Origin of the sequence: Nocardia sp. NPDC052566 (genome assembly GCF_044547285.1) — a bacterium.
Classification (GTDB): Bacteria; Actinomycetota; Actinomycetes; order Mycobacteriales; family Mycobacteriaceae; genus Nocardia.
Genome location: NZ_JBIUAF010000002.1, coordinates 1315675 through 1428600 on the forward strand (window position 1 = coordinate 1315675; position 112926 = coordinate 1428600).

The following is a 112926-nucleotide window of genomic DNA, read 5'->3' on the forward strand; positions in this document are numbered from 1 at the left end:
TGAACGGGAACTTCCCCAACGTCGTCGTCACTAGCCTGGCGGCGACCACGTCGATCGCGGGTGATGTCGATGCGACGTGGAAGGGACTCCTCAACGGCGAGAGCGGAATCGACGTTCTCGAGGATTCCTTCATCGAGGAATACGACCTTCCGGTCCGCATCGGCGGCCACCTGAAGGTTCGGCCGGACACCCTGTTGAGCCGTGTCGAATGTCGGCGCATGGCGTATGTCGAGCAGCTCGCGACCGTTCTCGGTCGTGAGGTGTGGCAGAACGCCGGTAGCCCCGACGTCGACCCGGAGCGGCTCGGTGTGGCCATCGGCACGGGTCTCGGCGGCGGCGACGCCCTCATCGACTCGGTCGACAAGCTGAAGAACGGTGGCTATCGCAAGATTTCCCCACTGGCTGTTCAGATGGTCATGCCGAACGGTCCTTCGGCCGTCGTCGGTCTCGAATTGAAGGCCAGGGCAGGAGTGGTCACTCCGGTTTCGGCATGCTCGTCCGGCTCCGAGGCCATCGCCAATGCTTGGCGAATGATCGTCATGGGTGACGCCGACATGGTCGTCACCGGTGGCGTCGAGGGTTTCATCGACGCGGTGCCGATCGCGGCATTCACCATGATGCGCGCGATGAGCACCCGCAACGACGATCCGAAGGGCGCCTCGCGTCCCTTCGACAAGGATCGGGACGGTTTCGTCTTCGGCGAGGCCGGCGCTCTGATGGTCATCGAGACCGAGGAGCACGCGAAAGCCCGTGGTGCCACCATCCACGCCCGACTGCTGGGCGCGGGTATCACCTCCGACGGCTTCCACCTGGTCGCACCGGACCCGACGGGTAACGGTGCCGCGCGGGCGATGCAGCGCGCGATGCAGACCGCGGGTCTGTCCCCGAAGGACATCACCCACATCAACGCGCATGCCACCGCGACGCCGATCGGCGACACCGCCGAGGCGAACGCGATCAACAAGGCCGTCGGCAACCATGCCTCGGTGTACGCACCGAAATCGGCCCTCGGCCACTCGATCGGCGCCGTCGGCGCGCTCGAGTCGGTCCTCACCGTGCTCAGCATCAGGGACGGCATCGTCCCGCCGACGCTGAACCTGGAGAACCTGGATCCGGAGATCGATCTGGACGTGGTTCACGGCGAGGCTCGCCGTCAGGAGATCGAGTACGCGATCAACAACTCATTCGGTTTCGGTGGGCACAATGTCGCGCTCGCCTTCGGTCGGGCCTAGCGCTCAGATCGCGCACGACTGCACAACGATCCCGGTGGGGTCGGCTACACGCTTGCCGACCCCACCGGATTTCGACTTTCGCAGCCGCGGTTGCGGCGCACTCATTGAGGTGAGGAGAGAACGCGATGACAATCATTGCTCCCGCGTTTCAGGCAGAGACAGTGACCGACCCGCGTGACCCGCTGGGCCGTCTACAGCGCTTCTTCGACCCCGGCACCGTTCTGCCGCTGCACCCGCGTGACAAGTCCGGCGTGCTCGCCGCCATCGGCGAGGTCGACGGCGTCCGCACCGTGGCCTACTGCTCCGATGCCACCGTTATGGGCGGCGCGATGGGCGTCGAGGGCTGCAAGCACATCGTCGACGCGATCGACACCGCCATCGACTCCGCTATCCCGGTCGTCGGCATCTGGCACTCCGGCGGTGCCCGGCTCGCCGAGGGTGTCGAGGCACTGCACGCGGTCGGCCTGGTCTTCGAGGCCATGGTCCGCGCGTCCGGCCTCGTGCCGCAGATCTCGGTGGTGCTCGGCTTCGCCGCCGGTGGCGCCGCCTACGGCCCCGCGCTGACCGACATCGTGATCATGGCCCCCGAGGGCAGGGTCTTCGTGACCGGCCCCGACGTGGTGCGCAGCGTGACCGGCGAGCAGGTCGACATGGCCACCCTCGGTGGCCCGGACACCCACGGCAAGAAGTCCGGCGTGTGCCACATCGTCGCCAACGACGAGGCCGATGCGCTGCACCGCGGCCGCCGCCTCGTGTCGATGTTCGCCGAACAGGGCGAATTCGATCTCGACGCGGTCCAGCACGGCGACGTCGACCTGAAGGCGATGCTGCCGGAATCGGCCAAGCGCGCCTACGACGTGAAGCCGATCGTGCACGAACTGCTCGACAATGTTGAATCTCCCGACGGCGACACCGAATCATCTTTCGAGGAGCTGCAGGGCGGCTACGCGCGCAGCATGGTGACCGGTCTCGGCAGGCTCGGCGGCCGTACGGTCGGCGTGCTCGCCAACAACCCGATTCGCCTCGGCGGCTGCCTGAACTCCGAAAGTGCCGAGAAGGCAGCGCGTTTCGTGCGGCTGTGCGATGCGTTCGGCATCCCGCTGATCGTCGTCACCGATGTGCCCGGCTACCTGCCCGGCGTCGGCCAGGAGTGGGAGGGCGTCGTGCGCCGTGGCGCGAAGCTGCTGCACGCGTTCGCCGAGGCCCGTGTCCCGCGCGTCACCCTGGTGACCCGCAAGATCTACGGCGGCGCCTACATCGCGATGAACGCCCGCTCGCTCGGCGCCACCGCGGTCTACGCGTGGCCGGGTTCCGAGGTCGCCGTGATGGGCGCCAAGGCGGCCGTCGGCATCCTGCACAAGAAGGCACTCGCCGCCGCGCCCGAGGAAGAGCGCGAAGCGCTGCACGAGCGGCTGACCGCCGAGCACGAGAAGATCGCGGGCGGTGTGGAACGCGCCATCGCGATCGGCGTCGTCGACGAGGTCATCGACCCGGCGAAGACGCGAAGCACCATCGCCGCCGCGCTGGCCTCCGCGCCCGCGCGCAAGAGCCACCACAAGAACATTCCGCTGTAAGGCTTTTGCGGCTGAGATGGACCGATGAGTGTGGGCCCCGGAGATTCTCCGGGGCCCACACTCGTATGCCCTTGTCCGCGTTGGTCTTTGCCGCTACGAGCTGAGGCGGACCTTCTCGGCGGGGTTCTGCGTGTTGACGCATTCCTGGTAGGGATTGGGATTGCCCTGGCGTTCCTGGCAATTCCAGGTGGTGCCCTCGACGGAGACGGGAATGACGACGCCGGGGCCCCAGTCCTCCGCGTGATCGCCGTAGGCGTTCGTGACCTCGGTGGCTGTGCTGCACGCGGCGGCGCCCTCGGTGGTGATGGCGATGATGGCGAGGCCGTTGAATCCCGGGCCGCAGTAAACCTGTTGGGGCCCAGGGGGAGTCGTCGTCGGCGGTGGTGTCGGTGGGACGGGTGGCTTGGAGGTCGGCGGTACCGGAGGCACCGGTGGGACGGGCGGCGTCGGTGGGCGCGTCGGTGGCGGGGCGGGTGCCTGTGTGGTCGGTGCTGGCGGTACGACCGACGAGGAGCTCACCGCCGTGGAGGTGGCCGTCGCGGAGGTCGTTTTCGTGGAATTGTCGGTGGAGTTCTTACCGCAGGATGTCACGCCGAAGGTTAGCGCGGCGGCGGCCATGATGACTGCGAGAGTGCCGGTGCATCGCATGAATCTGCCTCCTGTTTGCGCAAGCGACGTCGATCAATGCCCAATTCGGCCCCCGAATTCGTTCCGTCACCCTACCGCGCTGGACACCGTCGACCTGGGATTGCCGGTTATGGGGAATGCGGCCGCCGCCCGGGTGATCATCCTGGGGCGTTGATGGCGTCGCGGACGGTGGTTTCCTGGTTGCCGAGGAACTTGGGGTCGGGGTGGGTCACCATGTTGAGCACGGCCTTGGTGGCGGCCAATTGGTCGCGGAGCCAGCATTTGTTGTAGATGAAGTTGTGCGGCTGGGTGTCGTCGCCGACGCCGGTGGCGTCGATACCCGCGTCGCGGCACAGGGCGACGGTGCGGGGGAGGCTGAAATCCTGGGTGACGACGACGGCCTGGCGGACGCCGAAAATGCGGTAGGCGCGGACACAGGATTGGTAGGTGTCGAATCCGGCGTAGTCGACGGCGAGCTTGCCGGCCGGGACGCCCTTGCGCACCAGATAGCGGAGCATGGCCGTCGGTTCGTCGTAGGACCAGCGGCCGTTGTCGCCGGTCAGCAGCAGGGCTTTCACCTTGCCGGTCTCCAGCAGCTTGCGGCCGATATCGAGCCGCATCGCCAGGTAGGGGGAGGGTTCACCGTTGTCGTAGACCTCCGCGCCGGGGATGAGACCGACCTCGGCGGCCGGGACGGAATCGGCGGAGTACTGGTAGTCGCTCGCCTGGTAGCGCACCCAGCCGATGCAGCCGAATACCACGACCGCGGCGCCCGCGCTCACCCAAATGCCGAGGCGCACTACGGTTTTCCATCGAAGCCAGGATCGGATCCGCCCCCGGCTCCGTGCCCCAAGGTCACGAAATCCCATATCGGGCAGTATGCCCGAGCATCGGACCCGCAGGTGTGTCCGAACTATGACGCTGTCCGCCAGCCGGACCGCGCGGCGTGCTCGGTGCCGATAGTGGTCCTCGCCGAGCGCAGTCGAATGGCCCTGCGACACGCCGTAATTGGGGGCCATTCGACTGCGCTCGATGACCTCAGAAGCTTTTCTGGGCGTAGCACTAGCCGGAACGGGTCGTGCGTTCGAGGGCCGCGGCCTGGTCGAAGACGGCGAAGACCTGGAAGGTGTTGTGGTCGATGCGGGTGCTCACGGTGCCGCCGCTGCGTTCGATGTGGTCGCAGAGCGCGGTGACCCTGCCGTCGTGCGAGCAGCCTTGATCGCCGCGCACGAGCACGGTGAGGACGTTGGCGTTGCCGCCGACCCGGACCCAGATCTCGGCGTCGGCGGTGTGCTCGGCGAGCAGCGCCAGGCAGTCGCGGATCATGCGGTAGACGGCGTGCCCGACGCGGCTCGGGACGGCGGGCATGACGGCGGGCAGGCTGGTCCGAAGGCGTTGTCCGGCAGCGGATGCGCCGTCGAGTAGTTCGCGCACGCCGTCCAGTGCCGGTGCGGCAGGCGGCGGGGTGTGCGGGTCGTCCGGGAGTGTATCGAGCAGGTCGCGCATTTCCGCGAGTGCCGCGGTGCCCGAGTCGGCGATGGCCGCGGCGCGGCGGGCGGGGGCGCCGACGGTGTCGGCCTCGAGTGTCTCGGCCTGATCGGTGATCTGTGAAAGCCGGTACTCCACAACCTCTTGCAACTCGCGGGCAATTCGGGACCACTGGCGGACGGTGGCCGCGGCGGCGAGCTCGTCGCGTTCGACGGCGGCGGCGTGCCTGCGCTGGAGTTCGGCCAATTCGCGGCGCTGATGCAGCCACAGCCCGAGCAGTGCGGGTGCGGCGGTGGCGATGCCGGACAGGATCGAGGCGCTGAGGAAATCGCCCGCGGTCCACGGACCGCCCCACGGGATCGCCGAGCACACCATCGCCGCGGCGATCGCCGACCAGGTGCTGCGGCGATTGCCGTTGCGCGCGGCGACGGTGAAGACCGCGAGCATGAGCGGGACGGTCATCCAGCTCAGCGCAACGGCGGCCACGGCGACCGCGAGCACCGCGAATGGGTAGCGCTTGCGGAACAGCAGGGCGATACCCGCGAGCACCGCGACGTAGGGTGCGCTGCCGGGGAGCAGCCCGGTCCACGGCGAGTCGCGCTGCAGATAGCCGAGCAGTGCGGCCGCCACGGCAAGCAGTACGTCGGCGACGAGGGTCCAGCGAATCACGCGCTAACAATATGCGGTGCGGGCGGGGCGGGCAGCTCGGGTCGATTCGGTGCCGGGCCGGGCCGCGTCGCCGCGATCGACATGGCCGGAGCGGGCACGGTCCCTTTTCGGACCGGTTGGGCCGCGTCGTCCCGATTGCACGACCCGAGCGGGCACAATCCCTGGCATGGGTTCCGAGGTACCGGTCGCCCGCGAACGTAAGCGCCACGGCAGGCACTACACGCCACCCGCCCTGGCGCGCTTCCTGGCGCGACGGTTGCTCGCGCACGCGCCGGACTCCGGCGTACTGCGGGTGCTCGACCCGGCGTGTGGCGACGGGGAGCTCTTGCTCGCGCTGCACTGTGAGGCCGCTGCGCGCAGGCCGGAGTTGCGGCTGGAACTCACCGGATATGACCTGGATGCCGCGGCGATGTCGTCGGCCCGCGCGCGGGCGGACGCGGCGGCGGTCGAGATCGACTGGCACACCGGTGATTTCCTCACCGCCTCGGCAGACCTGGCGGACGCGTCCTACGACGCCGTCATCACCAACCCGCCCTACGTGCGCACCCAGCAGCTCGGCGGCGCAACCGCACAACTGCTCAGCAAGCAGTTCGGCCTGCGCGGCCGCATCGACCTCACCCACCCCTTCGTCGCGATCGTGCCACGCCTGCTCAGCACCGACGGCGTACTCGGATTGCTCTGCGCCAACCGTTTTCTCACCACCAGGGCGGGCGCGAACATCCGCGCCCTCCTGTCCGCCGAACTGTCCCCGGTGGAGCTGTACGACCTGGGCGACACCAAACTCTTCACGGCCGCCGTCCTGCCCGCCGTCACCATTGCCACGCGCTGCACACAAGACGCGCCCTGCCGCTACGCCTCCGCCTACGAGATAGACCGCGATGACCCCCACAGCGCAACAGACCTTTTCGACGCCCTGATCGGCGGCCACGGCACACACGTCACCCACAACGGCCGCACCTTCGCAATCGAGATCGGCACCCTGGTAACAGGCGCCACCAAGCCCAGCGGCCACCGCGCCGACCCGCAGCCCACATACGCGACGCGCACCGACGCCGAGCGTAGTCAGATGGTGGTCGACACGCCGTCGGCGGGCCACGATCTGACTACGCTCGGCGAACGTCGGTTCGCGACATCAGATGTCGATTGTGCGCCGTTGGTGGGTGACCATTCGACTGCGCCGGGCGAACTTCGCTCCGCGGCAATGGACGTCGACCGTGCGGCTGTGTCCGCTACGTCTGCGGCAATGTATTTCGACTCGGCAGGAGGGAGTCGAGTGGGGGCGGTGGGCGATGGGGGAGCGGCGAGGGCAGGTGAACAGCGGTATGTGGGGGCCGCGGCAGGGTGTAGTGAGGCGTGGCGGATGTCGCGGCCGGGGGTTGATGCTTGGCTGGCGGATATCGGTGCGGCGACGTGGCGGGTGTTCGGGGATGTGGGGCGGATTCGGGTGGGGATCAAGACCACTGCCGACAAGGTGTTCATTTCGGATCGGTGGGCGGAGGTCGAGCCTTGTCCCGAGGCGGAGTTGTTGCTGGAGCTGATTACGCATCACGACCTCGGGCCGTGGCGGGTCAGGCGGGCGTGTGACAGGCGGGTGTTGTACCCGTACGATACGGCGCGGCCCGCGCGTACGCCGGTTGATCTGGTGGAATTCCCTTGTGCCGCAGACTATTTGCGGGTGCACAAGGATGTGCTCGCGGCGCGGGGGTATGTGACGGCCGGCGGGCGGGAGTGGTTCGAGATCTGGGTGCCGCAGCGGCCGCATCTGTGGCGGGTGCCGAAGGTGGTTTTCCCGGATATCAGCGAGCGGCCGCGGTTCGCGCTCGATCGGTCCGGCGCGGTGGTCAACGGTGACTGCTATTGGATCTCGCTGGCCGATCTGCGCGCCGCGGGTGACGGTGAGCGGCTGGCGTATCTGCTGATGGGCGTGGCGAATTCGGCGCTCGGCCTGGCGTTCTACGACGCGGTGTGCGGCAACCGGCTGTATTCGGGCAGGCGGCGCTGGATCACCCAGTACGTGTCCCGGTTGCCGCTGCCCGATCCGCATACCCGCGCGGCGGCCGGAATCATCGATCTGGTGCGGGATTTCGTGGACGGTGGCCGCCCGCACGACGCGGACGGCCGTCACCTGCTCGACGAGCGGGTGGCCGCGGCCTTCGGTGTCGTGCTGGAGCCGTCGGCGCCGCGCTAGGCGTACTCCGCCGATGCTGCGGCCCGCAGTCTCGGGGCAGACTCCGTGCTTATATCGCGGCGCGCACGCCGACCATCGGCAGCAGGGTGCGGCGGGCGAAATCGCGTCCGGCGGTGGCGTCTTCGATGGGGATGAGCCCGTCGGGGGTGAGCGCGAGGGAGAGCGCGAGCCTGGCCATGATCTCGGCGACCAGGTCGGCGTCGAAATCGTCGGCGCCGTCGGAATCCCGTAGCTCGCGCAGCTTTTCGGCGAGGTAGCCGCGACCGACCGCGAGGATCGGGCCCGCGTCGGTGGTGAGCCTGGGCAGGATGAGGTCGGGTTCGGTGCGCAGCAGACGGCGCAGCAGTTCGTTGCCCGCGATGGTGGTGATGAACGCGACGAAGATCTCCACCAGCTGATCCTCGCTGCCGCGCACGGTCTGCACGCGCTTATCGATCTCGGCGACGAACCGCTGTGCCTCGCGCACGCTGACCGCCTCGACCAGTTCGTTCTTGGATTCGAACCGGCGGTACAGCGTGGCGGGGCTGATACCGGCGCGGCGGGCGATCTCACCCATGCTCGTCCGCTTGATACCGAAGTCCAGGAACGCCGAAAGCGCGCTCTCCAAGAGCTTTTCACCGTCGCTGACGGGTTTGTCCAGGATGCGCTGCAGTATGGGCGGAACGGTCGGCATCGGGTCTCCAGTCATTCGGCGCGTACGCCGCCGGTGGTAGCTCGGCGCCCGCGACGCTGCGGGTGATTGCCGATCATTATTTCACCGACGCGCATCGCGCCGACCGCGATACGGGCCAACCGGTCCGCCCGCGTGGCTCGACCCGCCCCTACTGACGCGGTAGATCCAGTGCGGCCATTTCCTGCTCGATCGCGTTGGCCGCGAAATCCACTCCGCTGGAACGTAATTCGTGAACCCGGCGCTGTAGCGCCTCTATCCCGCCGGGCTGGGCCGCGATATCGGCCACACTGATCCGTCCCATCGGCCGGTGCATACTCGACTGCGCGTACGCCACCGCGGTACCTCCTGCCTGCACGCCGCGTATCCGCCGACCGTTCAGCCAGAGCCCCCGGTCACTGGGCACGCTGGCCGAATGTTATCAGCGATTCCTAGTGGTCGCTTGATCAGTGTGCGCTGTCTCACACCGTCCTGGCGTCGCGATGGTTCGCCATGTTGTGCAGGTATACCGCACCGTTGAGCCGGATGCCGTCTTGTTCGGCCTCGCTCAGTTCGCGTCGCACCTTGCCGGGTACACCGGCGACCAGCGAGCCGGGCGGAATCCGGGCGCCCTCGGGGATGAGCGCGTTGGCCGCGATCAGGCTGCCCGCGCCGATCACCGCGCCGTTCAGCACGGTCGCGCCCATGCCGACGAGCACGTCGTCGCCGACCGTGCAGCCGTGCAGAATCGCGTTGTGCCCGACCGAAACTCCGGTGCCGACGGTCAGCGGGAAGCCGGGATCGGCGTGCAGCACACAGCCGTCCTGGATGTTGGTGCGCGCCCCGATGCTGATCGCCTCCATGTCACCGCGGATCACCGCGCTGTACCACACGCTCACCTCGGCGGCGAGCGTCACGCGCCCGATCACCGTGGCGTTCGGCGCAATCCAGGCGCTTTGCTCAATCTCGGGCGCAAACCCGCCGACCTCAATCCGCATAGCTAGAACCTAGCGGGTGGTAGGCAGAAGTTCACGATGCGGCGTCGGCGCCTTGAACATGGCGCGATGGGCGGCCGGGCTGGTGCCGAGGATGCGGTGGAAGTGGTGGCGCAGGCTGACCGCGGTGCCGAATCCGGTGTCGGCGGCGATCCGATCCATGGTGTCGTCGGTGGATTCGAGTAGCAGCCTCGCCCGGTCGGTGCGCTGCTGCAGCAACCACTGCTGCGGGCTGCTTCCGGTGCGCTCGCGGAAGTGGCGGGTGAAGGTGCGCCGGGACATCAGCGCGACCATGGCCCAGCCGTCCAGATCGATCGGATCGCCGAGATGCGTTCGCGCCCAGACCATCGCGCGTTCGATCGGGTCGTCGTCGGCTGCCTGGGGCACCGCGACGGGAATGTACTGGGCCTGTGAGCCGCTGCGGTGCGGCGCGGTGACCAGCGCCCTGGCCAGTTCGGTCGCCGCGGCGCTGCCGTGGTGGCCGCGCACGATGTGCAGGCAGCAGTCGAGCGCGGCGGCCACGCCTGCCGAGGTGATGACATCGCCGAGATCGGACCACAGCGTATCGGCGCGCACGTCGACCGCTGGAAAGGTGCGCGCCAGGTCGACGGCGCCCGCCCAATGGGTGGTGATCTCGCGCCCGTCGGCCAGCCCGCTGGCCGCGATCGCCCACGCGCCCAAACAGAGTCCGACGATCGTCGCGCCGCGGGCGTGTGCGGTGCGCAGCGCGGTGCGCACCGCGTCGGGCAACGGCATGTGCTGTTCCCAGCTCGGGATCACCACCAGATCGGCACGTTCGAACGCGTCGAGCCCGTGATGGACGACCAGATCGAAACCGGCTGGGGTGGTGAGGATGCCGGGATGTTCGGCACAGACCACGACGCGATAGGGCGAGGTGCCGCCGCCCTCGATGCCCATGCGGCCGAAGACCAGCGTCGGCACGGACAGGTGGAACGGGCTCATGCCGGAGTAGGCGAGCACGGCAACGGTACGCATGGCCCGATTTTAGCGATAGGCGGCCTGCGGGCCACTGTTCGGGGTGATCTTCGGCGGCGAATATTGGTCGCATGAGCGAGCACAGCGAGCGAATCAACAACACAGTCGAAAGCACCTTGACCGAGGTACTGCACGTCGGCGGACCCACCCTGCGGTTCCGGTACGGCGGCCAGACCTTCCTGACCGATCCCACCTTCGACGCCCCCGGCGACTACCCGGGCCGCGCCACCCTGCACAAGCTGACCGGTCCCGCGGTGCCCGTCGACCAGATCGGTGCGGTGGACGTGGTGCTGCTCTCGCACGACGAGCACGCCGACAATCTCGACAACTCCGGCCGCGAATTCCTCGCCGAGGCGGGCACCGTACTGTCCACACCCGGCGCCGCCGAGCGGATCGAAGGCGTTCGGGGACTGGAGAATTGGGAGACGGCGCGGATCGGCGCGGTCACCGTGACCGGCGTGCCCGCGCTGCACGGGCCGGAGGGCTGCGAGCCGATCACCGGCGTCGTCACCGGGTTCGTGCTGCAGGCCGACGGGCTGCCGACGGTGTACGTCTCGGGCGACAACGCCTCGGTCGGCGTGGTCGGCCGGATCGTCGAGCGGTTCGGCCGCATCGATATCGCCGTCCTGTTCGTCGGCGCCGCGAATATCGGCCTGTTCGGCGACGCCGACGTCACGCTGAACGCGCGCAGCGCGGTGGAAGCGGCCGAACTGCTCGGCGACGACGCGGTGATCGTGCCGGTGCACGGCGACGGCTGGCACCACTTCAGCGAGACACTCGAGCGCCTGGAGCGCAGCTTCGGCTACGCGGGCCGCGCCGCTCAGCTTCGCATCCCGAAGCTGGGTGTCGCCACCGAGGTCTGACCCGCGCGTGGACGCCGGGATACGGCCGTCGCCACGCGGGAGTGCGTCGCGGCGGCCGGCTCCGGTTCGCCAGGTGATCAAGATGCGCAGAAAGTCGGTGGGGGACGGCGCCCGTTTGATCACGGTGCGATATCAGCGCGTCGTTCCTGGCAGGGTCTGTTTTGGTGGGTCACGATGGGCCTATGAGGACCATCGGAGTACCGCAGGAGGTCAAGGAGCAGGAGTTCCGGGTCGCGTTGACGCCGGCGGGCGCGGCGGAGCTGGTGGCGCACGGGCACGAGGTGCTGATCCAGACGGGCGCGGGCGTCGGATCCGGTTTCCCGGATGACGCCTACGCCGCGGCCGGTGCCAGGCTGGTGCCGTCCGCCGAACAGGTGTGGTGGGACGCCGAACTGCTGCTCAAGGTGAAAGAGCCGATCGCACAGGAGTATTCGCGGATGCGCCGCGGGCAGGTGCTGTTCACCTACCTGCATCTGGCCGCCTCGCGCGAATGCACCGACGCGATCCTGCGCTCGGGTATCACCGCGATCGCCTACGAGACGGTGCGCGCGGCGGACGGGTCGCTGCCGTTGCTCGCGCCGATGAGTGAGGTCGCGGGCAAGCTCGGTACTCAGGTGGGCGCCTACCACCTGATGGCGCCGCTCGGCGGCGCGGGCATGCTGCTCGGCGGGGTGCCCGGTGTGCGGCCCGCGGATGTGGTCGTGCTCGGCGGTGGTGTGGCGGGGACCAATGCCGCGACCGTTGCCGCGGGTATGGGCGCGCGCGTTACCGTTTTGGATACCAACCTGATTCGACTGCGCGAACTCGACGCCCGCTTCCACGGCCGGATCAGCACGCTCGCGTCCAACGCCACCGAGATCGAACGCGCCCTGCTGGCAGCGGATCTGGTGATCGGTTCGGTGCTCGTCCCCGGCGCGCGGGCGCCGAAGCTGGTTTCCGAGGAACTGGTGGCCAGGATGCGGCCGGGCTCGGTGCTGGTCGACATCGCGATCGACCAGGGCGGCTGCTTCGCCGGATCGCACCCGACCACGCACGCGAATCCGACCTTCCCCGTGGCGGATTCGCTGTACTACTGCGTGGCCAACATGCCGGGCGCGGTGCCGCACACCTCGACGGTGGCGCTCACCAACGCGACCCTGCCGTACGTGAAGGCGATCGCCGAGCTCGGCTGGAAGGCGGCCTGCGCCGCGCATCCCGACCTGGGCCAGGGGCTGACCGCCGACAATGGGGTGCTGCGTTCGGTGGAAGTGGCCGCGGCACACGGGTATACGGCGCCACAGCCGGTCGGTCTCGTCGGCTGACGGCCCGTCGTCCCGGCGGATCCGACTCGGTCATCGCGGCACACGCCGGGGTTTTGCCGAATCGTCGTACGTGCGTAGAGGTCCCGGATCTGCCGGGACCTCTACGCCAGCGGCTGTCGGTAGTGGAGGTGGTCGTAACCCCTAGTTTCCTTCGCCCATGTACCAGTCCGGTTCGCCGGAGGTCGGCAGGTCGCGCAGCTTGTCCGGGTTGCGGATCACGTTGATGGCCACGATATTTCCCTCGTCGACGGTGAACGAGAACACGCCGGTGTGCGTGCCGTCGAAAACCACGAGCCCCGGCTGGCCGTTGACCAGCACCGCGCGGCCCCACGCGCCGTCGGTGGAGGGCGAGTGGTACCAGCCGAGCAGCAGCTTGGCCACCAGCTCCGCGCCGCGCACCGGCTGGCGGATGGCGGGCACCTTGCCGCCGCCGTCGGCGACGAGGCTGACGTTGGCGTCGAGCACGCCGAGCAGCGCGCTCAGATCGCCGGAGCGCCAGGCCAGCGCGAACGCCGACACCACCTTCTCCTGCTCATCGGGTGAGGCCGGAAAGCGCGGCGTGCCGTCCTCGACCCGCTTGCGTGCGCGCGAGGCGAGCTGGCGCACCGCCGCCGGTGTCCGCCCGACCACCTCGGCGACCTCGGGCCCGCTCATGCCGAATACGTCCTGCAGCACGAACGCGGTGCGCTCGGCGGGGGACAGCGATTCGAGCACGACGAGCAGCGCGGTGGTGACCCGCTCGTCCTGCGTCACCCGGTCGGCCGGATCGTCCCAGCTGGTGACCTCGGGTTCGGGCAGCCATTCGCCGACGTACTGCTCGCGGCGGACGCGTGCCGAGCCGAGGTAGTCGAGTGCGAGGCGGCCGGTCACGGTGGACAGCCAGGCGCGCAGATTATCGATCTGTCCTGCGGTGCCCGCCTCGTGCTGGCGCTGCAGCCGCAGCCAGGCCTCCTGCACCACGTCGTCGGCGTCGGTGAGGCTGCCGAGCGTGCTGTAGGCGAGCCTGCGCAGGTACGGCCGGTGCTCCTCGAACCGCCGGGCCAGCTCGGCCGCGTCGATGGGTTCGGTGGGTGGCTGTTCGGATGTCACTGCTCTCGCCGTTCCGTTGTGCCGCCCCCGCTGGGGCGAGTCTATGGGTGTGCGTCATCGGGAGGACGACACAGGGACAGCGAGTGTGACATCCCGGCGGGTGCTTGCCGGGCGGCTGCCCGCGTTGTCTGGAAAGCCGGTGTGGCAGGTCACATTTGGCCGGATAACGGCGGCGGGGTGCTGGACATCACACTCTGGACATTGGTCCGATAAATAGCCGCACTATGCGGGCGCGATGGATGTACGGCGGGTTAACGGGCGGTCACATGCCCTGTTGGGGCACCTATGAGTGGTTGCCAAACGATAGCTATTCACTTTCACTTGATGCAACGAACCTCCCATACGACCGCAGCTGGGTTCTGCGAAACGTAGCGATCAGAAAGTGGAAGAACACCCGATGAACCTGGCTGGAATTCGCCGCGGAGGAGCCGCGGCCGTTGGCATCACCGCACTGGTCACGACCGCCCTGCTGCTCGGCACGGGCACCGCGAGCGCCGACTTCGTCGCCGACAAGACGCGCACCTCGGACATCGACGGCGGCGGGAGCCTGACCGTCAGCAAGACCATGGAGACCGTCGACCGCGTCCCGAACCTGGCCGCGACGCCGACCACTCGCGAGGGCTTCGTCTCGCTGCGCGCTATCGCCGAATTCGCGGGCGGCAAGGCCGACGCGGGCGACATCAGCTTCGGCTATCAGCTCGGCTGCCAGGTCGACGTGTCGAGCGGGCTCACCATGGGCCTCGGCTTCTCGTTCGGCCCGAACGCCAACCTGTCGATCAAGGACGGCCCGACCATCGGCGCCTCGGCCGCGGTCGTGCCGAACATCCAGACCACGCTGAAGCCCGGCACCATCACCTCCGTCGTCTTCGGCACCAAACCGCTTGCCGGGCCGCGTGCCTCGATCACGGCCGAAGGCGTCGAGGTCAAGGTCGATGCCTGCATGGGTCCGGTGACGATGCGTTCCTTCGCCACCGCGACGGTCAAGACGGCCGCGGCCGATCACGCGGTCACGGTCTACGGCGACCCGATCACGCTCTGAGCGCACCACCGCTCCGACAGCGCTGACCCGAGCCCGGCAGGTACACACCTGCCGGGCTCGCTGTCTCGTTAGGGGATGAGCCCGCGGTTTTCGGCAGGTCCATGGCGTGGCGCGCCGCGCACCCGTTACCCTCGCCCGGTGCCTACCGGGACCTCGACTGCCGCCGGACTGCTGCTCGGCTTCGCGCTCGATCGCGCGCTCGGTGATCCCCGCCGCTGGCATCCGGTGGCCGGATTCGGCTCCGCGGCAAGCGCGCTCGAATCGATGACCTACGCCGACGAGCGCACCGCCGGTGTACTGCACGAGGCGCTGCTCGTCGGCGCGGTCACCGGCGCGGGTTTCGGGCTGGCGCGCTCGGCAGGCCCGCGCGGTGCGGTGCTGCTGACCGCGCTGGCCACCTGGACCGTGCTCGGCGGCCGCAGCCTGGCCCGTGCCGGGCGGTCGATGGCCGAGCACCTCGAGGCCGACGACCTGGCCGCCGCCCGTGCGCTGCTGCCCTCGCTGTGCGGCCGCGATCCCGAGGTGCTCGACGCGGACGGATTGGCCCGCGCCGCACTGGAATCCATCGCCGAGAACACCTCCGACGCGACCGTCGCCCCGCTGTTCTGGGGTGCGGTGGCCGGTCCGCCCGGCCTGCTCGGCTACCGCGCGATCAACACGCTCGACGCGATGATCGGCTACCGCAACGACCGCTACCGCAACTTCGGCTGGGCCGCCGCGCGCATCGATGACCTCGCGAATCTGATACCCGCCCGGGTCACCGGCGTACTCACGGCCGCCTTGGCGCCACTCGTCGGCGGCAGGCCCGCCGCCGCGATCCGGGCCTGGCGTCGCGACGCCGCGAAACATCCGAGCCCCAACGCCGGTGTGGTCGAGGCATCGATGGCGGGCGCGCTCGGCGTCCGCCTCGGCGGCCGCACCCAATACCGCTACGGCACCGAGTTACGCCCGACCCTCGGCGACGGCCCCATCCCCGCGGTCGCCGACCTGCGGCGCGCGGTACTCATGTCGGAAGCCGTACAACTCGCCGCCGCGCTGGTCGCCGCGTTATGGACCATCTCCGGGCTCTGCCCCCTCGCCACCCGCCTCTGCCGCTAGCCGCACAAACGCACGCGTGTCAGCGCGGCAAGCGGGCCGCAAGCCAGCGTGCTTCTCGCTGGTCGGCACGCCGAGCGCAGTCGAATGGCCCCTGATTACGGTGTGTCGCAGGGCCATTCGACTGCGCTCGCGGATCTCGTCAGCTCGGCAACGCAACCTGCGGACAGGTGAGCGGGCTGGAAGGCGGTTCAGCTGCGTGCGGGGCCTCGCCGCACGTCGAGTGCAGTCGAATGGCCCCTGATTACGGTGTGTCGCAGGGCCATTCGACTGCGCTCGACGGAGCTGGATTGCGTCGACGGTGCTGGGCGTGGGTTAGTGGCTTCGGCCGTAGCGGTCGGCTAGGCGGGCCTCGGTGGTGGCTGCTGGTTTTTCGGGGGCCTCGGGTTGGGCTCCCGTTGGGGTGGGGGCCGGTTCGGTCGCGGCGGCCTTGTCTTTGCGGCGTTCGCGGATTTCGGCGTAGACGAAGTAGCCGAGGCCGAGCGGGGCCATGATGCCGAAGGCGAGCCATTGGAGGCCGTAGGAGAGGTAGGGGCCCGCGTCGAGCTGGGGGAGCGGGGTCGGTTTGAAGGCGCCCGGCTGGCCCTCGTCGAGCTGGAGGTAGCCGCCGCGTTCGCCGGTGGGGATCGGGGTGAGCGGCAGTTGCAGGACGGTCATTTCCTGGGTGGTGTCGATCGAGTACACCTGGCGGAAGCCGTCCTGGACCGACGGGTCCTTGCCGGGCGTAACCCCTTCCGACATTCGCACGCGCGCCGTGAGCTGCTGTGTCCCCGCGGGCGGATCCGCGATCGGCGGCGGGCGGACGCCGTCGACGGCCGCGACCATGCCGCGGTCGACGAGCACGATTCGCCCGTCGTCGAGTTTGAACGCCGACAGCACGGCATAGCCGGGTGCGCCGTCGAGGTGACGCAGCCGCACCAGCACCGTCGAATCGGGCAGGTAGCTGCCCGAGGCGGTGACGCGCCGCCACTCGGTGTGCTCATCGGGCTTGCCGCCGTCGAACAGCGAGCTCAGCGGCACCGGGTCGGCGCGCACCGAATCGGCGATGAGCTGGTTGCGGTGGGAGGTCGAGGTGTTCTTGCCGAGCTGCCACGGCGCGAGCACCGAGAAGCACAGGTAGGCGAAGCCCGCGACGAGCACCGCGAGGATCAGCCAGCTCGGCCGCAGCAGGAACGCCAGCCTGCGCATCACGCGTGCCCGTCGAGTACCGGATCGTCGGACCGCGCGCCCAGCGTGGTGCGCACCCAGTCGAGCAGGCCGGGCACGGTGGCCTCGATCTGCTCGCGGACCAGTTCGAAGTCGGCCATGTCGCCGTAGTACGGATCGGGGACGTCGGGACCGTCGGCGTCGGGATCGAACGCGCGCAGCAGGCTGCGCCGCTCGCTCGGCACGCCGAGTTGCGCGAGCGCGCGCTCATGCGTGCGGTCGAGCGCGATCAGCAGGTCGGCATCGAGATGGTCGGCGCCGAGCGCGGCGGCGCGGTGCCCGGTCGGATAGCCGTACTTGCGCAGCGTCGCGTCGGTGCGTTCGTCGGCGGCCGCGCCGACATGCCACGCGGTGGTGCCCGCGCTGCTCACGCGGACCCGATTGGCCAGCCCGGCACGGTAGAGGTGCGAGGCGAAGATCTTCTCCGCCATCGGGGAACGGCAGATATTGCCGGTACAGACGAACGACACATGCAGATCGGCCACGACAGCCATTCTGGCCGGTCGCCCCGCCCGCCCGCCACGGCGGGTGCGCTCTGGCCGCGATCACCGCAACGTAGGGTGTGCTCTCGTGCCCGAGGACAGCATCGATCACGCGACACTGCGCCACCACGGCGATGTGGACGCGCGCCCGGGCATGCTGGATTTCGCGGTGAACGTCCAGGGCGACGCGCCACCGCCGTGGCTGCGCGAACGGCTGGCCGCCCGGCTGGACACGCTCGGGCGGTATCCGAGCGCCGAAGAGGAACTGGCCGCGCGCACGGCGGTGGCGGCCAGGCACGGATGTTCGCCGGACGAGGTGCTGCTGCTCGCGGGGGGCGCCGAGGGTTTCGCGATGCTGCCGCGACTCTCGCCGACGCTGGCCGCGGTGCTGCATCCGAGTTTCACCGAACCGGACCTCGCGCTGCGCGAGGCGGGCGTCGAGGTGGCCAGGGTGGTGCTCGAGCCGCCGTACGCGCTGGATCCGGCGCTGGTGCCCGAGGCGGCGGATCTGGTGGTGCTCGGCAATCCGACCAACCCGACCTCGGTACAGCATTGCGCCGCAACGATTCTGGAGCTGCGCAGGCCGGGCCGGATCATCGTGGTGGACGAGGCGTTCGCCGACGCGGTGGCGGGCGAGCCGGAATCGCTGGCGGGCCTTGCCGGTTCGGCCGCGCCGGATGTGCTGGTGCTGCGCAGCCTGACCAAGACGTGGGCGCTGGCCGGGCTGCGCTGCGGCTACTGGCTCGGTGCGCCCGAGGTGCTCGCGCGGTTGAACCACGGCCGGGCGCATTGGCCTTTGGGCACACTGCAAGTGGAGGCGATCACCGCGACCGCCGAGCCCGCCGCGGTCGCACAGGCGCAGCAGCATGCGAAAGTGATTGCCGCCGAGCGTCGGTCGATGGTCGAGCGGCTGACCGCACTCGGTATCGAGGTGCACACCCCGGCCGACGGACCGTTCCTGCTGCTCCATGTGCCGGACGGTGCGCTGCTGCGCAAACATCTGGCCGAACAGGGGATCGCGGTCCGCCGCGCGGACACCTTCCCCGGGCTCGGGCCGAACCATCTGCGCGTGGCGGTCCGCGGCGCCGACGCGGTCGACCGGCTGATCGCGGCCATACGGGCGGCATTGTGCTGAGGCGGCCGCGGTTTCGGCGCGATATGTGCGCCCCGGCGCTCGCCGGAGCCACCCGGCGCGGCGATCTCACTCGCGTGGGTGCGGCGTGCTGTCCTCGATCCGCTTGCGTGCGCGCGAGGCCAACCGGCGCACGGCCGCCGGTGCTGCCCAGCGACGTAGCGGGTCGCACGAAAGTTGTTCTTACACAGCCGAATACAGGAGGTTGCGATGACCACGCTCGCTGAGCTCATCGGGGTGCTCGACGCCGCCTATCCGCCGAAGCTTGCCGAATCCTGGGATTCGGTCGGCCTGGTCTGCGGTGATCCGGCCGAGGAGGTGACCAGGGTGCTGTTCGCGGTCGACGCCACCGCGGCGGTCGTGGACGAGGCGATCGCCTGGGGCGCCCAGGCATTGGTGGTCCATCACCCGCTGCTGCTGCGCGGTGTCGACACCGTCGCGGCGGACACCCCCAAGGGCGCGCTACTACACCGGCTGATCCGCTCCGGGTGCGCGCTGTTCACCGCGCACACCAATGCCGACTCGGCCGATCCCGGCGTCTCCGATGCGCTCGCCGCCGCGCTCGGCCTCACCGTCACCGGCCCGCTCGATCCGAAACCGGAAGCCGCCGTGGACAACTGGGTGGTGCAGGTGCCGAGCACGCATTCCGACGCCGTGCTCGCCGCGATGTTCGCCGCGGGCGCGGGCGGCAGCGGCGACTACCGCGACTGCGCGCTTCGGGTACCCGCCGTCGGCCAGTTCCGTCCGATGGCCGAGGCGAATCCGGCGGTCGGCTCGCACGGTGAGCTGCAGCACGTCGAGGAGGAACGCCTCGAGGTGATCGCGCCGCCCGCCGCCCGCGCCGCGGTGCTCGCGGCACTGCGCGCCGCGCATCCGTACGAGGATCCGGCCTATCACATCAGCGAACGCGCGCTGCTGCCCTCGCCGCTCGGTATCGGCAGGGTCGGCGTGCTGCCGGAGCCGGAGTCGTTGCGCGAGTTCACCGCTCGGGTCGCCGCGGCACTGCCGCGCACCACATGGGGCGTGCGCGCCGCGGGCGATCCGGACCGGACCATCTACACGGTCGCGGTGTGCGGCGGCTCGGGTGATTCGTATCTCGGCGCGGTCGCGCGGCTGCACGTCGACGCCTACGTCACCGCGGATCTGCGTCATCACCCGGTCGACGAGCAGCTGCGCAAAGGCGGTCCCGCGCTGGTGGACGCCGCCCACTGGGCGACCGAATTTCCTTGGTGCGCACAGGCGGAGGGCGTGGTCCGGCGCGGGCTGCCCGGTCTGGAGACGCGGGTGTCGACCGTGCGCACCGACCCGTGGACGGTCAGCGCCACCTGACCGAGGCGCGCCGATCACCTTCATAACGTTCCGGCGTGTTCCACGCGTGTCGCATTTGTCGGCCTATCTCCTTGGCGGGTTGCCTGACTGGGCGGTACGCGACGGGGTACAACTACCGCATGAATTTCCCGGTGGAGTTCGGGTTCGTGCAGATCGGGCTGATTCTCCTCATCGTGGTCGCGCTGGTGCTGCTGGTGTCGGCGCTGTTCATGGTGCGCAAGGTCGGCCTGCGGGTACTGATCGGCCGCGGCGCGAGCGGGCTGGTACTGCTGCTGGCCGCGGTGGTGCTGCTGTGGGTGGCCACGCTGATGCAGACCTTCCTCGGACTCACCGGTGAGATCAAGGCCGCGCACGTGGTGGCAACCCCGGTGGCCGGGCAGGAGCACAAAATCACCGTCGACCTCACCCTCTACGGTGACGACGACCACCCCGATCAGCGCAAGACCTACGAGGTCGAGGGCGATATGTGGGTGCTGCAGGCCAATATCGTCGAGCTGGAGCCGTGGGTGAACGCGCTCGGCTTCCACTCCGGCTACAAGGTGTCGCGGCTGTACGGGCAGCGCCTCGACGGTGTCGCGACCAAGCAGAATCAGATCTTCCTCAATGGTGACGATCAGGACTTCTTCACCGATATGCGCGCGGGCAAGTGGTTCACCCAGCCGTTCGTGCGCTCCGCCTACGGCAACGCGGTGATCGCCATGCCCGGCGACTACGACGTCTATATATCGCGCGACGCCATCAAAACCAGGGAGGCGGGGCGCTGACCGGAGTGGAGTACGGTTGAGGGCCACCCTTCCATAGCGTTCAGGAGTTTGTCCGCGTTGAATGTCGAAGCCCCTGTCCAGGCCAAGCTGCTCCAGCTCGCCGCCGTCGACGCCGAACTGACGCGTATCGCGCATCGGCGGACCGTGCTACCCGAGCAGCAGGAGGTGGCGCGGCTGGAGACGCAGCGCAACGCGCACAAGGACGCGGCGGTGGCCGTGCAGATCATGCTCGACGATCTGGATCGCGATATCCGCAAGCTCGAGGGTGAGATCGACGCCGTGCGCAAGCGCGAGGACCGCGACCGTGGCATGCTCACCTCCGGTTCGGTAGCCGCCAAACAGCTTTCGGAGATCCAGCACGAGCTCGCCAGCCTGGAGCGGCGCCGCTCGGTGTTGGAGGACGAACTGCTCGAGGTGATGGAGCGCCGCGAGGCCTCCGCGGGCAACTATGACAACGCGGGCGCGCTGCTGACCAAGACCGAGGAGGAGCTGGCCGCCGCCGAGTACAAGCGCGGTGAGGCGATCGCCGATCTGGATGTGGCGCAGACCCGCTGCGAGAGCGACCGGTCCGGGCTGATCGCGCTGTTCCCGGCCGAGTTGCTCGGCATCTACGACAAGCAGCGCGGGCTGCACGGTGTCGGTGCGGCGCTGCTGCAGGCCAGGCGCTGTGGCGCCTGCCGCATCGAGCTCGATCGCGGCGAGATCGCGCGGATCGCCAAGACGGCGCCCGATGTCGTGGTGCGCTGTCCCGAGTGCGGCGCGGTGCTGGTCCGCACCAAGGAATCGGGTCTGTGACGGGAGTCGCCCGGTGACCGAGCGCGAGGTGATCGTCGAGGCCGACGGTGGTTCGCGTGGCAATCCGGGTCCGGCGGGCTACGGCGCGGTCGTCTTCGACGCCGATCACGCGCGGGTGCTCGCCGAGCGCAAGGAGTACATCGGCACCGAGACCAACAATGTCGCCGAATACCGTGGCCTGATCGCGGGATTGGCAGCCGCGGCCGAGCTGGGCGCGCGCGTGGTCGCGGTGCGGATGGACTCCAAGCTGGTGGTCGAGCAGATGTCGGGCCGCTGGAAGGTCAAGCATCCGGCCATGATTCCGCTGGCCGACCGGGCGCGCAGGCTGGTCGCCGGTTTCGAACGGGTGAGCTTCACCTGGATTCCGCGCGAGCAGAATTCGCATGCGGACCGCCTCGCCAACGAGGCGATGGATGATGCGACGCTGATCGAAGAGGTGCTCGGCGCCGAACTGCGTGCCATGGAGGTCGAGGCGGTCGAGCCCGCCGTCGCCGAACCAGCACCGGGCTGGACCGGCGCGGTCGGCCGCCCGACGCGTCTGTTGCTGCTACGCCACGGCCAGACCGAACTGTCGGTGCAGCGCCGCTACTCCGGCCGCGGCAATCCGCCGCTCACCGAGCTGGGGCGCAGGCAGGCCGCGGGCGCCGCGAAAATGCTTGCGGCCAAAGGCGATATCGCCGCCGTGGTCTCCTCGCCGCTCGGGCGGGCCCGCGCTACCGCCGAGGCCGCGGCCACCGCGCTCGGCGTGCCGGTGCGGATCATGGACGGGCTCATCGAAACCGATTTCGGCGACTGGGAGGGCCTGACCTTCCTGGAGGCGGCCGAACGCGATCCGGAACTGCACGCGCGCTGGCTCGGCGATCCCTCGGTGCCCGCGCCGGGCGGTGAGAGCTTCGATGCCGTGCGCGAGCGGATCGCGACGGTGCGCGCGGATCTGGTCGCGCTGTATCCCGGCGCCAATGTGGTGGTGGTCAGCCATGTGACCCCGATCAAGACCCTGCTGCAGCTCGCGCTCGGTGTCGGCCCGTCGCTGCTGTACCGCCTGCATCTGGACCTGGCGTCGCTGTCGATCGCCGAGTTCTACCCCGACGGCGGCTCGTCGGTCCGGTTGGTCAACGACACGTCGTATTTGTAAGACTGCCCAATTATGGCGGTGGGAGGCGTGAATTATCGCGCACTCCAACGGATCTCGCCTTTCGAGAGGGGTATTTGCGGTGAATCTCACTCGATCTCACCCAATCACGTTTCAAACACCGGACGCACGGTAGGCTTCGGGGCGGTCAGGCACAGGTGTCCCGCCCGACCTGCGTGGTCGAGGACGGCGATCCGTTGTCGAACAGCGCCGCTCAGGAGGCATGGCGGGCCGGTGAGCAACGGCGCTCGCTGGGCCGCTTCGGATTGTGAAGCATCACTGTGCCTTCGAGTGGTTCGACGAGATGGCAGGTTCGATGAGTAGTCCGATCAAGGTTGTTGTGCTGGGCGCGGGGATCGGGGGACTCACCACAGCGGCCGCACTGCGTCACGCGGGTTTCGGTGTCGAGCTCTATGAGGGCGCGCCGGAGTTGCGGGCACAGGGTTTCGGACTTTCGGTGCAGGCCAACGGAATCATGGCGCTGCGCTCGCTCGGCCTCGGTATCGAGGAGGAACTGCTCGACCGCGGGGCCAAGGTGGAGACCTTCAGCTTCCGCAATCCCGACGGCAGCCCGCTGCGGGTACTGCCGGTGCATCGCCAGGATGCCCGCCTCGGCGCGCCGAGCCTGTCGCTGCACCGCAGCGATCTGCACGCCGCGCTGCTGCGCGCGATCGGCGACACGCCGACCCATGTGGGCGCGCAGGCAACGCGTTTCGTCGACGACGGTGATCACGTGCGGGTCGAATTCGCCGACGGCCGGGTCGCCGAGGGGGATCTGCTGATCGGCGCCGACGGCATCCGCTCCATGGTGCGCACCCAGCTGCACGGCCATGCCGAGCCGCGGCCGGGCAATTTCGTCTGCTGGCTGGCGTGCATCCCGTTCGAGCATCGCGCCGTGCCGCAGGGATACGCCGCCCATTACTGGGGCACCGGTATGCGTTTCGGCATCGCCGACATCGGCCACGGCCGGGTGTACTGGTGGGGCACTCAGACCATGCCGGGTGACGAAGCCGCGAATTGGCAAGGCGGCAAAGAAGAGCTGCTGAAGATCTACGCCGACTGGGCACCGGAGGTCAGGGCCTGCATCGAGCAGACCGACGACGCGGACATTCTCGCCGTGCCCGCCTGGGACCGCCCGCCGCTGGCGGAACTGGGCCGCGGCCGGGTCACCCTGCTCGGCGATGCCGCGCACCCGATGCTGCCGAGCCTCGGGCAGGGCGCCAACTCCGCCATCGAGGACGCGGTGGTGCTCGCGCACGCGCTGAAGACCTCACTGGATCCCGTTGCCGGACTGCGCCGTTACGAGCAGCAGCGCGCCGACCGGACCGCGATGTTCGTCAACGGCTCGTGGTCGCTCGGCAAGGTCGAGCAGACCACCGATCCGACGCTGGTCAAGGTGCGCAACACCTACTTCAAGCACGCGCCGACCGAATTCTTCCTCCGTGAGCTCGGCAAGCCCATGTCCTTTCCGGCGCTGGACGGGCCGACCGTCGAGCTGCCGCGTCCACTCTCGCCGATCGAGCGCTGGCACTGGATCGCCGATCAGCTTGCCCCGCTGCACATTCTGGCGCGCGTGCGGGTCAACGGCGCGATCACGGAGGAGCAGGTGCGCGCCGGCCTCGACGAGGTGCAGCGCCGACATCCGCTGCTGCGGGTCGCGGTGGCCGCCGACCCCGACGGCACCGAGCCGCGCTTCGTCGAACTGGCAGGCAAGCAGATTCCGCTGCGCATCGTCGAAAGTGCCGACAGCGACGCGTGGTTGGCCGAGGTCGACGACGTCGAGCTGCGCGAGCCCTTCGACTGGCACACCGGTCCGCTGGCCCGCGCGGTGCTGATCACCGACGGTACGGGTGGCGATCTGGTGATCACCCTGCACTACTCCATCGGTGACGGCGAGAGCGCGATGACGGTGGCCAAGCAGGTGCTGCAGGTCGCCGCGGGGGAGAGCATCGCCTTCGACCCCGCCCCGGTGCGGCCGGGACCGGAGGACCTGTTCCCGGCCCGTTTCCATGGCGTCGGCGGTATCGGCCGCACGGTGGGATCGCTACTGCGCGACCAGAAGTCGCAGCTGCGCAAGCCGGGCAGGCTGGAACCGACCAGGCTCGCCCCGCCCGCGCAGCGGCGCAGCAGGGTGGTGCATCGCGGCCTGGTCGGTGACCAGCTCGACGCACTGACCGCGGGGTGTCAGCGGCACGGCGTCGGCCTGCAGGCCGCGCTGTCCGCGGCGCTGCTGATCGCGGCGGCCCGCGAGGCCGGTACCGCGAAGGAGCGCTACTACACCGTCGGCAGTTCGGTGAACTTCCGCTCGCACCTCGACGGTGCGGTGGCCGATACCGAGGTCGGCACCTATCAGGGCATGATCGCCACTCCCGCGAAATTCGCACCGTGGGTGTCGCTGTGGCAGATTGCCGCCGAAATCGAGCGAGAGTACGGCGACCGGATGGCTCGCCGTGACCACCTGGCGGCGATGAACCTGATGAAGGTCGCCGCGCCGAAGTCGGTGGGCGCCAGCGCGTCCACGGTGCAGCTGATGGACACCCGAGGTCCCGGCCACCTTTGCATGACCTACCTTGGTCGCTATCCGTTCCCGGACAAGATCGGCTCCTGGCATCTGGAGGGCGCGCAGTTCGTCTCCGGCATGTCGGTGAGCGGATTCATCATGGCCACCGCCAACGCCACGCACGGCGAACTGTCCTTCAACGTCGGCTACGTCGAACCCGCGGTCTCGCGGGAGCGAGCCGAACGGTTGGCGGACGAGAGCGTGCGGGCGCTACTGGCGGCGGTGTAGCCGCACCACCGGCGGCTACACCACACGCCGATCAGCTGGGTATGTGCCTCTCCTGGGGTTCTGCCATGCCGTTCTTACGGTATAAAGCGTCGGCACGATAACAGAACAGCAACAGCTTGGCGCTCCGTGGCGAACACCGATGCAGGGGTGGTCGGTCAACGCGCACAGCCTGTTCCGCGATTGTCGCGATAGGAGTGACTGTGACATCCGAAAAAGCCGAGGTACCAGACAGATCGAGCGAGGCATGGCCCGTCAGCGCGTATCAGCGCGACGTACTCGGCCTCGCGTACCGATTCGCACCAGAACCTGTTGTCCAGCAAACCTATAGTTTGCGCATGGACGAGCCGCTCGATCTCGGACGGCTCCAGGCGTGCTGGCAGCGCGCGCTGATGTTCGACGACTCGCTGCGATTGCGTTTCGCGTTCGCGGACGGCGAGTTCCGGCAATGGATTTCGAACGATATTCCCCAGGTCGAGGTGATCGACCTGACCGGTGAGCCGGATCCGGAAGCGGCGGCACAGGGTTGGATGTGGCGCGCGGTCGGCGATCCGGAGCGGCCGGACCGGCCCGCGCGCCTGGTCGCGGTGGTGGACCGGCCGGATCGGTTCTTCATGTACATGTCGGTGCACCACGCGGTCTTCGACGGCTACGGCATGAATCATCTGATCGCCACGCTCGATACGAGCTACAAGCTCAAGGATGTGCCGCTCGACAAGTTGGCGATACCCGATCCGGTGCCCGAGGAGGCCGACCGTTCGGCGGCCACCTACGCGCGGATCGCCGAGGACGATGCGGCCTACCATGCCTCGGAGCAGTACGAGAAGGATCGCGAAGGGCTGCTCGCCGCGCTGACCGGTGTCGAACCCGCGCTGTTCCCCGGACGCTCGGCCTCGCCGAGAATCGCTCGCGGGCACTACATCACGATGATCTCCGGTGAATTCCTGAACCGGATCCGTGCCACCGGCTACACCATCTTCGCCTACACCACCGCCGCGGTGGCGGCCTACCTGTCGACCGTGCACCGCACCGATCAGGTGGTCATCGGCTGCCCGATGCTGAACCGGCACTCGGCCGAGACGTACCGCACCGCGGGCCATCGCGCCAATGTCGTCCCGCTGCCGGTGCGGGTCGACCGGGCGGCCTCGCTCGCCGATCTGGCGGCCGAGGTCACCCAGCAGATCCGAAAGCTGAAGAAGCATCAGCGATTCCCGTACGGCGACCTGACCAGGGCGCTGAACAGCGATCCCACGGCGCCGCCGCTGTACGACGTGGCCTACTCCGCCACCAAGCTCCCGGACGCGGACTACGTCCAGGAACTGATCGCCAAGTGGACCGTCTACAACCCCGGTTCGGTGACCAACGCGCTGACCATCGTCACCGCGGAGAACGGCAGGGACGGCTCCATCAGCCTCCAGTTGTTCTACGACAAGGACGTTTTCGACGAGAACTTCCCGATCGAAGCGGCGCTCGCCAGCGTGTGCGAGATGATCACCACGGCGCTCGATCAGCCGGAAACCCCCGTCGGCGCGCTCCCGCTGCTCGCACCGTCGATGGCCGAGCGGATCGCCGGATTCGAATCGGGGCCGAGCGTCGAATTCCCGTACACCACCATCGATCGGCTGTTCACCGAACGGGCCGCCGAACATCCGGATCGCGTCGCGATCGTGCCCGCCGCGGGCAGCGGCGAGCACGCGCTGACCTATGGCGAATTGTCCGCGCGCGCAGATGGTTTCGCGACGCGGCTGCGCGATCTCGGCGTCACCGGCAACGAATCCGTTCCGGTGGTGCTCACCCGGTCGACCGACCTGCTCGTCGCGGTGCTCGGCATCCTGCGCGCGGGCGCCGCGTACGTTCCGCTCGATCCGGACTATCCCGCGGCGCGCATCGAGACGGTACTGGCCGACTGCGAGGCGAGATTCGTGGTCGCGGGCCGCGAGCACGCCGAGGTGTTCGACCGGCTCGGTGTCACCAGGCTCGGCGTGACGGGGACGGTACCGGTGCGCGGCGGTATCGAGAATATCTCGCACCCCGCCGATGTGAGCTATCTGATCTACACCTCCGGGTCCACCGGTGTGCCGAAGGGGGTGATGGTCGAGCATCGCTCGGTCGTCAACCGGCTCACCTGGATGCAGCGGCGCTATCCGCTGGCCGCCGACGATGTGATCCTGCAGAAGACGCCCGTCACCTTCGACGTCTCGGTGTGGGAACTGTTCTGGTGGGCCATCACCGGTGCGCGCGTCACGCTGCTGGAGGCGGGCGGGGAACGCGATCCGCGCCGCATCGCCGAGGCCGTCGCCGCCGATTCGGTGACCGTCATGCATTTCGTGCCGTCCATGCTCGCCGCGTTCGTCGACGAGCTGGCGGCCGATCGCGCGATGGCGGCGCGACTTTCGACGCTGCGCCGGGTGTTCTGCAGCGGTGAGGCGCTTGCGCCCGCGCTGGTGCGGCGCTTCAACGCGGCATTCGCCGCGGCGGGCATGACGCCGCCGCGGCTGGTGAACCTCTACGGGCCGACCGAAGCCACCGTCGACGTCTCGTATTTCGACTGCCCCCAGGACGATTCGATCGAGGTGGTGCCGATCGGGCGCCCGATCGACAACATCGACCTGCTCGTGCTCGACGAACAGGGCAACCGGGTGCCGATCGGCGTCCCCGGTGAGCTGAACATCGCCGGTGTCGGCGTCGCGCGCGGCTACCGCGGCCGTCCCGAGCTCACCGCCGCCGCCTTCGTGGACGATCGCACCGTGCCCGGCCGCCGCCGTTATCGCACCGGCGATCTGGTGCGCTGGCTTGCCGACGGCACCCTGGATTACCTGGGGCGCTTCGACGATCAGGTCAAGGTCCGCGGCAATCGGATCACCCTCGGCGAGGTGCAGAACGCCATACTCGAGGTGCCGGGCGTGCTCGGTGCCGCGGTCGTGGACGAGCGGTCCGAGCAGCACGGTGTGCAGCTGATCGGCTACTACGTCGGCGAGCTGGCGAGCGCCGACGTCATCGACGGTATCGGTGATCGGCTGCCCCGCTACATGATTCCGAGCCAGCTGCACCGCGTGGACCGAATCCCGTTGACCGGCAACGGAAAGCTGGACCGGCGCGCGCTCGCCGAGCAGGTCGCGCGCGGCGCGGCGGAGGGCGCGCTCCATGCCGCGGTGGAGCCGCGCACCGCCGTCGAGGCGGAGCTGGCGCGGGTGTGGGCCACCGTACTCGGCGTCGAATCCGTCGGCGTGCACGACAACTTCTTCACCAGCGGCGGCGACTCCATCCTCGCGCTCTCGCTGCGCACCGCCGCCGAGCGTGCCGGGCTCTACTTCGATGTGGACGTGTTCTACGAGAACCCGACCATCGCCGAGCTGGCGACCATCGTCTCGGACCGCCAGGACGACAGCCGGATCCGGATCGCCACGGCGCTGGAAACGGTGCCGCTGATCGACCGGGCCGCGCTGGCACAGGCCGAGGACGCCTTCCCCGCCACCGCGTTGCAACTCGGCATGCTGTATCACAGCATCGAGCGCGCCGACTCGGTCACCTACAAGGACGTCTTCCGGTATCGGTTCGAAATCCCTTGGGACGCCGCGGAATTCCAGGCGGCCTACGACCGGATGGTGCGTCGTCAGCCCGCGCTGCGCTCCTCGTTCGACCTCACCAGGTTCTCCGTCCCGGTGCAGATCGTGCACCGGGCGATCGAACACGACCTGTCCGTCGTCGACCTCACCGGCATCGACCCGCTGACCGCCGACGAGCGGGTGGAGGCCTACGTCCAGGAGCGCAGGCACGCCACCTACGACCTCACGGCCGCGCCGCTGCATGCCGTGCGAGTCTTCCTGCGGCCCGGCGGGCAGTCCGCCGTCGACCTGGTGCTCAGTTTCCACCACGCCATCCTCGACGGCTGGAGCGTCGCCACCTCGGTGCTCGAGCTGTTGCTCGACTATCTGCACCGGCTCGGCCTGAGCGAGACCGCCGTCGCGGGCACCAGGCATTCGGCCACCGTGCTCGCCGAGTACGCCCATGCCGAATCCCGCGCTGCGCACGATGATTCGACGAAGGAGTACTGGCGGACGGCGCTGGCGGGCGCCGAGCCGACGGCGCTGACCGGGCTCGCGGCGCACCAGGGCGTCGCCACCGAGATCCCGCAGGCGCGGGCGCTCGTCCCGCGCGGGCTCGCCGCGCGGGTATCCGCCTACGCCGCCGCGCATCAGCTCTCGGAGAAGTCGATCTACCTTGCCGCGCACTGCCTTTCGCTGCGGGTGCTGACCGGCCGGGCGGACGTGACCACCGGCGTGATCAGCCACGGCAGGCCGGACCGGGCGGGCGCGGAGAGCATCGCGGGCCTGTTCCTCAACACACTGCCGATGCGCCTGGACGGGACCGCGACCACCTGGCACGCGGCGGTGGCGCAGATCGCGCGCAGGGAGCGCGAATCCTATCCGCACCGGCGCTACCCGCTGCGCGCCATTCTCGGCGACGGCGGCCCCGCGTTCGAGACGGCGTTCAACTACATCAACTACCACCTCTTCCAGCCGATGCTCGGCCTGGATAAGGTGCGGCTCACCGATTTCGACGTGCGCGAGGACACCAACTTCCAGCTGCTGGTCACCACCGCGCTCGATCCGCGCGACGGCAGGATGTGGGTGCGGGTCGACGGCGATCACACGCTGACCTCCGATCAGTGCGAGACGGTCGCGCTGACCCAGCTGCGCATGCTGGAGCGCATCGTGTCCGATGTCGAGGCGCCGATCGAGGCGGGCGCCGCCCGCGATGTCGCCACCCAGGTGGCCGAGGCGGCGGCGCTGCACCCGAACGACATCGCGCTGCACGGTGACGACCACATCGTCACCTACGACGAGCTGATCGGCGCCACCGATCGACTCGTGCAGCGGCTCAACGGGTTCGGGATCGGCTCCGGTGATCGGGTCGGCATCCTGATGGGCCGCCGCCCCGAGCTGGTCGTGCTGGTACTCGCGCTCACCAAACTCGGCGCGGCCTGCGTCCCGCTCGACGTGGGCTATCCGGCCGCGCGACTGAACCTGATGATCGACCGAGCCCGGCCGCACCGGGTGGTCGCCGACGCCGAGTACGCGGGCATCGTCGACAATGCCGCGCTGGTACTCGACAGCGCCGAACTGTTCGATCCCGCGGCCGTCGTCGATACGGAAGCCTTTGTGCCCGGACCGGTTTCGCCGGACGCGGTGGCCTACGTGCTGTTCACCTCCGGCTCGACCGGCGAGCCGAAGGGCGTGGCCATGCCGCACCGTGGGCTCACCACACTGGTCGACTGGCAGAACAGGACCAGGTCCGGTACGGGACTGGCCAGCACACTCCAGTTGGCGCCGTTGAGCTTCGACGTATCGTTCCAGGAGATCTTCACCACGCTGACCACCGGCTCCACGCTGCGGGTCAGCTCGGCGGATCTGCGCGCCGACGTCGAAGAACTGCTGAATGTCGTTGTGCACGAGCGCATCGAGCGGATCTACCTGCCGTATGTGGCGCTGCAGGCCTTCGCCGAGGCTGCCGTGGCCAGGACGGTGTTCCCGACCTCGCTGAAGGTGCTCGCCTCCTCCGGCGAGCAGCTGCGGATCACCGACGAGATCCGCGCGCTGTGCATCGCCGTACCGGGGCTGCTGCTGGAAAACCAGTACGGACCGACGGAATCGCATGTCGCCACCACCTTCACCCTCGCGGGCGCGGTCGAGGACTATCCGGCGCTGCCGCCGATCGGCCGCCCGGTCGACGGCGATCGCGTCGAACTGCTCGACACCGCGCTGCGCCCGGTGCCGGACGGCGTGATCGGCGAGATCTATCTCGGCGGCCGCTCCCTCGCACAGGGCTACCACGACAGGGCGGCGCTCACCGCGCAGCGGTTCGTCGCCGCCGCCGGTGGCGGAATCCGCTACCGCACCGGCGATCTCGGTGTGCGCCTGGCAACGGGGGACATCGTCTGCCTCGGCCGCAGCGACAGCCAGGTGAAGATCCGCGGCTTCCGGGTGGAGCCCGCGGAGGTCGAACTGGCCATCCTCGGCATGGTCGACAAGTTCCCCGGCATCGGCGAGGCGGCGGTGATCGCCCGCGGCTTCGGCGGCATCGACGGCGCGCTGATCGCCTTCCTGGTCGGCGACGCCGAGCAGACCGATGTCGCCGCCCTGCGCCACGAACTGCGTGCCGTGCTCCCCGCGCATATGGTGCCGAGCCGGTTCCTGTGGCTGACCGGGCTGCCACGCACGCCGAGCGGTAAGCGCGACGATCGCACCCTGCGCTCCTTCGCCGAGCTGGCCCCCGAATCCTCGGTGACGGTGGCGCGCAGGGAACCGGTCGACGCGTACGAGCGCTCCGCGGTCGAACTGCTCGCCGAATACGCGGGCCTGGTCTCGATCGGCCCGGACGACGACTTCTTCGCCGTCGGCGGCACCTCCATCGGCGCCATGCGCGTGGTGATGGGGCTGTCGCGGCGCTGGGGCGTCGAGATCGCGCTCGACACCTTCATCGGCGCGCCGACGGCGGCCGGGCTCGCCGCGCTGATCCGGGCCGGGGACACCCAGCGCACCTTCGACCCGCTGGTGCCGATCACCACCGGTGGCGGTAAGACACCGCTGTTCCTCGTCCATCCGATCGGCGGAAATGTGCTGTGCTACTTGGCACTTGCCCGCTACCTCGATCCGGATCGCCCGGTGTACGGGTTGCAGGCGGCCGGCGCCGACGCGGGCAGCGCGCCGGAGACATCCATTCCGGATATGGCCGAGTCCTACCTCGGCGCGATCCGCCGGGTGCGCCCGGAGGGCCCGTACCATCTGGCGGGCTGGTCGTTCGGCGGCAATGTCGCGCTGGAGATGGCGCGCAGGCTGCCCGAGCGTGAGGTGGCCAGCGTGACCCTGCTCGACACCATGGCGCTGCGGCAGCAGAAGCGGGAGCCGATCGATGAGGAAAAGCTGATCCGCTGGTTCTTCCTCGAACTGCTCTGGTACGCCCGCGGCAACCAGGCCGCGCTCGTCGACTTCGAACCCGACGTGCACGGTTCGGACGCGCTGTTCGAGGCGATGCTGGAGGAGGCGATCCGCTCCGGCATCCTGCCGGTGGACAGCTCGCGGCACGCCATCCGCAGGCTGTACGACGTGTTCTTCGCCAACTACTCGGCGCTGCTGGAGTACCGGCTCGACGCGTACGAGTGCGATTTCACGCTCCTGCGGGCCACCGAGGGCCTGCCACCCGGCGTGGATATCGCGCACCGGGAGGTCGGCAGCATGTTCGACAGCGAGAACAACGGCTGGCAGCAGTACGCGGCGGGTGGCTTCAAGGTGGTCGCGGTGCCGGGTGACCACCTGCACATGATGACCGAGCCGCACGTCGGCGAGGTCGCGGTGCAGCTGGACGCGGTGCTGGCCGAGGCGGACCCCGACCTGGATCGGGAGCTCGGCGCGCAGATGCTCGACGCGTGAGCCGGGAACCGGGCCGGGGCGCAAGCTCCGGCCCGGTTCGCATTCTCGGGCACGGTAACGGTTGCGTCTCGGGCGCGGCCCGCTATGTCGCTTCCGCCGGGTGGCATCGGACGAAATCCGTATCCGGAGAATCGATTTCGCGACGCCAGTGGCCTTGTTGTGGCCCGGGTCGCAGTCGCGGGCCGCATGTGGTGCGGCGCACACGATGTTGCCATCCGGAGACGAGCCCTCGATGCTGATGTTGCTATTCAATAGCTATTTATCGGCAGGGGCGAATTCCGCATTTCTGATCGGCGATTGTGCCTATATTTGGCATTGCTGAAAATTAGCCGCATCGTGATCGGATCTGCCAGCTTGTCTCGGGAGTCGACGCAGGTCGACGGGTTCGCCAGAAGGAGAAGCAGTGGCAATCGAGTTCGCAGGGATGATGGCCGCCGTCGCGGCCGCCGGAGCTTTCGTCGTGGCCGGTGCGGGCACCGCACAGGCTGAGCCGACCGCGGTGCTCGGCGGCAGCTCGGGCGTGGTCTTCGACAACAACGCGGCCTGCTCGCTGACCGCCATCGGCCACGACAGTGCGGGCAGGCTGGTCGGCCTGACCGCGGGCCATTGCGCACCGGCCGGTGCGCGCCTGGTCGCCGAGAAGACGCCCGCCGCCGGTCCGGTCGGCACCGTCGCGTTCTCCGACAACGGCCAGGGCATCGACTACGCGGTGATCGAATTCGATCCCGCCAAGGTGACCCCGGTGCGCACCGTCGGCGCCACCACCATCGCGGGCATCGGCGGCGAGCCGGGACCCGGTGCGACCGTCTGCTCCAGCGGGCGGACCAGCGGCTCGGACTGCGGCGTGGTCTGGGGCTCGCTGGAAGGCAGCACCATCAACCAATCATGTTCCAAGCCGGGCGATTCCGGTGGTCCGGTGACCGTCGGTGACCGGCTCGTCGGGATGAACCAGGGCAGGCTCACCGGCCTCGGCCCGATCGGCTTCGATGTGCCGTGCGTGGTCGCCGCGATACCGGTGCATTCGCCGGCGTTCTTCGCGCCGATCGACGTGGTGCTCGGCGCGATCAACGCGGGCGGCGGCGTCGGCGCCGGATTCCAGCCGATCTGATCGAGCCACACCGAAGGAACTCGGCGCTGTTCACTCCGGCGCCGCGGGCGCATTCGCCGTCGCCATCCCCCGCAGGGTGGCGGCGGTGAATTCGTCCAGGGGATAGAACAATTCGATCGCCAGCTCGGAGAGCGTGACATCGGCGGGTGCGCCGAAGGTGGCCATGGTGCTGAACATGCGCAGCTCGCCCACCGGTGTGCGGATCCGCAACGGCACCTCGAACGGGCTCGGCCGCGCGGCATCGGGATCCGGTTCGTCCGGCGCGGTCGGCGCCGGGTAGGCAGCGACCTCGTCGAGCAGCGCGCGCAGCTCGGCATCGCCGGTGGCGCTGACCTGATGAGACAGCCGCTCCAGGAACAACTCTCGCACCTGCGTCAGGTTCGCCAGGCGCGCCGACAGGCCGTCCGGGTGCAGCACCAGCCGGTACACATTCGGTTTCGGCAGCAGCAGATGTTCGGGGACGCCGGTCATCAGCACGCCCATCGCGGCATTGCCGGTGACCACCGTCCACACCCGGTCGACGACCACCGCCGGATACGGTTCGTGCGCGGTGAGCATCAGGTCCAGCGCCGAGCGCACCGCATCGAGATCGGCGTCGTCGAGGCTGCTCTCCCGATAGGCGGGCGCATAGTCGGCCGCGAGCAGCAGCGTATTGCGTTCGCGCAGCGGCACATCCAAAGCGTCCGAGAGGCGGAGCACCATCGCACGGCTCGGTTTGGCGCGGCCGGTCTCCACGTAGGAGACATGGCGGGCCGATGTATCGGCCTGCAGCGCCAGATCGAGTTGGCTCAATCGCCGCCGCATCCGCCACTCGCGCAGCAGTGCGCCGACCCTGGATTCGTTGTCCATCTCGGTTAGCGCCACCTGTGCAGGCTAATCAGTGCCGCGGGCGCGCGGCCATAACCTCCGAGGTTATTGAGACCATCACCGCAGGCCCGCATTGTGGTGATCGGAAGCCGAGGCGGCTTCGGACGACGACCATGGGAGATGGCCATGAGCACGCTGACCGCACGACCGGGACTCGACCTGCGCACCGCGCTGCGGGTGGACGGATGGAGCACCGGCGTCTTCGGTGTGGTCATGCTCGGCGGTGCGGCGGCGCTGCGTGACCCGCTCGGCCTGCCGACGGCATGGTCGATCCCGTTCGGCGTCGCGATGCTCGGTGGTGCGCTCGCGCTGCTACTCGTCGCGGGCTATCCCGAGATCTCGGCGCGGCAGGGGAGCGCCGTCGTCGCGGTGAACGCGGTATCGGCCGTGGCGATGGTGCTGCTGGCGTTCTCGGGGGTGATCGACCTGACAGGTCCGGGGATCGTGTTCATGCTCGTCGGTGCGGCGGTGGTCGCGGTGTTCGCCGGGCTCGAATACGCCGGTCTGCGTCGCGGGTGAGCGGCGAATTCCCTTGATGGTTCTTCGGGTGAGCGGTCTGGCTCGAGGTCGCCGAAGGCAATGTCCACGCCGAGCGCCTGTACGAGCGCCACGGTTTCGCCCGCACCGGTGTGCGCGGCATCATCTCCGTCAGCGACCCGCGCCCCGAATTCGAGATGGTCCTGAATCTGACGTGAATCCGGCGGTGTCGATCTGCCACGATAGGGCGGTGATCGCATGGAATCCGGTGCTCGTCGCCGCGCTCGAGAACGCCGAATGGTGTGACGCCATGTGCCGATCGCACGGGATGGCAGGCGCATTCGATGCCGCGATGTGGACCAGCCCGGTGCGAACCCCGCTGCTGTATCCGGATGCGGTGACGCTGAGTCCGGACGCGTCCGCCGAGCTGATTCTGGACCGAATCGATTGCGGCACACCGGGTGCCACGATCAAGGACAGCTTCGCCGACCTGGATTTGTCCGGCGCGGGCTTTCGAGTGCTGTTCGACGCGCAATGGATCTATCGCGCGGCCGGACCGGTGGCCACCTCGCAGCGGCCGTGGCGACGAGTGACCGAACCCGGTGATCTCGCCGACTGGGCTGTCGCGTGGGATCGGGACCGGCTGTCGGACAGCATATTCCGCCCTGAGTTGCTGAAGGACGACGCCGTGGCGGTGCTCGGGCGCTGGGATGCGGATCGACTCGTCGCCGGAGCGGTCGCGCACCGAAGTGCGTCGGTGGTCGGTGTTTCGAACCTCTTCCACTCGGACATCGGTGTCGACGATGCCTGGACAGGATGCCTGGCAACGGTCGCCAGGTTGTGGCCAGGGCATCCTGTGGTCGGCTACGAGCAGGGTGAGGATCTCGCCGCGCCGCTTCGTGCCGGATTCGAAACGCTCGGTCCGCTCCGAGTGTGGTCGGCCGCGTAGGTGATTCAGCGGGATTTTCGGGTGGGGCGGTCACATCGGGGGGTTATCCGGGCTCATAGGGGTGTACCTACCGGATAAGGAGAAGATGATGCAGTTCGTGCTGGTGACCTATCACGGTGACTACCCGCTGCCGGGAACGCCTGAGGCCGAGAATGTTTCGGCGGAAGATGTGCAGGCGGCTTATGCCGACTATGCCGCGCTCGGCAAGATGGAGAACCTCACGGCCGGGCCGCCGCTCGGTCTGCCGCAGGACGCGACGACCGTGCGGGTGGAGAACGGGGTCACCGTGACGACCCCGGGGACCTACCTCGATGTGAAGGGTGCGGTGGGCGGCTTCGGTGTGGTCGAGGCCGAGAACCTCGAGGCCGCGATCGCCATCGCGGCGCGTATTCCGCAGGCGCGCATGGGTGGTGCGATCGAGATTCGGCCATCCGTCAAGTACTGGTAGTCCGTACCGAGCCCGGTGTGCGTGCGCACCGGGCTCGGGGCCGGTCGCCTCGTGCGGCCGCGAATGGCAGCGGGTCCGGTCTGAGGGGCTATCGCGGGTCGAGAACGGCAACGGGCCCGGCGGGCGACCGATGGGTCGTCCGCCGGGTCCGGGGACTACCAGCGGTCGAGGACGGTGGCGGCCAGGCGGCCGACGCGCGCGGGATCGCGGACCACATCGATCCGGACGATCCGGTCGCCCGCGACGGTGAAGGCCATGATCGAGAACGGCTGTCCCGCAACGGTTATCACCGCGCCGATCGCGCCGTTGACCAGGGCGGGGCGGAGTTCGCCGCCACTCGGGACGCGAGTACCCCTCGCCACGGTCGCCGCGCCGTGTACGACCACCGGTGTGCGACCGGCGCCGAAGTCGGTGTGCAGGACGACATCCGGGTCCAGTACCTCGACGAGCGCGCCGAAGTCGCCGGTGCGTGCGGCGGCGTAGAAGGCGTCGACGACCTTCTTCTGGCGGGTCAGATCCGGATCGGGCGCAACGGGTTCGGCGCCGTTCACCCGGCGCCGCGCCCGGCTGGCGAGCTGCCGTGCGGCCGCGGGGCTGCGGCCGACGAGGTCGGCGATCTCCTGGAACGGCAGGTCGAACATGTCGTGCAGCACGAAGGCGAGCCGCTCGGCCGGGGCCAGCCGGTCGAGTACCACGAGCATGGCGACGCTCACCGAATCCGCGAGCAGCGCTTCTTGTTCGGGGTCGAGGGCGCCGTCCGGGACGACGACCAGGTCGGGCAGGTGGGTGTCGAACAGATCCTCCCTGCGCTGCCTGCGCGAGCGCAGCATGTGCAGGCATTCGCGGGCGACGACGGTGGTCAGCCAGCCGCCGAGGTTATCGATCTGTTCCGCGTCGGACCGGCTCAACCGCAGCCAGGCGTCCTGCACGGCGTCATCGGCCTCGGCCAGCGAGCCGAGCATCCGATAGGCCACCGTCCGCAGCCGGGGCCGATGCTGCTCGAACCGGTCGGCCAGCCACTCGTTTCCATCCATCACGCACACCTATCTCGTCGTCACACGTCACTCGGATGAGCCCGCGGACGCGGCGACTGTGACAACGAACCCTAGATCGGTGGCGAAGAGCGGCTCAGTGCTGTGCGGCGCTCGGGGTGAGGACCGAGTCCAGTTTGGCGAGGAAGCGGGCGAAATGCGGGTCGGACTGCGGTACCGCGAAGTGATCGATATCCCACCAGCGGGAGTCGCCGAATTCGGCGGGGGCGAGCGCGTACGCGCGGGACCGGTGGCCGCGGATGACGTACCAGAGGCTGACGTCCTCGTGGCCCGCGTGGGTGCCGACGGTGGTGGTGATGGTGAGCAGCAGCGGATGCGTGCCCGCCACGGTGAATTCCGCGTCGATCGCGAGTTCCTCGGCCGCCTCGCGCCGCGCCGCCGCCAGCGGATGTTCGCCCGGCGACACGTGACCGCCGGTGGGTAGCCACAGCCCCGCGAGCAGATGCCAGCCGAGCAGTACCGCCCTGGCCTCCGGATCGACCACGACCACATAGGAGACCAGATGTCGCGGCGGTGTCGCGGGTTTGACCCGGCGGAACACGTCATCGGTCGATTCCAGCCAGCGCAGCGTCTCGGCGATGTGCTCCCGCTCGAGCGCGTCGAACGGGGCGATCTCACGCACGATCTCGGCGACCGTCGCGGTGGCAGGCAGCATGTCCGCGACTGTAACCGCGGGCACCGACAACTCTCGTCAGTCGAGGGCGGCCAGGCGAAGGCGGGAGGTGTAGGCGCCCGCCCGGGTGATCGCGTCGGTGGCGGCGTCGAGTTCGATGACGGCCTCCTCGAAGACCTCGCGTGCGCCCGCCGCGCAGTAATCGGGGGTGGTGAGCGCGCCGATGCCCTCGGTGTCGAGCAGCAGGCCCGCGGTGGGCAGCATGCTGTATTCCGCGCTCAGGTCTGCGATTCCGCTGCGGAGGGCGCGCAGCCTGTCCAGCAGCGCCTGGCGCCGGGCCTCCAGTTCCAGTGGGTCGGTCATCACGGGCTCCCGGTTCTGCGCAGGGTGGTACCCGACGGAATCTACTCCTGATCTCTCCGGCCGCCAGGTGAGCCGCTCGATGCCGCGGTAGGCGCGAATGAGGTTGGGGTGAGCCATGTCCGCGGTCTAGGTGGTCGCGTGTACGGCGGGCTCGAGCCGGAACAGCGTGACGCCCCAGGCGCCGAGCCAGACGACCCAGCCGAGCCAGCTGATCAGGCTGATCAGGCCGAGCGGTCCGGCGTGGTCGATGACGAGTGGAGTGAGGATCGACGAGACGAGTTGGCCTGCCGCGCAGATCAATCCGAGGATCGCGTGCCAGGGCCGGATGAGGCCGGTGCGCAGGCCGGCGACGGAGAAGCCGAGCATGGCGAGGGCGAGAAAGGTGCCGTTGAGGGTGAACAGCGCGTCGTGCATAGCCCATATGCCCGCGGTGCCGGTGCTGGAGTGGTCGGTAGTCGTGGACATCGCGAGGCGTGCGGCGACGACAATGACGAAGGTGCCGGTCTGCAACAGGGCGCCCGCGAATCCGACGAGGCACCAGGCGGATCCAGTGGTGCGCTCGCGCGGCCACAGTGTGGCGACGGCGGCCGCGCCGAACACGACGAGGCACACCCACGCGACGGGTGGGAAGGCCGAGGAGAGTTCGGCCGCACCGGCTTTCGTGGTGAAGAAGGTGTTGACCTCATCGATGCCCGCGCCGACCTGCGGCATACCTGCCGGCACCAGGATCAGATTGGCGACCACGATGATGAGTGCGAAGCCGAAGGCGCCGAGACCGCCTATGCGAGTGAAGGACCAGGTGGCGACTCCACCGATTTTATCTGCCATACATTCAATATAATCAGCGTAAACCGAAAGGGGAATAATGAGCGCGGAACCGCCTCGTCGCTACGACTCCCTGCGCCGCACGGCGCAGGCGCAACAGACGAGCGCCGAGATTGCCCGTGCCGCACGGGAATTGTTCGTCACGCGTGGTTGGGCGGCGACTACGGTGCGCGATGTGGCGCGCGCGGCGGGCGTCTCGGTGCCGACGGTGTATGCGGCATACGGCAACAAGGCCGGCCTGACCTGGGCGCTGGTCGACGCGGCCGACCTGTCGGCGGACGCAGGCAGGCTGCTCGACGAGTTGGAAGCCGCCGATCCCGCCGGGCAACTGGTCGCGATGATCGAGTACGACCGCCGCCTATTCGAGCGTGCGGGTGATGTGATCGCGCTGCTGCGTGAGGCCGGGCGCACGGCACCCGAACTGGCGCAGGCATATACCGACGGACGCGCACGCGGCGACGACAGTCGCGGGCAGGTCTTCGCGAGCTGGCCCCCCGGCACCCTGCGCGCGGGTATCGACCTGGCGACCGCCGCCGATATCTACGCCGCCCTGTGCACAATCGACGTGTTTACCACCCTCACCGTCGAACGCGGCTGGTCCCCCGACAGAGTCGAACAGTGGTGGATCACCACCCTCACCCGCGAACTGCTGGCCTGAGCCCGCGCGCTGCGCACCGATTGCCGCGCCGCGCACCGGATATCGTGCGTGGCGGCGGGAATTGGTGCGCGGCAGAGGCGCGGGCGATCAGGGGCGCAGGACGGATACCAGGAACTGGGTCTGGTCGTAGACCGTCTGCTCGAAGACGTCGTCGAAGTAGACGTCGAAATGCCCTGCGGGATAACGCTTCACGATGGCGTGCTTGGTCCGCTCGGCGGCGCGCAGCGTCGGCTTGGCCGGTGCGATGGAATCGTGGTCGGCGACCACGTACAGCACCGGCATCTTCAGCGCCTTCGCCCGCTTCCCCGGCGCGTCGAACAGCGCCGAGAACGCGATCCTTGCAGCGACTTTCGGTTCGTAGCGTTCGCTCTCCTCGGCCAGCCTGCCGTAACCCTCCGGCACATCGGCGGCACTCATCAGCGCGGCGGCGCGCTTGCGCCCGGCCAGCCTGATGCCGATCGGCCTGCGCCGCAGCGAACCGATGACCAGATCGGTGGCCGCGACGGTGGCGACCTTGGTGAGGCTGATCGGCCCCTTCGCCATCGCCGATGACCAGCCGCTGGTGAACGGCACCTGCGCGACGACCGCGGCGATGTAGTCGTCCTCCGGTGCCACCGATAGCACGTGGCCGCCGCCGAAGGAGGTGCCCCACAACGCGATTCGGGTCTTGTCGATACCGCGCAGACTGCGCGCGAACGCGATGGCCGCGCGCCAGTCCTCGCGCTGGCGGGCGATGTGCAGCAGCTGGCGCGGTGCGCCCTGGCTGGCCCCGAAATGCCGGTAGTCGAATACCAGCACGGCCATGCCCGCGGCGGCGAACCTGCGCGCGTAGCGATCCAACCCCATTTCCCGATTGCCCCCGAGACCGTGACCCATCACCACGAGGGGACGGGGCTTGGGGACGCCGTCGGGTGGATACAGCCAGGCGGCGCACTGCTCGCTACCCGACGGAAAACTGACCTCGACACGTTCCATGGGTCTACAAGCTACCTAGTACTGTAGGCAGGCGGACGAGTTGGCCGGGCGACCGCGGCGACGGGAACGGGCACGACTGTGCCGCCGCCCGACGCCGAGGAAAGTCCGGACTCCACAGAGCAGGGCGGTTGTTAACGGCAACCCGGGGTGACCCGCGGGACAGTGCCACAGAAAATAGACCGCCCACGGTCGCGCAGCGCATGCGCCGCACGACCGTGTGGTGAGGGTGAAACGGTGCGGTAAGAGCGCACCAGCGCCCCGGGTGACCGGGGCGGCTAGGTAAACCCCGCCCGGAGCAAGGTCGAAGGTCGCACCGCTCGCGGTGCGGCTGCGCAGGTGTTCGAGGGCTGCTCGCCCGAGCCTGCGGGTGGACCGCTCGAGGCACCCGGCAACGGTGTGTCCAGATGGATGGTCGCCACCCGGTGCGAACCGGGGACAGGATCCGGCTTACAGGCCAACTCGTCCGCCGTATCTTTGGCAGCGCCTGCGGCGCTGCGTGTTGGCGGCCCCTTATGTCTCGCATCCGAGCCCTCGGGACTCGCGCCTGCGGCGCATGCGCTTCGAGGGCTCGGATGCGAGACGGCCGCCAACGGTCGCTCGTAAGACTCGCTCCGTACGGGGTGCGTGGTGCTTCGAGAGGTTGCGGTTGGCGGCCTTTGGGTCTTGTCTCGCGGCCGGGATTCGTGCTGTGGGGGCGCGGGGATTTCCTTCATGCGTCCAATTCCGGTGCCATCATGGAGGCGCAGGGGAGCGGAAGTTGGTAGCAAGAGATGATTCTCGAAATCCTGGCGGCGATCTTCGGTATCGGCGCGGTAGCGGGCGGAATCGCCACGGCGGCAAGCGCTCGCGTGGTCACCCAGTACGAGAAGGGGCTGGTCTTCCGGTTCGGCCGGGTGATCGGGACGCGCGAGCCGGGGCTGCGCATGCTGATTCCGTTCGTGGACAAGATGCGCAAGGTGTCGACGCAGATCGTCACCCTGCCGGTGCCCGCGCAGGACGGCATCACCCGCGACAACGTGACGGTGCGGGTGGACGCGGTGGTCTACTTCCGGGTCTTCGATCCGGTGCTCGCGGTGGTCGAGGTGCAGAACTATCTGTTCGCGGTGGGGCAGGTCGCGCAGACCTCGCTGCGTTCGATCATCGGCAAGAGCGATCTGGACAGCCTGCTGTCGAACCGTGAGGAGCTGAACAAGGGGCTGGAGATCATGATCGACAGTCCGGCGCTCGGCTGGGGCGTGCACATCGACCGCGTCGAGATCAAGGATGTGGCACTGCCGGATTCGATGAAGCGCTCGATGTCGCGGCAGGCGGAGGCGGAGCGGGAACGCCGGGCGCGGGTGATCTCCGCCGAGGGCGAATTGCAGGCCTCCGACATGCTGTCGCGGGCGGCGGCACAGATGAGCGAGACGCCCGCCGCGCTGCAACTGCGACTACTGGAAACGGTGGTTCAGGTTGCCGCGGAGAAGAATTCGACGCTGGTGCTGCCGTTCCCGGTGGAGCTGCTTCGCTTCCTGGAACGCAGCGCGCAACCGGCGCCACCGCCCGAGCCGTCGCCGCCCCCCGCGGCCATTCCCGCACCCGCGCCGGAAGCCGCACTCCCGGCCGCACCCGGCGACGCCGCATCGGACCAGGACGGAACGCGGACGTAATACATCGCGCGTATACCGGTGTAGGTCCGGCGTTCACCGCACCGACACCGATAACGCAAGACATTCGGCAACAACGCAAGCAAGGACCGATCGATGTCCATCCTCATTCCCATAGCCGCGATCCTCATCATGATCGGTATCGGCTACGCGCTGAAATTCCTGCCGAGGTTCCTGCCCTGGATCGACGAATAGCTCGTCCGGATCGTCAGCAGAGCAGCTTGGCCATCACGTAGATCGCCTGCGCCTCTTCCTTGGACGCCTCGGTGCTGCCCGTCTTGGTGCGGCCGATGATGTTCTTGACGGCGTCGTCCTCGGACTTGCCGCCTTTGATGTCCTTGCAGGTCTCGGTGAGGATGGCGCCGATCTGCTTGTCGTCCTTGCCCTCGGCGAGTTTCGGGAAGGCGCCCTTGAAACTCACCACGAAGGAGCTGGTCTTCAGATTGTCGACCGACGTGCTGTCGCCCGGCTTGGCCGCGGACGTGCTCGCGTTGGCACTGGAACTGGCCGGACTGGATCCGGATCCGGTGGACTTGTCCTCGCCGCAGCCGCTGAGCAGCAGAGCGAAGGCGGTGGCGCAGACCGCGATTGCGGCGGTAGTTCTTGTCACGCAGCGGGATGCTAGCCGCCCGGAACGAAACTCGCCTCCCGTGTGGTCACGGGAGGCGAGGCGAAGCTCACAGCGGACGCTGCGGTCAGGCGGGCTGGATCACCAGAACCTGGGCCCAGTACGCGGCCTGCTCCGAACCGACCAACGGCAGCAGGTAGTCGAAAACAATCGAAGACATCTGTACGGAACTCCCAATTGTCGATGTATGCCGAACACTTCGAATGTGCGGGACCAGAGCTTGCCCGCAACGGCAGGAACGTTAGCAGGACTACCCGGCTCGCCGTGTCCGGCAGGGCGATTCGTGCGTAACTGGCCTAGAACGTGAGGGACGTCATAAAGTAATCGCCGTCGGCTAGGCCCGTTGCCGGGTAGGAGCGGGCCGTTCACTCCTTGATCGCGGGAAAGCAGGTCTCAACTTTATGCGGGTAGTTCGTTCTATGGTCGCCGGCGCTTTGATTGCCGGGGCCGCATCGGTTTTCGCCATGCTCGGCGCCGGGTCCGCGAACGCGGTCGCGGTGACTCCGCTGCCGGGTGGCGTGCGGGTGGATCTCAGCCCCGCCGACACGGCGTGGGTGTCGGACAATCACCTCGGCCGGACGATCGCCGGTCTGCCGCACCCGTCGGCCGCCTCGTTCGGTGAGGCGCTCGACGCCGCGGCCACCGTGTCCTCGTCGGTGCCGGGTGGCCGGGTCACCTTCACCGTTTTCGGGCCGTTCGATCAGTTGAACGGCACCATGCTGGCGCTGCAGTAGGACCGGGCGCCCCCAGCGTGGAACTGCACCAGCGGATCGTGTCGGCGCCGGTCGATTTCGGCGCCATCCGTTCCGAATTCGGACTGACCGCGGCGTATCCCGCCGCGGCGCGCGCCGAAGCCCGCGACGCGGTCGACGCGTTCGCGGGCGATCGGATCGATCGCACGGATATCCCTTTCGTGACGATCGATCCGCCCGGTGCCATGGATCTGGACCAGGCGCTGCATCTGGAACGCACCGGCACCGGCTATCGCGTGCACTACGCGATCGCCGATGTCGGTGCGGTGATCGACCCCGCCGGTGCGCTCGCCAGGGAGGCGGGCGCCCGCGGGCAGACCTTCTACCTACCCGACGGCACCGTGCCGTTACATCCGCCGATCCTGTCGGAGAATTCGGCCAGCCTGCTACCCGAGCAGACCCGACCCGTGGCCCTGTGGACCATCGAACTCGACGAAAACGCCGAACCGCAGCGGTTTTCGGTGGTGCGCGCCACCGTCCGCTCCCGCGCCAGGCTGGATTACGCCACCGTGCAGGCCGATGCCGACGCGGGTCGCCTGCACCCCTCGATCGCGGCCCTGCCGGAATTCGGCACGCGGCGCATCGAGGCCGGTCTGGCCCGCGGCGCGATCGGGCTGCGGCTGCCCGCGCAGTCGGTGGTCCGCGACGACGACACCGACGGGAACTGGCGGCTGGTGGTCGAGCCGCGCACCGCCGCCGACGACTGGAACGAGCAGATCTCGCTGCTGACCGGAATGTGCGCGGCGCGAATCATGCTGGACGGCAATGGCTCCGAGGGTGAGCGCATCGCACTGCTTCGCACCATGCCGCCGCCCGCCGATGCGGCCGCCGAATCGATGCGGCGCACCGCGGCCGCGCTCGGCGTCGACTGGCCCGAGGAGCAGCCGGTGGGGCGCATGCTCGCCGAACTCGACCCGAACACCCCCGCGGCGCTCGTGCTCATGTCGGAGGCCACCGGCCTGCTGCGCGGCGCCAGCTACACCGTGCTCGACGGCGCGGTCGGCATGGCGCCGGACGGTTTGCAGCACAGCGTCGAATTGCAGCACAGTGCGATCGGCGCGCCCTACGCGCATGTGACCGCGCCGCTGCGGCGGCTGGCCGACCGCTTCGCCACCGAGATCTGCCTGGCCCGCAGCGCGGGAATCGAAGTGCCGCAATGGGTCCGCGACGGCCTCGTCGGCACCGCCGAGACCATGCGGCGCAGCGACGCCGTCGCGGGCAAGGTGGAGCGCGCCTGTATCGACCTGACCGAGGCGACCCTGCTCGCGCCGCGCGCCGGTACCGAATTCGAGGCGGTGGTGGTGCGCGAGGCCAACGGCAACCGGCCCGCGGAGATCTTCGTCGCCGATCCGCCGGTGCTCGGGCCGTGCGTCGGCCAGCCGCCGGAGGGGGAGTCGGTGCGGGTGCGGCTGGTGTCGGCGGATCCGGCGAACCGCAAGATCACCTTCGCCTATCCCGCGAAAGATCAGTCCGCGGACAGCGATTCGGCCGCGGCGGGATAGCGCTCCAGCGCCGCGCGCGCGGCCGCCTCCTCCGCGCCCGCGAGCAGCCGATAGGTCGCCGGATCCTCGCCCGCCGCAGCGGCGTCGGCCGCGATGGCGAACAGCGCGTGCTGGGATTCGATCGCGTCGCGGTGATCGCCGAGCACGGTCTGCAGGCGTTTGGCCCGGCCGCCGAGTTCGCTCGCCGCGGCGCCGAGCACCGGCTCGGCGGCATCGCAGGAATACCGTAATCGTTTGGCGCTCTTGCGGATATCGTGCAGCAGCTCGACCCGCTCGGCTCGGCTCACGCTCGGCTCGGCGTGCACCAGCCGCTCGACACGGTGCCGGTCGCGGTGCAGCACGACGGCGAAGTGCTCGTCGGCGGGGTGGTCGGCGCGCTGCTCGCGCAGTGGGGGCTCGGTGCGCCAGCGGATCAGCTCCGCGCGCAGCGCCGCATAGCGGTCGCTGTCCAGCGCGATGAGCACCTGGGCGTGTGCGCCGCGGTACCGCGCGAGCTCGGCGGTGACCAATCGCGCTGTCACGGTGTCGAGGTCGGCGCCGAGCGCCTCGGCCTGCACGGCGTGCTTGGCCAGCAGGATGTCGAAGCGGTCGGCGCGCACCTCCGCGTCGCGGGCGACCCCGAGCAGCGCGGCGAGCCATTTCAGCTCCGCGCCCATCGCGGTGACCGGATCGGTCTGGAACAGCCTGCGATAGGAGCGGAGCACGCTGCGCAGCCTGCGCGTGGCCACCCGCATCTGGTGCACGGAATCCGCCGCGTCGCAGCGCACCTCGGGTTCGGCGGCCAGCAGCCGGTCCACGTCGTCGCGGAGTGCCGCGACGATCGCGGTGCCGGCGGTGGCGACCATGGTCAGCTCACTTTCGCGAATCCATCGGTTGCTGCGACCAGATGGTGGGTAATGCCGGGCTCGTTGGCGGCGTGGCCCGCGTCGTCCACGATGTGCAGCACCGATTCCGGCCACGCGCGGTGCAGATCCCACGCGCTGATCGCGGGGCAGACGACGTCGTAGCGCCCCTGCACGATGACGGCGGGGATATGGGCGATCTTACCGATATCGCGCAGCAGCTGGGCCTCGTCGAGGAAACCGCCGTGCCGGAAGTAGTGGTTCTCGATGCGCGCGAACGCCAGCGCGAACCGGGGATCGCCGACCTCGGTGATCCGTTCCGGCTGCTGCCGCAGCGATATCGTCGAGCCCTCCCACACCGACCATGCGACGGCGGCGGCCAGCGCGACCCGCTCGTCGGGGGAGTGCAGCAGGCGGTGGTATGCCTCGACCAGATCGCCGTCGCGCTCGGCCTCGGGCACCGGCGCGAGGAATTTCTCCCACTCGTCCGGGTAGAGGTAGCCCGCCGCGCCGTTGTAGAACCAGTCGATCTCCTTGCGGCGCAACAGGAAGATGCCGCGCAGCACCAGTTCGGTCACCCGCCCGGGATGCGCCTGCGCGTAGGCGAGCGCGAGCGTCGAACCCCACGAGCCGCCGAACACCTGCCAGCGCTCGACGCCGAGCAGTTCGCGCAGCGCCTCGATATCGGCGATCAGGTGCGGGGTGTCGTTGGTGTCCAGGCTCGCGCCGTCGGCGATATGCGGGGTGGACCGGCCACAGCCGCGCTGGTCGAACAGCACGATGCGGTAGGCGGCCGGGTCGAAGAACCGGCGCTGATAGGCCTCGGTGCCGCCGCCGGGGCCGCCGTGCAGGAACACCACGGGCTTGCCCGCGGGATTCCCGCTGACCTCCCAGTACACCTTGTTGCCGTCGCCGACGTCGAGCATGCCGGTCTCGTACGGTTCGATCTCCGGGTACGGTCCGCGCATCAGAGCACCAATCCCGAGGCCAGATCCGGGATCTCCAGCGCCTCGATCGCCTGCTGGCGGACATCGGGGCAGCTCTTGGTGGTGATCCGATCGATGGTCGGCTTATCGGCCTGCAGCGCGCCGGTGCGCACCCGCCATTCGATCACGAGCGCGTTCAGCTGGAGTTTGCCGAGCGTCGGGCCCTGCACCCGCCAGTCCGAGAGCACCGGCCGGATCATGTCGCACAGCTGGGTGGCCTGGGCGTCGGTGACCTCCGGTGCGCTCGGCTTCACCGTGGTGCCGCCGCCCGGCTTGGTCGACGACGGCGCCGCCGTGGTCGACGCGGAGCTGCCGGTCGGCGCCGGGGTGGTGGAGGAACCGCAGGCGGTCAAGGCCGCGGTGGCCGCCACCCCCGCGATCGCCAGCGTGCTGCGTGAAATCCAACGGCGTTGCCGCATACCTGCCCTCTGCTCGAATCGTGCTTGTCGGCATCGAGTCTGCCATTTTTTCGCACGGGCGGGCGGGGGCGGAAATACTTCCGGCCGAGCCGTGCGCGGGTGCGCACGGCTCGGCCGGAACGAGGGTGACGCGCTTTAGAAGCTGTGCTCCGGGCCCGGGTAGGTACCGCGGCGCACCTCGTCGGCGAACGCGGCCGCGGCATTGCGCAGCTCGTTGCCGACCTCGCCGAAGCGCTTGACGAACTTGGCGGTCTTGCCGCTGGTGTAGGCGGCCATGTCCTGCCAGACCAGCACCTGGGCGTCGCAGTCGAGGCCGGCGCCGATGCCGACGGTGGGGATGGTCAGCTTGTTGCTGACCTGCCCGGCCAGCTCGGCGGGCACCATCTCCATGACGACGGCGAACGCGCCCGCCTCCTGGACCGCGATGGCGTCGGCGATGAGCTGCTCGGCACCGTCGCCACGGCCCTGCACCCGGAAACCGCCGAGCGCGTTGACGCTCTGCGGGGTGAAGCCGATGTGCGCGCACACCGGGATGCCCGCCGAGGTGATCATCGCGATCTGCTCGGCGACCCGCTCGCCGCCCTCGAACTTCACCGCCTGCGCCTGGCCCTCCTTCATGAACCGGGTCGCGGTGGCCAGCGCCTGCTGCGGCGAGGATTCGTAGCTGCCGAACGGCAGGTCGGCGATGACCAGCGCGTGCGGTGCGCCGCGCACGACGCCGCGGACGAGCGGGATGAGCTCGTCGGCGGTGATCGGCACGGTGGTGTCGTAGCCGTACACCACATTGGCGGCCGAATCGCCGACAAGCAGCACGGGAATGCCTGCCTCTTCGAACAGCCGGGCCGTGGAGTAGTCGTACGCGGTGAGCATGGACCACTTCTCACCGTTGGCCTTCATTTCCTGAAGGTGGTGCACCCGGACCTTGCGCTTGGCCTTGGTGGCCGTGGGGGCAGCGCCGTAGGCAGGGGTTTCCGCATCGGATACGGACATCTTCGTCCCTCATTTCGTCGTGTGCCTCGGGGCCGTCGCAGGTCCCCGGGTTTTGCTGACCAATCAAGTGTGCCACCTGCGCCGCGGTGCGTTTAAGGTCGACCGCCGGTGCGATCGATCACACAGGTGCGCCGCCCTGGCACCATCGTGGTCATGGCTGTGGTGCGGAGTGGGTGTGCGGTGCTGGTGGCGGCGGTGCTTGCGCTGGTGTCGAGCGGATGCACCGCCGGGCGTGACGGGGCGAACGCGCCGCTGCCCGCGCCGCCCGCAGGGCTGGAGCGGTTCTACACCCAGCAGCTGGAGTGGGTCTCCTGCCAGGGATTCGGCGACGGTTCGATCCGGTTGGCGCCCAAGGCCGAATGCGCGCGCGTTACGGTGCCGATCGATTACGCGGCGCTGGACGGGCCGACCGCGCAGCTGGCGATCTCGCGGATCAAGGCGACCGGTAAGCGGATCGGCGCGCTGCTGATGAATCCGGGCGGGCCCGGCGAGGCGGGCCTATCCATGTCCGGCATGGCGGCGACGACGCCGCTGGCCGAGCGGTTCGACCGGATCGGTTTCGATCCGCGCGGTGTCGGCGCGTCGACGCCGTCGATCGTCTGCCAGACGTCCGCGGAGAACGACGCCGAACGGTCCGAGCCGCCGAAGGACAACTCGCCCGCGGGCATCGCCGACGCCGAGGCGGACAACCGCCGCTACGCCGACCGTTGCGTCCAGCGCAGCGGCGCCGCCTTCCTCGCCCACGTCGGCACCCGCGAGGTGGTGCAGGACATGGACGTGCTGCGCGCGGTGCTCGGCGACGCGAAGCTCACCTACCTCGGCTACTCCTACGGCACCAGGCTCGGCTCCGCCTACGCGGAGAAGTTCCCCGGCAGCGTGCGCGCCATGGTGCTCGACGGCGCGATCGATCCCACCCAGGATCCGGTGGCCGAATCGCTGCGGCAGGCAGCGGGCTTCCAGACCGCGTTCGACGCCTACGCCGCCGACTGCGTCACACAGGTGGACTGTCCGCTCGGCACCGAGCGCGCGGCGGCGGTCACCCGCTTCCGCGAGCTGCTGAACCCGGTGTGGGGCAAGCGGATACCGACGCGAGACACCCGCGGCCTCGGCTACGACGACGCGATGACCGGTGTGCGCCAGGCGCTCTACGCCGATGACCTGTGGCCCGGACTCACCATGGGCCTGCAGGAATTGCGGGACAATCGCGGCGACACCCTGCTGCGCCTGGCCGATATGTATCAGGCCCGCCGCGACGACGGCAGCTACAGCAATCGCACCGATTCCTTCAACGCCATTCGCTGCGTCGACGATCCGCGGGTGACCGATCGCGCGGTGGTCGGCAAGCAGGACGCCGAATACCGCAGGGTGGCGCCGTTCGCCGACGACGGGCGCGGCACCGGCGCCGCGCCGCTGGAGTTGTGCGCGACCTGGCCGGTGCCCAATACCAGCGAGCCGCACCAGGTTTCGGTGCGCGACCTGCCGAAGACGGTGGTGGTGTCGACGACCGAGGATCCGGCGACCCCGTATCAGGCCGGGGTCGACCTGGCAGGCCAGCTGGGCGCGGCGCTGATCACCTTCAAGGGCAGCAGGCATACTGTCGCCCTGGTGGCGGGTGAACGCTGCGTCGACAATGCGGTGATCGATTACCTGATCACCCTGAAGGCCCCCGCGAACGGGCAGGCCTGCTGAGGCGAAAACCGCTCACGTCCAGCCGTACCGGCTCGTGAGGTTCATTTCCGAATAACTGGAATGCAATCCTAAGCGTGTATGTAACACGGATTTAACGCCGGGTGCTTACGCTCGCGGACATGGATCGCCAGAAGGAATTCGTGCTGCGGACGCTCGAAGAACGGGACATCCGCTTCGTGCGGCTCTGGTTCACCGACGTCTTGGGATACCTGAAGTCCGTTGCCATCGCCCCCGCCGAGCTGGAGGGCGCCTTCGAGGAAGGCATCGGCTTCGACGGTTCGGCCATCGAGGGCTTCGCCCGTGTCTCGGAGGCCGATATGGTCGCCCGGCCCGATCCGTCCACCTTCCAGGTGCTGCCGTGGGCGACGAGCAAGGGCCATCAGCACTCCGCGCGGATGTTCTGCGACATCACCATGCCCGACGGTTCGCCGTCCTGGGCCGACCCGCGCCACGTGCTGCGCCGCCAGCTGAACAAGGCCGGCGATGTCGGCTTCAGCTGCTACGTGCATCCGGAGATCGAGTTCTTCCTGCTGGAGAACGGCCCGCAGGACGGCTCGGAGCCGATCCCGGCCGATACCGGCGGCTTCTTCGACCAGGCCGTGCACGATTCGGCGCCGAACTTCCGCCGCCACGCCATCGACGCGCTGGAATCCATGGGCATCTCGGTGGAATTCAGCCACCACGAGGGCGCGCCGGGCCAGCAGGAGATCGACCTGCGCTACGCCGACGCGCTGTCCATGGCCGACAACGTGATGACCTTCCGCTACCTGATCAAGGAAGTGGCCATCGACGAGGGCGTGCGCGCGACGTTCATGCCCAAGCCGTTCTCCAAGTTCCCCGGTTCGGCGATGCACACGCATATGAGCCTGTTCGAGGGCGAGGCCAACGCCTTCCACGATCCGGACGACCCGATCAACCTGTCGGAGACCGCGCGCGCGTTCATCGCGGGCATCCTGGAACACGCGCCGGAGATCAGCGCGATCACCAACCAGTGGGTGAACTCCTACAAGCGCCTGATCCACGGCGGCGAGGCGCCGACCGCGGCCTCGTGGGGCCGGTCCAACCGCTCCGCGCTGGTGCGCGTGCCGATGTACACGCCGAACAAGTCGTCCTCGCGCCGCGTCGAGATCCGCAGCCCAGATTCGGCATGCAACCCGTACCTGACCTTCGCGGTGCTGCTCGCGGCCGGTCTGCGCGGTATCGAGAAGGGCTACACGCTGCCGCCGGAGGCCGAGGACGACGTGTGGTCGCTGACCGCCGCCGAGCGCCGCGCCATGGGCTTCCGCGAACTGCCCGGCACGCTCGACGAGGCGCTGCAGGCGATGGAGCGTTCGGAGCTGGTCGCCGAGACGCTCGGCGAACATGTCTTCGACTTCTTCCTGCGTAACAAGCGCAGGGAGTGGGCGGACTACCGCAGCCAGGTGACCCCGTTCGAGCTCAAGGAATACCTCGGACTGTAACCGTAAGGGCATCGACTCTGCGGCATGTCCTTAGTCAAGGGCATGTAATTTAAGAGTCATGGTTCGGCCACCGTCTGCCCGCTCCGCTGTTCCAAGTGTCGGTCGGCTCGGGTTGCTCGAGCCGACGGCCGCCGATTCGCTACGCGAATTGGCCTGGGACAACGTCGAAAGTATTCCCGTGCTGTGGGCGCTGTCGCGCGCCCCCGACGCGGACCTCGCGCTGTCCACCCTGATCCGGCTGCGCGAGGCGCTCGGAACCGAGTGGGCCGCACTGGATTCGGCGCTGCGCACCGATACCTCGTTGCGTGGCAGGCTGTTCGCGCTGGTCGGCTCGTCGAGCGCGTTCGCCGATCACCTGGTGATCGATCCGTCGGCCTGGCAGGTGTTGCTGCGCAAGGGGTTGCCCACGCGCGAAGAGGTGATCGCCGACATGCTCGACGCGGTCGGCGCGGTGCCGGAGAACGGGGCATATGCCGGGCCCATGCTGTTCCGTGCCGGTGTGTCCGGCCCGGAGGCGGTCGCGTTGCTGCGCAAGCGGTATCGCGATCAGCTGATGCTGCTCGCCGCGCTGGATCTGGCGGCCACCGTGGAGAACGAACCGGTGTTGCCGTATCAGGTGGTCGGGCGGCACCTGACCGATCTGGCCGATGCCGCGCTCACCGGCGCGCTCGCGGTGGCGGTGGCGCGGATCTGCAAAGACGCGCCGTGCCCGGTCCGGCTCGCGGTGATCGCGATGGGTAAGAGCGGCGCGTGCGAGCTGAACTACGTCAGCGATGTCGACGTGGTGTTCGTCGCCGAGCCTGCCGACGCGACCGCGACCAGGCTCGCCGCCGAGCTGATGAGCGTCGGCAGCGCCGCGTTCTTCGAGGTGGACGCCGCGCTGCGGCCGGAGGGCAAGGCGGGCGCGCTGGTGCGCACGCTGGATTCGCATATCGCCTACTACAAGCGGTGGGCGCGGACCTGGGAATTCCAGGCGCTGCTCAAGAACCGCCCGATGACCGGTGACCTGATCCTCGGGCAGAAGTACCGCGACGCGCTGATGCCGATGGTGTGGACCGCCTCGGAGCGGCCCGATTTCGTCGCCGACGTGCAGGCGATGCGCAGGCGAGTGGAGGATCTGGTGCCCGCGGATCTGCGCGAGCGCGAACTCAAACTCGGCCACGGCAGCCTGCGCGACGTCGAATTCGCGGTCCAGCTCCTGCAATTGGTGCACGGGCGGGTCGACGAGACCTTGCACGTGCAGGGCACGGTCGAGGCGCTGACCGCATTGGCCGCGGGCGGTTACGTCGGCCGCGACGACGCGGCCAACCTCACCGCCTCCTACGAATTCCTCCGGCTGCTCGAACATCGTTTGCAGCTGCAGAAACTCAAGCGCACCCATACGCTGCCCGCCGCCGACGACGAGGAGGGCATGCGCTGGCTGGCCCGCGCCGCGCACATCCGCCCCGACGGCAGGCAGGACGCGGTCGGTGTGCTCGGCGCGGAGATCCGCCGTAATGCGGTGCGGGTGCGGCGATTACACGCCAAGCTGTTCTACCGCCCGCTGCTGGAGGCGGTGGCGCGGCTGGATTCCGACGCGCTGCGGCTGAGCCCGGACGCGGCGATCCGGCAGCTCGCCGCGCTCGGCTACGCGGCGCCGGAGAACGCGCTCGGCCATCTGAAGGCATTGACCGGTGGCGTTTCGCGCAAGGGCCGCATCCAGGCGCTGCTGCTGCCGACGCTGCTCGAATGGCTCGGTGAGACACCGAATCCCGATGCCGGGCTGCTCGCGTACCGGCGGGTGTCGGAGGGACTCGACGATCAGATCTGGTTCCTGCGCGAGCTACGCGACGAGGGCGCGATCGCGCAGCGGCTGATGATCGTGCTCGGCTCCTCGGAGTACCTACCGGATCTGCTGATCAATGCGCCGGACACCATCCGGATGTACGCCGACGGGCCGGGCGGCCCGCTGCTGCTCGCGCCGCAGCCCGACGATGTCGCGCGCGGTATCCTGACCGCCGCTGCCCGCTATGAAGACCCGAAAAGAGCTGTGGCGGCGGCACGTTCGCTGCGTCGGCACGAGCTGGCCAGGGTGGCGTCGGCCGACCTGCTCGGCATGCTCGACGTGCGCCAGGTGTGCCAGGCGCTGTCCTCGGTGTGGGTCGCGGTGCTGGAAGCCGCTCTGCAAGCGGTGATCCGGGCGACCGAGGTGGAAACCCACGCGCCCGCGCCCGCCGATCTCGCGGTGATCGGCATGGGCAGGTTGGGTGGCATGGAGCTCGGCTACGGCTCCGACGCCGATGTGCTTTTCGTCTGCGATCCGCGGCCCGGCGAGGACGAGACCAAGGCCGTGAAGTGGGCCAACGGGGTAGCGGAGAAGGTGCAGCGGATGCTCGGCGCGCCGAGCACCGACCCGCCGCTGCACGTGGATGCCGGACTGCGGCCGGAGGGCCGCAACGGCGCGCTGGTGCGTACTCTCGCCGCCTATGCCGCCTACTACGAGCAGTGGGCGCAGCCGTGGGAGGTACAGGCGCTGCTGCGGGCGCATCAGGTCGCCGGTGATCAGGAACTGGGCTTGCGGTTCCTGCACCTGATCGACAAGGTGCGCTATCCGGAGGGCGGCGTCTCCGCCGACGCGGTGCGCGAGATCCGGCGGATCAAGGCCAGGGTCGACGCGGAACGCCTACCGCGCGGGGCGAATCCGGCCACCCACACCAAGCTCGGGCGCGGCGGGCTCGCCGATATCGAGTGGACCGTGCAACTGATGCAGCTGCGCTACGCCCACGATGTGCGCGCGTTGCACAACACCTCGACGCTGGAATCGCTGGACGTCATCGAGCAGAGCAAACTGCTCGATGCCGCCGATGTGGCGCTGCTGCGCGATGCCTGGCTGACCGCGACCAAGGCGCGCAACGCACTGGTGCTGGTGCGCGGCAAGCCCGCCGATCAGCTGCCGGGACCGGGCAGGCTGCTCTCCGCTGTCGCGCGGGTGGCGGGCTGGCCCAACGACGACGGCAGCGAATTCCTCGACAACTACATGCGCATCACCCGCCGGGCGAAAGCGGTGGTGGAGCGCGTCTTCGGCGCTTAGGTCGTTGAGTGATCAGGTCGTTGAGTGATCAGGTCGTTGAGTGATCAGTCCGTCGAGCGATCAGGTCGCCGAGTGATCAGGTCGCGTCGATCATCGTGAGGTAGCGGTCGAGCTCGTAGCCTGCGGACAGCATCACGCGGCCTCGGTAGCTGAGTCTGGTTCGCCATTCGTGCAGTGTGTCCGCCAAAGTGGTTGTGTCCCCGGCGGTATGGAGCTCGTCGAGGAACAGCCTGATCCGCGCCAGCGGATAGCCGCCGCGGCGCAGCTCGCCGGCGATCCTGGCGTCGCGCACCGTATTCGGTGCGTAGACGCGGTATCCCGTGCTCGGATCCCGCTGCGGGCGCAGCACGCCCGCCTGCTCCCATTTGCGCAGGGAGGCGGGATGCATGCCGAGCTGATGCGCCAATGCGCCGATGGTGAGCGGGTTTTCGGGCGCGGTGGGCGCGGTGGCGAGCGCGTTCAGCGTGGCGGCGACGTCGTCGAGCGTTTCGCGTTCCCGCAGTGCGTCGGTGTGCGCTTGATCGATGATCCGGAACACCGTGGCGTCGTCGCCGCGGTGTGCGGCGCGCAGGATGGTGGCGGCCCGCTGATGGCCGTATGCCCGGCGCATGGCGAGGAAAGCGCGCAGGGCTTGGGCGTGCGCGAGGGTGTATCGGCGGTAGCCGCTGTCGGTGCGGGCGGACGGCGGCAGGATGCCGTCGTCCTCGTAGTTGCGGATCGCCTGGGTGGACAGGCCGTGCTCGGCCGCCAGGTCGGCGGGCCGCAGATCGGGTGGCGCCATGACTCCAGTGTGCTACGCCCTTGTTTGAGGGTTTACCAAGGGTTTGTCGCAGAAGTCCAGCAAAAGTGCCAGCCGTATGTTCAACGATACGGTTGAAGGAGTTGATTCGGCACCACGAAAGGCTCAGCTCATGTCCGTTCAGACAGCTGTTCGCGATATCGGTCTCGACCTCGGCGACGATGCCGCGCTCGGCGCGGCGATGACCCGGTTCCTCGGCCGGCTCGATCGCACACCCGCCCTGCTCGCCCTCGGCGAGCCGACGCACGGCGTGGAACAGTTCCTGCAGCTGCGCAACGACCTGCTGCGGTATTTGGTGGAGTATCGCGGTTACGGGTCCATCGCCCTCGAAAGCAGTTGCCTGTCAGGGGTGCTCGTCGACGAATACGTCACCACAGGTATCGGCGATCTCGATGAGGTGCTCGCGAAGGGATTCAGTCACGAGTGGGGGAGCTGGCCCGCCAACCGCGAACTCGTCACGTGGCTGCGCGATGTCAACGCGCGGCAACTGGATCGCGTGCGGTTCTACGGCGTCGACGCACCGACGGAGATGGATCACGCGCCGAGTCCGCGTGCCGCGCTGCTCGGCGCCCACTCCTACCTGGTCGAGCACCTCGGTGCGGACCGCGTGCCCCATGACGCCGCGGAGCTGAGCGAACTGCTCGGCGCGGACGCGCCGTGGGAGAACCCCGCCGCGATGCTGGAACCCGCACGGTCCATCGGTGATTCGGCGCGGGCGCGAGCGTTGCGCGTGGCGGCCGACGATGTTCTTGCGGTGTTCCAGACCGAGGCGCCCGGCCTGCGGGGGGCCGGCTCGGAGATCGCCTTCGAGCGCGCGAACCTGTTCGCCCGCACCGCCGTCGGGCTGCTGCGCTATCACGCGGCCATGGCCGCCGATACGCCCGATCGTTTCGGCGTGCTGTGCCAGGAGCGCGACCGCATGATGGCCGCGAACCTGCTCGATATCGCCAGGAGCGCGCCCGACCGCGGCGGGTGCCTGGTGTTCGCGCACAACTCGCACCTGCAGCGGCATCGCTCCTCGATGCGAATGGCGGGACAGCACCTGCACTGGTGGAGCGCGGGCGCGCTCGTCGCGGCGGAGCTCGGCGATCGCTACGTCTTCATCGGTAGCGATACCGCGGATTTGGCCGCGCCGCAGTCGGATTCGTCGAGTCTGCAGTATCTGCTCGCCGATGCGACGGGCGAGCGCGGACTGTTTCCGGTGCGGCCATTGCTGACCGCGCTGCGCGCGCATCCCGGTGTGCCCGCGGTCGTCCCCGAGGACTTTCGGTACGCACCCATCGATCCCGCTCAGCTGGACGGTATGGACGCGATCGTCTCGATGAGGGTGAGCCGGGACTAGGAGCTCAGGGCTGGACCGTGATGCCCGCCCGCGCCGCGCGCTTCTCGCCCCACTCGTACATCGCGGTGAGCACCGGCACCAGGCTCCAGCCCTCCTCGGTCAGGTCGTATTCCACCTGCGGTGGGACGGTATCGAAGACGCTGCGCCGTACCAGGCCCTCGGCCTCCAGCTCGCGCAGCTGCTGGACGAGCATCTTCTCGCTCGTCGACGGCATCAGCCTGCGCAGTTCGCCGTAGCGGCGCACGCCCTCCTTGAGGTGCGCCAGGATCACCGGCTTCCACTTGCCGCCGATGAGGTCGACGGTGACCTCGACCGCGCAGTGGTAGCGCTTGTCCGTCATCGCAGTGCTCCCATGCTCACCGCACCGGTACTCACCAAAAAGTGCGTTCTTGTAACACTGTAATCATCGCGCTTCCATGGAGTCGTACCGCGGCGCCGCCGCACCCATTTCGGCAGACAGGGAGCCCAATCCCCATGAAAGTCATCGTTTTCGACCGTTTCAAGCCCGGTGTGACGATGGAGACCATTACGCCCTACCTGCCACAGGAGGTCGCCAATGTGTGGCGGCTGTGGAAGGCGGGCATCGTGCGGGAGAACTACGCCCGCGCGGACGAACCGGGCGTCGTCATCGTCTTCGAGGTCGACAGCGTCGAGCAGGCGCGCAAATACGTCGACGACTTCCCGCTGACCAAGGCCGGATACCTGGAGTGGACCTATGTTCCGGTGCAGGCGCCGTTGCCGCTGGAGGCGCTGATGGATGCCTCGGTCGACGTCGCCGAGCCCTACGACCGGACCAAGTGAGGTGCGGACATGAAAAGCGCCTTTGGGCTGAGCATTCCGCAGACGGTCGAGGAGGCGTGTGATCCGGCGCGGATGGCGCTGGTGATCTACGACATGCAGGTCGGCATCGTGCGGCAGATCCAGGACGCCGACCGGATCGTCGACGCCTGCGTCCAGCTGCGAAACGCGGCACGCGAGGGCGGTTTCCGCGTCTTCTACACCCGGCACATGTCGCTGCCCGCGGCCGCCGCCGGGGTGTCGCAGCTGCGCACGGCGATGCAGTGGCAGCATCTCGACGATCCGATGCAGGTGCGCTCCAGCTTCCCGCAGGGCTCGCCGCAGTATCAGCTCACGCCCGAGCTGACGCCGGGTGCGGACGAGATGGTGTTCGACAAGATCACCATGTCGGCCTTCGCCGGTACGCCGCTGGATATCGCCCTGCGCGACTGCGGTATCGACAGTTACGTGATCGCGGGCATCGCGATGGAGGTCGGTATCGAACCGACGGTGCGGCACAGTCTCGATCTCGGTTATCTGCCCGTCGTCGTCACCGACGCGTGCGGTGCGGGCCACCCGGCCGCGGCGCAACGTTCGCACGCCACACTGGAATTCGCGGGTGGTTCACTGACCGCCGATACCGCCACGCTGGTCAAGACGATGCGTCACGCACGGAGCTGACCTCGCCGGTCAGCAGTTGGAAGCGGGTGACGAAGTCACGGATCGCTAGTCGGTCTTCGTCGCCCGCGGCCCGGTGGCCGTGTTCGGCGGTGACCGAGACGACGCTGCCCGCGCGGATCCGCAGCACATCCCAGGCGGCGGGCAGGACCAGCGCCTGCACGCTGCGGCCACCGCTGTTGACGGTGATCCGTGAGCTGTACCGACCTGCCAGCGCGGCAAGGTCTTCCGCGATATCGACGGTGAGCGCCCCCGCCGCCTCGAACTCTTCGAAATACACGGCGGCTACCTCCGGTCCTGTCGTAATCGCCGCCCAACGACCAAACGGGTACTTGGCCCCAAGTCTAGGACCGCGTGCCCCGCGCCGCCGGTTCGGGCTGGCAGCACTCGGATTCGGCACCACAGGATCTTCACAACCGGTCCGTTTCGTCTGCACATGTCGTGCGTAGGGTCGGGGAATGCGTAAATGGTTGAACCGAGTGCTACTCGGTGCGGGGTGGTGCGCTCTAGCCGCCGGACTAGTCGGTCTGGTGCTGTATTTCGGTGTGGGGCAGGGGCGGCTGATACCGGTACTGCTCGCCGCGGGGGCGTCGTATCTGATGATCGGTGCGCTCGTCGGGTTGTTACTGTTCCTGATCGCGCGCGGCTGGCGCAGCGCGGCGGTCGCGGGAGTCGTTGTCGCGACGGTGCTGTGGACGCTGGTGCCGAGTTTCGTGCCGGACGGGCGGGCGGCCAGTGGCACGCCGGTGACGGTGATGCAGTCGAATCTGCTGTTCGGACAGGCCGATGTCGGCGCGGTGCTCGCGGCGGTGCGCGACAGCCGGGTCGATGTGCTCACCCTGGAGGAGATGACACCGCAGGCGGTCGACCGGCTGACCGCGGCGGGTATCGATGAGCTGCTGCCCTACCACTATCTCCAGCCGTATGTCGGCGCGGCGGGCACCGGGATCTACAGCCGGTATCCGTTGCGCGACACCAAGAACTACGAGGGTTTCCGGCTGCACAACATCTCGGCGGTAATGGATCATCCGCAGCGCGGGCCGGTCACCGTGTACGCGTTCCATCCGGTGATCCCGCAGGACTTCGACCGGTGGACCACCGAACTCGGCTGGATCCGCGGCATTCTCGACGCGGAGCAGGGCGCCGCGATCGTCGGCGCCGACCTGAATTCGACGCGTGATCACGTGGAGTTCCGCGAGCTGGTGCGCGGCCGCTTCCAAGCGGCGGCCGATCAGGCGGGCGCCGGGCTGGTGCGCACCTTCCCGACCGACCGTAGCTGGGGTCCGGTGATCGGCATCGACCATGTGCTCGTGGCCGGCGGCACCACCGAGGACCTGCGTGCGCTGACCATTCCCGGTTCGGATCATCGCGCGGTGATCGCACGTGTTTGGCTGAGCTAACCATCGTTGCGCCCCAAGGGTTCTGCGCGATAATCAGGCACAGGACTCGGGGAGGTAACTGAATGAACAGGACCAGACGGCTGCGGGTGGGTGCGCTGCTGGCGCTGGTGGCGGTGGCCGCCGCGCTGGCGGGTTGCGGTGTACGGGCCGGTGAGGAGCCGAGCCAGAAGGTCACCGCCGACGCGTCGGGCAATCCGTTCGAACTGGCGGGCGCGGCATCGAGCACCGGACCGAGCGGGCCGCGCTCCGGGGTACCGGACACCACGCTCACCGCCGAGAACGGTGACGGCGGTACCTACGACAAGCTGGCCCTGAACACCCTCGCCGATCTGGACACGTTCTGGAAGACCGAGTACGGCAAGAACTTTCCCGGCACCTTCAAACCGGTGACCCGCTACATCTCCTGGAGCGCCAAGGCGCCCCAGGAGGAGGCGGTCAAGTTCTGCACGGTCAGCACCTACAAGTTCGTCAACGCCGCCTACTGCGGCAACGACCACACCATCGGCTGGGATCGCGGCGTACTGCTGCCCGCACTGGTGGAGCGGTACGGGCCGATGTCGGTGGTGATGGTGCTCGCGCACGAATACGGTCACTCCATCCAGGGGCAGGCCAAGCTCGCGGGCTTCTTCACCCCGACCGTGGTGGAGGAGCAGCAGGCCGATTGCCTGGCGGGTGTGTTCCTTCGTCAAGTGGCCGAAGGCAATTCGGCGCACTTCACGCTGAACACCACCAGTGGGCTGAACGCGGTGCTCGCCACCACCGTCGCGGTGCGCGATCAGAATCCGAACGACAAGCGCAGCGTGCACGGCTCGGCGTTCGAGCGGGTGACCGCATTGCAGATCGGCTGGACCGACGGCGCGCAGGGCTGCAAGAAGATCAACAGGAAGGAGCTCGAGCAGCGCCGCGGCATGCTGCCGAGAACCTTCGAACCCGGTGAGCGGGACGCGCAGCTCCCGGTCGACGTGTCCTCGCTGACCAGCATGAGCGAGGCGCTGGCCAGGATCTTCCCGCTGCAGCGCGCGCCGAAGTTCGACTACTCCGGTGTGGTGAAGAACTGCCCGAAGGTGACGACGACGGCACCGGTGTCGTACTGCCCGACCGGCAATATCGTCGGCACCGATGTGCCGTCGCTTGCCAAACGCGGCGGGCCGCTGAAGGGCGACGACGATCCGCTCGGCGCGACGGTGGCCGGTGACTACAACGCCTTCGTCGTCTTCATCTCCCGCTATGTGCTTGCGGTGCAACAGGAGCGGAAGCTGGCGCTGACCGGCGCCGACAGCGCCGGTCTGCGTACCGCGTGCCTGTCCGGCGTGGTCACCGCCCGGCTCAGCGAGGCGGGCAGCGATCCGCGTCTGTCGGCGGGCGATCTCGACGAGGCCGTCTCCGGACTGCTCTCGGACGGACTGGCCGCCGCCGATGTCGACGGCAAGATCGTGCCCAGCGGATTTCAGCGCCTCGACGCGTTCCGCACCGGCGTGCTCGACGGCGAGAGCGCCTGCCTGACCCGCTTCACCTGAATAATGGGCGCAGCCGGACGAAGTCCGTCCCCAGACCGCACACGGCCGGAGCGAATGCGGGGAGGTACGCAGCGGACGGAGTCCGCTTCGCGCACGGCCGGAGCGAATGCGGAGGTACGCCTAAACGGGCAGTGAGCGCAGGGAGCTGAGGGTGGTCGCCAGCGCGCGGGCGGCCTCGGCTCCCTTCGTCACGAAATGCTCGGTGTAGTAGGTGACGTGCTCGCTGTGCTCGTGGAAGTGGTGCGGGGTGAGCACCACCGAGAACACCGGCACATCGGTGTCGAGCTGGACCCGCATCAGCCCGTCGATCACCGCGGACGCGACGAAGTCGTGCCGGTAGATGCCGCCGTCCACGACCAGCGCCGCGGCGACGATCGCGGAGTACTTGCCGGTGCGTGCGAGTCGCTGTGCGTGCAGCGGGATTTCGAAGGCACCGGGCACCTCGAAGACGTCGACGCGGGCCGGGTCGTAGCCGAGGTCGGCGTATTCGGCGGTGAAGCCCTCGTAGGCTTTGCCGACGATCGAGCTGTGCCACATGGCGCGGATGAACGCGACGGATCCGGTCTGTTCCATGACCGAAGCCTACTGTTCGGTAACGTGAGCCTCCAGCCACTGCACCACGTCGGTGAGCACCTTGTCCTGTTCGGGCTCGTTGAACACCTCGTGGTACAGGCCGTCGTAGCGTAGGACGGTGAGATCCTGCGCGGCGGCGCCGCGTTCGATCAGGTCCGAGCTGGACGGCGCGGCGATCGCGTCGGCGGTGCCGTGCAGTACGAGCAGCGGCGCGGTGAGCTTGCCGAGGCGCCGCTTGACCAGCTCGGTGGCGTGCAGGATCTCGTAGCCGGTGCGCGCGGGCAGCTTGCCCCGGTAGACCAGCGGATCGTTGTCGTAGGCGCGCACCACCGCCGGATCGCGGCTGATCTGCGACGAATCCAGTTGCAGCACACCGAGGTTCGGTGCGATCCGGCTGATCAGCGGCGCGAAGAGCTTTTGGACGGGATTGCCGACCGGGATATCGAGCGGCGGTGCGGACAGCACGATCCCGTCCACCGCGATCGGCTCGCGGGTGGCCAGGTACAGCACGATGAGGCTGCCCATCGAATGCCCGAGCAGGAACCGCGGCACGTCGGGATGCTCCCTGGTCGCGATATCGAGCATGGCGGCGACATTGTCGGCGGCGCCGTCCATCGAACCGATATTGGCCTTGCCGCCCGCGGACTTGCCGTGTCCGATGTGATCGAGTGCGTAGACCGCGAAACCGCTGTCCGCCAGCCGCTTTCCGACGTGCACGTAGCGGCCCGAATGTTCGGCGACGCCGTGCACGAGCACGATGACGCCGCGGGTCGCGGTCTCGGGGAGCCAGGCGCGCCAGGCGATCCGGCTGCCGCGGCCGTCGAATTCGCCGGTCTGCTCGGTGGCCCGTGGCTCGGGCCCTGACTCGGTCATGCTGTGCCTTCTGTTGCATGCCCGAGGGGCCCTCCGTGGTTACGCAAGCTGCCTCCTCCGGGCCCTGACTCGGTCATGCTGTGCCTTCTTTTGCCTGCCCGAGGGGCCCTCCGTGGTTACGCAAGCTGCCTCCTCCGGGCCCTGACTCGGTCATGCATCGGCTCCTGACGTCTGCGGCGGTGCTCGACCGGCTACTGCGCGAGCCGGTCGAGCAGCCGCCGATTGAACTCGATCAGCCGAGCGTAGTTCACCCGGGAGATGCGCTCGTCGGTTCCGTGGATCGTGGCGAGGTCCGCCTTGGTGAGCACGATGGGCGCGAAATTGCAGCGGGTGTCGGCCAGGTCGTCGTAGTGCCTGGAGTCGGTGGCACCGGGCACGATTCCGCTGGTGACCGCGATACCGGGGACGACGGCCTCGGCGAGATCGGCGATCATGCCGAACGCGGGGCCGGGGCCGGTGGCCTCGGACGGCTCCGACGCGGTGCCGACCAGTTCGATCCGCACCCCGGGGTCGCGGATCACCCTGCGGCAGTGCTCGAGCACGCCGTCCACCGAATCGCCGGGCAGGATACGGAAATTCACCAGCGCCTCGGCGTGCTGGGGCAGCACGTTCGCCTTCACCCCGCCGTGGATCACCGTCGGCGCGGTGGTGGTGCGCACCAGCGCCTCGGTCTGCGGCTGCGTCGCGAGCACCCTGGTGATCAACGGTGCGGCCACTCCGGCGAGCGCGAGCACCCTGCGCCGCGAGGCGGGCATGAAGCGCCGCAGCCTGGCCAGCATGTCGGCCACCACCGGGGTCAGCCGCAGCGGCATCGGATGATCCTGTACACGGGCCACCGCGCGGGCGATCCGGCCCACCGCGGTCTGCCTGCCCGGCATGGAGGAATGCCCGCCCAGTTCCCGCACGGACAGCCGGACGGTGGCATATCCCTTCTCGCCCACCATGATTCCGGCGACAGGGCGGTCGACGTCGGCGGCGAGGCCCTCGGTGATCACGCCGCCCTCGTCGAGCAGCAGCTCCGCGCGCACCCCCGCCTCGCGCAGATGCGCGGCCATCAGCACCGCGCCCGCGCCGCCGAAGACCTCCTCGTCGTGGCCGAAGGCGAGGTAGACGGTATGCCGCGGGCGCAGGCCGTCGGCGAGCGCCGATTCGACCGCCTCCATGATCGCCAGCACCCGGCTCTTGTCGTCGATCGCGCCACGGCCCCAGACGAATTCGTCGTCGACCACGCCGTCGAAGGGTGGATGGGTCCAGCCGTCGACATCGTCGACGGGCACCACATCCTGATGGGCGAGCAGCAGTGCCGACACCCGGTCCGGCTCGGTGCCCGCCCAGCGGTACAACCTACTGCGGCCGAACAGCGTCAGCTCCAGCTCGGCATGCACCCGGGGAAAGCACTGTTCGAGATGCGCCGCCAGCCTGCCGAATTCGGGGTCGTTCGACTGTCCTGGCTCCTCGGTCGACACCGTGGCACAGCGCAGTGCCTCGGCCAGCCGCTCGGCGACCTTGTCGTCGACGCCGTTCACCGGTCACCCGTCCGGGTGGGAAGAGTCATCGCCACCGTCGCATTCTTCACCACCGCGGCGTCGAGCGTGATGGTCTTCTCGTTGCGCCACTTCGGGATCGCCTCGGAGACCCCGCCGGGCAGGTCGGGTGTGCGCACGGCGGTGAGCAGGGGCAGTTCGATGCTGGCCTCGGTCACCGTCACCTGCGCGAACGTCGGTGGGTGTGCCCACACCTCGTCGAAGACATCCATGATCCTGACCCCGATGCGGTGACCCGCCGGTATCGGCCAGTCCTGGGCGAGCATGCGGATCCGCGGATTACCGTCGCCGACCGGCGCGATGCCGCGGCTGACCAGGGTGGCGCGGCCGTCGGGTGCGATGTCGTAGATCTCCGCCGTGATGGTCGCCTCGCGCGGTCCGGTGACGCGGGCGGTCGCCGACGGCAGACCCGACAGATGCTGATCCTGCGCCAAAGGTTCGGAGATGGTCCAGATCTCGCGGTCGGGTCCCGGGATCAGGCCGCGATCGGTGTAGCTGCCCGTGCGCAGACCGATCGGCACCCTGCGGACATCGGCCGCCGGGAAGGCGGTTTCACCACGCCAGCGAGTGTCGAACTGGCCCATGGTGATTCGTGGGCCCGGCACCGTCACGTCGCGCTGCGCGACATGCTTGTCCATGAAGGCGAGGAACTCGTTGTTGAAATACGGTGTGCCACACTTGTCGTTGCAGGTGCGGTGACCCCACTGGCCGAACCAGGCCTTGTGATCGCCGGGGCCGAGACCGTTCCACAGCTCGAAGATGCGGTCGGCGCGGGTATTTCCGTCGGCGAAGCCTTGACCGAGGAACAGCGGAATCGTGTTGCCGCGCACCTTCTCCACCAGATCGCGGTCGCGCCAGAACTCGGTGTTCGGGTCGTGGTTGGACGTGTTCTGCAGATACGGCACATAGCAGTCGAGCGGTAGCTTCGACGCATTCGCCTGATACTCGGGCAGATCGTCGGGGCGGGCCGGCGTCGACGCGATAAGCAGATGCTCGAAACCGGCCAGATCGCCTGGGCGAACGCCGGTTTCGGTCACCGGCTTGAGCGAGAACTTCCACGCGATGCCCTGCATGTACAGGTACGCGTACGGGTCGACGACGGGCTCGAACGACATCACGGCGGCGAGGCCGCGCGGCTTCTCCGCCAGGCCCATGAGACCGGTCCAGCCCTCGTACGAGATACCGGCCAGGCCGACGCGGCCGGTCGACCACGGTTGATCCGCCGCCCACTCGACCGCGGCCTTCACGTCCGAGCGTTCACCGGGACCGCCGAAATCCGGGCAGCCGGACGAACCGCCGTACCCGCGCAGATCGACGACGACATAGGTGTAGCCGGCGTTCAGGAACAGCTCCGGGTTCATGTTCTCGGCGTTCGGGCCCTTCTCCACCACGCGCGGCTGGCTGATGTAGGCCAGGTGATTGCGGTAGGGGCTCACCGTCATGATGACCGGCGTCTTGGTGTCGTCGGAAACACCCTCGGGACGAAGGATGTCGGCGTGCAACCGGGTGCCGTCCGGTGCGTCGATGAAGGCCTGGCGCCACTGGAACGGTACCGGAATCGGGTCGGCGCCCGCCGTCGCCGGAACGGATATCCCCAGCACCAGCAGCACCCCGCACAGTGCGCGCATCAAGACGGTTCGTTCGATCACCATAGGACTATCAAGTCTGCCCGCGAGACCGTCGAGCCCCCGGAACCGGGGTAGGGGTGTCGGCCGCCACCGTTGGCGCAGGTCCCGCGCGTCGGCGTGGCGGATCTCTCGATCGAGCCGAGTCGTCGCGCGCTGAGTTCGCGGCGGTCTCCGCTCGGCAGGGCGGTTGTCTGTGCGCCGAGTGGAAGTCGTGCCCGGGGAAAGCGTTGCCAACCTGCCCGACGGAGGCCACTGGGTGTTCACCCCGGCCAGCGAGCATGTGCCATATGCCCGCTGCTGTCGATGTGCTCGGCGGCGAGTCCGTTGATGTGCGCGCCGTGTCGGCAGTCGTGCTCGCGCTGCTGGCCGCGCTGCTGTTCGCGGCGTCCGCGGCGCTGCAACAGGCGGCCGCGCGGCAGGCCGCGACCGCCGCGGGCCAGGGGCGTTGGCTGACCATCATCGGGATTCTGCGCGCCCTGCTCACCGACCGGCGGTGGCTTGCTGGCCAGGGCGCGAACGTGGCCGGGTTCGCGGTGCACGCGACCGCGCTGCGGCTCGGCGCGATCTCGGTGGTGCAGGCACTGCTCGTGGTGCAGTTGCTGTTCGCCCTGCCGATGGCCGCCGCGCGGCGCGGACGGGGGCTGCTCGGCCGGGATTGGGCCGGGACGATTCTGGTGTGCGCCGGTCTGATCCTGCTGGTCGCGCAGGGGGTACCGGCGCATTCGGCGGTGCAGCCCGAGTTGTTGCCCGGCGCGGGGGTTGGGGTGTTCATCGCGGTCATCGTCCTGGTCGCGGCCGGGCGGCTGGCGGGATCGACACAGCTGCGGTCGGCCTTGCTCGCCATCGCCGCGGGATGCTGTTTCGCGACCACCGCCGTGCTGGTCGTCGTCGCGACCAGCGCGCTGCCCCAACTCAGCTGGGCGCTGCTGGGGATTCCGGTGTCGACCTGTATCGGCGGGCTGCTGACACAGGAGGCATACGCACGGGGTTCACTGCCCACCGCGCTCACTGCCATGACCATCACCGACCCGGTGCTGAGCTACGCCGCGGGCGCCACCCTGTTCACCGTCGTCACCCACCCCCACCCGCTGCCCCTGGCGTGTGCCGCGCTCCCGGTCATCGCCGGAGTGGCCGTACTGGCGAATTCACCGACCCTGCACGACGAACGGCTACGTGAGCCGGATCCGGGTGCGCCCGATCTCTCCCGTACCCCGGGCCCGGCGTTTGCCGCGGCCGCGCAGTACCGCGACAATGACGGTCACCCGACATAAGGGCCTGCGCGCACTCGGGGCGGGATCTATCGCGCCGCGCTCACGGTCATCGTCGCAGTGGCACTACTGGCGAATTTGCCGCCCTGCACGACGAACGGCGACTTGTGCCGAATCCGGGCGCCGGTGGATGTTTCGGCGCCGGTGGATGTTTCGTAGCGCTACCGCATCATTCTGCGTTTGCTGCCCGCGCGGCCGACCGTGACGACGATGAGGACAACCACACCGACCAGCAGACCGCCGATCCCGACGCAGAGCCCGCCGATCAGCCACGGGACGAAATCGAGTCCACCGCCGGGGCCGATCGCGACCGTTACCTCCGGACTGCCTTCGGTGGTGACGCGGTACGCGCCGGGATGAGCCACCTGGAAGGTGAACTGCGTACGCCCTTGCCGCCGATCGGTGGCATAGGTGAACGCCCGCCCGCCGTACGGGGTGAGCGAAACATTCACGCCGTCCGGACCGGTGATGAGCACCGTCGTCGTGGGCGGCGGCCGATGCGATGCGTCGGTGTATTCGTAGTTCACCGAGTACGTGCCGGTCTTCGTCAGCTGCACGGTGCCGATGCCGGGCACTCGGATCCGTTGCAGGTCATCGAGCGCCCTGAACCCCTTGGCCGCTCCCACCGCCCCGAGCACACCCCCGGCCCCTAGACAGAGCACGATGCACACCGCGACGATCGCATACCACCACGCTGCGGGCGTAACCCGTTGCGGCACAGGTATCCCGCCATGCCCACCAGGTAATGGTTGCTGATCCACAGTCGCCCCGCTCTCCGGCGATGTCGATAGCCGGACTTGTCGTCAGCGTACGACCTCCCGCACTACCTGACGAGCTCGACGTTCCGCCTGCCTACGACATGCCCGACTCGGCTCAGCGGACACTCTTCTCACCCGGGCCCGGAAGTCGGCCTGTGATTCCGAGAAGTGTCCGCCTGGCCGAGTGCGGCGATCTATCGGCGGTGGTGCATTGCTGCGATGTGTGCTTCCCAGCCGTGACGTGTGTTGCCGGACGGCGTTGCGGTGCCGAGGCTTCCGGTCTCGCCGTGCACCGCTGGGTGCGGATGCTTTCGGCGGTCGGGCGGTGTGACCGTTGGGTGTTGCGTTCGAGCAGGGCTGGATCAGGCTGTGCGGGAGGGGGTTTCGTAGTCGGCGTAGAGGGCCAGCATGCCTGCGACGGTGGCGGACCAGGGGAAGCGTTCGGCGGCGGTGCGGGCGGCGCGGCGGCGTTGGGGGGCAGGCATTTCGAGGAGTTCGCGGACGCCCGCGGCGAGGCCGCGGGGGGAACCGTCGGAGACTACGCCGGAGCCGGCTGGGCCGACGAGTTCGCCCGCAGCGCCCGCTTCGGGGACGACCACGGGAGTGCCGCAGGCCAGTGCCTCCAGGACTGCGAGGCCGAAGGTTTCGGCGGGGGAGGGGAATATCGCGATATCGGCGTCGGCGACCAGAGCCGCCATAGTGGCGCGGTCGGTGAGATGGCCGTGGAACGTGACCGGCAGTCCGGCGGCGAGCCGTTGCAGGCGTGGCCGCAGCGGGCCGTCGCCGATCACCGCGAGTTCGCAGCGCAGGCCCGCGCCGTGCAGCACGCGGACCGCCTCGACGGCGCGTTCGGCGCGCTTCTCCTTCGACAGCCTGCTCACCAGCACCAGCCGCACGGAATCGTCGGCGGGGTAGGGGTTTTCGCCGAGATCGGCGGGGCGGAAGGTGCTCAGGTCGACGCCGAGCGGGATGCGCCGGACGTTGGTCGCGCCGATCCGCTCGAATTCGGCGGTGGCGAAATTCGAGGTGACCACCACTTTTTCGGCGCGCACGCACAGCCGCCGGTTGGCCAGATCGGCCGCGGCGGTGAGCGGGAAGCCGCGCGGTACGCGCGAGCGCAGGATGGCGTCGATGCGCTCGTGGGAGAACAGCACCAGTGGCACGCCCGCGCCGCGCGCCCACGGCGCGAGCCAGCGCACGCTGAGTTTGTCGCTGCATTCGAGCACGTCGGGAGCGAGCCGGTCGAGCACCGCGCGGGTGCGGCGCGCGGTCAGCACGTGATAGCCCGCGGCGCCGAACTTGGGGCTGCGCACGGTGATCCGGCGACCGGCCGCGGTACGGTCCGCGTCGTCGTCGGGGCCGGGTACCACGAGCACCCGGTCGTGACCGGCGGCGGTGTAGCCGCGGCCGATCTCGTCCACGCAGGTGCGTAGCCCACCGGAGGCCGGTGTGTAGAAGTTGGCGAGCTGCACGATGCGCACTAGCCGACCGCCGATCCGACCAGCTCGGCGTAGGTGCACGCCCGCGCGCCCTCGGTCAGCGCGGCGTCGATGGCGCGCAGCGTCACCTCCCGCAGACCGGGACGACCGAGGTCGTCGGGATGCAGGGCGAGCCGGACCAGTCCGCCGCGCCGCGCCGCGCGCCTGGCCTGCGTCTCGAACAGCGCCGCGCCGAAGCGCTCGGACCAGCCGCCGCCGGGGCGGTGCGAGAGCGCGAACCCGCGATGCAGCTTTCCGGTGCGCAGGTCGTGCGCGCCGAAGTGGGAGGTGGTGTGGGAGAACCCCGCCGCGCGCAGTGCGCGCATCGCGCCGGGGGAGGCGAGCCAGCCCGGCGGCGTGAAACCCGTTGCGGACAGCTCGTGTCCGGCCAGCACCGCCGTGGCGTCGCGCAGTTTCGCCGCCGCCTGCGCGGTATCGAGCGCGGCGAATTCGGCCGCGCCGCGGGCGACCGCCCGTCCGACCAGCCGCCGCGGCAGCGCACCCTCCGGCCCGGCCCGATGTTCCCAGCCGTGCACCATGATCTCGTCACCCCCGGCTCGCCGCGCCCGCAGAAAACTCGCGTAGTCCGGCCGTTCGGCGAGCCGGGCCCCGCGCCACGGCCCCGGAATCACCAGCAGCGACACCGGAATCCCGAACGCATCCGCATCGGCGCACCAGCGCGCCGTTTCCGCCGCACTCGCCGGTGCCACGTCATGGATGCTCACCACCAACCGCGCACACACGCCCGGAAGGTAACACCGCCCGGTAGCCGCGACTTGAACATCAAGGTGGCATCGATTGAAGATCGGCCGGGGTCAGCGGTTCTCCGGACCGGTGTGCCGTCGATCGCCTCCGGGCCGCCGACGGTCAGCACCGGGCCGTCCACAGCGAGGATGGCGACCCGGTGCGGGCCGATCGGGTTCGGCCGGTCCGGCGAGCGGCGCGACTAGGGCTGCAGCAGGCCGATGACGTTGCCGTCGGTGTCCTTGACGGTGGCGATGAGCTTGCCGCCGCCCACGTCGCGCGGGTTGTCCTGCACCTCGGCGCCCGCTTCGACGAGTGCGTCGATGTGCTTGGCGATGTCCTCGACGTGCCAGTAGCCGATCGGCGCGGTCATTCCCTTCTTGCCGCCATTGGGGTCCAGGCCGATGTCCTGGCCCGCGATCCGGTAACCGACGTAGTACTCGGTGTCCGCGGTCGGTTCGGCGCCGAACAGCGCTCCGTACAGCGCCTTCGCCTTGACCAGGTCGGTGACGGGGTACACGATGGTCTTCAATCCCGCTGTCATGATTCGCTCCTTGTTCGCTGTGTCGGTCTGGTTCGGTAACTCAGCTCCGGTGTCCCTCCGGTTCCGTGTACTTGACCGGCCCGAACGGGAGGATGTGACAGATGGACGAGAAATTTCTCGCCGAGCGCTTCGAGGAATACCGCACGCACCTGCTCGCGGTGGCCTACCGGATTCTCGGCTCGGGTAGCGAAGCCGATGACGCGCTGCAGGAGGCGTGGCTGCGGTTGAGCCGCTCCGACGCGGACGCCATCGACAATCTCGGCGGCTGGCTGACCACGGCGGTGGCGCGGATCTGCCTGAACATGCTGCAGTCGCGCAAGACCCGCCGCGAGGAACCGCTCGACGCGCACGAGGCCGCCGAGCACGAACCCGCCGAGCCGGTGGCGGGCCCGGAATACGAGGCGGTACTCGGCGATTCGATCGGGCTCGCGCTGCTTGTCGTGCTCGATACGCTCGCGCCGCCGGAGCGGCTCGCCTTCGTGCTGCACGACATGTTCGCGGTGCCCTTCGTCGAGATCGCCCCGGTGGTGGGCAAGACACCCGCCGCGGCACGGCAATTGGCGAGCCGGGCCAGGCGGCGGGTGCAGGGCGCGCGCGCCACGGTGGACCGCGACCGGCAGCGCGAGGTGGTCGACGCCTTCCTCGCCGCCTCGCGCGGGGGCGAATTCGAGGCGCTGCTCACGCTGCTCGATCCGGAGGTGGTGCTGCGGGTCGACGGTGCCGCCATGTTGACCGGGGCCACCGCCGCCCTCGGCGCGAAGGCGGTGGCGGACACGTTCTCCGGCCGTGCCAAGGCGGCGCGGCTCGCGCTCGTCGACGGCCGGGCGGGCGCGATCTGGGCGGCGGGGGGCGCCACCAGGGTGGTCTTCGATTTCACCGTCGCGGGCGGCCGGATCGTCGCCATCGACCTGCTCGCCGACGCCGAGACGATCGAGCAGATGGAGCTGGAGCTCCAGGGCTGAGCCCGGCCGCGCTGTCACACCCCTCCTGTGCCACCGGTCATGGCTGTGACGGCGCGGCATCCGGTCGCGCCGGGTGACCGAGGCAGGGAGAGCCATGAAGTACAGCGCGAAAACGATCGGATATTGGATCAGTACGGCTTCGGTGGTGTTCGTACTCGCCACCGGAGGTGTCGCGGATCTGCTGCATCGCGCGGGCACCGCGGGCGGTATGACCGAACTGGGCTATCCGACCTATGTGATGACCATCCTCGGATTCTGGAAAGTGCTCGGCGCTATGGCAATTGCCGCACCGCGCTTTCCGCTGGTGAAGGAATGGGCTTATGCGGGTGCGTTTTTCGATCTGACCGGTGGGCTCGCCTCGCATATCGCGCACGGGTCGGCGTGGAATCACCTGCTGTACACGAGTTTGTTCGCGGTGGCCGTTGTGGTGTCGTGGGCGCTGCGCCCGGATAATCGCAGGCTCGGGGTCGCGGTGTTCCGCGGCTACGGCCGGGTGCCCGAACTGGAATCGGTTGCGCAGGTCAGGGTGTCGCCGCCACTGCACGCCGCCGCGTGAGTGCGGTCCGCCGCGTATCGAATCGGCCCGTCGCGCGATTGCGCGGCGGGTCATTCCTTTTCGCTATCCGAAGCCTCGAATCTACGCGCCGTCCAACATATTTCGGTGGCCTGTGCGCCGTGTCGGCGTATGATCGGGCCAGTGCGAGTGCCCGGGGGAAGTATGAGTGAGCCGGTGACCGCGAACTGGGATCAGTTCGTGCAGGCGCTGGCGCAATGCCTCGAGGAGCTACCCAGCCGGGCGACGGTGGTCATCGCGGCGCCCGGCAATCGTTATGTCCAATTCGTCCAATTCGATATCCGATTGTCCGCCGAACTCGCGGGCAACCACTACCTGATGCAGCCCATTCCGCCCGATGCCGAGCGGGCGCTGCGCGATCTCGGCTGGCGGGAGCCGGTGCTGCGCCGCGATGCCGACAACTGGACGCGCACACTGCTCTGGCCCATCTCGCACGACGGCCTCGTCGCCTTCGCCCGTTCGGTGGCCGTCGGCCTGCGCGACGCGCTCGGCGTGCGCACACCGGTGGAGCTGCGGGCGATGGGCTGGACCGAGGCCTCGGGTGAGCTGGATCTCACCGTCCTCGGTTTGAATTGATCCGAACCCGACGCCGCCGGTCCGCCGTCCGACCTCGCTCACTATCCTGAGAGACATGGCAGCAGGTAAGCCCACCAAGGAAGCGAAGGCCGCCGCGAAGGCGGCCCGCAAGCAGCAGTCGAAAGAACGCCGTCAGCAACTCTGGCAGGCGTTCCAGATGCAGCGCAAGGAAGACAAGCTGCTGCTGCCGCTGATGATCGGCGCCGTGGTCGGCATCACCGCCGTATTCGTCGTGATCGGCCTGCTCGTCGGGCTGTCGTGGTTCCTGTTGCCGCTGGGCATTCTGCTCGGCGTGCTCGTCGCGTTCATAATTTTCGGCCGCCGGGTGCAGAAGAACGTCTACACCAAGGCCGAGGGCCAGGCGGGCGCGGGCGCGTGGGTGCTGGACAACCTGCAGGGCAAGTGGCGGGTCACCAATGGCATCGCCGCGACCACCCAGCTGGACGCGGTGCACCGGGTGATCGGCCTGCCCGGCATCATCCTGGTCGGCGAGGGCAATCCGCAGCGGCTGAAATCGCTGCTGGCGCAGGAGAAGAAGCGCACCGCGCGGCTGATCGGCGATACCCCGATCTACGACGTGGTCGTCGGCAACGACGAGGGCCAGGTCCCGCTGAAGGAACTGCAGCGCTACCTGACCAAGCTGCCCCGCAATATCGACACCAAGCGGATGGACCTGATCGAGGGCAGGCTCGCGGCGCTGAGTTCGCGCAGCGGTCCCGCGCTGCCGAAGGGGCCGATGCCCGCGGGCGCCAAGATGCGCGGCGTGCAGCGCACCATCCGCAGGCGCTGACCCTCCTGCCATACCTCTTTCGAGGCCCGCATCCCAGTTGATGGGATGCGGGCCTTCGTTTTGTCCAGGCGTTGTTCCTGGTCATGGGCCGATCCGGCGGTGTGGGCGCGGGTTTCGCGAAAAAAGTTCATCGGTGTGGGAAGAAATCGGCCACCTCTAACCTTTAAAGTGATGATGACCAGTTAGATGATCGGCAGATACTTCAAGGAGCGAGCGATGACCGACGTGCGACACCACACCGTGCAGATCCAGGGCCAGTCCGTGTTCTATCGGGAGGCGGGCGATCCGGCGAACCCGACACTCGTACTGCTGCACGGATTCCCGACCAGCTCGGCGATGTTCCGCAACCTGCTGCGCGATCTCGGCGACCGCTACCACCTGATCGCGCCCGATCACATCGGCTTCGGGCAGTCCGCCATGCCGTCGCTGACCGAATTCGAGTACAGCTTCGACAAACTCACCGAGATCACCCAGGAACTGCTCGACACGCTCGGGATCGAGCGCTTCGCCCTCTACATCCAGGACTACGGCGCCCCCATCGGCCTGCGCATCGCGTCACGGAATCCGGAGCGCGTCACCGCGATCATCACGCAGAGCGGCAACGCCTACATGGAGGGCTTCACGCCGTTCTGGGAGCTGCTGTTCGCCCATGCCAAGGATCGGGCGGCCAATGAGGCGAAGGCGCGCGAGTTGCTGACGGCCGACGCGACGAAATGGCAGTACCTGCACGGTGTTCCGGCCGATCGGCAGGCGCTGGTCAGCCCGGACACCTGGACCCTGGATCAGGCGTACCTGGATCGGCCCGGCAACAAGGAGATTCAGCTGCAGCTGTTCTCCGACTACCAGTACAACCTGGACCACTACCCGGCATTCCAGAAGTACTTCGCCGAACACCGCCCGCCCGTGCTGATCGCCTGGGGTGAGCACGACGAGATCTTCGGCGCCGACGGCGCCCGCGCCTACCTGCGCGACCTGCCCGACGCCGAACTGCACCTGCTCGACGCGGGCCACTTCGCGCTGGAATCGCACGGTGCGGAGATCGCGGCACTGATCCGCGAGTTCCTCGGCCGTGTACTGGGCTGAGTTCAGGGCTGGCCGGATCTCCCGGTGGTCAGCAGCCAGGAGATCCGGTCGTAGGCCAGTGCGTGATAGACCACCAGCGCGGCCGCGAGCGCCAGCGACCACCGAGGCAGCTGGGCCAGCCACAATGCGAGCGCCCCGCCGCCGAACACCGCGAGCTCGACCAGCAGTCGGATCGGGCCCGCCACCGCGACCGGCGATTCGCCGCTACGGCTCGGATCGCCGGGAACGGTGAACACGCCCCACAGCGCCATCGCCGCGATCGGCAACACCACCACGAGCACATAGCGCCAGGGCGAATCGAACGCCCGCCAGCCGTAGACCCCGAAGGAACCCCACGCGAGGAGTTCCAGAACGAACCGGACGGCCAGCATGACCGGATTCAGCGACACCGCCGGAGCGTAGCCCGGAATTCGCGGCGAGGCGCGCCGAGACAATCGCGGGCCCCGCTGCCTGAATTCCGGCGGCGCCGCGCACCGATTCCGCCGCGGGAGCTAGGGGCAGAGCGTGCCGCCGACCGAGGCGGTGACACAGCCGGGTTGGACGCCCTCGGCGGGCTTGTCGCCGAAGTTGGCTGTCACCACCAGTTTTCCGTCGCCGAAGGTGGTGCGCTGGACGAGGTGGTCCGGGGTGAGCCAACGGAAGTCGGTCATCGGGGCGGTGCCAGCGGCCGACTGCAAGGTGCGGAAGTAGGCCTGTAGCTTCGCCATTCGCGGGCCCTGCTCGGCGATGGTCTGCGCGTTGAGGGTGTAGTTGAGCGGGGTGTTGTAGAGCATGGCGAGCAGGGCGCGGGAGTGCTGTTCGGCGGGCAGCTTGTTGAACGGCAGCTCCCAGCGGTCGGTGCTCACCACCGAGTCGTGCAGCACGGTCTCGTACAGCGGCACACGGTATTTCGGGTCGAACATCGCGGTGTGCAGTGCGGCGGGCAGCTCGACCGGTTTGAAGAAGACGCCGGGGCCGTTGGCGCCCGCGTAGGTGCCCCAGACCTGGCGATCCTTCTCCAGCTTCCACAGCCCGTTCGCGGTCGGCGTACTCGAACCGTGGCTGTAGGTGACCGCGCCCGCGGCCCAGGAGGATACGGATTCCGAGCCGAGCACCAGATGCTGTGCGACAGCGAGCATCCGGTCCATCCGGTGCTGCCGGTCCTGGAACTGGGTCATCGGGTGGTCCGGGCTGAAGTCGTCGAAGGTTTCGCCGGTGGCGTCGACATCGAGGAAGTAGCTGTTGGCGCCGTTGCGGGTGTTCGCGTCGACTCGCGAGGTCATCATCTCGCGATGTTCGGCGAGATACTGTGAGCTCAGGTAGCAGCCGCGACCGGCGAAACCGGTTTCCGGGCGGCCGTTTTCGTCGTGTACACAGCCGTCCGGCCATGCTGTGCCTGGCCAGCGCGAGGCCGGGTTGTCGACCTCGCCCGCCGGATTCTGTGCGTTGTCGAAGGTGTCGTAGGGCCCGACGAGATATCCGGCGTCGATGGCGGTTTCGACCGCCTCGGGCGTCATCGGGTGCTCATCGGCGTCGTAGCCGAGCCACATGTTCGTCAGGCCGAGCTCGCGCAATTTCTTCATCGCTTCGGGGCTGCGTCCGTCGCCCCACAGGTAGGCGTGGAAGGCGCCGATCAGCTTGCGCGCCTGCGGGTTCGCCGCGAACTTCTGCTCCAGGGTGGTCAGCTTGCCCTCTTGCTCGAGCAGCCGCCGATAGTCCTTGGCGGCCGCGACGGGCGAGCCATCGGTGAGCGCGAAGGTGACGGTGTACTGCTGAGTGCCTCGGTCGGGCCGGAACTCGTGTGTCGATGTCGTGCGCAGGCGGCCGTCGACCGAGGCGAAGGTCAGCGTGGTGCCGATATCGGTCGGCACCAGATAGCTCGCGCCTGTCGACCCGGCGCTGTAGCCCCAGAACGGCATCGACAGGTCCTGCACGCGCATCCCGTCCTCGCCGAGGAGGCCACCGTCGGCACCGTTCCAAAACTTATCCGCCACCGGGATATTCAGCCCCTCACCACGCGGAAGCTGGAGATCTGCCGCGCCGGCACCGGTCACCGGCCAGGCAAGCTTCTCGTCCCGAGTGCCGTTGATATCCACCGTCAACCGGCCGTTCCTGGCGGCGGCGGTGACATCCAGTCCCCGCGCCGGATAGGACCAATGCGCACCGGACTTGTCCACGCGCACCGCCCCCGGCGCACCCAATCCGCCCGCGGCGGCCGACAACTCGACCTGCCCGGCACGCACCGCGAGATCGGCCACACTGATCTCCGCCGTACCGCCGTCGACGGGCACCTCCACCGTGCCCCCGTCGACCCGCACCGTCGCCGTCGCCGGCGCGCTCCCCGCATGACAGCCACTCGCGCTGAGCGCGACCACTGTGACGACGGCGCTCGTCCATACGATTCGTCTCATGCCCGCACGCTAGAAGCCGAACGTTAGCGAAAAATCAGAGCCGAAGAGGGGCGGGGTCGTCGAGGATGGATTGATGGCGGGTGTGCGGTTCGTGCGGCGGGTGGACGGTATGACCTACGAGTTCGTTCGTGATGGTGAGGTGGATGGGTTTCCGTCCTACCGGCGGGTCGACCTCGATATCTGGTGTCGGCGGCTGCCCGATTTCGGGTGGGTGGTGTGCGATGAGGACGGTGTGGTGTCGAGTCGCCCGTTCGATGACGCGGGTCAGGGCGATGTCCCGCCGGAGGGAGTGTGGGTGACCTTCAAGGGCGATCGGTCGTATGTGTACGACCTGGTGCGCTTCGACGCTCCGGCAGTGCCGGGGGCCTAGCGGAGTGGCAGCGGCGGCGGGCAAGGAGGAGAGCGCCTTGGGATCCAACCGCCGAGTCCTCGAGCGATGTGGGTTCGACTGGGAACGCGTCGGTGTCGATCTCGGTGAGGTGGGCGCGGGTGGTTCGTCGGTAAATAGGGAGTTGTGATCGGTCAGCGGCGGTGGGGAGGTGGAGGGTGGGTAAGGCGCCGTCGTTCGGCGATGTGGGTTGGGCTCAGCACGGGTAGGTGTCGAGCTCGGCGAGGTAGCGGGCGCGCGAGGGTTCGTCGGTGCCGGGAGCCGTGACCGGTCAGTCGCTGGTGGGGAGGTGGAGGGTGAGGATCGCGCCGCCGTCGGGGGCGTTGGCCGCGGTGAGGGTGGCGTGGTGGGCGTTGGCGATCTGCTGGGCCATGGCGAGGCCGAGGCCGGAGCCCGCGGTGGCGCGGTTGGCGGGAGAGCGGTAGAAGCGCTCGAAAACCCTTGGCAGGTCTCGCGGATCGATGCCGGGGCCGTGGTCGCGGACGCGAAGGGTGTTGCCGGACAGGGTGATCTCGACCCGGCCGCCCCGCGGGCTGAACGCGGCCGCGTTGTCGACCAGGTTGGCGATCAGTTTCGCCAGCCGGGCCGGGTTGCCGTCGAAAGAGTACGGCGTTGTCCGGCAGTCGAATTCGATCTCCGGCCAGTGGGCACGCGCGGTGTCGGCGACGGCGTGCGCGATGCGATCCAGCGCGACGGGCTCGGTGGCCGAGGTCGGTTCCGCCCCCCGGGCCAGGTCGACGATATCGTCGATGAGGGCGCGCATGTTCTCGGTGCTGCGGGCCAGCCCCGCCCGGACGCGCACGCGCTGCTCGTCGCTGAGCCGATCGCCGCGGGCCAGCAGCTCCGCATTGGCGATGATGCCGGTCAGCGGCGTGCGCAGCTCGTGCGAGGCGTCCGAAACCAGCCGCTTCTGCGATTCGATGGAATCGTCGAGCTCGCGCAGCATGCTGTTGATCGACGCGCCGAGCGTCGCCAGCTCATCGGAGCCCGCTTCGGACACCCTGCGCTTCGGATCCCGTTGCGCGGCAACCGACTCGGCCTCGCGCGAGAGCGCGGCGACCGGCCGCAGCGAATACCGCGCCACGGCGTAACCCAGCACCGCGGCCGCCCCGATTCCGGCCGCGCACAGCGCGACGAGCAGCCGCTTGATCCGCTCCAGCGCCCTGATCTGCTGATCGGATCGCACCGCGACGAGTAGCGCACCGCCTTTCGGCAGCGGCGTCACATACATCCGCCCCTCGGTACCCGCGAGCTCGATATCGATGAACCCGGGCCCGTGCCGCCCCTCGAGCACCTCGGTGACGACCCCTGGCGTCGGCAGCACCGACGACCGATCGCCCGCCTTGCGCAACACCTCATAACAGGCAGGCGACGACAGATACGCGCACTCACCACCGATCCCGGGATCCTGACCACTCGCGATCCGCAACTGCAACGCCGTAGCCTCCCGCACCAACCCGAGATCCAGACTGCGATAAACCTCCCGCGACGAGATCCAATACGCCCCCGCCGCACACAGCACCACCACCCCGGCCACCGCCACCGAGGCGGCCACCGCCATCCGCGTCCTGATCCGCAACCGCCGGTTCACGCGGCTCCGCCCCGGATATGCGGCTGGTGTGAGCTCTGCCGCGCACTGAGCTCGCCGCCGCGCACGAACTTTCGCCGCAGAACGTGCGCGGCGCTGAAATCGTTGCGCTGCAATGAGTTTCGGGCACGTATCCGATCGGTGAAGCTGAACGTGGTGCGCCGAGCAACAGTCGCCGCCCCTGTCCTGATTCGCGGCTGATGTGAGGCCTGTCGCGCACCGAACTCACCGCCGCGCACGGGTTTCGACCGAAGAAGACGCACGACGGTGGAATCGGTGTGCGGCAGTGCTGCTGGCGTCATGGGAGTTCCAGGCGGTAGCCGACGCTGCGGACGGTGTGGATGATCCTTGGGGCGCCTTCGGTTTCGAGTTTGGTGCGGAGGTAGTTGATGTAGACGGCGAGGGAATTGGATTGGGGGCCGAAGTCGTGGCCCCAGACGCGGTCGATGATCACCTCGCGGGTCAGCGTCAGACCGGCGTTGGCGACCAGCAGTTCCAGGAGGGCGAATTCGGTCTGGGTGAAATCGATGGTGCGGCCGGACCAGGTGCCGCGCCGGGATTCGGGGTCCAGGGTCAACGCGCCGAGCTGGACCGGGGGCGCGTCGAGCGCCGCGCGGCGTAGCAGGGCGCGCACGCGGGCGCTGAGTTCATCGATATCGAACGGTTTCGGCAGGTAGTCGTCGGCGCCCGCATCGAGCCCGGCGATCCGGTCGCCGACCTCGCCGCGCGCGGTGAGCACCAGGATCGGAATCCGGTCACCCTGCTCGCGCAGCAGCCGGCAGACGGTGAGCCCGTCGACGCCGGGCATCATCACATCGATCACCATCGCGTCGAAGACGTTGTCCGCCAACGCGGACAACGCGGCCGTGCCGTCGGCCACCGCGCGGACCGCATGCCCATCCGACTCGAGAGTGGCGGCCACCGCCTCGCGCACCGAGGAATCGTCGTCGACGACGAGTATCACCGGCGGCACCGCAGGCCTGCGTGACTCGGTTGGTCCGCCCGCTCAGCCGTTCGGCGGTAACTCAGCGGGAACGCACCAGGGCGGTGCCGGTGGCGCGGTCGTGCATGCCGCGGCCGTCGGCGTCGGTGAACAGGGCGGGGACCACGAAGACCAGGAGCACCTGGCGGGCCAGCGCGCGGACGAAACCGACACCGCCGGTGGAGTCGATGCGGATCACCCGCAGGCGCAGGAAGTACTGGCCCGGGGTGAAGCCGAACAGCGTCACCGTCACCAGGCCGATCACGAACCAGGACAGCCAGGTCGGGGTGGCCAGCGCGCTTGTCACCACCTCGAAGTTCGACGGCCGCTGCTGGCCTGCGGGAATGGTCATCCCGGCGAGGATGCGTTGCGGGTCGGGACGCACGATCAGCGCGGCGATACCCATCGCGAGGATCCAGTCCACGAACAGCGCCGCGATCCGGCGCATCATGCCGACCAGTGCGCCGACGCCTTCGCGCGGCAGGCCGAGTAGCTCGCCGGGATAGTCGGGCGTCGCCGGATCGGCAGGGTCGGGCGTCGGTCCGGAGAGCCAGGATCCCGTGCTGCGTGCCATGGCCACCACTTTATGCGGGGGCGATGGCGCCGCAGGCACCGCGTAAGGGGACTTCGCGTCGTTGCCTGCCTGGGCGGGTGGCAGGATTAGCATGCTCTTCGAGCCCGAGTGGTCATCACCACCCGGTCAGCCGCACGTGTAACACTGGCGAAACACAGCCTTGACTGCGGGGAAACTTCGCGTCCATAGCGTCTGGACGCGACGAACCCATGCAATCAACACGGCTGGGAACCGATCCGTAAGGAGAACAAGTGACGTTCAGCACGGCCGAAGAGGTCATCAAGCACATCAAAGAAGAGGAGATCGAGTACGTCGATATCCGCTTCAGCGATCTTCCGGGTGTGCAGCAGCACTTCTCGATCCCGGCGAAGGCTTTCACCGCTGACCTCGCCGAGGAGGGTCTAGCCTTCGACGGTTCCTCCGTGCGCGGCTTCCAGTCGATCGACGAGTCGGACATGCTGCTGCTGCCGGACTTCGGCACCGCGCGCATCGACCCGTTCCGTGCCGCCAAGACGCTGAACCTGAACTTCTTCGTGCACGACCCGTTCACCCGTGAGGCCTACAGCCGCGACCCGCGTAACGTCGCGCGCAAGGCGGAGGAGTACCTGAAGAGCACCGGCATCGCCGACACCGCCTACTTCGGTGCCGAGGCCGAGTTCTACATCTTCGACTCGATCCGCTACGACTCGGCGATGAACGGCGCGTTCTACGAGATCGACTCGATCTCCGGTTCCTGGAACACCGGCGCCGAGTACAACGCCGACGGCACCCCGAACCGCGGCTACAAGGTGCGCAACAAGGGTGGTTACTTCCCCGTCGCGCCGTACGACCACTACGTCGACCTGCGCGACAAGATCTCGACCAACCTGCAGAACGCGGGCTTCGAGCTCGAGCGCGGCCACCACGAGGTCGGCACCGCCGGCCAGGCCGAGATCAACTACAAGTTCGGCACCCTGCTGGGCGCGGCCGACGACCTGCAGCTGTTCAAGTACATCGTGAAGAACACCGCGTGGCAGGAAGGCAAGACCGTCACGTTCATGCCGAAGCCGCTCTTCGGTGACAACGGCTCGGGCATGCACGTGCACCAGTCGCTGTGGAAGGACGGCAAGCCGCTGTTCCACGACGAGGCCGGTTACGCGGGCCTGTCGGATCTGGCGCGCCACTACATCGCGGGCATCCTGCACCACGCCCCGTCGCTGCTCGCGTTCACCAACCCGACCGTGAACTCCTACCACCGTCTGGTTCCGGGCTACGAGGCCCCGATCAACCTGGTGTACTCGCAGCGCAACCGCTCCGCCGCGGTGCGCATCCCGGTCACCGGCAACAACCCGAAGGCCAAGCGCATCGAGTTCCGCGCGCCGGACTCCTCGGGCAACCCGTACCTGGCCTTCGCCGCCATGATGATGGCGGGCCTGGACGGCATCAAGCGCAAGCTCGAGCCGCTGGCCCCGGTCGACAAGGACCTCTACGAGCTCCCGCCGGAGGAGGCCAAGAACATCCCGCAGGCCCCCACCTCGCTGGCGTCGGTGATCGACCGCCTCGAGCAGGATCACGACTACCTGCTCGAAGGCAATGTCTTCACCTCCGACCTGATCGAGACCTGGATCGACATCAAGCGCACCCAGGAAATCGCCCCGGTCAACCTGCGCCCGCACCCGTACGAGTTCGAGCTGTACTTCGACGTCTAAGTCGGCGACAGTGAATACACTGCAGCCCGTGCCGTTTGTCGGCACGGGCTGCAGTGTTCTAGGGGGGAATGATGGATTTCGAGAAACAGCCTGGTGCGCAAGAGGATTCGCCCGGTGGATGTCTCGCCGCGGCGATCCGTATTCCGGTGCGGATCGTCGCGCTGGTGTTCGTGGTGCCGATCCGGCTGGTGTGGGATGCGCTCGTCGCGGTCGGACGCCGGCTGCGGGACTCGGTCCTGTTGCCGTTCGGCCGCGGGCTCAGGTGGCTCGGGCATGTGCTGTTAGTCGTTCCGGCCCAATGGTTTTGGCGTCATGTGGTGACGCCGCTCGGACGTCTTGCCGCACAGGCGATTCGGGCGCTGGGGAGTGCGCTCGGATGGTTGTACCGCTCGGTGCTCACGCCGGTCGGGCGGGCGATCGCGTGGGTGGTGAAAGGTATCGCGATGGTGTTCGGCGCCATCGGGTATCTGATGTACCGGGCGCTGTCCTGGTTACTGCGGTATCTGGTCGTCGTGCCCGCGCGCTGGCTGTGGCGGCACGTCTTGATGCCGATCCGCGCCTGGCTGGCCTGGCTGGCTCGGCAGATCTCGATCGGACTCGCCTGGTGCTATCGGGCACTGGCCTGGGTGGCCCGGTGGATCCAGGTCGGACTCGTCTGGTGCTACCGGGCGCTGGCCTGGCTGGTGTACTACTTCGTTGTCGTACCCGCACAATGGGTTTGGCGCACCGCGCTGATCCCCCTGGGAACGGCGATAGCCTGGGCGTTCCGTCAACTCGGTGCCGCGCTCTTCTGGTTGTTCGCAGCGATCGCCTGGCTGCTGCGGAACATCGTTGTCCGCCCGGCCCTATGGATCTACCACCGCGTGATCGTCCCCGTGGCCCGCGCGATCGCCGACGCCGTCGCCTACGCATGGCGCGTCGCTGGGCACCTATCCCGCGCGATAGGCCGCTTCCTAGCCGCCCTCGCCCGCTGGCTCATCATCCGCCCCGCCCGCTGGCTCTACCGAACAACCCTCACCCCGCTGGGCCACTTCCTCCGTGACACCCTCTGGCGCCCCACCGCCACCCTCGCCGCCCAAATCCGCACCACCACCCGCCAAGCCCTCACCACTGCCCGCACCACCATCCGCCAAACCCGGAAAGACATCCGCCACACCCTCTTCGGCCCACCCCGCTGACCAACGCCCGCCTGCGGTCGCAGGGAACAAGATCATCAGGAACTGAGGTAACTGTTGTGCGAGAGGCGAGTTGCGTGAGTTCCTGATGATCTTGTGGATGGCGCGCAGACTGGTGGGGTGCGGTGGGTTCGCAGTTATTACGCAGATGAGGACGTCTGGCTGATGTTCGAGATCGGTGACGACGGGTGGGTGTGTCGGCAGGTCGATCTGCAGGGGCCGGAGTTACGGCCGGTGACGGCTGCGGCGCTCGATGAGGTGATGTTCGCGCGGGACAACGAGGGTATCGCGGCGGTTCAAGCGTACGAGCGTAAGTACGGTGTGGTGACGGACGGCAATACAGCGGACTGGGATCCTGGGCCCGACGCGCTCACCCAGGTCACCGCGGCGGAATTCGAGCGGGCGTGGGTACACGCTCGTCGCGCTATCGAAGGAAGCAACTGAGCTTCGAAACGAAGTGGGTGGGGGGAGCGACATACGGGTTGGTTTCGTCCGACGAATTCGATCGAGAGGAGTTGAGCCCTTGAAGATGATGCGTGTTGTGGCTGGGGTTGTGCTTGCCGCCGCGGCGGTGGCGGTGGTTCCGGGGGTGGCGTCGGCGGATGATCCAGAGTTTCCGCGCAATGGGGTCGTGCCGCCGGGGACGTATCGGATCACGCGGAATCCGTCGAATGTGGTCGGGTCGCCGGTCGAGAACTGTGATCTGCAGGTGTTCGTGGACGGGCGGACGGTGGTGCTGGTGTGCGGGGGATCCAGTCGGAGCGGGCGGCAGGCGCCGGTGGGGCCGGACGAGACCTATGCGACGTTCGATGGGCTACCGTACGGGCTCGACCTACGCGATATCGACCCGCGTCAAGGGCTGTGGTCGGGGACGCTGAATATCCCGGGGACGCCGATTCTCGCGCCGTATCCGCTGGCCGGTATTTCACTGTTCCGGCGGTGACCTCCCGGACTAGCCTTCGGTCATGGCGATCAATGACAGGTTCTCCGAAATCCCTGATGTCGCTCCGGGTTTCGGCTATTCGCATGCGGTGACCACGTCCGGGCGGCTGGCGTTCGTCTCGGGGCAGGTCGCGGTGGACGTCGACGGCAAGCTGGTCGGGCCGGGCGATTTGGCCGCGCAGACCAGGCAGGCGCTGATCAATATGCAGAATGTCTTGCGGGCGTTGAAGGCTGATTGGGCCGACGTCGTGAAATTCACCTGGTTCGTGACCGATGTCGAGCAGGTGCAGGTGATCCGGGACGTACGTGACGAATTCCTGCGGCCCGCACTCGGTGAGCTGCCGAACCCGGCCAGCTCGCTGGTGCGGGTGGCGGGTCTGTTCAAGCCGGAGTTCCTGATCGAGGTGGAAGCCGTGGTGGCACTGGGCGAGTGAGTCAGCGGTGCGGGCTCTCCACGCGGGTCGATAGCGGAGCCGCGCGCCACCAGTCGAGTTGGGTAGCGGTGCGGCCCGCGGGGGATTCGCAGTACATCAGGAATTCGGTGCCGCCGGAGTTGCTGGGGAACCTGGTCAGCATCCGGGCGGCCGGGTAGACGCCGGGCGGATACTTGTCCTCGGTGAACTGGTACATGGAGTAGGGGCGGTCGCCGTGCAGGCCTTGGACGGCGACGGTGAGCGGTAGCCGATTCAGCACCTCGAGCACCTGCGCCGCCGAAGGGTAGGCGAACAGTGCGTAGGCGATAACCGGGATCTGGGTGATGCCTTCGTAGTCGGTGGGATAGCTGCAATACCAAGCCCCGGTCCAGCCCGCGAACCCGGGATCATCCAGCGGCGCCAGATACCGATTCACCGTCGCATCAACGCAATACGCCCGGTTGTACCCTTCCCCGGAGTGCGGAACGTGCGGCAGCATCGCCGGAAATGTCTGCGTAATCTCTTGAATCGCAGCCAGATCAGGTGGTGTGGGAATCGGCCGCGCCACGGAACTCGCCCCAACGGTGGGCGCGGAATCGCCGGGGATCAAGGCCGCGAACCCGGCGAGCGCGATCCCGACCGCGACAATCACTGCGAGAACTCCTCGCCGCACCCACCGAGGCTCGGCGCCGACGAGATTCGCACCGGTGGTGGCGTCGGCGCCGGGGGCCGATGGCGGGGCGTCGGAGATCGGGGTGCGAGTGGTAGGGACGCTGGTGGCCGGGGTGCTCGGTCTTCGTGGGTTGGCTGCCGGGGCGTCGGCAACCTGAGAAGGAGTTGCGGCGGCATCGCTCTTCGGCGCGTTGGGCGGGTCGTCGGTGGGGTGGGTGTGCGGTAGTTCGGGTGTTCGGGGGTGGGACGGGGTCAATGCGGCGGCGGCCGCTGCGGCGAATTGGGTGCAGGAGGCGTAGCGGTCGTCGGGGTTCTTCGCCAGTGCTGTGCCGAGTACTTCGTTCAGCGCGGCGGGGAGGTCGGGGCGGAGGGTGGTGGCGAGGCGGGGGTGGGCGTCGAGGCCGTGGAAGGGCAGTGCGCCGGTGAGGAGTTGAAAGAGGGTGCAGGCCAAGGAGTATTGGTCCGAACGCGGGTCGATCGGGCCGCTGTTCAACTGTTCGGGGGAGGCGTAGCCGAGGGTAGCGAGGACGGTGCCGGTCCGGGTCAGTCGGGTGGGGTCGTCGAGCAGCCGGGCGATGCCGAAATCGGTCAGCAGCACCCCTGGGCGTTGCTCCGGTGTCGCGCGGGCCAGCAGGATATTCGACGGTTTCACGTCGCGGTGCAGTACGCCCGCTCCGTGCGCGTAGTCGAGTGCCTCGGCGGTTTCGGTGATGATCCGCAGCGCGCTGCCGGAGACGAAGGTGCCCGAGGCCGCGTTCTCGCCGTCGACGTATTGCATGGCGATCCACAGCTGTTCGTCTTCGATGCCGCGGTCGTAGACGGTGACAATATTCGGATGGTGCAGTCGCGCGGAAAGATCGGCCTCGCGCTCGAACCGCGCCCGAATCACGCTGTCGGAGCTCAACTCCCGATTGAGCAGCTTCAGCGCCGTCAACCGCGGCAGCCGGGGATGTCGCGCCAGGTACACGCCACCCATGCCGCCGAGCCCCAACTGGCGCTCGATGGCATAGCCCGCGAACACATTTCCACTGCGCAGCACTCCGGCCTCCCCGTCCTGCTCAGCCGATCATAAGCACCACACCGGCCGTTTATCGCGGTTCTCGGGTGTCCAGTGGGGATCTCGCTGGCCGCGGTGCGAGTCTCGCTGGGTGAGGCAGAAGCGGCGGGATCGCCGGGAAACCTAGCAAGCGCTTGGATGACGGTTCTACTGTCGCCCGGCATGAAGATTTCGATTGTTTCCCTGATCGGTGCGGCACTGGCGACGGTGGCGCTGACCGCGGCGTCGCCGGTGGCGTTCGCCGAACCGGATCTGGAGGTGGATTCCGTTGCGGCGGCGCGGATCGACCTGCAAGGGGCGGTGAATGTTCGTGATATCGGCGGGTATCGGACCTATGACGGTAAGAAGGTGAAGCCCGCCAAGGCCATTCGCTCCGATTCGCTGGAAAAACTCACCCCCGCCGACCTGACGAAGCTGGGTGCGCTGAACCTGAAGGCCGTGGTCGATCTGCGGACGCAGGCCGAGATCCAGTTCAGCGGGCCGGACAAACTGCCGCAGGGAGTTCCGCTGGTCTCCCGGCCGATCGACGACACCGGACTGTTCCCGCAGATGCTGCAGATCATCCAGACCAGGGATCCGCAGAAGCAGCAGGAGGCGCTGGGCAACGGCAAGGCCGAACAGATCATGGCCCGGGTCTACGGCAGCTTCCTGACCGCGGATTCCCGCGCCAAGTTCGGGCAGACGATCAAGGACATCGCGGCCACCGACAAGCCGACGCTCTACCACTGCACCGCGGGCAAGGACCGCACCGGCTGGCTCACCTACGTCATGCTGCGCGCGGTCGGCGTGCCGGAACAGACTGCGCGGCAGGACTATCTGCTGTCCAACCAGTTCCGTGCCGCGGCCGATCAGAAGCTGCGCGACGACGTCAAGCGCGCCGGGCTGATGCAGAACCCTGACCTGCTGATCCCGCTGCAGGAGGTGCGTGATGCCTATCTGGACAGCGCGATCGACAAGATGGAACAGGCATACGGCGACTTCGGCAAGTTCCTCACCGACGGCCTCGGCCTGGACGCCATGACCATCGTCAAGTTACGGAAGAACCTCGTCGGCTGAACGGAACACGGTGGGGCCGAGTGCTTCTCGGCCTCACGCGTGCTCCTTGCGCATGGCCTCGGCAAGGGGAGCGGGCATATGCTCGTGGCGCAGATAGGCGCGGGTGAAGTGCCCGGTGCCGTGCGAGAGCGAGCGCAGATCGATGGCGTAGCGGCTCAACTCCAGCTCCGGCACCTCCGCGCGGACGATGGAGCGGCCGGGCGAGGCGGGTTCGGTGCCGAGGACGCGGGCGCGGCGGCTGGACATATCGCTCATCACCGGGCCCACGTATTCGTCCGAAATCTCCACCGCCACTTCGGCGATCGGTTCCAGCAGGCTGATGCGGGCGGCGGCTGCGGCATCGCGCAGCGCGAGCGCCCCCGCGGTCTGGAAGGCGGCGTCGGAGGAGTCGACCGAGTGGGCTTTGCCGTCGAACAGGGTCACCCGGATATCCACCAGCGGATGCCCGACGATCAAGCCGCGCGCCGCCTGGGCGCGCACGCCCTTCTCCACCGACGGAATGAACTGGCGCGGCACCGCGCCGCCGACCACCTTGTCCACGAATTCGATACCCGACCCGCCGGGCAGCGGCTCGACCTCGATCTCACAGATCGCGTACTGGCCGTGCCCGCCGGACTGCTTGACATGCCTGCCGCGCGCGGATGCCTTGGAGGCGAAGGTTTCCCGCAGCGCGACCCGATGATCCACCACATCGACCTGCACGCCGTAGCGGGTGCGCAGCCGCTCCAGCGCGACGTCGCGATGCGCCTCGCCGAGACACCACAGCACCAGCTGATGGGTCTGCGTGTTCTGCTCCAGCCGCACCGTCGGATCCTCGGCGACCAGTCGGTTCAGGCCCTGGGAGAGCTTGTCCTCGTCGGCCTTGCTGTGCGCCTTGATGGCGACGGGCAGCAGCGGATCCGGCATCGCCCACGGTTCGATCAGCAGCGGCGTCGCCTTGGCCGAGACGGTGTCGCCGGTTTCGGCGTGGCCGAGCTTGGTGACGCAGGCGATATCGCCCGCGATGGCCTGGCCGAGCGGGCGCTGCTGTTTGCCGAAGGGCAGGCTGATGGAGCCGACGCGCTCGTCGATATCGTGACCGGATTCGGGACGGTCGGCGCCGTGACCGCAGACGTGCACGGTTTCGTCGGGGTGCAGCGTGCCGGAGAAGACGCGGATCAGCGATACCCGTCCGACGTACGGATCCGACATCGTCCTGATCACCTCCGCCGCAAGGGGTCCGGCGGGATCGCAGGTGAGCGGTGTCGCGGTGGCGCCGTCAACGGTGTGCGCCATGGGCACGGGATGTTCTGTGGGCGTGGGGAATCCGCCGGTGATGAGCTCGAGCAGTTCGACGGTGCCGAGGCCCTGTTTGGCGCCGTCGGCGGCGGGTGCGGCGATGAGCACGGGGTGGAAGCTGCCACGCGCCACGGCCCGTTCGAGGTCGGAAACCAAAGTGGCGTGGTCGATATCGTCGCCGGCGAGGTAGCGCTCCATCAGGGTTTCGTCTTCGCTCTCGGCGATGATGCCCTCGATGAGACGGTCGCGTGCCCCGGTTTCCATCTCGCCGTCGGCGGTGGTGCGTTCACCCGTGGAGTAGTCGTAGGTGTGCTGTCCGAGCAGATCGACCAGTCCGGTCACCATGCGCTGCCCGTCGCGGCCCTTGGCCCCGTACACCGGAAGGTGCAGGGGCAGCATACTTTCCGCGGAGTCGGCACCGAGGACGGTCCGGCAGGTTTCGGTGGCCTCGTCGAAATCGGCCTGCGAGGTCTCCAGGTGGGTGATCACGATGGCCCTTGGCATGCCGAGGCGCGCGCATTCCTGCCACAGCACATGTGTTGCGCCGCCGACGGTTTCGGCGGCCTCGGTGGCCGAGACGACGAACAGCGCGGCGTCCGCGGCGCGCAGGCCCGCACGCAGCTCGCCGACGAAATCGGCGTATCCGGGGGTATCCAGCAGATTTATCTTGATGCCGTCCCAGCTCAGCGGGACCACCGACAGCTGAACCGACCGGCGCTGGCGATGTTCGATCTCGTCGTAGTCCGATACCGAGGTGCCGTCCTCGACCCGCCCTGCCCGATTCACCGCCCCCGTGGCCAGCGCCAACGCCTCGACCAGCGTCGTCTTCCCCGATCCGCTCGGCCCGACCAGGACGACATTGCGGATGCCCTCCGGCCGCGCCGCCGTCACTACTCTGCCGTTCACCTCTGCGGGTGCACTCGTCCTGTCGACCATGTGATCAGCTCCAGCTAGACACCTGCCGTACTTCGAGCTTCCCACCAACATTCACCCGCCGCACACGCTTCGCTCGAGATGATCGTGCGCACGCTCGAACGAAACGAGCCCCCGCACGCCTGGTGCGGGGGCTCGTTCCGAAGGGCGATCAGTTGCCGAAGCGGGCGAGGACGGCGCTGGCTTCTTGGGAGGCGGTGCCTTCCTGGGCGAGGTGGGCCATGGTGGCCGGGATTTCGCGGCCGTGGTGGGTCATGGCTTGGGCGTAGAGGCGGCCCGCGCGGTAGGAGGAGCGGACCAGGGGGCCCGCCATGACGCCGGCGAAGCCGATTTCCTCGGCGACGCGGGAGTGCTCGACGAACTCCTCCGGCTTGACCCAGCGGTCGACCGGGTGGTGGCGGGGGGAGGGGCGCAGGTACTGGGTGATGGTGAGGATGTCGCAGCCCGCCTCGTGCAGGTCGCGCATCGCCTGGGTGACCTCGTCCGGGGTCTCGCCCATGCCGAGGATCAGGTTCGACTTGGTGACCAGGCCCGCTTCGCGCGCGGCGGTCAGCACGGACAGCGAACGCTCGTAGCGGAACGCGGGGCGGATGCGCTTGAAGATGCGCGGCACCGTTTCCAGGTTGTGCGCCAACACTTCCGGGCGCGCGGAGAAGACCTCGTCCAGCTGCTCGGGCACCGCGTTGAAATCGGGGATGAGCAGTTCGACGCCGGTGTTCGGGTTGAGCTTCTTGATGGCGCGCACGGTCTCGGCGTAGAGCCAGGCGCCGCCGTCCTCCAGGTCGTCGCGGGCGACGCCGGTGATGGTCGAGTAGCGCAGGCCCATCGCCTGCACGCTCTCGGCAACCCTGCGCGGCTCGTCCCGGTCGAGTGCGGCCGGTTTGCCGGTGTCGATCTGGCAGAAGTCGCAGCGGCGGGTGCACTGCTCGCCGCCGATCAGGAAGGTGGCCTCACGGTCTTCCCAGCATTCGAAGATGTTGGGACAGCCCGCCTCCTCGCAGACCGTGTGCAGACCCTCGCGTTTGACCAGGCCCTTGAGTTCGCTGTACTCGGGTCCCATGGTCGCGCGGGTGCGAATCCAACTGGGTTTGCGCTCGATCGGGGTCTCCGCGTTGCGCGCCTCGATCCGGAGAAGTTTGCGTCCGGCCGGTGCTGAAGCTGAGGTCACTTGATCGACCTTACGCCTCCATTATTTGGCGGTGCGTACCACTCCTGCCTCCGCCTCGCCCGCGCTCGCCGCGCTCGCTCCCGCTTGTGTGACCCGCGCGATATCGTGCGCCGTCACCGGCAGCTCACCCTGCAGTGCGCGGATGATCGCGTCGGTCACGAGCGGCTTCACCTCGGCGACGGTGACCTCGCGCCCGAGCTCGCGGCTGAGCGTGGTGACGCCCGCGTCGCGGATGCCGCAGGGCACGATGGCCTGGAAACCGTCGAGCGCCGAATTGCAGTTGAGCGAAATGCCGTGCAGGGCAACGCCGCGCTGCACGCGCACGCCGATGGCGGCGATCTTGCGCTCGGAGAACAGCTCGGTGGCGGGTAGCCACACACCCGAGCGGCCCTCGACGCGGCCGCATTCCAGCCCCATCTCACTGCACACGGTGATCAGCGCTTCTTCCAGCCTGCGCACGTAATTGACCACGTCGACCGGTTCGGCGAGCCGCACGATCGGATAGCCGACCAGCTGGCCAGGCCCGTGCCAGGTGATCTTGCCGCCGCGATCCACCTCGATCACCGCGCTGCCGTCGATCGGCATGTCCTCGGCCTCGGTGCGGCGGCCCGCGGTGTAGACGCTGGGGTGCTCGAGCAGCAGCAGATGGTCGTCCCCCAGGCCCTCGGCGCGTTCGGCGGCGATCTTGCGCTGCAGATCCCATGCGGCGTGGTAGTCGATCAGTCCGAGATCCTCGACCACGATCGGGGTCGTATCGAATCGAGCGGACCAGGTGGTGCGCGTGTCGTTCACGACCTCGACGGTACGCCCAGCGGGTCCGTCTATTCCAGTGGCACGGTGTGGGGAGTGCCACAGGGTTGCCGTACATCGCATTGATCGGCGCGGGCGAATGCCGGAAGATTGCCGAATACGCTTCGGCGGCAACACCTATCGCGCTCAGCGCGCGTGCACCGGCAGGGTCGCCTGCATCAGGGTGAGGTCCATCCAGCGGCCGAATTTGTGGCCGACCTCGGGCATCTCGGCGACGATGCGGAACCCGAACCGCTCGTGCAGTGCGATCGAGGCGGCGTTGGTCGATTCGATGCCCGCGATCATCGCGTGTACCGAACCCGCGCCGCGCGCCCTGGCCAGCAGTTCGGTCAGCAACGCGGTGGCCACCCCGCGCCGATGGAACCGCTCGTCGACGTACACCGAATTCTCCACGGTGTAGCGGTATCCGGCCTTCGGCCGCCACGGACCGTAGCTGGCGTATCCGGCGACCTCGCCCTCGATATCGGCGACGAGCACCGGCATCCCCGCCGTGGTACGCGCGGCGAACCAGGCCTGCCGCTCCTCGATGCCGACCTGTTCGAGATCCCAGATCGCCGTGGAGGTGGCGATATTCGCGTTGTGGATCGCCAAGATGGCGGGGAGGTCTGCTTCGTTCGCGTCGCGAATGTCGATCATCGGGCTGCTCCGCTTCGACCGAGCGTCGCGGCCAGCGCGGCGCCGATGGTCGGATGGTGGAATTGGTAGCCCGCTTCTTCGAGGGCCGTCGGAATTGCTCGGGGCCCGTGCAGGATCGCCTCCTGCGCGAACTCGCCGACGAGCGCGCGCAACGCGAACGCGGGCACGACGAGCGGTGCGGGCCGGTGCATCGCGCGGGCCAGCGCGCGGTTGAATTCGGCGTTGGTGACCGGCGCGGGGCCGACCGCGTTGATCGGCCCGGCCACCTTGTCGTTGCTCAGCGCGAACAGGATCGCGCCGATCTCGTCGTCCATGGAGATCCACGGGGTGTACTGGCGCCCGTTGCCGAGCCGCCCGCCGAGCCCGAGCGAATACAGCGGTTGCAACATGCCGAGCATGCCGCCCGCGCGGGACAGCACGACGGCGCTGCGCACCAGTACGACGCGGGTGCCCGCGTCGGCGGCGGGTTTGGTCGCGGCCTCCCAGTCGCGGCACATGGTCGCGAGGAAACCCGAACCGGCGGGCGAGGATTCGTCGACGACCCGGTCGCCGGTCTCGCCGCCGTAGTAGTGCACGCCGCTGGCGTTCACCAGCACCGGCACGCCCGTGGCGGCCACCGCGTCGGCGAGCACATCGGTCGGGGTGACGCGGCTGTCGCGCAGCTCCTGTTTGTAGCTGCCGTTCCAGCGGCGCCGCCCGATGCCCGCCCCGCACAGGTTGACCACCGCGTCGGCGCCGCGCAGGGCGCGCGCGTCCAGCTCGGCGCGCGCCGGATCCCAGACGAATTCGTCCGGGGCGCCGGCGGCGCGCCGCACCAGCCGGGCCACCTCGTGCCCGTCGCGGCGCAGTGCCGCGACGAGCGCCGTCCCGATCAGTCCGGACGAACCGGCGATCACGACCTTCATGGGTGGACGACCATTCCTTTACAGACCGAGATCGGCCTCGAAGGCGGCTTCCTCCAGCCGGTGCCGGATGGTGGTGAGGAACCGGCCCGCGTCGGCGCCGTCGATGAGACGGTGATCGTAGGTGAGCGGCAGGTAGCACATCGAGCGAACGCCGATGGACTCGTTGCCGGTCTCGTCGGTCACCACCACGGGACGCTTCACGATCGCCCCGGTGCCGAGCATGCCCGCCTGCGGCGGCAGCAGGATCGGGGTGTCGAACAGCGCGCCCTGGCTGCCGATATTGGTGATGGTGAAGGTGCCACCGGCCAGCTCGTCCGGCTTGAGGCCGCCGTTGCGTGCCCGGTTGGCGATATCGGCGATGGCCCGCGCCAGCCCCGCCAGCGACAGGTCACTGGCGTTGTGGATCACCGGGGAGAGCAGGCCCTGCTCGGTGTCGACGGCGATGCCGAGGTGCACCGAGGGGTGGTAGGTGATCTCCTTGGTGGTCTCGTCGTAGCTGGCGTTGACGTTCGGGTGCACGCCGAGCGCCTCGACGACCGCCTTGGCGAAGAACGGCAGGAACGTCAGGTTGACGCCCTCGCGCTCCTTGAACGCCGCCTTGGCCTGCGCGCGCAGTGCCGCGATCTTGGTGACGTCCGCCTCGTGCACCTGGGTCAGCTGCGCGGTGGTCTGCAGCGATTCCCTGGTCTTGGTCGCGGTGATCTGGCGGATGCGGCTCGCCTTCTGCACGGTGCCGCGCAGGTGCGCCAGCTGCGAGGTGGCCGCTGCCGCGGCGGCGGGCGCCGCCTTGGCCGGGGCTGCCGCCGCGGCGGGTGCCGGAGCCGGTGCCTTCTTGGCCTCGGCGGCGGCGAGCACGTCCTGCTTGCGGATACGGCCGCCGACACCGGAACCGGTGAGCGCGCCGAGGTCGACACCGTTCTCCTCGGCCAGCTTGCGGACCAGCGGCGTGACGTACGGGGTCGCGCCGTTGCCGTCCGCGGGCGCGGGGGCGGGGGCGGTGGCGACCGGAGCCGGAGCGGGCGCGGGAGCCGGGGCAGGCGCCGGGGCGGGCGCGGGTGCCGGAGCGGGCGCGGGTGCCGGAGCCTGTGCGGCCGGGGCGGGTGCCGGGGCGGCAGGTGCCGGCGCGGCCGCGGCGGGGGAGCCGCTGCCGATCACGCCGAGCTGACCGCCGACGGCGACGATGTCGTCTTCCTGCGCGGTGATCTCCAGCAGGGTGCCCGCGACCGGCGAGGGGATCTCGGTGTCGACCTTGTCGGTGGAGACCTCGAGCAGCGGCTCGTCCACCGCGACGGAGTCACCGACGGCCTTGAGCCAGCGGGTGACGGTGCCCTCGGTGACCGATTCGCCGAGTTCCGGCATCTTCACGGAGGTGCCGGAGCCGGCGGCGGGCGCGGCCGGTGCGGCGGGGGCGGGCGCGGGAGCCTGCGCGGCGGGCGCGGGTTCCGGTGCGGGCGCCGGGGTTTCGGCCACGGGGGCCGGGGCTGCGGGTGCCGGGGCGGCTGCTTCGGGCGCGGGCGCGGGGGCCGCGGCGGGGGCTTCGCCCGCATCGCCGATCACGCCGAGTTCGCCACCGACCTCGACCACATCGTCTTCCTTGGCGACGATCTTCGACAGCACACCCGCCACGGGGGACGGGATCTCGGTGTCGACCTTATCGGTGGAGACCTCGAGCAGGGGCTCGTCGACCTCGACCGTGTCTCCTTCCTGCTTCAGCCACCTGGTCACCGTTCCCTCGGTGACGCTCTCACCAAGAGCCGGCATCTGGACGGAGAAGGCCATGTCCGTTGACTCCTCTGACTGCTCGACGGGTTCTACAACAGTTGATCTCCAGCGGGTTGCCCGTCGCGGGTCGCGGCGGGAGCCCGGAAGCCACCGATCATTCTGCGCGGCACCGGAGATCTGTGTGGTTCTTGTACCGCGATCCATCCTTGCACTTGCACATGTGCGGCGTAGCACAGGGCAGCGAACTCCACTCCGGCTGGCAATATGGAAAGACCGGTAGTAAGTGTTTCGCCGGTGTCGAAAGGAGGTGGGCGCCCGTGGGGTTGCTGGATCGTTTCCGAGGCGCCGCAGCTCGGGGTGGCGGCGCACATCGCGGCGGCGGAGGTAGCTCCGAAGCCCGCTATCTCGCCGAGTGGGTGAGCACTCACGTCGGCGTGGAAGCCTACGTCGAACCGAAAACCACCGTGACCGATGTCACGGTCGTACTGATCGCCGCCGACGGTGAATGGACGCGCAGGCTGGTCGGCGAACAGGGCGCGCAACGGCTTGCCCGAGATTTGCGGATACCCGTTTACGACGTCGGCCGAACCGGATATCCACAGCGGATGCGCGACTACGACGCCCGTAAACGCCTCGAGCGGCAGCGAGACCTGGAACGCGATCTGCGCGATCTATAGCGGATCGTCATCCCGATCCGGACGATGATCCGGAGATCGCCATGGCCATCAGCCAGGTGTAGATCCGGGACAGCTGGGTAGCCCAGCCGCCCATGTTGAACGAGCCCATCGGTATCTCCTGTTCGTCTCAGCGTCCCGCGCCGGGATCGATCTCGTCGCCGCGCGCGGTCAGCTGGCAGGACGTGTCGTCGCTGGTGTTGCCGCCCGCCGAGAGGATGGTCGCGGTGACCGCCCTGCAGTTCTGGACGGCGGGCCCGACGTGGTTGTTCGTGATCCGGGTGCCGCGCAGGATCAGCCGGCCCATGCCCGGTTCGCCGGAGTCGGTGATCGTGTCGAGGTAGGCGGGCGCGATATTGATGCCGCCGCCCCCGTCGCTCGCGGTGTTGCCGGTGACTACCGAGTCGATGAACAGCACCTCGCCGACGCCGCGGATGTCGACGCCGCCGCCGCGCCCGGCGAAGCCGCCGGGCCGATACCACTTGCCCGCGTTGACGACTCGGTTGCCGGAGATCTCCGAGTTGGTGAAGGTGCAGGTGTTGTCGCAGCGCACACCGCCCGCCTCCTCGGCGTAGTTGGCGGTGACGAGGCTGTCGGTCATCGTCATGTCGGCCTGCGGGACGTTGAAGATGCCGCCGCCGTAGTGGGCGCTGTTGCCGGTGACGGTCACGTGGTCCAGGCGCAGGTTGCCCGAGTTGGCGATGCCACCGCCGCCGGTGTCGTAGAAGGGGATCTCGCGTTCGGCGGTGGCGCCGCCGGTGATCGTCAGCCCGGACAGCGAGACGGCGGCGGTGGTGAGCATGACCCGGTCGAGGCGGTTGCCGTCGATGACGGTCTGCTCCTGGCCCTCGCCGCGCACCGTGGTGTCGGCGGTGATGTCGAGATCGCCGGTGGTCGGATCGATGAGCGGGCCGTTGATGTTCAGCGGGTTGGCCGGGATGGTCAGCAGGTAGCGGCCCGCGGGCAGCACGATGGTGCTGCCGGGTCTGGCGTTGGCGGCCTGGATCGCCGCGCGGAGGGTGCATTCGCCGGTGGCGGTGCGGCATTCGCCGCTGAACGGGTGGGCCGCCTGGCCGTCGGCGGTGGTCGTCACCGTGATGACCTGGGCGGGCATGGTGCCCGGGATCCCTGGCACCGCGGCCGCGGGACCGGCTGCCGCGCAACCGAACAGCAGGGCGGCGACCGAGACGAACGTCATCCTCATCGACGGGCTCCCCTTCTGGACCGTTGCCCGCGAACGTTTTTCGATCTCGCGGGCACATCAGGTCTATCAACAAGGAGTCTTGTTCCGAAGCGGAATCAACATCGCTGAGAAGACTGCTGTCCGAGACGCGCTCTGCCGCGGCGTGTTTCGTGTGACACGCTCAGTGGCGGCAGCAGTCGACCAACGCAGCGCGCCATGGGTTGTGCCAGCGACGGCCCGCGAACGAGCACCGGCCCGATCCTCGAATGGGGACGCAGGCGGTGCCCGGAGCGGGCCACCGCCTGCGCGATCGCCTACTCCGCGGCGATATCCTCCAGCACCGCGATCAGCGTGCGGACCGGAACTCCGGTGCCGCCCTTGCCGATATAGCCGAACGGAGCGCCGGTGTTGTACGCCGGGCCCGCCACATCCAGGTGCGCCCACTGCACACCCTCCGGCACGAACTCCTTGAGGAACAGCCCCGCCGAGAGCATGCCGCCCCAGCGGTGCGGCGCCACATTGGCCAGGTCCGCGATCTTGGAGTTGAGATCGGTGCGCAATTCGGCGGGCATCGGCATGGCCCAGCCGTTTTCGCCGACCTCGCGGGAGATGCGGGCGACCCGGTCGCGGAACTCGTCGGTGCCGAGCACGCCGGGGGTGCGGGTGCCGAGCGCGACCATCTGCGCGCCGGTCAGGGTGGCGACGTCGATCAGATAGTCCGGATCGTCCTCGCCCGCGCGCACCATGGCGTCGGCCAGGATGAGACGGCCCTCGGCATCGGTGTTGATCACCTCCACCGTGGTGCCGCCGTACTGGGTCAGCACGTCACCGGGGCGTTGCGCGTTGGCCGATGGCATGTTCTCCGCCATCGGCACGGTCGCGGTGACCGAGATCGGCAGCCCGAGGCGGGCGGCGAGCAGCACGGTGGCCACCACCGCGGCGGCGCCCGCCATATCCGAGGTCATGTTCTCCATATTCTGCGCGGGCTTGATGGAGATGCCGCCGGTGTCGAAGGTGATGCCCTTGCCGACCAGCGCGACCTTCTTCGGGCCGCCGGAGTAGACGATCCGGACCAGCCGCGGCTGGCGTGCCGAGCCCTTGCCGACGCCGAGCACGCCGCCGTAACCGCCTGCCTCCAGCGCCTTTTCGTCGAGCACCTCAACCTGCAGCCCGGCCGCCTCGGCGAGCAGCTGTGCGCGCGAGGCGAATTCGGCGGGGTAGAGGTGGCTCGGCGGGGTGTTGACGAAATCCCGTGCGGTGGCGACGGCTTCGGCGACCAGCTGGGCCCGGGTCAGCTCGGTTTCCCCGAATTCCGGCTCGGGGACCAGCAATTCGACCCTGGCCAAGGGCTGCTCGTCCGGCTTGGGCGCGGACTTGTCCGACTTGAACGGGGTGAATGCGTAGGCGCCCAGGTAGAAGCCCTCGGCGGCGGCGCCGAGATCGAGGCCGGACAGCGTGGTCGCCGCGGTCTCGGTGCCGGTCAGCGTGCGGGCGGCGACACCGGCGGAGCGGCGGATCTGCTCGGCGTCGACCTTGTCCGGCGCGCCGAGGCCCACCGCGAGCACGCTCGTCACCCCGTCCAGCCCGGCCGGTGCGGGCACCCTGGTCAGCTCTTCGGCCTTGCCCTTGGCGCCGACCGCGCCGAGCTGATCGAGCAGTTCCGCGCGTACCTCGGGGTCGAGCACCTCACCGAACAGGTCGGCGGGCACTATCGCGGGGCCGTTCTCGGACGAGGTGAGTCCGATGACGAGCACGTCGATGTCGGGGCCGAGGGTTACCGTGCGTACCAGGTCCGGTCCGAGCGAGCGATCTGCAACAGCGGTCATGTCAACAGGCTATTCGGTCTGCTTCGCGCGGTATCCGCTGACGCCGTCGAGCAGCAGTTCCAGACCGGTATCGAGCACCGCGTCGAAGTCCATGTCCAGCTCGGCCGGGTCGGTGGTGAAGATCCGGTGCAGCACCGGGCGGGTCGCCGGGTTCAGCAGCTCGGAGATCTCGTCGTGCACGGCGGCGTAGTGGGCGCGCGCCGCGACATCGCCGAGCCCGTCGGCGCGTTCGGAACTCCACAGCAGGGCGAGGCCCTGCACCAGGCCGGACAGCGACAGATACACCGCGAACAGCGTCCTGCTGCTCATCTCGGGACGTTCCAGCGCGGCGAAACTGCGCTCCAGGATGTCGAGCAGCGCGGGGCCGAGCGGTGGGCGGGTGCGCGCGAGGATGTGCAGCATCCACGGATGCCGGTGGTAGAGCTGCCATTCCGCGATCGCCTCGTGTCGAAGGCGCGCCCGCCAGTCGGTGCACTGCGGCGGCGGTGGGGTGATCTCGGCGAGTGCCAGCTCCGCCATGCCCGCCAGCAGCGTCTCCCGGTCCGGGAAGTGCCGGTACAGGCTGGCCGTGGCCACACCGAGTGCACTGGCCAGGCGGCGCATGGTCAGCCCGTCGATGCCGTCGTGATCGGCCAGCTCGACGGCGGTGCGCACGATGCCGACCCGGGTGAGCCGCGCCGGGCGGGCGGTGCGGCGTGGCACGGGCACCGCGTCGCGGCGGGCGCGATAGGCGCGCGCCTGGCAGGACCGCGAGCAGTAGCGGCGGCGACGGCCGAGGGCCGGTTGGTCGAGCCGCTCATCGCAGAATGCGCACGCCATGGATGACCCCCATAGTTTCGACACACGAACGAGTGTGACGAAACTCTAGCTAACTCCCTGTGTGCTGCCTACCTTGGCGAACGCACACACCGTTCACCTCGAAAGGACGAAACATGGAAACGACGTTGACGGTCCGCCGGGCCGGGCTCGCCGATCGGGACGCCGTGATCGAGGCGTTCGCCGCCGCCGCACTCGACGAGGCGGTGTCGGCGTGGGTGCTCGAGGGCTATCCGGCCGCGGAGTTCCAGTCGAACTACACGCCCGCGTTGATCGACAAGGCGCTCGCCGAGGACGAGGTGTGGATCGCCGGCGCGGACGACCAGATCTGGACGGTATCGCTGTGGCAGACCGTCACCTCGCTCGAGCGGTTCCAAGCGGAGGCCGTGGAAACCGGGAAGCAGGCCGCCGCCGCACCCGAACTGCGCGTCCTGCAGCGGGCGGCCTACGTGATGGAACTCCTTGCGCGCGAGCACCCCCGGGAGTTCCCGCACAGCTACTTGCAGGTCATCGTCACGGTGCCCGAGTACCGGGGCAAGGGTTCGGGCGCGGCGATCCTCGCCGAGCGCACCAAGGCCGCCTCCGACGCCGGGCTCCCGGCCTTCCTGGAAGCCAGCACCGAACGCTCCGCCCGCCTGTACACCCGGAACGGATTCGTCCGAACTGGAGTGGAGCACACGCTGCCCGAAGGGGGACCGACCCTGCGGCACATGTGGTTCCGCGGCTGATCGCCATACCCGCCCGACTCCGTTGCCGCTGGTGTGGTTTCGCCGGTAGTCGGGGAAGTGATCGGAGGGCGCCGGGCGATTCACGGCCCGACGTGCTCGGTATTCGGCGATCGACGGATCAGTTCCGCGATGGTCCGATCGGGCAGGCCCGCAACGGATTCCGCGGCCAGCTCGCATCTCAGTCGCTCGACCTGCTCGGTCAGCGCGGCGCCAGGCGGGATCGCGGCACCGATCCGCGGGCCGTGGCGTCGCTGATGCGCCGTGCTCGCGTGTGTGACATGGGGCGGGGGTGGGGTGAGGCAGCGGGCCTGCGGGGCGGTCCGGGCGGATAAGCTCGCCGGGTGACCGACTCGAACCTGCTGCAAGGCCCTATCCACAAGGTGCATGTCGAACTTGGCGCGACGTTCGCGCCGTTCGGCGGCTGGGAAATGCCGGTGTCCTACGCGGGCACCGTCGCCGAACATCAGGCGGTGCGCACCACCGTCGGGCTGTTCGACGTGAGCCATCTCGGCAAGGCCACCGTGCGCGGCGCGGGGGCGGCGGAGTTCGTGAATTCGGCGCTCACCAACGATCTGGGCCGGATCAGGCCGGGCAAGGCGCAGTACACGCTGTGCTGTACGCCGGAGGGCGGCGTGATCGACGATCTCATCGCCTACTACGTCAGCGATGACGAACTGTTCCTCGTGCCCAACGCCGCCAATACCGCCGCGGTGGTCGCGGAACTGAAGAAGGTGGCGCCCGCGGGCATCACGGTGACCGACGAGCACCGCGAATACGGGGTGTTCGCGGTGCAGGGGCCGCGTTCCACCGAGGTGCTCGCCGCGCTCGGGCTGCCCACCGACATGGAGTACATGGCCTACGCCGACGCCGAATGGGACGGGCGCCCGATCCGGGTGTGCCGCACCGGATACACCGGCGAACACGGCTACGAACTGCTGCCGCGCTGGGCCGACGCCGAGCCGCTGTTCCGCGCGCTCGTCGCCGAGGTGGAGAAGGCCGGCGGGCAGGCGGCAGGCCTCGGCGCCCGCGACACGCTGCGCACCGAAATGGGCTACCCGCTGCACGGACACGAACTCTCCCTGGAGATTTCGCCGGTGCAGGCCCGCGCGGGCTGGGCGGTCGGCTGGAAGAAGCCGGAGTTCTGGGGCAAAGCCGCACTGGAACAGGAGAAGTCGGACGGACCGCGCAGGCTGCTGCTCGGGCTCAAGGCGCTCGATCGCGGCGTGCTGCGGCAGGGGCAGACGGTGCTGCGCGACGGTGCGCCGGTGGGCGAGACCACCTCGGGCACCTTCTCGCCGTCGCTGAAGATCGGTATCGCGCTCGCGCTCATCGACACCGACGCCGACATCGAGCCGGGCACCGAGGTGGAGGTCGACGTTCGTGGGCGCAGCCTCCGCTGCGAAGTGATCCGCCCGCCGTTCGTGCAGCCGCACACCTCCTGACCTCTGGTCCGCTGCTCTTCGCGGGTTCGCGAGTCCGATGGTTTCGCGAACCCGCGTGTGGGTTGTCTGGGTTGCTTCCGATGGGTTCGTGGCTTCGTGGCTTCGTGGGGATGTCGGATTCGTGTCGGGTGGTTTGTGAACTCGCGTGTGGGTTGTCCGGGTTGCTTCCGATGGGTTCGTGGCTTCGCGGGGATGTCGGATTCGCGTCGGGTGGTTTGTGAACTCGCGCGTGGGTTGTCTGGGTTGCTTCCGATGGGTTCGTGGCTTCGTGTGGATGTCGGATTCGTGTCGGGTGGTTCGCGAACTCGCGCGTGGGTCGTAAGGTTTGCGCCCGATCACGTCAGGACTTGCGTGCGAACAGCGGGCGAAGTCGGCGGTCGGCCGGTGCGCGTCTGGCGATTTCGGTGTGTCGTTCGGCGCGTCGTGTCGCCGGCGCGAATTTTTTCGGGGGAGCCGAGGGCGGGTTCGGCGGGCGGGGGCACGGCTTTTTGCGCAGCCGCCCTATGAGCGGCCGGGGGTTAGCTGTGCAACGTGCTCAGCAGGTGCGCGCGTGTGCGTTTCGCTCGGGATAACCGGCTCGGACCTGGGAAGCGGATCGGGCGCGCCGACGATAATCGGCACGGATAGGATCACAGTCATGACCGTTGCCGCACAGTTCTCCCGCATTCCGCATCCCGCGCCCACCCCGGCGCAGCGGGTACAAGAGATCCTCGCGGCCCCCGGATTCGGGCGCTACTTCACCGACCACATGGTCTCGATCGACTACACCGAGGGTGAAGGCTGGGGCAACGCCACCGTCCAGCCCTACGGGCCGTTGGCGATGGACCCGGCGACCATGGTCTTCCACTACGGCCAAGCCATCTTCGAAGGCCTGAAGGCCTACCGGCAGAGCGACGGCAGCATCTCCTGCTTCCGCATCGACGCGAACGCGGCCAGGTTCCGCCGCTCCGCGCGGCGGATGGCGATGGCCGAACTGCCGGAGGACCTGTTCATCGAATCGGTGCAGCAGCTGCTCGCCGTCGACGCCGACTGGGTGCCCGCCGCGGGCGGCGAGGAATCGCTGTACCTGCGCCCGTTCATGTTCGCCACCGAGGCCGGGCTCGGCGTGAAGCCCGCCGCGGCCTACAAGTACCTGCTGCTCGGCTCGCCCGCCGGCGCCTACTTCCCGCGCGGTGTGAAGCCGGTGCGGGTGTGGCTGTCCACCGAATACGTGCGCGCCGCGCCCGGCGGCACCGGTGAGGCCAAGGTCGCAGGCAACTATGCCGCCTCGCTGCTCGCGCAGGCGCAGGCCTCGGAAAAGGGCTGCGATCAGGTGGTGTGGCTCGATGCGTGCGAGCGCCGCTACGTCGAGGAGATGGGCACCAACAACCTGTTCTTCGTCTTCGGCTCCGGTTCGGAGGCGCGGCTGGTGACGCCCGAACTGTCCGGTTCGCTGCTGCCTGGCATCACCCGCGATTCGCTGCTCACCCTCGCCGCCGACTCCGGCTTCGTGGTGGAGGAGCGCAAGGTGTCGGTCGAGGAATGGCGCAAGGGCGCCGAATCCGGTGAGATCACCGAGGTTTTCGCGTGCGGCACCGCGGCGGTCATCACGCCGGTCGGCTGGGTGCGTTCGGCCGAGGGCGAGTTCGCGATCGGCGGCGGTGAGCCGGGCGAGGTCACCATGGCGCTGCGCGACACGCTCACCGGTATCCAGCGCGGCACCTTCGCCGATATCCACGGATGGATGCGCGGCATCTGATCGTCGCGGCGGACCATGGCCGAGCGGCCATGGTCCGTTCGCTGGTCAGCTGGGCATGAACATGTGCCATTCGTCCAGGGTCTTGGGGCGCATCACGTAGTTGCTGTCGCGGATGTGCGACAGCGTGGCGCTCGGCTCCTCCGAATACCAGTGGCCGGGGTAGACGACCGGGTCACCCGGCAGATCGGCGAGGTAGCGCAGGCTGCGGAACATCTCGTCGGAATCGCCGCCGGGGAAGTCGGTGCGGCCGCACCCGTCGACGAACAGGGTGTCGCCCGCGATCAGCCGATTGTCGAACAGGAAGCACTGGCTGCCCGGCGTATGCCCCGGTGTGTGCAGCAGTTCGATCTCGAACGCGCCCACCGAAACCTTGTCACCGTGTTCGTGCCCGGTGAGCTCACTCGGCGCGATCCCCGTGACGTTCGCGACCCAGTCCAGCTCCTGCGCGTTCACATGCACAGGCACACTGACCTTTTCGAGCAACTCCCGCACCCCGCCGAGGGTGAAGCCGAGCATCGTCCCACCCACGTGGTCGGGATGATGATGCGTGGCGAGCACCCCGCTCAGCCGCAACCCATCCGCCTCGGCCACATCCACCAGATCACCGGCCGCGTACGCCGGATCCACCACCACACACTCCCCGGTCTCCCGGTCACCGATCAAATACGCGAAATTCCGCATCTGCGTAGCGATCGGATCCCCGACGGCATAGTCGCGACCCGACAGCAGCTGGCGAAAGTACAGGCGCTCAGAAGACATACGCACACCCTATTGCGCGGCGCGCAGTGCGCATGTCAGCCGGGTGGCGGGTCTGCGCGGACACAATTCGCCCCGGTGAGGCAGAAATTGCCAGGAGGGGGCCAAGAGTGTCGGCGCAGGCCCGGTCCCGCGGCAAGGCCCACTGTCCCCCGGCCGAGCTGACACCGCCCGCGACCGCCGAAACGCCGGACGGTGTGGCGCTCCAATATCGCTGCGACGCAGGTGGCGTGAGCGTGACAATCGGCCGCGCCGAGCTCGGGAACCGCGCACATCAGCAGTCGGCGAGTGTGCGCCGCACGAGAAGGCGACTCGCTGAGCGCCGAAGGAGAACCCGGCGGCGGTGTGGCGGCAGACCGCCAGCGCGGCGCCGAGTACTTCGCCGCAGGCAGTCAGCGTGTGCGCACGAGTGTCCGGCCGGGTCCCGTTCTCGAGATCGAAACCCGCGAGCGCAGTCGAATGGCCGTGCGACGCGCCGTGACTGGCGGCCATTCGACCGCGCTCGACGGCTTGGCGTGTACGGGGCTTGACGGTAGTGGCGAGTCGCTAAGCGCCGAGGGAGAGCCCGGCGGCGGTGATGGTGACGGCGGTTTCCAGTGTGGCGCCGAGCACGTCGCCGGACAGGCCGCCGAAGCGGCGTGCGGTGTGGCGGACGAGGATTGCGGCAGTGCCCATGGCGACGACGATGACGATCGGTCCGAGCCAGGCGCGTCCGGGAACCGCGAAGATCGCGCAGACGAGGGCAGCGAGCGCCCACAGCGCTCCGGTGAGCATCGATTGCGAATCGGCGACGAGCGCACCGAAACCGGTGTCCGGTGCGGCGGGCAGTCCGCGGCGGCAGGCGAGCACCACCACGACGCGGCCGACCGCCACGGCGAGGCCGACCGCGAGCCACCGCCCGGTTTCGGCCAGTGCCGCGAACGAAACCGCTTGAATACCAACGGCGAACACGATCGCGGCAACCCCGAACGGTCCGGCGTCGCCGCTCTTCATGATCTGCCTCGCCCGCTCGGGCGGGCCGTACGAGCCGAGCCCGTCCATGGTGTCGGCGAGCCCGTCGATATGCATCCCGCGCGTGATCAGCGCCAGCCCGGCCACCACAACGAACCCGGCCAACAGCCCGCTCGCCCCAGCATGAGTCAGCACCCACAGCAGCCCGGCCGCCCCCGCGCCCAACAGCCCGCCGACCACCGGCGCCACCGCGATAGCCCGCCCCGCCGCGGCCCGATCCACACTCTCCGGCCCACGCACCGGCAACACCGTCAACCACGACACCGCCAACCGCAGCCCGGTCACATCGCCGCCCCGCGACCGCGCCGCCCTGCCGAACCGGCGCCGCCCCGCCGGACCAGAGCTAGCGCCTCGGTTCGCGGATGCGTCACCGCGACAGCGTCGCACCGCCGAGCCGGAGTTGACGGGCCGGGTCGCGGCTGACCTGCCGCTGCCGTGTCGTCGACCTGAATCCGAGCTGTAAGCCCATTCGGCCCCATCGGCGCTGCGTTGCCGCGTCGAATCAGATCCTGTTGCCCGGTTCGTGGTTGTGCCGTCGTCACCGGGCTGGCCTGCCGGAGCGGCGTCGGCCGCGGATTCAGGACTTGGTCGCTGCCGCAGCGCCGCCCCGCCGGACCAGCGTTGGTGGCTCGGTCAGCGGCCGCCCGCACCGCGTCGCGCCGGGTCGGGGTTGTCAGTGGGGTTCGTGGCGTTACTGCCGCCGCCGCGCCTTCGACATGAGCCAGAGCGGGTGCCCTGGTTCGCAGCCGTGCCGACGTTGCCGCGCCGTCGGACCAGAGCTGGTGCCCGGTCAGTTGTTCCACCGTCACTGTGTCGGCCTGCTCGACAGGGGGCGCGACTCGGCAACGTCCCAGCGCCGGCCTGCTCGGCGAGAGTTGGTGGCTCGGTTCGTGATTGTGCCGTCGTTGCGGCACCGCAGGGCCTGGCCGGGGCGTGGCCCGGGCGGTGGGTTGCGGTGCGGCAGCGTCATTTCCGTAGGTCGAGGGGAGCGTCGGCGGGGGTAGGGGCTTCGTCGGCGGTGCTCACGCCTGCCTCGGCGAAGGTGGACATGTTGGTGAGGGTGGCTACGGCGGAGCGGAGTATCGGGAGGGCGGTGAGGGCGCCGGAGCCTTCGCCCAGGCGCATGTCCAGCTCGAGAAGCGGGTCAAGGCCGAGGTGGGTGAGGGCGAGGCTGTGGGCGGGCTCGGTGGAGCGGTGGCCCGCCAGCCACCAGGCTTTCGCGCCCTCGGCCAGGTCCTCGGCGACCATGGCGGCGGCGGTGACGACGACGCCGTCCAGGATCACCGGGGTGCGGCGGGTGGCGGCTTGGGCGAGAAAGCCTGCCATGGCGGCGAAGTCGGCGCCCGCGGCGACGCGCAGGAGTTCGACCGGATCCTTGACGACGGGGCGGGCGCGGCGCATGGCGTTGCGGATCGCGGCGACCTTGCGGGCCCAGCCGGCATCGTCGACGCCGGTGCCGCGGCCGACGGCGGCGACCGGTTCGGTGTCGGTCAGCGTGGCGATCAGCACGGTGGCCGGTGTCGTATTGCCGATGCCCATGTCGCCGGCGATGAGCAGGTCGGCGCCCGCGTCGATCTCCTCGTCGGCGATGGCGCGGCCCGCGGCGAGCGCAGCCTCGACCTCGTCGGCGCTGAGCGCGTCCTCGCGGTCGATGGAACCGCTGGAGCGGCGCACCTTGTGCGCGCTGACGTGCGCGTCGGTGTCCGCGTCGACGGAGATGTCGGCGACCCGCACCGTGGCGCCCGCGATGGCGGCGAGGGTGTTCACGGCCGCACCGCCGCCGAGGAAGTTGGCGACCATCTGCGCGGTGACCTCGCTCGGATACGCCGAAACCCCGTGCCGCGCAACACCGTGGTCTCCGGCGAACACCACGACCCGCGCCCGCTCGAACTGCTTCGGCGGGCACACACCCTGGCAGGCCGCGACCCAGTTGCCGAGCCGCTCGAGCCGCCCCAGCGCGCCGATGGGCTTCGTCAGCTGCTCCTGCCGCCGCTCGGCCGCCACCCGCACCTGGGTATCCGGCCCCGCGACCGGTCCGAATCCGCTACTCACTATCAAGCCTTCCCGGTCGGATCACGCCATCCATCCTGCTGCACCACAAGTGACTACCGCCCCATTCTCACCCGCCCCACCCAACCCCCTCTCCCCGGGTCTCACCACCCCCTACCCAGCCGCAATAACACGCGCACAGGCCACAATTCGCGCCCGGACACCCCACTCACGCTCATGGCTCGACCCAGTGGTCATGCGCTCAGCGGCTACACCTCTGCGGAGCGGACACTTTTCGCCTGGACAACCCTGATTCGGCCGCATGGCCGCGAATAGTGTCCGCTCAGCAGCGTTGCCCGTTCCACGGGTGGCCACCCGAGGCATCGGGCGGCGCTGTCCGAGGCGCCGAGATGGTCCGCGCGTCGTGAGGCGGTGTAAGCATGGCCGCCGAAAGTGTCCGTTCAGCAGCGTTGCTCGCTCTATCGGTGGCCACTCCGGCACTCGGGCCGCACCCTCGAGTCGGAGGGCGAGGCAGGGACGAAGGGGTGGGTGGGGTGGCGTGAATGACAGGCACTGGTGGACCTTGCGCGTCAGCCAGACCTGTGCTGAGCGGACACTTTTCGCCTGGACAACCCTGATTCGGCCGCACGACCGTGAAAAGTGTCCGTTCAGCAGTGCTGCTCGCTCTATCGGTGGCCATTCGAGTACTTGGGTCGCGCGCTCGAGTCGGCCAGACCTCGGTAGGGGGCGCTTTTCGCTTCGATGGCGGACAGTGTTCGTCGAGGTGAGGTGGGTGGTTATTTGAGGCGGAGGGGGAGGCCGGCGACGAGGAGGTAGGCGGTGTCGCAGGCTTGGGCCAGGCGTTGGTTGAGTGCACCGATTTCGTCGCGGAAGAGGCGGCCGGAGCGGGTGGCCGGGATGATGCCCATGCCGACCTCGGGGGTGACGATCACCAGGGGGTGGCGGTAGGCGGTTACGGCGGCGACCAGGGCGTCGGCGTCGGGGGTGATGGTGCCGCGGGGGAGGTCCCAGGCGTCGCGGTCGTCGATGCGGGCGGTGAGCCAGGTGCCGATGTCGTCGATCAGGGTGATGGGGGCCGGTTCGGTGAGAACCTTTGCGGGGTCGGCGCTTTCGACAACGGTCCAGTCGGCGGGGCGGCGGGCGCGATGTCCGGCGATACGCTCGGCGAAGTCGGTGTCGGCGGGATCGAGCACGGCCGTCGCCAGGTAGCGCACCGGCCCACCCGATTCGATCGCCAGCTTCTCGGCGAAGGCCGACTTACCCGAGCGGGCGCCCCCGAGCACCAGCGTCCGTCGCGATCCCGCACTGTCCGACACGTCCTGCACGCTACCAACAGCCCACCGGTCCGATCACAATCCCGACAGGTCGACCACCCGCTCCACCGGCAGCTCGAAACGCGCAGCCGAAATCCTGGCTGGGAGGGTAAGCAAACCGACCCAATCGACGCGATTGATAGTCGCGATCTTCCGCTGAGTCGACCGCGGGGCTTCGGGCGCTGGAGGGGGTGTGGTCGCCTGAGCGCGTTTGGCGATCGTGGTCTTACGGTGAGGCCGATGCCGGGCTTCGGATGCTGGAGCGGGATGGCCACCCGAGCGCATTTGGCCTTTCGGGGGCTTTCGCGCCGGGTGCTAGGTGAGTGCCGTTGAGTCCGCGGGGGTTTCGGCGCCGAAGCGGCGGCGGTATTCGGTGGGGGCGATGCCTACCAGGCGCTGGAAGTGGTGGCGGAGGAGGGCGCCGGAGCCGAAGCCGGAGCGGTTCGCGATTTGCTCGAGGCCTAGGTCGGTGGCTTCGAGTAGGTGTTTGGCGAGCAGGACGCGCTGGTTGGTGAGCCATTTGACCGGGGTGGTGCCGGTTTCGGCGGCGAAGCGGCGGGCGAAAGTACGGGTGGACATGGTGGAGCGGGCGGCCAAATCCTCGATGGTGTGCGGGAGTTCGAGGTTCTCGGTCATCCAGGCCAGCGTGGAGACGAGGCTGTCGGAGGTGCACGCGGCGACGGGGCGCTCGATGAACTGACGCTGTCCACCGTCGCGCTGGGGCGGTACCACCATGCGGCGGGCGATCGCGTTGGCGACGGTGCTGCCGAGTTCGCGCCGGACCAGGTGCAGGCAGGCGTCGATGCCCGCGGCGGTGCCCGCGCTGGTGATCAGGTTGCCCTCGTCGACGAACAGGACGTCTGGATCGATGGTGGCCTCCGGATACATCTCGGCGAGTTCCTCGACGTACTGCCAGTGCGTGGTGCACTTGCGCCCATCGAGCAGTCCGGCCTTGCCGACGAGGAATGCGCCGGAGCAGACGGTGAGGATGATCGCGCCCGCGTCGGCGGCCGCGCGCACGGCGTCGACGATGCGCTGATCGACGACCATCTTGCCGCCGCCGGAGAACGCGGGCACACAGACCAGGTCGACGCCTTCGAGCCCGTCGAGGCCGAATTCCGGCGTGAGCGTGATGCCGGGGCTGCTGGCACGCAGCGGCACTCCCGGCTCGAGCCCGCAGACCCTGAAGTCGAATTTGGGCAGGCCGGAGGCGGACCGGTCGAGCCCGAAAACCTCACAGAGCACGCCGAATTCGAACATGGCGACGCGCTCGGTGAGCACGACGGCGACCTTCGACAACATGCACCAAGTGTAACTGGCGGGATATTTGCGAAGTGTGTCAGTTCAGCCACTTTCGGCGGCAATTCGGCGAGCGCAAAATTACTGCCATGATCACTTTCGTCCTCTTCCTCGCCCTCGTCGTCGGCCTCGGTGTCCTGCTCGCCTCCGGTGCCGGACGGCCCGAAACCTTCGATGGCGCGGAGCGCGACGCGCAGCGCCTGCACGACGAGATCACCACGATGCTCGGTCGCGCGACCCAGCACTGAGATGCGACAAGCAAAGGAGAACAACCATGACCACTGCACTTGTCTTCCTGGCCACCGTGGCGGTCGTCGTGCTGGCGATGTACCTGCGGCCCGCGCGGTACGGATCGACGAACATCGAGGATCGCGACGCCCAGCGCCAGCACGCCGAGATCGGCGCGATGCTCGACCGCACCGCGATCGGTCACGACACGGGCACTGTCCGCGGCCGGGCTCCCCTCTGGTCGATGGCATTCGCCACCGTCCACCGTCCGCGCCGCTCCTGGTAGCGGCGCACCACCCAACCGCCCCGGCACTCGCGATGAGTCCGGGGCGGTTTGCTGTTCAGCAGAGAACTGCCCCGGCGCTCACGGGGGTTCCGGGACGGTTCGTTGTTCAGCGGAAACCGGCCCGGCGCTTGCGGGGAGTTCTGGAGTGCTTTGTTGTTCAGCAGAGAACCGCCCCGAGCTCCGGAGAGCTCGGGGCGGTCTGGTGTCCGGCAGCCTAGACGGCGGTGCCCGGGGTGACGCGCGGCTTGGGTGCGCGCATCTTGCGGATCTGTGACGCGCGGACGAACGCGTACCAGCCGAGCTTCATCCCGCCGTCGGAGGTGTCGGGGAAGCGCTCACGGACGCGGTTGTTGACGATGCGGCCGAGCATGACGCCCTCGATGCCCATGAACAGCATCATGACGAGCATGGCGAGCGTCACAATCGTCTGCAGCGCGGGCGCGACGAACATGGACATGATCAGCACCAACGCCATCGGCATGAACAGGCCGACCAGGTTGCGCCGCGCGTCGACGAGATCGCGCACGAACGCTCTGACCGGGCCCTGATCGCGCGGCAGCAGGTACTTGTCCTCGCCGGCGAGCATGCGCGCCCGCCGATCCTGGGCGGCGGCGCGCCGCTCGGCCGACGCCGACTTGCGCTCCTCGCGGGTGCCGCGGGTGGCCTTGCGCCTGGCCCGTGCCTCCTTCGCGGTGAGCGGGGCCGGTGCGACGGGGCCGCGCCGTTTGCCTTCGGCGTCACGGCGTTTCGGCGTCGGGCGGCCCTTGCCGAGAGTGACGGTGGAGGTGGTCTGACTGGAGCCTGCGGCCGAGCCGCCGTCCGCGACCGCCGTCGAATCGGCGGTCGCGTCGGTGGTGCTGGACTCGCCGCGACGGAACAATTTCACGCGACCAGGCTATTCGATGCGGTGGCCAGCGGGAAATGCGGTCGTCGCGCGGGGTGCCCGCAGTGCTCCCAGGTTGCGTCCGCCGTCTGCTCGCGGTAGTGGCAAGATGGGGAATAGCAGCCCGCAGAGTGGTGTTGATCGACACGACCCGTGCGCTGTCCCACGGGTTGACCACAGGTGTCCTTTAGGAGAGTCCATGACTGTGCAGAACGAGACCGCCACCGCTCACGGTGTGACGCTGACCGACGCTGCCGCCAGCAAGGCGAAGGCGCTGCTGGACCAGGAAGGTCGCGACGACCTGGCGCTGCGGATCGCCGTGCAGCCGGGTGGTTGTGCCGGCCTGCGTTACCAGCTCTTCTTCGACGACCGCTCGCTCGACGGTGACCTCATCGTCGACTTCGACGGCGTCTCGCTGGCCGTCGACCGGATGAGTGCCCCGTACGTGCAGGGTGCCTCCATCGACTTCGTCGACACGATCGAGAAGCAGGGCTTCACCATCGACAACCCGAACGCCACCGGCTCCTGCGCCTGCGGCGACTCGTTCAACTGAGTAACCCGGCACCGGTGTCGCGCAGGTGAACGCACCGCGGCACCGCCGTTGATGTTCGGTTTCAGAGCAAGTTGATACGGTGAGACCGGGACCGATGGTCCCGGTCTTTTCGTCTGCCGCCTACGTTGAAGGGCTCAGCTCCGTGTCCATCGCTGTCTCCGCGTCCATCGCCACCGACCACCTCATGCGCTTTCCCGGACGGTTCGCCGACGCACTGCTTGCCGACCAGCTCGATCACGTCTCCCTGAGCTTCCTCGTCGATGATCTGCAGATCCGGCGCGGTGGCGTCGCGGGCAACATCGCTTATGCCATGGGCCTTTTGAACCGCGCGCCGCTGCTGGTCGGCGCGGTCGGGGCCGATTTCGCCGAGTACCGCCAGTGGCTGGAACAGCACGGCGTCGACTGCACCGGCGTGCTGATCTCGGAGCGGGCGCACACCGCGCGCTTCGTCTGCACCACCGACGACGACATGGCGCAGATCGCCTCGTTCTACCCGGGCGCGATGAGCGAGGCCCGCGACATCTCCATCGTCGAGCTCGCGAAATCCCATGCGCTGGAGCTGATTCTGGTCGGCGCCAACGATCCGGAGGCGATGCTGCGGCATACCGCGCAGTCGCGCGAGGCGGGCATCCCGTTCGCCGCCGATCCGTCGCAGCAGCTCGCCCGCCTCGACGGTGCGCAGGCCACCCAGCTGATCGACGGCGCCGCTTACCTTT

Annotated in this window: 105 protein-coding genes, 1 other RNA gene and 1 pseudogene (2 of these 107 cut by a window edge); 53 read left to right on the forward strand and 54 right to left on the reverse strand. The window is 68.8% G+C overall.

Features of this window, described 5'->3' with window-relative positions:
* Positions 1–1232, forward strand: partial view of a KasA/KasB family beta-ketoacyl-ACP synthase gene (locus tag ACIG5A_RS13060; RefSeq protein ID WP_397240369.1) — the 3' portion only. It extends 19 nt beyond the left edge of the window; 1232 of the gene's 1251 nt are visible here — the last part of the coding sequence; its start codon lies beyond the left edge, outside the window; the stop codon is at positions 1230–1232.
* A gap of 125 nt (positions 1233–1357) precedes the next feature.
* On the forward strand, positions 1358–2806 hold the full coding sequence (locus ACIG5A_RS13065) for an acyl-CoA carboxylase subunit beta (RefSeq protein WP_397240370.1): 1449 nt from the start codon (positions 1358–1360) through the stop codon (positions 2804–2806).
* Positions 2807–2899: 93 nt separating this feature from the next.
* Here the strand turns inward: ACIG5A_RS13065 and ACIG5A_RS13070 are convergent, their stop codons facing one another.
* Positions 2900–3235 carry a hypothetical protein gene (locus ACIG5A_RS13070; protein ID WP_397240371.1) on the reverse strand — a complete coding sequence of 112 codons (336 nt, stop codon included), beginning with the start codon at positions 3233–3235 and terminating at the stop codon, positions 2900–2902.
* A gap of 94 nt (positions 3236–3329) precedes the next feature.
* Between ACIG5A_RS13070 and ACIG5A_RS13075 the strand changes: the two genes are divergently transcribed.
* Positions 3330–3608, forward strand: coding sequence for a hypothetical protein (locus tag ACIG5A_RS13075; RefSeq protein WP_397240372.1), 279 nt, complete (start codon positions 3330–3332; stop codon positions 3606–3608).
* Here ACIG5A_RS13075 and ACIG5A_RS13080 read toward each other — a convergent pair.
* Positions 3592–4233 (reverse strand): vancomycin high temperature exclusion protein, encoded by a 642-nt coding sequence (locus tag ACIG5A_RS13080; protein ID WP_397240373.1) that lies wholly within the window; start codon positions 4231–4233, stop codon positions 3592–3594. The genes ACIG5A_RS13075 and ACIG5A_RS13080 overlap by 17 nt on opposite strands.
* 262 nt (positions 4234–4495) lie before the next feature.
* Positions 4496–5590, reverse strand: a complete 1095-nt coding sequence (locus ACIG5A_RS13085) for a hypothetical protein (RefSeq protein WP_397240374.1) — start codon at positions 5588–5590, stop codon at positions 4496–4498.
* A 166-nt stretch (positions 5591–5756) separates the two neighbouring features.
* Here ACIG5A_RS13085 and ACIG5A_RS13090 point away from each other — a divergent pair, with 166 nt between their 5' ends.
* Entirely contained in the window at positions 5757–7778 is a 2022-nt protein-coding gene (locus ACIG5A_RS13090) for an Eco57I restriction-modification methylase domain-containing protein (protein ID WP_397240375.1), read from the forward strand.
* Positions 7779–7827: 49 nt separating this feature from the next.
* On the opposite strand, the gene ACIG5A_RS13095 is transcribed toward ACIG5A_RS13090, so the two are convergent.
* The 4 genes from ACIG5A_RS13095 to ACIG5A_RS13110 form a co-directional block, all read right to left on the reverse strand.
* A complete protein-coding gene (locus tag ACIG5A_RS13095) occupies positions 7828–8451 on the reverse strand; it encodes a TetR/AcrR family transcriptional regulator (RefSeq protein ID WP_397240376.1) in 624 nt (207 codons plus the stop codon).
* A 148-nt stretch (positions 8452–8599) separates the two neighbouring features.
* On the reverse strand, positions 8600–8854 hold the full coding sequence (locus ACIG5A_RS13100) for a hypothetical protein (protein WP_397240377.1): 255 nt from the start codon (positions 8852–8854) through the stop codon (positions 8600–8602).
* A 55-nt stretch (positions 8855–8909) separates the two neighbouring features.
* Positions 8910–9425 carry a gamma carbonic anhydrase family protein gene (locus tag ACIG5A_RS13105; protein ID WP_397240378.1) on the reverse strand — a complete coding sequence of 172 codons (516 nt, stop codon included), beginning with the start codon at positions 9423–9425 and terminating at the stop codon, positions 8910–8912.
* Between the two features lie 9 nt (positions 9426–9434).
* The gene (locus ACIG5A_RS13110; protein WP_397240379.1) at positions 9435–10418 is read right to left on the reverse strand and encodes a GlxA family transcriptional regulator; all 984 of its coding nucleotides are present in this window, start codon (positions 10416–10418) and stop codon (positions 9435–9437) included.
* A 71-nt stretch (positions 10419–10489) separates the two neighbouring features.
* Between ACIG5A_RS13110 and ACIG5A_RS13115 the strand changes: the two genes are divergently transcribed.
* Both ACIG5A_RS13115 and ald read left to right on the forward strand, forming a co-directional pair.
* A complete protein-coding gene (locus ACIG5A_RS13115) occupies positions 10490–11281 on the forward strand; it encodes an MBL fold metallo-hydrolase (RefSeq protein ID WP_397240380.1) in 792 nt (263 codons plus the stop codon).
* 182 nt (positions 11282–11463) lie between these two features.
* Positions 11464–12582 carry an alanine dehydrogenase gene (gene ald / locus ACIG5A_RS13120; RefSeq protein WP_397240381.1) on the forward strand — a complete coding sequence of 373 codons (1119 nt, stop codon included), beginning with the start codon at positions 11464–11466 and terminating at the stop codon, positions 12580–12582.
* Between the two features lie 141 nt (positions 12583–12723).
* On the opposite strand, the gene sigJ is transcribed toward ald, so the two are convergent.
* Positions 12724–13671 carry an RNA polymerase sigma factor SigJ gene (sigJ, locus tag ACIG5A_RS13125; protein WP_397240382.1) on the reverse strand — a complete coding sequence of 316 codons (948 nt, stop codon included), beginning with the start codon at positions 13669–13671 and terminating at the stop codon, positions 12724–12726.
* A 397-nt stretch (positions 13672–14068) separates the two neighbouring features.
* On the opposite strand from sigJ, the gene ACIG5A_RS13130 reads away from it, so the two are divergent.
* Positions 14069–14710 carry an MspA family porin gene (locus tag ACIG5A_RS13130; RefSeq protein WP_397240383.1) on the forward strand — a complete coding sequence of 214 codons (642 nt, stop codon included), beginning with the start codon at positions 14069–14071 and terminating at the stop codon, positions 14708–14710.
* 138 nt (positions 14711–14848) lie between these two features.
* On the forward strand, positions 14849–15808 hold the full coding sequence (locus ACIG5A_RS13135; protein ID WP_397240384.1) for a cobalamin biosynthesis protein: 960 nt from the start codon (positions 14849–14851) through the stop codon (positions 15806–15808).
* Positions 15809–16120: 312 nt separating this feature from the next.
* On the opposite strand, the gene ACIG5A_RS13140 is transcribed toward ACIG5A_RS13135, so the two are convergent.
* Positions 16121–16993, reverse strand: coding sequence for an SURF1 family protein (locus ACIG5A_RS13140; RefSeq protein WP_397240385.1), 873 nt, complete (start codon positions 16991–16993; stop codon positions 16121–16123).
* Positions 16993–17505, reverse strand: coding sequence for a low molecular weight protein-tyrosine-phosphatase (locus ACIG5A_RS13145; protein ID WP_397240386.1), 513 nt, complete (start codon positions 17503–17505; stop codon positions 16993–16995). Before ACIG5A_RS13145 ends, ACIG5A_RS13140 begins: the two co-directional genes overlap by 1 nt.
* A 34-nt stretch (positions 17506–17539) precedes the next feature.
* Between ACIG5A_RS13145 and cobC the strand changes: the two genes are divergently transcribed.
* From cobC to ACIG5A_RS13185, 8 genes are all read left to right on the forward strand, one after another.
* A complete protein-coding gene (gene cobC, locus ACIG5A_RS13150) occupies positions 17540–18628 on the forward strand; it encodes an Rv2231c family pyridoxal phosphate-dependent protein CobC (RefSeq protein ID WP_397240387.1) in 1089 nt (362 codons plus the stop codon).
* 207 nt (positions 18629–18835) lie between these two features.
* Positions 18836–19954 (forward strand): Nif3-like dinuclear metal center hexameric protein, encoded by a 1119-nt coding sequence (locus ACIG5A_RS13155; RefSeq protein WP_397240388.1) that lies wholly within the window; start codon positions 18836–18838, stop codon positions 19952–19954.
* Between the two features lie 119 nt (positions 19955–20073).
* The gene (locus tag ACIG5A_RS13160; RefSeq protein WP_397240389.1) at positions 20074–20718 is read left to right on the forward strand and encodes a hypothetical protein; all 645 of its coding nucleotides are present in this window, start codon (positions 20074–20076) and stop codon (positions 20716–20718) included.
* Between the two features lie 57 nt (positions 20719–20775).
* Positions 20776–21513: a zinc ribbon domain-containing protein gene (locus ACIG5A_RS13165; protein ID WP_397240619.1), complete on the forward strand. Its 738-nt coding sequence runs from the start codon at positions 20776–20778 to the stop codon at positions 21511–21513.
* Positions 21514–21526: 13 nt separating this feature from the next.
* Complete coding sequence (locus ACIG5A_RS13170; protein ID WP_397240390.1) at positions 21527–22648, forward strand: bifunctional RNase H/acid phosphatase; 1122 nt, start codon at positions 21527–21529, stop codon at positions 22646–22648.
* A 313-nt stretch (positions 22649–22961) separates the two neighbouring features.
* On the forward strand, positions 22962–25433 hold the full coding sequence (locus ACIG5A_RS13175; protein WP_397240391.1) for an FAD-dependent monooxygenase: 2472 nt from the start codon (positions 22962–22964) through the stop codon (positions 25431–25433).
* A gap of 200 nt (positions 25434–25633) precedes the next feature.
* Positions 25634–32860: an amino acid adenylation domain-containing protein gene (locus ACIG5A_RS13180; protein WP_397240392.1), complete on the forward strand. Its 7227-nt coding sequence runs from the start codon at positions 25634–25636 to the stop codon at positions 32858–32860.
* A 403-nt stretch (positions 32861–33263) separates the two neighbouring features.
* Positions 33264–33968: a S1 family peptidase gene (locus tag ACIG5A_RS13185; protein ID WP_397240393.1), complete on the forward strand. Its 705-nt coding sequence runs from the start codon at positions 33264–33266 to the stop codon at positions 33966–33968.
* Between the two features lie 30 nt (positions 33969–33998).
* On the opposite strand, the gene ACIG5A_RS13190 is transcribed toward ACIG5A_RS13185, so the two are convergent.
* A complete protein-coding gene (locus ACIG5A_RS13190) occupies positions 33999–34817 on the reverse strand; it encodes a helix-turn-helix domain-containing protein (RefSeq protein WP_397240620.1) in 819 nt (272 codons plus the stop codon).
* A 144-nt stretch (positions 34818–34961) separates the two neighbouring features.
* Here ACIG5A_RS13190 and ACIG5A_RS13195 point away from each other — a divergent pair, with 144 nt between their 5' ends.
* From ACIG5A_RS13195 to ACIG5A_RS13205, 3 genes are all read left to right on the forward strand, one after another.
* Positions 34962–35354 carry a hypothetical protein gene (locus ACIG5A_RS13195; protein ID WP_397240394.1) on the forward strand — a complete coding sequence of 131 codons (393 nt, stop codon included), beginning with the start codon at positions 34962–34964 and terminating at the stop codon, positions 35352–35354.
* Positions 35355–35562: 208 nt separating this feature from the next.
* Positions 35563–36261 carry a hypothetical protein gene (locus ACIG5A_RS13200; protein ID WP_397240395.1) on the forward strand — a complete coding sequence of 233 codons (699 nt, stop codon included), beginning with the start codon at positions 35563–35565 and terminating at the stop codon, positions 36259–36261.
* Between the two features lie 85 nt (positions 36262–36346).
* Positions 36347–36709: a YciI family protein gene (locus ACIG5A_RS13205; RefSeq protein WP_397240396.1), complete on the forward strand. Its 363-nt coding sequence runs from the start codon at positions 36347–36349 to the stop codon at positions 36707–36709.
* Between the two features lie 155 nt (positions 36710–36864).
* Here ACIG5A_RS13205 and ACIG5A_RS13210 read toward each other — a convergent pair whose 3' ends face one another.
* From ACIG5A_RS13210 to ACIG5A_RS13225, 4 genes are all read right to left on the reverse strand, one after another.
* Positions 36865–37743: a sigma-70 family RNA polymerase sigma factor gene (locus ACIG5A_RS13210; RefSeq protein ID WP_397240397.1), complete on the reverse strand. Its 879-nt coding sequence runs from the start codon at positions 37741–37743 to the stop codon at positions 36865–36867.
* A gap of 94 nt (positions 37744–37837) precedes the next feature.
* Positions 37838–38416, reverse strand: a complete 579-nt coding sequence (locus ACIG5A_RS13215) for an NUDIX domain-containing protein (protein WP_397240398.1) — start codon at positions 38414–38416, stop codon at positions 37838–37840.
* Positions 38417–38452: 36 nt separating this feature from the next.
* Positions 38453–38737, reverse strand: a complete 285-nt coding sequence (locus tag ACIG5A_RS13220; RefSeq protein ID WP_397240399.1) for a hypothetical protein — start codon at positions 38735–38737, stop codon at positions 38453–38455.
* Positions 38738–38863: 126 nt separating this feature from the next.
* Positions 38864–39565, reverse strand: a complete 702-nt coding sequence (locus ACIG5A_RS13225) for a hypothetical protein (RefSeq protein ID WP_397240400.1) — start codon at positions 39563–39565, stop codon at positions 38864–38866.
* A 37-nt stretch (positions 39566–39602) separates the two neighbouring features.
* Between ACIG5A_RS13225 and ACIG5A_RS13230 the strand changes: the two genes are divergently transcribed.
* A complete protein-coding gene (locus ACIG5A_RS13230; protein WP_397240401.1) occupies positions 39603–40220 on the forward strand; it encodes a TetR/AcrR family transcriptional regulator in 618 nt (205 codons plus the stop codon).
* A gap of 87 nt (positions 40221–40307) precedes the next feature.
* Here the strand turns inward: ACIG5A_RS13230 and ACIG5A_RS13235 are convergent, their stop codons facing one another.
* Positions 40308–41195 carry an alpha/beta hydrolase gene (locus ACIG5A_RS13235; RefSeq protein ID WP_397240402.1) on the reverse strand — a complete coding sequence of 296 codons (888 nt, stop codon included), beginning with the start codon at positions 41193–41195 and terminating at the stop codon, positions 40308–40310.
* A 36-nt stretch (positions 41196–41231) separates the two neighbouring features.
* Here ACIG5A_RS13235 and rnpB point away from each other — a divergent pair.
* An RNA gene (gene rnpB, locus ACIG5A_RS13240) (RNase P RNA component class A) lies at positions 41232–41661 on the forward strand.
* Positions 41662–41965: 304 nt separating this feature from the next.
* The gene (locus ACIG5A_RS13245) at positions 41966–42844 is read left to right on the forward strand and encodes a slipin family protein (RefSeq protein ID WP_397240403.1); all 879 of its coding nucleotides are present in this window, start codon (positions 41966–41968) and stop codon (positions 42842–42844) included.
* Between the two features lie 205 nt (positions 42845–43049).
* Here the strand turns inward: ACIG5A_RS13245 and ACIG5A_RS13250 are convergent, their stop codons facing one another.
* Entirely contained in the window at positions 43050–43451 is a 402-nt protein-coding gene (locus ACIG5A_RS13250; RefSeq protein WP_397240404.1) for a hypothetical protein, read from the reverse strand.
* A 452-nt stretch (positions 43452–43903) separates the two neighbouring features.
* On the opposite strand from ACIG5A_RS13250, the gene ACIG5A_RS13255 reads away from it, so the two are divergent.
* Both ACIG5A_RS13255 and ACIG5A_RS13260 read left to right on the forward strand, forming a co-directional pair.
* A complete protein-coding gene (locus ACIG5A_RS13255) occupies positions 43904–44203 on the forward strand; it encodes a hypothetical protein (RefSeq protein ID WP_397240405.1) in 300 nt (99 codons plus the stop codon).
* Positions 44204–44220: 17 nt separating this feature from the next.
* Entirely contained in the window at positions 44221–45723 is a 1503-nt protein-coding gene (locus tag ACIG5A_RS13260; RefSeq protein WP_397240406.1) for an RNB domain-containing ribonuclease, read from the forward strand.
* Here ACIG5A_RS13260 and ACIG5A_RS13265 read toward each other — a convergent pair.
* From ACIG5A_RS13265 to panB, 4 genes are all read right to left on the reverse strand, one after another.
* Positions 45687–46568 carry a CHAD domain-containing protein gene (locus ACIG5A_RS13265; RefSeq protein WP_397240407.1) on the reverse strand — a complete coding sequence of 294 codons (882 nt, stop codon included), beginning with the start codon at positions 46566–46568 and terminating at the stop codon, positions 45687–45689. The genes ACIG5A_RS13260 and ACIG5A_RS13265 overlap by 37 nt on opposite strands.
* A 2-nt stretch (positions 46569–46570) precedes the next feature.
* Positions 46571–47533 (reverse strand): prolyl aminopeptidase, encoded by a 963-nt coding sequence (pip, locus tag ACIG5A_RS13270; protein ID WP_397240408.1) that lies wholly within the window; start codon positions 47531–47533, stop codon positions 46571–46573.
* Positions 47533–47970, reverse strand: coding sequence for a hypothetical protein (locus tag ACIG5A_RS13275; protein WP_397240409.1), 438 nt, complete (start codon positions 47968–47970; stop codon positions 47533–47535). Before ACIG5A_RS13275 ends, pip begins: the two co-directional genes overlap by 1 nt.
* 135 nt (positions 47971–48105) lie before the next feature.
* Complete coding sequence (gene panB / locus ACIG5A_RS13280; protein ID WP_397240410.1) at positions 48106–48960, reverse strand: 3-methyl-2-oxobutanoate hydroxymethyltransferase; 855 nt, start codon at positions 48958–48960, stop codon at positions 48106–48108.
* 153 nt (positions 48961–49113) lie between these two features.
* Between panB and ACIG5A_RS13285 the strand changes: the two genes are divergently transcribed.
* From ACIG5A_RS13285 to ACIG5A_RS13295, 3 genes are all read left to right on the forward strand, one after another.
* Positions 49114–50649: an alpha/beta hydrolase gene (locus ACIG5A_RS13285; RefSeq protein WP_397240411.1), complete on the forward strand. Its 1536-nt coding sequence runs from the start codon at positions 49114–49116 to the stop codon at positions 50647–50649.
* Between the two features lie 119 nt (positions 50650–50768).
* Positions 50769–52109 (forward strand): glutamine synthetase family protein, encoded by a 1341-nt coding sequence (locus ACIG5A_RS13290; protein ID WP_397240412.1) that lies wholly within the window; start codon positions 50769–50771, stop codon positions 52107–52109.
* 58 nt (positions 52110–52167) lie between these two features.
* Entirely contained in the window at positions 52168–55179 is a 3012-nt protein-coding gene (locus tag ACIG5A_RS13295; RefSeq protein WP_397240413.1) for a bifunctional [glutamine synthetase] adenylyltransferase/[glutamine synthetase]-adenylyl-L-tyrosine phosphorylase, read from the forward strand.
* Between the two features lie 76 nt (positions 55180–55255).
* On the opposite strand, the gene ACIG5A_RS13300 is transcribed toward ACIG5A_RS13295, so the two are convergent.
* Positions 55256–55960, reverse strand: a complete 705-nt coding sequence (locus tag ACIG5A_RS13300) for a MerR family transcriptional regulator (protein WP_397240414.1) — start codon at positions 55958–55960, stop codon at positions 55256–55258.
* A gap of 130 nt (positions 55961–56090) precedes the next feature.
* Between ACIG5A_RS13300 and ACIG5A_RS13305 the strand changes: the two genes are divergently transcribed.
* Complete coding sequence (locus tag ACIG5A_RS13305) at positions 56091–57320, forward strand: erythromycin esterase family protein (RefSeq protein WP_397240415.1); 1230 nt, start codon at positions 56091–56093, stop codon at positions 57318–57320.
* 4 nt (positions 57321–57324) lie between these two features.
* Here ACIG5A_RS13305 and ACIG5A_RS13310 read toward each other — a convergent pair whose 3' ends face one another.
* Entirely contained in the window at positions 57325–57660 is a 336-nt protein-coding gene (locus ACIG5A_RS13310) for a winged helix-turn-helix transcriptional regulator (protein ID WP_397240416.1), read from the reverse strand.
* Positions 57661–57794: 134 nt separating this feature from the next.
* On the opposite strand from ACIG5A_RS13310, the gene ACIG5A_RS13315 reads away from it, so the two are divergent.
* Positions 57795–58121, forward strand: a complete 327-nt coding sequence (locus ACIG5A_RS13315) for a hypothetical protein (protein WP_397240417.1) — start codon at positions 57795–57797, stop codon at positions 58119–58121.
* 9 nt (positions 58122–58130) lie between these two features.
* On the forward strand, positions 58131–58778 hold the full coding sequence (locus ACIG5A_RS13320) for a cysteine hydrolase (protein ID WP_397240418.1): 648 nt from the start codon (positions 58131–58133) through the stop codon (positions 58776–58778).
* Here ACIG5A_RS13320 and ACIG5A_RS13325 read toward each other — a convergent pair.
* Positions 58750–59055 (reverse strand): hypothetical protein, encoded by a 306-nt coding sequence (locus ACIG5A_RS13325; RefSeq protein ID WP_397240419.1) that lies wholly within the window; start codon positions 59053–59055, stop codon positions 58750–58752. The genes ACIG5A_RS13320 and ACIG5A_RS13325 overlap by 29 nt on opposite strands.
* 178 nt (positions 59056–59233) lie before the next feature.
* Between ACIG5A_RS13325 and ACIG5A_RS13330 the strand changes: the two genes are divergently transcribed.
* Both ACIG5A_RS13330 and ACIG5A_RS13335 read left to right on the forward strand, forming a co-directional pair.
* Complete coding sequence (locus ACIG5A_RS13330; RefSeq protein ID WP_397240420.1) at positions 59234–60175, forward strand: endonuclease/exonuclease/phosphatase family protein; 942 nt, start codon at positions 59234–59236, stop codon at positions 60173–60175.
* A gap of 62 nt (positions 60176–60237) precedes the next feature.
* On the forward strand, positions 60238–61692 hold the full coding sequence (locus ACIG5A_RS13335) for a metallopeptidase (RefSeq protein WP_397240421.1): 1455 nt from the start codon (positions 60238–60240) through the stop codon (positions 61690–61692).
* 120 nt (positions 61693–61812) lie between these two features.
* Here ACIG5A_RS13335 and ACIG5A_RS13340 read toward each other — a convergent pair whose 3' ends face one another.
* The 4 genes from ACIG5A_RS13340 to ACIG5A_RS13355 all read right to left on the reverse strand — a co-directional run bounded on the left by ACIG5A_RS13340 (position 61813) and on the right by ACIG5A_RS13355 (position 66334).
* On the reverse strand, positions 61813–62265 hold the full coding sequence (locus ACIG5A_RS13340) for a 6,7-dimethyl-8-ribityllumazine synthase (protein WP_397240422.1): 453 nt from the start codon (positions 62263–62265) through the stop codon (positions 61813–61815).
* Between the two features lie 9 nt (positions 62266–62274).
* On the reverse strand, positions 62275–63138 hold the full coding sequence (locus tag ACIG5A_RS13345; protein ID WP_397240423.1) for a lysophospholipase: 864 nt from the start codon (positions 63136–63138) through the stop codon (positions 62275–62277).
* Positions 63139–63329: 191 nt separating this feature from the next.
* A complete protein-coding gene (locus tag ACIG5A_RS13350; RefSeq protein WP_397240424.1) occupies positions 63330–64664 on the reverse strand; it encodes a M20/M25/M40 family metallo-hydrolase in 1335 nt (444 codons plus the stop codon).
* Complete coding sequence (locus ACIG5A_RS13355) at positions 64661–66334, reverse strand: CocE/NonD family hydrolase (protein ID WP_397240425.1); 1674 nt, start codon at positions 66332–66334, stop codon at positions 64661–64663. Before ACIG5A_RS13355 ends, ACIG5A_RS13350 begins: the two co-directional genes overlap by 4 nt.
* 263 nt (positions 66335–66597) lie before the next feature.
* Here ACIG5A_RS13355 and ACIG5A_RS13360 point away from each other — a divergent pair, with 263 nt between their 5' ends.
* Positions 66598–67581 carry a DMT family transporter gene (locus ACIG5A_RS13360; RefSeq protein ID WP_397240426.1) on the forward strand — a complete coding sequence of 328 codons (984 nt, stop codon included), beginning with the start codon at positions 66598–66600 and terminating at the stop codon, positions 67579–67581.
* A gap of 158 nt (positions 67582–67739) precedes the next feature.
* Here the strand turns inward: ACIG5A_RS13360 and ACIG5A_RS13365 are convergent, their stop codons facing one another.
* From ACIG5A_RS13365 to ACIG5A_RS13385, 5 genes and pseudogenes are all read right to left on the reverse strand, one after another.
* Positions 67740–68204: a hypothetical protein gene (locus ACIG5A_RS13365; protein ID WP_397240427.1), complete on the reverse strand. Its 465-nt coding sequence runs from the start codon at positions 68202–68204 to the stop codon at positions 67740–67742.
* 494 nt (positions 68205–68698) lie between these two features.
* Positions 68699–69817 carry a glycosyltransferase gene (locus ACIG5A_RS13370; protein WP_397240428.1) on the reverse strand — a complete coding sequence of 373 codons (1119 nt, stop codon included), beginning with the start codon at positions 69815–69817 and terminating at the stop codon, positions 68699–68701.
* On the reverse strand, positions 69817–70524 hold the full coding sequence (locus ACIG5A_RS13375) for a DUF2334 domain-containing protein (RefSeq protein WP_397240429.1): 708 nt from the start codon (positions 70522–70524) through the stop codon (positions 69817–69819). Before ACIG5A_RS13375 ends, ACIG5A_RS13370 begins: the two co-directional genes overlap by 1 nt.
* 11 nt (positions 70525–70535) lie before the next feature.
* Positions 70536–70745: pseudogene (locus ACIG5A_RS13380) on the reverse strand (hypothetical protein); the annotation flags it as partial.
* Positions 70746–70760: 15 nt separating this feature from the next.
* Positions 70761–71102, reverse strand: coding sequence for a VOC family protein (locus tag ACIG5A_RS13385; RefSeq protein WP_397240430.1), 342 nt, complete (start codon positions 71100–71102; stop codon positions 70761–70763).
* 101 nt (positions 71103–71203) lie between these two features.
* Between ACIG5A_RS13385 and ACIG5A_RS13390 the strand changes: the two genes are divergently transcribed.
* The 5 genes from ACIG5A_RS13390 to ACIG5A_RS13410 all read left to right on the forward strand — a co-directional run bounded on the left by ACIG5A_RS13390 (position 71204) and on the right by ACIG5A_RS13410 (position 75087).
* Positions 71204–72064 (forward strand): sigma-70 family RNA polymerase sigma factor, encoded by an 861-nt coding sequence (locus tag ACIG5A_RS13390; protein ID WP_397240431.1) that lies wholly within the window; start codon positions 71204–71206, stop codon positions 72062–72064.
* A gap of 94 nt (positions 72065–72158) precedes the next feature.
* Entirely contained in the window at positions 72159–72620 is a 462-nt protein-coding gene (locus tag ACIG5A_RS13395) for a DoxX family protein (protein ID WP_397240432.1), read from the forward strand.
* 162 nt (positions 72621–72782) lie between these two features.
* Complete coding sequence (locus ACIG5A_RS13400; RefSeq protein WP_397240433.1) at positions 72783–73214, forward strand: TY-Chap domain-containing protein; 432 nt, start codon at positions 72783–72785, stop codon at positions 73212–73214.
* A gap of 55 nt (positions 73215–73269) precedes the next feature.
* Positions 73270–74004, forward strand: coding sequence for a DUF4191 domain-containing protein (locus ACIG5A_RS13405; protein WP_397240434.1), 735 nt, complete (start codon positions 73270–73272; stop codon positions 74002–74004).
* Between the two features lie 216 nt (positions 74005–74220).
* Positions 74221–75087: an alpha/beta fold hydrolase gene (locus tag ACIG5A_RS13410; protein ID WP_397240435.1), complete on the forward strand. Its 867-nt coding sequence runs from the start codon at positions 74221–74223 to the stop codon at positions 75085–75087.
* Positions 75088–75089: 2 nt separating this feature from the next.
* Here the strand turns inward: ACIG5A_RS13410 and ACIG5A_RS13415 are convergent, their stop codons facing one another.
* Together ACIG5A_RS13415 and ACIG5A_RS13420 are read right to left on the reverse strand one after the other, a co-directional pair.
* On the reverse strand, positions 75090–75476 hold the full coding sequence (locus ACIG5A_RS13415; protein WP_397240436.1) for a YrdB family protein: 387 nt from the start codon (positions 75474–75476) through the stop codon (positions 75090–75092).
* Between the two features lie 102 nt (positions 75477–75578).
* Positions 75579–77477: a glycoside hydrolase gene (locus ACIG5A_RS13420; RefSeq protein ID WP_397240437.1), complete on the reverse strand. Its 1899-nt coding sequence runs from the start codon at positions 77475–77477 to the stop codon at positions 75579–75581.
* Positions 77478–77550: 73 nt separating this feature from the next.
* Here ACIG5A_RS13420 and ACIG5A_RS13425 point away from each other — a divergent pair, with 73 nt between their 5' ends.
* Complete coding sequence (locus ACIG5A_RS13425) at positions 77551–77847, forward strand: hypothetical protein (RefSeq protein WP_397240438.1); 297 nt, start codon at positions 77551–77553, stop codon at positions 77845–77847.
* A 289-nt stretch (positions 77848–78136) separates the two neighbouring features.
* Here ACIG5A_RS13425 and ACIG5A_RS13430 read toward each other — a convergent pair whose 3' ends face one another.
* The 3 genes from ACIG5A_RS13430 to ACIG5A_RS13440 form a co-directional block, all read right to left on the reverse strand.
* Positions 78137–79456, reverse strand: coding sequence for an ATP-binding protein (locus ACIG5A_RS13430; RefSeq protein WP_397240439.1), 1320 nt, complete (start codon positions 79454–79456; stop codon positions 78137–78139).
* A gap of 295 nt (positions 79457–79751) precedes the next feature.
* Positions 79752–80426, reverse strand: coding sequence for a response regulator transcription factor (locus ACIG5A_RS13435; RefSeq protein ID WP_397240440.1), 675 nt, complete (start codon positions 80424–80426; stop codon positions 79752–79754).
* A 52-nt stretch (positions 80427–80478) separates the two neighbouring features.
* Positions 80479–81009, reverse strand: coding sequence for an RDD family protein (locus ACIG5A_RS13440; protein WP_397240441.1), 531 nt, complete (start codon positions 81007–81009; stop codon positions 80479–80481).
* Positions 81010–81260: 251 nt separating this feature from the next.
* On the opposite strand from ACIG5A_RS13440, the gene glnA reads away from it, so the two are divergent.
* The 5 genes from glnA to ACIG5A_RS13465 all read left to right on the forward strand — a co-directional run bounded on the left by glnA (position 81261) and on the right by ACIG5A_RS13465 (position 85248).
* Entirely contained in the window at positions 81261–82697 is a 1437-nt protein-coding gene (gene glnA, locus ACIG5A_RS13445) for a type I glutamate--ammonia ligase (RefSeq protein WP_397240442.1), read from the forward strand.
* 68 nt (positions 82698–82765) lie between these two features.
* Entirely contained in the window at positions 82766–83875 is a 1110-nt protein-coding gene (locus tag ACIG5A_RS13450) for a hypothetical protein (RefSeq protein ID WP_397240443.1), read from the forward strand.
* Positions 83876–84037: 162 nt separating this feature from the next.
* Positions 84038–84316: a hypothetical protein gene (locus ACIG5A_RS13455; RefSeq protein WP_397240444.1), complete on the forward strand. Its 279-nt coding sequence runs from the start codon at positions 84038–84040 to the stop codon at positions 84314–84316.
* Positions 84317–84404: 88 nt separating this feature from the next.
* Entirely contained in the window at positions 84405–84815 is a 411-nt protein-coding gene (locus ACIG5A_RS13460) for a hypothetical protein (protein WP_397240621.1), read from the forward strand.
* A gap of 22 nt (positions 84816–84837) precedes the next feature.
* Positions 84838–85248, forward strand: coding sequence for a RidA family protein (locus ACIG5A_RS13465; protein ID WP_397240445.1), 411 nt, complete (start codon positions 84838–84840; stop codon positions 85246–85248).
* A 1-nt stretch (position 85249) separates the two neighbouring features.
* Here the strand turns inward: ACIG5A_RS13465 and ACIG5A_RS13470 are convergent, their stop codons facing one another.
* On the reverse strand, positions 85250–86938 hold the full coding sequence (locus tag ACIG5A_RS13470; protein ID WP_397240446.1) for a protein kinase: 1689 nt from the start codon (positions 86936–86938) through the stop codon (positions 85250–85252).
* Positions 86939–87118: 180 nt separating this feature from the next.
* On the opposite strand from ACIG5A_RS13470, the gene ACIG5A_RS13475 reads away from it, so the two are divergent.
* Complete coding sequence (locus tag ACIG5A_RS13475; protein WP_397240447.1) at positions 87119–88012, forward strand: tyrosine-protein phosphatase; 894 nt, start codon at positions 87119–87121, stop codon at positions 88010–88012.
* Positions 88013–88045: 33 nt separating this feature from the next.
* Here ACIG5A_RS13475 and ACIG5A_RS13480 read toward each other — a convergent pair whose 3' ends face one another.
* The 6 genes from ACIG5A_RS13480 to sucB all read right to left on the reverse strand — a co-directional run bounded on the left by ACIG5A_RS13480 (position 88046) and on the right by sucB (position 95521).
* On the reverse strand, positions 88046–90226 hold the full coding sequence (locus tag ACIG5A_RS13480; RefSeq protein WP_397240448.1) for an elongation factor G-like protein EF-G2: 2181 nt from the start codon (positions 90224–90226) through the stop codon (positions 88046–88048).
* Between the two features lie 148 nt (positions 90227–90374).
* Complete coding sequence (lipA, locus tag ACIG5A_RS13485) at positions 90375–91391, reverse strand: lipoyl synthase (RefSeq protein WP_397240449.1); 1017 nt, start codon at positions 91389–91391, stop codon at positions 90375–90377.
* A 21-nt stretch (positions 91392–91412) separates the two neighbouring features.
* Complete coding sequence (gene lipB / locus ACIG5A_RS13490) at positions 91413–92183, reverse strand: lipoyl(octanoyl) transferase LipB (protein WP_397240450.1); 771 nt, start codon at positions 92181–92183, stop codon at positions 91413–91415.
* A 144-nt stretch (positions 92184–92327) separates the two neighbouring features.
* Entirely contained in the window at positions 92328–92837 is a 510-nt protein-coding gene (locus ACIG5A_RS13495; RefSeq protein WP_397240451.1) for a GNAT family N-acetyltransferase, read from the reverse strand.
* Entirely contained in the window at positions 92834–93742 is a 909-nt protein-coding gene (locus tag ACIG5A_RS13500; protein ID WP_397240452.1) for a TIGR01777 family oxidoreductase, read from the reverse strand. The genes ACIG5A_RS13495 and ACIG5A_RS13500 overlap by 4 nt, the downstream gene beginning before the upstream one ends.
* A gap of 18 nt (positions 93743–93760) precedes the next feature.
* The gene (sucB, locus tag ACIG5A_RS13505; protein WP_397240453.1) at positions 93761–95521 is read right to left on the reverse strand and encodes a 2-oxoglutarate dehydrogenase, E2 component, dihydrolipoamide succinyltransferase; all 1761 of its coding nucleotides are present in this window, start codon (positions 95519–95521) and stop codon (positions 93761–93763) included.
* A 260-nt stretch (positions 95522–95781) separates the two neighbouring features.
* Here sucB and ACIG5A_RS13510 point away from each other — a divergent pair, with 260 nt between their 5' ends.
* The gene (locus ACIG5A_RS13510) at positions 95782–96141 is read left to right on the forward strand and encodes an oxidoreductase (RefSeq protein ID WP_397240454.1); all 360 of its coding nucleotides are present in this window, start codon (positions 95782–95784) and stop codon (positions 96139–96141) included.
* 127 nt (positions 96142–96268) lie between these two features.
* On the opposite strand, the gene ACIG5A_RS13515 is transcribed toward ACIG5A_RS13510, so the two are convergent.
* The 3 genes from ACIG5A_RS13515 to ACIG5A_RS13525 form a co-directional block, all read right to left on the reverse strand.
* Positions 96269–97342, reverse strand: a complete 1074-nt coding sequence (locus ACIG5A_RS13515) for a CSLREA domain-containing protein (RefSeq protein ID WP_397240455.1) — start codon at positions 97340–97342, stop codon at positions 96269–96271.
* 293 nt (positions 97343–97635) lie between these two features.
* The gene (locus ACIG5A_RS13520) at positions 97636–99147 is read right to left on the reverse strand and encodes a leucyl aminopeptidase (protein ID WP_397240456.1); all 1512 of its coding nucleotides are present in this window, start codon (positions 99145–99147) and stop codon (positions 97636–97638) included.
* Between the two features lie 9 nt (positions 99148–99156).
* Entirely contained in the window at positions 99157–99966 is an 810-nt protein-coding gene (locus tag ACIG5A_RS13525) for a TetR/AcrR family transcriptional regulator (RefSeq protein WP_397240457.1), read from the reverse strand.
* Positions 99967–100079: 113 nt separating this feature from the next.
* On the opposite strand from ACIG5A_RS13525, the gene ACIG5A_RS13530 reads away from it, so the two are divergent.
* From ACIG5A_RS13530 to ACIG5A_RS13540, 3 genes are all read left to right on the forward strand, one after another.
* The gene (locus ACIG5A_RS13530; RefSeq protein WP_397240458.1) at positions 100080–100691 is read left to right on the forward strand and encodes a GNAT family N-acetyltransferase; all 612 of its coding nucleotides are present in this window, start codon (positions 100080–100082) and stop codon (positions 100689–100691) included.
* Positions 100692–101032: 341 nt separating this feature from the next.
* The gene (gene gcvT / locus ACIG5A_RS13535; RefSeq protein ID WP_397240459.1) at positions 101033–102133 is read left to right on the forward strand and encodes a glycine cleavage system aminomethyltransferase GcvT; all 1101 of its coding nucleotides are present in this window, start codon (positions 101033–101035) and stop codon (positions 102131–102133) included.
* Between the two features lie 637 nt (positions 102134–102770).
* The gene (locus ACIG5A_RS13540) at positions 102771–103871 is read left to right on the forward strand and encodes a branched-chain amino acid aminotransferase (protein WP_397240460.1); all 1101 of its coding nucleotides are present in this window, start codon (positions 102771–102773) and stop codon (positions 103869–103871) included.
* Between the two features lie 45 nt (positions 103872–103916).
* On the opposite strand, the gene ACIG5A_RS13545 is transcribed toward ACIG5A_RS13540, so the two are convergent.
* From ACIG5A_RS13545 to ACIG5A_RS13565, 5 genes are all read right to left on the reverse strand, one after another.
* A complete protein-coding gene (locus ACIG5A_RS13545) occupies positions 103917–104630 on the reverse strand; it encodes an MBL fold metallo-hydrolase (protein ID WP_397240461.1) in 714 nt (237 codons plus the stop codon).
* A 543-nt stretch (positions 104631–105173) separates the two neighbouring features.
* Entirely contained in the window at positions 105174–105923 is a 750-nt protein-coding gene (locus ACIG5A_RS13550) for an adenosylcobinamide-GDP ribazoletransferase (protein WP_397240462.1), read from the reverse strand.
* 681 nt (positions 105924–106604) lie between these two features.
* Positions 106605–107690, reverse strand: coding sequence for a nicotinate-nucleotide--dimethylbenzimidazole phosphoribosyltransferase (gene cobT / locus ACIG5A_RS13555; protein ID WP_397240463.1), 1086 nt, complete (start codon positions 107688–107690; stop codon positions 106605–106607).
* A 734-nt stretch (positions 107691–108424) separates the two neighbouring features.
* The gene (cobU, locus tag ACIG5A_RS13560; RefSeq protein WP_397240464.1) at positions 108425–108964 is read right to left on the reverse strand and encodes a bifunctional adenosylcobinamide kinase/adenosylcobinamide-phosphate guanylyltransferase; all 540 of its coding nucleotides are present in this window, start codon (positions 108962–108964) and stop codon (positions 108425–108427) included.
* Positions 108965–109276: 312 nt separating this feature from the next.
* Positions 109277–110263 carry a helix-turn-helix domain-containing protein gene (locus ACIG5A_RS13565; RefSeq protein WP_397240465.1) on the reverse strand — a complete coding sequence of 329 codons (987 nt, stop codon included), beginning with the start codon at positions 110261–110263 and terminating at the stop codon, positions 109277–109279.
* Between the two features lie 86 nt (positions 110264–110349).
* Between ACIG5A_RS13565 and ACIG5A_RS13570 the strand changes: the two genes are divergently transcribed.
* Entirely contained in the window at positions 110350–110508 is a 159-nt protein-coding gene (locus ACIG5A_RS13570; protein ID WP_397240466.1) for a hypothetical protein, read from the forward strand.
* A gap of 26 nt (positions 110509–110534) precedes the next feature.
* Positions 110535–110774, forward strand: coding sequence for a hypothetical protein (locus ACIG5A_RS13575; protein ID WP_397240467.1), 240 nt, complete (start codon positions 110535–110537; stop codon positions 110772–110774).
* Positions 110775–110988: 214 nt separating this feature from the next.
* On the opposite strand, the gene ACIG5A_RS13580 is transcribed toward ACIG5A_RS13575, so the two are convergent.
* A complete protein-coding gene (locus ACIG5A_RS13580) occupies positions 110989–111660 on the reverse strand; it encodes a DUF3043 domain-containing protein (protein WP_397240468.1) in 672 nt (223 codons plus the stop codon).
* Between the two features lie 196 nt (positions 111661–111856).
* On the opposite strand from ACIG5A_RS13580, the gene ACIG5A_RS13585 reads away from it, so the two are divergent.
* Together ACIG5A_RS13585 and ACIG5A_RS13590 are read left to right on the forward strand one after the other, a co-directional pair.
* Positions 111857–112210: a HesB/IscA family protein gene (locus ACIG5A_RS13585; RefSeq protein WP_397240469.1), complete on the forward strand. Its 354-nt coding sequence runs from the start codon at positions 111857–111859 to the stop codon at positions 112208–112210.
* Positions 112211–112352: 142 nt separating this feature from the next.
* Positions 112353–112926: the 5' portion of a carbohydrate kinase family protein gene (locus tag ACIG5A_RS13590; RefSeq protein ID WP_397240470.1), read on the forward strand. Its footprint extends 395 nt past the window's final position; only the first 574 of its 969 coding nucleotides appear in the window; its start codon is at positions 112353–112355; its stop codon lies beyond the right edge, outside the window.

Excerpts from the sequence above, each read along its gene's own strand:
- ACIG5A_RS13065 (WP_397240370.1), top strand. The coding sequence starts at position 1,358 with ATGACAATCATTGCTCCCGCGTTTCAGGCAGAGACAGTGACCGACCCG.
- ACIG5A_RS13090 (WP_397240375.1), top strand. The coding sequence starts at position 5,757 with ATGGGTTCCGAGGTACCGGTCGCCCGCGAACGTAAGCGCCACGGCAGG.
- ACIG5A_RS13095 (WP_397240376.1), bottom strand. The coding sequence starts at position 8,451 with ATGCCGACCGTTCCGCCCATACTGCAGCGCATCCTGGACAAACCCGTC.
- ACIG5A_RS13105 (WP_397240378.1), bottom strand. The coding sequence starts at position 9,425 with ATGCGGATTGAGGTCGGCGGGTTTGCGCCCGAGATTGAGCAAAGCGCC.
- ACIG5A_RS13110 (WP_397240379.1), bottom strand. The coding sequence starts at position 10,418 with ATGCGTACCGTTGCCGTGCTCGCCTACTCCGGCATGAGCCCGTTCCAC.
- ACIG5A_RS13115 (WP_397240380.1), top strand. The coding sequence starts at position 10,490 with ATGAGCGAGCACAGCGAGCGAATCAACAACACAGTCGAAAGCACCTTG.
- ald (WP_397240381.1), top strand. The coding sequence starts at position 11,464 with ATGAGGACCATCGGAGTACCGCAGGAGGTCAAGGAGCAGGAGTTCCGG.
- ACIG5A_RS13130 (WP_397240383.1), top strand. The coding sequence starts at position 14,069 with ATGAACCTGGCTGGAATTCGCCGCGGAGGAGCCGCGGCCGTTGGCATC.
- ACIG5A_RS13140 (WP_397240385.1), bottom strand. The coding sequence starts at position 16,993 with ATGCGCAGGCTGGCGTTCCTGCTGCGGCCGAGCTGGCTGATCCTCGCG.
- ACIG5A_RS13145 (WP_397240386.1), bottom strand. The coding sequence starts at position 17,505 with ATGGCTGTCGTGGCCGATCTGCATGTGTCGTTCGTCTGTACCGGCAAT.
- ACIG5A_RS13155 (WP_397240388.1), top strand. The coding sequence starts at position 18,836 with ATGACCACGCTCGCTGAGCTCATCGGGGTGCTCGACGCCGCCTATCCG.
- ACIG5A_RS13160 (WP_397240389.1), top strand. The coding sequence starts at position 20,074 with ATGAATTTCCCGGTGGAGTTCGGGTTCGTGCAGATCGGGCTGATTCTC.
- ACIG5A_RS13175 (WP_397240391.1), top strand. The coding sequence starts at position 22,962 with ATGAGTAGTCCGATCAAGGTTGTTGTGCTGGGCGCGGGGATCGGGGGA.
- ACIG5A_RS13190 (WP_397240620.1), bottom strand. The coding sequence starts at position 34,817 with ATGGACAACGAATCCAGGGTCGGCGCACTGCTGCGCGAGTGGCGGATG.
- ACIG5A_RS13195 (WP_397240394.1), top strand. The coding sequence starts at position 34,962 with ATGAGCACGCTGACCGCACGACCGGGACTCGACCTGCGCACCGCGCTG.
- ACIG5A_RS13205 (WP_397240396.1), top strand. The coding sequence starts at position 36,347 with ATGATGCAGTTCGTGCTGGTGACCTATCACGGTGACTACCCGCTGCCG.
- ACIG5A_RS13210 (WP_397240397.1), bottom strand. The coding sequence starts at position 37,743 with ATGGATGGAAACGAGTGGCTGGCCGACCGGTTCGAGCAGCATCGGCCC.
- ACIG5A_RS13215 (WP_397240398.1), bottom strand. The coding sequence starts at position 38,416 with ATGCTGCCTGCCACCGCGACGGTCGCCGAGATCGTGCGTGAGATCGCC.
- ACIG5A_RS13220 (WP_397240399.1), bottom strand. The coding sequence starts at position 38,737 with ATGACCGACCCACTGGAACTGGAGGCCCGGCGCCAGGCGCTGCTGGAC.
- ACIG5A_RS13225 (WP_397240400.1), bottom strand. The coding sequence starts at position 39,565 with ATGGCAGATAAAATCGGTGGAGTCGCCACCTGGTCCTTCACTCGCATA.
- ACIG5A_RS13230 (WP_397240401.1), top strand. The coding sequence starts at position 39,603 with ATGAGCGCGGAACCGCCTCGTCGCTACGACTCCCTGCGCCGCACGGCG.
- ACIG5A_RS13235 (WP_397240402.1), bottom strand. The coding sequence starts at position 41,195 with ATGGAACGTGTCGAGGTCAGTTTTCCGTCGGGTAGCGAGCAGTGCGCC.
- ACIG5A_RS13245 (WP_397240403.1), top strand. The coding sequence starts at position 41,966 with ATGATTCTCGAAATCCTGGCGGCGATCTTCGGTATCGGCGCGGTAGCG.
- ACIG5A_RS13265 (WP_397240407.1), bottom strand. The coding sequence starts at position 46,568 with ATGGTCGCCACCGCCGGCACCGCGATCGTCGCGGCACTCCGCGACGAC.
- pip (WP_397240408.1), bottom strand. The coding sequence starts at position 47,533 with ATGCGCGGACCGTACCCGGAGATCGAACCGTACGAGACCGGCATGCTC.
- ACIG5A_RS13275 (WP_397240409.1), bottom strand. The coding sequence starts at position 47,970 with ATGCGGCAACGCCGTTGGATTTCACGCAGCACGCTGGCGATCGCGGGG.
- panB (WP_397240410.1), bottom strand. The coding sequence starts at position 48,960 with ATGTCCGTATCCGATGCGGAAACCCCTGCCTACGGCGCTGCCCCCACG.
- ACIG5A_RS13285 (WP_397240411.1), top strand. The coding sequence starts at position 49,114 with ATGGCTGTGGTGCGGAGTGGGTGTGCGGTGCTGGTGGCGGCGGTGCTT.
- ACIG5A_RS13290 (WP_397240412.1), top strand. The coding sequence starts at position 50,769 with ATGGATCGCCAGAAGGAATTCGTGCTGCGGACGCTCGAAGAACGGGAC.
- ACIG5A_RS13295 (WP_397240413.1), top strand. The coding sequence starts at position 52,168 with ATGGTTCGGCCACCGTCTGCCCGCTCCGCTGTTCCAAGTGTCGGTCGG.
- ACIG5A_RS13300 (WP_397240414.1), bottom strand. The coding sequence starts at position 55,960 with ATGGCGCCACCCGATCTGCGGCCCGCCGACCTGGCGGCCGAGCACGGC.
- ACIG5A_RS13305 (WP_397240415.1), top strand. The coding sequence starts at position 56,091 with ATGTCCGTTCAGACAGCTGTTCGCGATATCGGTCTCGACCTCGGCGAC.
- ACIG5A_RS13310 (WP_397240416.1), bottom strand. The coding sequence starts at position 57,660 with ATGACGGACAAGCGCTACCACTGCGCGGTCGAGGTCACCGTCGACCTC.
- ACIG5A_RS13315 (WP_397240417.1), top strand. The coding sequence starts at position 57,795 with ATGAAAGTCATCGTTTTCGACCGTTTCAAGCCCGGTGTGACGATGGAG.
- ACIG5A_RS13320 (WP_397240418.1), top strand. The coding sequence starts at position 58,131 with ATGAAAAGCGCCTTTGGGCTGAGCATTCCGCAGACGGTCGAGGAGGCG.
- ACIG5A_RS13330 (WP_397240420.1), top strand. The coding sequence starts at position 59,234 with ATGCGTAAATGGTTGAACCGAGTGCTACTCGGTGCGGGGTGGTGCGCT.
- ACIG5A_RS13335 (WP_397240421.1), top strand. The coding sequence starts at position 60,238 with ATGAACAGGACCAGACGGCTGCGGGTGGGTGCGCTGCTGGCGCTGGTG.
- ACIG5A_RS13340 (WP_397240422.1), bottom strand. The coding sequence starts at position 62,265 with ATGGAACAGACCGGATCCGTCGCGTTCATCCGCGCCATGTGGCACAGC.
- ACIG5A_RS13345 (WP_397240423.1), bottom strand. The coding sequence starts at position 63,138 with ATGACCGAGTCAGGGCCCGAGCCACGGGCCACCGAGCAGACCGGCGAA.
- ACIG5A_RS13355 (WP_397240425.1), bottom strand. The coding sequence starts at position 66,334 with ATGGTGATCGAACGAACCGTCTTGATGCGCGCACTGTGCGGGGTGCTG.
- ACIG5A_RS13360 (WP_397240426.1), top strand. The coding sequence starts at position 66,598 with ATGCCCGCTGCTGTCGATGTGCTCGGCGGCGAGTCCGTTGATGTGCGC.
- ACIG5A_RS13385 (WP_397240430.1), bottom strand. The coding sequence starts at position 71,102 with ATGACAGCGGGATTGAAGACCATCGTGTACCCCGTCACCGACCTGGTC.
- ACIG5A_RS13390 (WP_397240431.1), top strand. The coding sequence starts at position 71,204 with ATGGACGAGAAATTTCTCGCCGAGCGCTTCGAGGAATACCGCACGCAC.
- ACIG5A_RS13395 (WP_397240432.1), top strand. The coding sequence starts at position 72,159 with ATGAAGTACAGCGCGAAAACGATCGGATATTGGATCAGTACGGCTTCG.
- ACIG5A_RS13400 (WP_397240433.1), top strand. The coding sequence starts at position 72,783 with ATGAGTGAGCCGGTGACCGCGAACTGGGATCAGTTCGTGCAGGCGCTG.
- ACIG5A_RS13405 (WP_397240434.1), top strand. The coding sequence starts at position 73,270 with ATGGCAGCAGGTAAGCCCACCAAGGAAGCGAAGGCCGCCGCGAAGGCG.
- ACIG5A_RS13410 (WP_397240435.1), top strand. The coding sequence starts at position 74,221 with ATGACCGACGTGCGACACCACACCGTGCAGATCCAGGGCCAGTCCGTG.
- ACIG5A_RS13420 (WP_397240437.1), bottom strand. The coding sequence starts at position 77,477 with ATGAGACGAATCGTATGGACGAGCGCCGTCGTCACAGTGGTCGCGCTC.
- ACIG5A_RS13425 (WP_397240438.1), top strand. The coding sequence starts at position 77,551 with ATGGCGGGTGTGCGGTTCGTGCGGCGGGTGGACGGTATGACCTACGAG.
- ACIG5A_RS13440 (WP_397240441.1), bottom strand. The coding sequence starts at position 81,009 with ATGGCACGCAGCACGGGATCCTGGCTCTCCGGACCGACGCCCGACCCT.
- ACIG5A_RS13450 (WP_397240443.1), top strand. The coding sequence starts at position 82,766 with ATGATGGATTTCGAGAAACAGCCTGGTGCGCAAGAGGATTCGCCCGGT.
- ACIG5A_RS13455 (WP_397240444.1), top strand. The coding sequence starts at position 84,038 with ATGTTCGAGATCGGTGACGACGGGTGGGTGTGTCGGCAGGTCGATCTG.
- ACIG5A_RS13460 (WP_397240621.1), top strand. The coding sequence starts at position 84,405 with ATGCGTGTTGTGGCTGGGGTTGTGCTTGCCGCCGCGGCGGTGGCGGTG.
- ACIG5A_RS13465 (WP_397240445.1), top strand. The coding sequence starts at position 84,838 with ATGGCGATCAATGACAGGTTCTCCGAAATCCCTGATGTCGCTCCGGGT.
- ACIG5A_RS13475 (WP_397240447.1), top strand. The coding sequence starts at position 87,119 with ATGAAGATTTCGATTGTTTCCCTGATCGGTGCGGCACTGGCGACGGTG.
- ACIG5A_RS13480 (WP_397240448.1), bottom strand. The coding sequence starts at position 90,226 with ATGGTCGACAGGACGAGTGCACCCGCAGAGGTGAACGGCAGAGTAGTG.
- ACIG5A_RS13495 (WP_397240451.1), bottom strand. The coding sequence starts at position 92,837 with ATGATCGACATTCGCGACGCGAACGAAGCAGACCTCCCCGCCATCTTG.
- ACIG5A_RS13500 (WP_397240452.1), bottom strand. The coding sequence starts at position 93,742 with ATGAAGGTCGTGATCGCCGGTTCGTCCGGACTGATCGGGACGGCGCTC.
- sucB (WP_397240453.1), bottom strand. The coding sequence starts at position 95,521 with ATGGCCTTCTCCGTCCAGATGCCGGCTCTTGGTGAGAGCGTCACCGAG.
- ACIG5A_RS13515 (WP_397240455.1), bottom strand. The coding sequence starts at position 97,342 with ATGAGGATGACGTTCGTCTCGGTCGCCGCCCTGCTGTTCGGTTGCGCG.
- ACIG5A_RS13520 (WP_397240456.1), bottom strand. The coding sequence starts at position 99,147 with ATGACCGCTGTTGCAGATCGCTCGCTCGGACCGGACCTGGTACGCACG.
- ACIG5A_RS13525 (WP_397240457.1), bottom strand. The coding sequence starts at position 99,966 with ATGGCGTGCGCATTCTGCGATGAGCGGCTCGACCAACCGGCCCTCGGC.
- ACIG5A_RS13530 (WP_397240458.1), top strand. The coding sequence starts at position 100,080 with ATGGAAACGACGTTGACGGTCCGCCGGGCCGGGCTCGCCGATCGGGAC.
- ACIG5A_RS13540 (WP_397240460.1), top strand. The coding sequence starts at position 102,771 with ATGACCGTTGCCGCACAGTTCTCCCGCATTCCGCATCCCGCGCCCACC.
- ACIG5A_RS13545 (WP_397240461.1), bottom strand. The coding sequence starts at position 104,630 with ATGTCTTCTGAGCGCCTGTACTTTCGCCAGCTGCTGTCGGGTCGCGAC.
- ACIG5A_RS13565 (WP_397240465.1), bottom strand. The coding sequence starts at position 110,263 with ATGTTGTCGAAGGTCGCCGTCGTGCTCACCGAGCGCGTCGCCATGTTC.
- ACIG5A_RS13570 (WP_397240466.1), top strand. The coding sequence starts at position 110,350 with ATGATCACTTTCGTCCTCTTCCTCGCCCTCGTCGTCGGCCTCGGTGTC.
- ACIG5A_RS13575 (WP_397240467.1), top strand. The coding sequence starts at position 110,535 with ATGACCACTGCACTTGTCTTCCTGGCCACCGTGGCGGTCGTCGTGCTG.
- ACIG5A_RS13585 (WP_397240469.1), top strand. The coding sequence starts at position 111,857 with ATGACTGTGCAGAACGAGACCGCCACCGCTCACGGTGTGACGCTGACC.